The organism is Pseudomonas sp. MWU12-3103b, from assembly GCF_023100615.1.
GTDB lineage: Bacteria > Pseudomonadota > Gammaproteobacteria > Pseudomonadales > Pseudomonadaceae > Aquipseudomonas > Aquipseudomonas putida_A.
The window spans coordinates 284,183-397,326 of sequence record NZ_JALMEY010000001.1; the positions used below are offsets into that span (position 1 = coordinate 284,183).

At 60.6% G+C, this 113,144-nt stretch carries 105 protein-coding genes and 1 pseudogene (1 of these 106 cut by a window edge); 65 read left to right on the plus strand and 41 right to left on the minus strand.

The window, feature by feature from the left end; all coding sequences use genetic code 11:
• From tssH to M0808_RS01395, 20 genes are all read left to right on the plus strand, one after another.
• On the plus strand, positions 1 to 1,294 hold the 3' portion of the coding sequence (gene tssH / locus M0808_RS01300; protein ID WP_247839611.1) for a type VI secretion system ATPase TssH. Its footprint begins 1,364 nt before the window's first position; the window shows 1,294 of its 2,658 coding nt (coding positions 1,365-2,658); its start codon lies off the left edge, out of view; it ends in the stop codon at positions 1,292 to 1,294.
• A gap of 10 nt (positions 1,295 to 1,304) precedes the next feature.
• Entirely contained in the window at positions 1,305 to 2,825 is a 1,521-nt protein-coding gene (locus M0808_RS01305; RefSeq protein ID WP_247839613.1) for a sigma 54-interacting transcriptional regulator, read from the plus strand.
• A gap of 333 nt (positions 2,826 to 3,158) precedes the next feature.
• The gene (locus M0808_RS01310; RefSeq protein ID WP_003229566.1) at positions 3,159 to 3,299 is read left to right on the plus strand and encodes a hypothetical protein; all 141 of its coding nucleotides are present in this window, start codon (positions 3,159 to 3,161) and stop codon (positions 3,297 to 3,299) included.
• Between the two features lie 18 nt (positions 3,300 to 3,317).
• A complete protein-coding gene (tagH, locus tag M0808_RS01315) occupies positions 3,318 to 4,511 on the plus strand; it encodes a type VI secretion system-associated FHA domain protein TagH (protein WP_096795407.1) in 1,194 nt (397 codons plus the stop codon).
• 5 nt (positions 4,512 to 4,516) lie between these two features.
• Positions 4,517 to 5,017 (plus strand): type VI secretion system lipoprotein TssJ, encoded by a 501-nt coding sequence (gene tssJ / locus M0808_RS01320; protein WP_007962325.1) that lies wholly within the window; start codon positions 4,517 to 4,519, stop codon positions 5,015 to 5,017.
• Between the two features lie 2 nt (positions 5,018 to 5,019).
• Complete coding sequence (gene tssK, locus M0808_RS01325; RefSeq protein WP_007962327.1) at positions 5,020 to 6,351, plus strand: type VI secretion system baseplate subunit TssK; 1,332 nt, start codon at positions 5,020 to 5,022, stop codon at positions 6,349 to 6,351.
• Between the two features lie 5 nt (positions 6,352 to 6,356).
• Positions 6,357 to 7,232 carry a type IVB secretion system protein IcmH/DotU gene (gene icmH, locus M0808_RS01330; protein ID WP_003229559.1) on the plus strand — a complete coding sequence of 292 codons (876 nt, stop codon included), beginning with the start codon at positions 6,357 to 6,359 and terminating at the stop codon, positions 7,230 to 7,232.
• 13 nt (positions 7,233 to 7,245) lie between these two features.
• Entirely contained in the window at positions 7,246 to 10,785 is a 3,540-nt protein-coding gene (gene tssM / locus M0808_RS01335; RefSeq protein WP_139055097.1) for a type VI secretion system membrane subunit TssM, read from the plus strand.
• Complete coding sequence (locus tag M0808_RS01340; RefSeq protein ID WP_003229555.1) at positions 10,785 to 11,513, plus strand: PP2C family serine/threonine-protein phosphatase; 729 nt, start codon at positions 10,785 to 10,787, stop codon at positions 11,511 to 11,513. The genes tssM and M0808_RS01340 overlap by 1 nt, the downstream gene beginning before the upstream one ends.
• The gene (locus tag M0808_RS01345) at positions 11,510 to 12,511 is read left to right on the plus strand and encodes a serine/threonine-protein kinase (protein ID WP_247839615.1); all 1,002 of its coding nucleotides are present in this window, start codon (positions 11,510 to 11,512) and stop codon (positions 12,509 to 12,511) included. Before M0808_RS01340 ends, M0808_RS01345 begins: the two co-directional genes overlap by 4 nt.
• A gap of 28 nt (positions 12,512 to 12,539) precedes the next feature.
• On the plus strand, positions 12,540 to 14,582 hold the full coding sequence (locus M0808_RS01350) for a type VI secretion system tip protein VgrG (protein ID WP_247839617.1): 2,043 nt from the start codon (positions 12,540 to 12,542) through the stop codon (positions 14,580 to 14,582).
• A gap of 51 nt (positions 14,583 to 14,633) precedes the next feature.
• Positions 14,634 to 17,366 (plus strand): hypothetical protein, encoded by a 2,733-nt coding sequence (locus tag M0808_RS01355; RefSeq protein ID WP_247839619.1) that lies wholly within the window; start codon positions 14,634 to 14,636, stop codon positions 17,364 to 17,366.
• Entirely contained in the window at positions 17,363 to 18,247 is an 885-nt protein-coding gene (locus M0808_RS01360; RefSeq protein WP_247839621.1) for a hypothetical protein, read from the plus strand. Before M0808_RS01355 ends, M0808_RS01360 begins: the two co-directional genes overlap by 4 nt.
• Before the next feature lie 314 nt (positions 18,248 to 18,561).
• The gene (locus M0808_RS01365; protein WP_247839623.1) at positions 18,562 to 18,987 is read left to right on the plus strand and encodes a hypothetical protein; all 426 of its coding nucleotides are present in this window, start codon (positions 18,562 to 18,564) and stop codon (positions 18,985 to 18,987) included.
• Positions 18,988 to 18,996: 9 nt separating this feature from the next.
• Positions 18,997 to 19,458, plus strand: a complete 462-nt coding sequence (locus M0808_RS01370) for a hypothetical protein (protein WP_247839624.1) — start codon at positions 18,997 to 18,999, stop codon at positions 19,456 to 19,458.
• Between the two features lie 20 nt (positions 19,459 to 19,478).
• Complete coding sequence (locus M0808_RS01375; protein WP_247839625.1) at positions 19,479 to 20,843, plus strand: lysozyme inhibitor LprI family protein; 1,365 nt, start codon at positions 19,479 to 19,481, stop codon at positions 20,841 to 20,843.
• A gap of 16 nt (positions 20,844 to 20,859) precedes the next feature.
• Positions 20,860 to 21,654, plus strand: a complete 795-nt coding sequence (locus M0808_RS01380; RefSeq protein WP_247839626.1) for a hypothetical protein — start codon at positions 20,860 to 20,862, stop codon at positions 21,652 to 21,654.
• Between the two features lie 61 nt (positions 21,655 to 21,715).
• On the plus strand, positions 21,716 to 22,774 hold the full coding sequence (locus M0808_RS01385; RefSeq protein ID WP_247839627.1) for a tetratricopeptide repeat protein: 1,059 nt from the start codon (positions 21,716 to 21,718) through the stop codon (positions 22,772 to 22,774).
• Positions 22,771 to 23,370, plus strand: a complete 600-nt coding sequence (locus M0808_RS01390; protein ID WP_247839629.1) for a lysozyme inhibitor LprI family protein — start codon at positions 22,771 to 22,773, stop codon at positions 23,368 to 23,370. Before M0808_RS01385 ends, M0808_RS01390 begins: the two co-directional genes overlap by 4 nt.
• Positions 23,371 to 23,374: 4 nt before the next feature.
• Positions 23,375 to 23,812 carry a hypothetical protein gene (locus M0808_RS01395; protein ID WP_247839631.1) on the plus strand — a complete coding sequence of 146 codons (438 nt, stop codon included), beginning with the start codon at positions 23,375 to 23,377 and terminating at the stop codon, positions 23,810 to 23,812.
• A gap of 57 nt (positions 23,813 to 23,869) precedes the next feature.
• Here the strand turns inward: M0808_RS01395 and M0808_RS01400 are convergent, their stop codons facing one another.
• The gene (locus tag M0808_RS01400) at positions 23,870 to 24,241 is read right to left on the minus strand and encodes a DUF6124 family protein (protein WP_027610398.1); all 372 of its coding nucleotides are present in this window, start codon (positions 24,239 to 24,241) and stop codon (positions 23,870 to 23,872) included.
• 515 nt (positions 24,242 to 24,756) lie between these two features.
• Between M0808_RS01400 and M0808_RS01405 the strand changes: the two genes are divergently transcribed.
• Positions 24,757 to 25,140, plus strand: a complete 384-nt coding sequence (locus M0808_RS01405) for a helicase (RefSeq protein ID WP_003229522.1) — start codon at positions 24,757 to 24,759, stop codon at positions 25,138 to 25,140.
• Positions 25,141 to 25,386: 246 nt separating this feature from the next.
• Here the strand turns inward: M0808_RS01405 and M0808_RS01410 are convergent, their stop codons facing one another.
• The 6 genes from M0808_RS01410 to exbB form a co-directional block, all read right to left on the minus strand.
• Positions 25,387 to 26,787, minus strand: coding sequence for an aminoacyl-tRNA deacylase and HDOD domain-containing protein (locus tag M0808_RS01410; RefSeq protein WP_247839633.1), 1,401 nt, complete (start codon positions 26,785 to 26,787; stop codon positions 25,387 to 25,389).
• A 79-nt stretch (positions 26,788 to 26,866) separates the two neighbouring features.
• A complete protein-coding gene (gene recG, locus M0808_RS01415; protein WP_103369795.1) occupies positions 26,867 to 28,942 on the minus strand; it encodes an ATP-dependent DNA helicase RecG in 2,076 nt (691 codons plus the stop codon).
• A gap of 9 nt (positions 28,943 to 28,951) precedes the next feature.
• The gene (locus M0808_RS01420; RefSeq protein ID WP_007962352.1) at positions 28,952 to 29,881 is read right to left on the minus strand and encodes a hydrogen peroxide-inducible genes activator; all 930 of its coding nucleotides are present in this window, start codon (positions 29,879 to 29,881) and stop codon (positions 28,952 to 28,954) included.
• Positions 29,882 to 30,135: 254 nt separating this feature from the next.
• A complete protein-coding gene (locus tag M0808_RS01425) occupies positions 30,136 to 30,885 on the minus strand; it encodes an energy transducer TonB (RefSeq protein ID WP_247839635.1) in 750 nt (249 codons plus the stop codon).
• Positions 30,882 to 31,310, minus strand: a complete 429-nt coding sequence (gene exbD / locus M0808_RS01430; RefSeq protein ID WP_007962355.1) for a TonB system transport protein ExbD — start codon at positions 31,308 to 31,310, stop codon at positions 30,882 to 30,884. The genes M0808_RS01425 and exbD overlap by 4 nt, the downstream gene beginning before the upstream one ends.
• A gap of 6 nt (positions 31,311 to 31,316) precedes the next feature.
• Positions 31,317 to 32,273: a tonB-system energizer ExbB gene (gene exbB / locus M0808_RS01435; protein WP_247839637.1), complete on the minus strand. Its 957-nt coding sequence runs from the start codon at positions 32,271 to 32,273 to the stop codon at positions 31,317 to 31,319.
• Positions 32,274 to 32,461: 188 nt separating this feature from the next.
• On the opposite strand from exbB, the gene M0808_RS01440 reads away from it, so the two are divergent.
• A complete protein-coding gene (locus tag M0808_RS01440) occupies positions 32,462 to 33,319 on the plus strand; it encodes an SDR family oxidoreductase (RefSeq protein WP_247839639.1) in 858 nt (285 codons plus the stop codon).
• Between the two features lie 137 nt (positions 33,320 to 33,456).
• On the opposite strand, the gene M0808_RS01445 is transcribed toward M0808_RS01440, so the two are convergent.
• The 6 genes from M0808_RS01445 to M0808_RS01470 all read right to left on the minus strand — a co-directional run bounded on the left by M0808_RS01445 (position 33,457) and on the right by M0808_RS01470 (position 38,764).
• On the minus strand, positions 33,457 to 34,197 hold the full coding sequence (locus M0808_RS01445) for a hypothetical protein (protein ID WP_027610405.1): 741 nt from the start codon (positions 34,195 to 34,197) through the stop codon (positions 33,457 to 33,459).
• Between the two features lie 73 nt (positions 34,198 to 34,270).
• Complete coding sequence (locus tag M0808_RS01450; RefSeq protein WP_003229509.1) at positions 34,271 to 34,651, minus strand: RidA family protein; 381 nt, start codon at positions 34,649 to 34,651, stop codon at positions 34,271 to 34,273.
• Positions 34,652 to 34,675: 24 nt separating this feature from the next.
• Entirely contained in the window at positions 34,676 to 36,781 is a 2,106-nt protein-coding gene (gene spoT / locus M0808_RS01455; RefSeq protein ID WP_007920338.1) for a bifunctional GTP diphosphokinase/guanosine-3',5'-bis pyrophosphate 3'-pyrophosphohydrolase, read from the minus strand.
• 57 nt (positions 36,782 to 36,838) lie between these two features.
• Positions 36,839 to 37,102 carry a DNA-directed RNA polymerase subunit omega gene (rpoZ, locus tag M0808_RS01460; RefSeq protein ID WP_003229503.1) on the minus strand — a complete coding sequence of 88 codons (264 nt, stop codon included), beginning with the start codon at positions 37,100 to 37,102 and terminating at the stop codon, positions 36,839 to 36,841.
• Positions 37,103 to 37,269: 167 nt separating this feature from the next.
• Entirely contained in the window at positions 37,270 to 37,890 is a 621-nt protein-coding gene (gene gmk / locus M0808_RS01465; RefSeq protein ID WP_003229498.1) for a guanylate kinase, read from the minus strand.
• Between the two features lie 10 nt (positions 37,891 to 37,900).
• Positions 37,901 to 38,764, minus strand: a complete 864-nt coding sequence (locus M0808_RS01470; RefSeq protein ID WP_047596795.1) for a YicC/YloC family endoribonuclease — start codon at positions 38,762 to 38,764, stop codon at positions 37,901 to 37,903.
• 270 nt (positions 38,765 to 39,034) lie between these two features.
• Here M0808_RS01470 and rph point away from each other — a divergent pair, with 270 nt between their 5' ends.
• The 3 genes from rph to gltS all read left to right on the plus strand — a co-directional run bounded on the left by rph (position 39,035) and on the right by gltS (position 41,753).
• A complete protein-coding gene (gene rph / locus M0808_RS01475) occupies positions 39,035 to 39,757 on the plus strand; it encodes a ribonuclease PH (RefSeq protein ID WP_027610407.1) in 723 nt (240 codons plus the stop codon).
• 29 nt (positions 39,758 to 39,786) lie between these two features.
• Positions 39,787 to 40,155: a DUF4870 domain-containing protein gene (locus M0808_RS01480; RefSeq protein ID WP_003229492.1), complete on the plus strand. Its 369-nt coding sequence runs from the start codon at positions 39,787 to 39,789 to the stop codon at positions 40,153 to 40,155.
• Between the two features lie 389 nt (positions 40,156 to 40,544).
• Positions 40,545 to 41,753, plus strand: coding sequence for a sodium/glutamate symporter (gene gltS, locus M0808_RS01485; protein WP_247839641.1), 1,209 nt, complete (start codon positions 40,545 to 40,547; stop codon positions 41,751 to 41,753).
• Between the two features lie 79 nt (positions 41,754 to 41,832).
• Here gltS and M0808_RS01490 read toward each other — a convergent pair whose 3' ends face one another.
• Complete coding sequence (locus M0808_RS01490; protein ID WP_003229491.1) at positions 41,833 to 42,612, minus strand: exodeoxyribonuclease III; 780 nt, start codon at positions 42,610 to 42,612, stop codon at positions 41,833 to 41,835.
• Positions 42,613 to 42,694: 82 nt separating this feature from the next.
• Here M0808_RS01490 and pyrE point away from each other — a divergent pair, with 82 nt between their 5' ends.
• Positions 42,695 to 43,339: an orotate phosphoribosyltransferase gene (gene pyrE, locus M0808_RS01495; protein WP_007954442.1), complete on the plus strand. Its 645-nt coding sequence runs from the start codon at positions 42,695 to 42,697 to the stop codon at positions 43,337 to 43,339.
• A gap of 187 nt (positions 43,340 to 43,526) precedes the next feature.
• On the opposite strand, the gene argB is transcribed toward pyrE, so the two are convergent.
• The 4 genes and pseudogenes from argB to coaBC all read right to left on the minus strand — a co-directional run bounded on the left by argB (position 43,527) and on the right by coaBC (position 47,824).
• Positions 43,527 to 44,432 carry an acetylglutamate kinase gene (argB, locus tag M0808_RS01500; RefSeq protein ID WP_003229488.1) on the minus strand — a complete coding sequence of 302 codons (906 nt, stop codon included), beginning with the start codon at positions 44,430 to 44,432 and terminating at the stop codon, positions 43,527 to 43,529.
• Between the two features lie 17 nt (positions 44,433 to 44,449).
• Positions 44,450 to 45,847: pseudogene (locus tag M0808_RS01505) on the minus strand (phosphomannomutase/phosphoglucomutase); the annotation flags it as partial.
• 307 nt (positions 45,848 to 46,154) lie between these two features.
• On the minus strand, positions 46,155 to 46,610 hold the full coding sequence (gene dut, locus M0808_RS01510; RefSeq protein WP_003229483.1) for a dUTP diphosphatase: 456 nt from the start codon (positions 46,608 to 46,610) through the stop codon (positions 46,155 to 46,157).
• 5 nt (positions 46,611 to 46,615) lie between these two features.
• Entirely contained in the window at positions 46,616 to 47,824 is a 1,209-nt protein-coding gene (coaBC, locus tag M0808_RS01515; RefSeq protein WP_027610411.1) for a bifunctional phosphopantothenoylcysteine decarboxylase/phosphopantothenate--cysteine ligase CoaBC, read from the minus strand.
• Positions 47,825 to 47,960: 136 nt separating this feature from the next.
• Here coaBC and radC point away from each other — a divergent pair, with 136 nt between their 5' ends.
• Positions 47,961 to 48,635 (plus strand): DNA repair protein RadC, encoded by a 675-nt coding sequence (gene radC / locus M0808_RS01520; RefSeq protein ID WP_098966267.1) that lies wholly within the window; start codon positions 47,961 to 47,963, stop codon positions 48,633 to 48,635.
• Between the two features lie 134 nt (positions 48,636 to 48,769).
• Here radC and M0808_RS01525 read toward each other — a convergent pair whose 3' ends face one another.
• On the minus strand, positions 48,770 to 50,356 hold the full coding sequence (locus M0808_RS01525) for an ABC transporter substrate-binding protein (protein ID WP_247839643.1): 1,587 nt from the start codon (positions 50,354 to 50,356) through the stop codon (positions 48,770 to 48,772).
• A 445-nt stretch (positions 50,357 to 50,801) separates the two neighbouring features.
• Here M0808_RS01525 and rpmB point away from each other — a divergent pair, with 445 nt between their 5' ends.
• Positions 50,802 to 51,035 (plus strand): 50S ribosomal protein L28, encoded by a 234-nt coding sequence (rpmB, locus tag M0808_RS01530; RefSeq protein ID WP_003229474.1) that lies wholly within the window; start codon positions 50,802 to 50,804, stop codon positions 51,033 to 51,035.
• Between the two features lie 11 nt (positions 51,036 to 51,046).
• Positions 51,047 to 51,202 (plus strand): 50S ribosomal protein L33, encoded by a 156-nt coding sequence (rpmG, locus tag M0808_RS01535; RefSeq protein ID WP_003177274.1) that lies wholly within the window; start codon positions 51,047 to 51,049, stop codon positions 51,200 to 51,202.
• A gap of 181 nt (positions 51,203 to 51,383) precedes the next feature.
• On the opposite strand, the gene M0808_RS01540 is transcribed toward rpmG, so the two are convergent.
• Positions 51,384 to 51,746, minus strand: coding sequence for a cupin domain-containing protein (locus M0808_RS01540; RefSeq protein ID WP_247839645.1), 363 nt, complete (start codon positions 51,744 to 51,746; stop codon positions 51,384 to 51,386).
• Between the two features lie 234 nt (positions 51,747 to 51,980).
• On the opposite strand from M0808_RS01540, the gene M0808_RS01545 reads away from it, so the two are divergent.
• Both M0808_RS01545 and M0808_RS01550 read left to right on the plus strand, forming a co-directional pair.
• The gene (locus M0808_RS01545; RefSeq protein WP_047596781.1) at positions 51,981 to 53,474 is read left to right on the plus strand and encodes an aldehyde dehydrogenase; all 1,494 of its coding nucleotides are present in this window, start codon (positions 51,981 to 51,983) and stop codon (positions 53,472 to 53,474) included.
• A 244-nt stretch (positions 53,475 to 53,718) separates the two neighbouring features.
• Complete coding sequence (locus M0808_RS01550) at positions 53,719 to 54,864, plus strand: MFS transporter (RefSeq protein ID WP_134784984.1); 1,146 nt, start codon at positions 53,719 to 53,721, stop codon at positions 54,862 to 54,864.
• Positions 54,865 to 55,003: 139 nt separating this feature from the next.
• On the opposite strand, the gene M0808_RS01555 is transcribed toward M0808_RS01550, so the two are convergent.
• The gene (locus M0808_RS01555) at positions 55,004 to 56,572 is read right to left on the minus strand and encodes a phospholipase D family protein (protein ID WP_247839647.1); all 1,569 of its coding nucleotides are present in this window, start codon (positions 56,570 to 56,572) and stop codon (positions 55,004 to 55,006) included.
• Between the two features lie 294 nt (positions 56,573 to 56,866).
• Here M0808_RS01555 and M0808_RS01560 point away from each other — a divergent pair, with 294 nt between their 5' ends.
• The 4 genes from M0808_RS01560 to M0808_RS01575 all read left to right on the plus strand — a co-directional run bounded on the left by M0808_RS01560 (position 56,867) and on the right by M0808_RS01575 (position 61,274).
• The gene (locus tag M0808_RS01560) at positions 56,867 to 57,517 is read left to right on the plus strand and encodes a DUF1120 domain-containing protein (protein ID WP_097089501.1); all 651 of its coding nucleotides are present in this window, start codon (positions 56,867 to 56,869) and stop codon (positions 57,515 to 57,517) included.
• Between the two features lie 87 nt (positions 57,518 to 57,604).
• Entirely contained in the window at positions 57,605 to 58,318 is a 714-nt protein-coding gene (locus M0808_RS01565) for a fimbria/pilus chaperone family protein (protein WP_103368151.1), read from the plus strand.
• Entirely contained in the window at positions 58,318 to 60,747 is a 2,430-nt protein-coding gene (locus M0808_RS01570; protein ID WP_247839649.1) for a fimbria/pilus outer membrane usher protein, read from the plus strand. The genes M0808_RS01565 and M0808_RS01570 overlap by 1 nt, the downstream gene beginning before the upstream one ends.
• Positions 60,744 to 61,274, plus strand: coding sequence for a hypothetical protein (locus tag M0808_RS01575; RefSeq protein WP_103368153.1), 531 nt, complete (start codon positions 60,744 to 60,746; stop codon positions 61,272 to 61,274). The genes M0808_RS01570 and M0808_RS01575 overlap by 4 nt, the downstream gene beginning before the upstream one ends.
• Here the strand turns inward: M0808_RS01575 and M0808_RS01580 are convergent, their stop codons facing one another.
• Positions 61,275 to 62,693: a PLP-dependent aminotransferase family protein gene (locus tag M0808_RS01580; protein ID WP_247839651.1), complete on the minus strand. Its 1,419-nt coding sequence runs from the start codon at positions 62,691 to 62,693 to the stop codon at positions 61,275 to 61,277. It abuts the gene before it with no gap.
• A gap of 179 nt (positions 62,694 to 62,872) precedes the next feature.
• Here M0808_RS01580 and M0808_RS01585 point away from each other — a divergent pair, with 179 nt between their 5' ends.
• Complete coding sequence (locus M0808_RS01585; RefSeq protein ID WP_134784980.1) at positions 62,873 to 63,118, plus strand: DUF1127 domain-containing protein; 246 nt, start codon at positions 62,873 to 62,875, stop codon at positions 63,116 to 63,118.
• A 133-nt stretch (positions 63,119 to 63,251) separates the two neighbouring features.
• Here the strand turns inward: M0808_RS01585 and M0808_RS01590 are convergent, their stop codons facing one another.
• A complete protein-coding gene (locus M0808_RS01590; protein ID WP_247839653.1) occupies positions 63,252 to 64,562 on the minus strand; it encodes an FAD-binding oxidoreductase in 1,311 nt (436 codons plus the stop codon).
• A gap of 147 nt (positions 64,563 to 64,709) precedes the next feature.
• On the opposite strand from M0808_RS01590, the gene M0808_RS01595 reads away from it, so the two are divergent.
• Complete coding sequence (locus tag M0808_RS01595) at positions 64,710 to 65,063, plus strand: YkgJ family cysteine cluster protein (protein WP_027610425.1); 354 nt, start codon at positions 64,710 to 64,712, stop codon at positions 65,061 to 65,063.
• Between the two features lie 142 nt (positions 65,064 to 65,205).
• Here M0808_RS01595 and M0808_RS01600 read toward each other — a convergent pair whose 3' ends face one another.
• On the minus strand, positions 65,206 to 65,694 hold the full coding sequence (locus M0808_RS01600) for an Lrp/AsnC ligand binding domain-containing protein (protein WP_003177284.1): 489 nt from the start codon (positions 65,692 to 65,694) through the stop codon (positions 65,206 to 65,208).
• A gap of 156 nt (positions 65,695 to 65,850) precedes the next feature.
• On the opposite strand from M0808_RS01600, the gene dadA reads away from it, so the two are divergent.
• The 6 genes from dadA to M0808_RS01630 all read left to right on the plus strand — a co-directional run bounded on the left by dadA (position 65,851) and on the right by M0808_RS01630 (position 71,942).
• The gene (gene dadA / locus M0808_RS01605) at positions 65,851 to 67,155 is read left to right on the plus strand and encodes a D-amino acid dehydrogenase (protein WP_025112723.1); all 1,305 of its coding nucleotides are present in this window, start codon (positions 65,851 to 65,853) and stop codon (positions 67,153 to 67,155) included.
• Positions 67,127 to 67,480, plus strand: coding sequence for a RidA family protein (locus tag M0808_RS01610; RefSeq protein WP_247839655.1), 354 nt, complete (start codon positions 67,127 to 67,129; stop codon positions 67,478 to 67,480). The genes dadA and M0808_RS01610 overlap by 29 nt, the downstream gene beginning before the upstream one ends.
• 94 nt (positions 67,481 to 67,574) lie before the next feature.
• A complete protein-coding gene (gene alr, locus M0808_RS01615; protein ID WP_210556340.1) occupies positions 67,575 to 68,648 on the plus strand; it encodes an alanine racemase in 1,074 nt (357 codons plus the stop codon).
• Positions 68,649 to 68,736: 88 nt separating this feature from the next.
• A complete protein-coding gene (locus M0808_RS01620) occupies positions 68,737 to 69,285 on the plus strand; it encodes a cupin domain-containing protein (RefSeq protein ID WP_007920393.1) in 549 nt (182 codons plus the stop codon).
• Between the two features lie 182 nt (positions 69,286 to 69,467).
• On the plus strand, positions 69,468 to 69,884 hold the full coding sequence (locus tag M0808_RS01625) for a c-type cytochrome (protein WP_025112727.1): 417 nt from the start codon (positions 69,468 to 69,470) through the stop codon (positions 69,882 to 69,884).
• Positions 69,885 to 70,019: 135 nt separating this feature from the next.
• A complete protein-coding gene (locus M0808_RS01630; protein WP_247839657.1) occupies positions 70,020 to 71,942 on the plus strand; it encodes an acetyl-CoA hydrolase/transferase C-terminal domain-containing protein in 1,923 nt (640 codons plus the stop codon).
• Between the two features lie 129 nt (positions 71,943 to 72,071).
• Here the strand turns inward: M0808_RS01630 and M0808_RS01635 are convergent, their stop codons facing one another.
• Complete coding sequence (locus M0808_RS01635) at positions 72,072 to 72,644, minus strand: xanthine phosphoribosyltransferase (protein ID WP_247839658.1); 573 nt, start codon at positions 72,642 to 72,644, stop codon at positions 72,072 to 72,074.
• A gap of 55 nt (positions 72,645 to 72,699) precedes the next feature.
• Entirely contained in the window at positions 72,700 to 74,709 is a 2,010-nt protein-coding gene (rep, locus tag M0808_RS01640) for a DNA helicase Rep (protein WP_027610430.1), read from the minus strand.
• 254 nt (positions 74,710 to 74,963) lie between these two features.
• Between rep and M0808_RS01645 the strand changes: the two genes are divergently transcribed.
• Positions 74,964 to 76,637, plus strand: coding sequence for a bifunctional diguanylate cyclase/phosphodiesterase (locus M0808_RS01645; protein WP_247839660.1), 1,674 nt, complete (start codon positions 74,964 to 74,966; stop codon positions 76,635 to 76,637).
• Between the two features lie 127 nt (positions 76,638 to 76,764).
• On the opposite strand, the gene M0808_RS01650 is transcribed toward M0808_RS01645, so the two are convergent.
• A complete protein-coding gene (locus M0808_RS01650; RefSeq protein ID WP_027610432.1) occupies positions 76,765 to 78,162 on the minus strand; it encodes a NorM family multidrug efflux MATE transporter in 1,398 nt (465 codons plus the stop codon).
• A 158-nt stretch (positions 78,163 to 78,320) separates the two neighbouring features.
• On the opposite strand from M0808_RS01650, the gene M0808_RS01655 reads away from it, so the two are divergent.
• From M0808_RS01655 to M0808_RS01665, 3 genes are all read left to right on the plus strand, one after another.
• Positions 78,321 to 79,241, plus strand: coding sequence for a LysR substrate-binding domain-containing protein (locus M0808_RS01655; RefSeq protein WP_210556344.1), 921 nt, complete (start codon positions 78,321 to 78,323; stop codon positions 79,239 to 79,241).
• A 181-nt stretch (positions 79,242 to 79,422) separates the two neighbouring features.
• On the plus strand, positions 79,423 to 81,399 hold the full coding sequence (locus M0808_RS01660) for a methyl-accepting chemotaxis protein (protein ID WP_027610434.1): 1,977 nt from the start codon (positions 79,423 to 79,425) through the stop codon (positions 81,397 to 81,399).
• 219 nt (positions 81,400 to 81,618) lie between these two features.
• The gene (locus M0808_RS01665; RefSeq protein ID WP_247839661.1) at positions 81,619 to 82,833 is read left to right on the plus strand and encodes an aldose 1-epimerase family protein; all 1,215 of its coding nucleotides are present in this window, start codon (positions 81,619 to 81,621) and stop codon (positions 82,831 to 82,833) included.
• Here the strand turns inward: M0808_RS01665 and M0808_RS01670 are convergent.
• Both M0808_RS01670 and M0808_RS01675 read right to left on the minus strand, forming a co-directional pair.
• Entirely contained in the window at positions 82,830 to 84,323 is a 1,494-nt protein-coding gene (locus tag M0808_RS01670; protein WP_098966244.1) for a YifB family Mg chelatase-like AAA ATPase, read from the minus strand. The genes M0808_RS01665 and M0808_RS01670 overlap by 4 nt on opposite strands.
• 764 nt (positions 84,324 to 85,087) lie before the next feature.
• Entirely contained in the window at positions 85,088 to 85,348 is a 261-nt protein-coding gene (locus tag M0808_RS01675) for an accessory factor UbiK family protein (protein ID WP_007920416.1), read from the minus strand.
• Between the two features lie 413 nt (positions 85,349 to 85,761).
• On the opposite strand from M0808_RS01675, the gene glnK reads away from it, so the two are divergent.
• From glnK to sutA, 4 genes are all read left to right on the plus strand, one after another.
• On the plus strand, positions 85,762 to 86,100 hold the full coding sequence (gene glnK, locus M0808_RS01680) for a P-II family nitrogen regulator (protein WP_002555808.1): 339 nt from the start codon (positions 85,762 to 85,764) through the stop codon (positions 86,098 to 86,100).
• Positions 86,101 to 86,137: 37 nt separating this feature from the next.
• A complete protein-coding gene (locus M0808_RS01685) occupies positions 86,138 to 87,475 on the plus strand; it encodes an ammonium transporter (RefSeq protein WP_134784949.1) in 1,338 nt (445 codons plus the stop codon).
• Positions 87,476 to 87,691: 216 nt separating this feature from the next.
• A complete protein-coding gene (locus M0808_RS01690; RefSeq protein WP_003229414.1) occupies positions 87,692 to 88,117 on the plus strand; it encodes a secondary thiamine-phosphate synthase enzyme YjbQ in 426 nt (141 codons plus the stop codon).
• A gap of 102 nt (positions 88,118 to 88,219) precedes the next feature.
• The gene (sutA, locus tag M0808_RS01695; RefSeq protein WP_007951900.1) at positions 88,220 to 88,546 is read left to right on the plus strand and encodes a transcriptional regulator SutA; all 327 of its coding nucleotides are present in this window, start codon (positions 88,220 to 88,222) and stop codon (positions 88,544 to 88,546) included.
• Positions 88,547 to 88,791: 245 nt separating this feature from the next.
• Here the strand turns inward: sutA and M0808_RS01700 are convergent, their stop codons facing one another.
• The 6 genes from M0808_RS01700 to M0808_RS01725 are packed head-to-tail and all read right to left on the minus strand — an operon-like array spanning position 88,792 to position 93,401.
• Positions 88,792 to 89,499, minus strand: a complete 708-nt coding sequence (locus M0808_RS01700; RefSeq protein ID WP_247839663.1) for an HAD-IA family hydrolase — start codon at positions 89,497 to 89,499, stop codon at positions 88,792 to 88,794.
• On the minus strand, positions 89,496 to 90,395 hold the full coding sequence (gene xerC, locus M0808_RS01705) for a tyrosine recombinase XerC (protein ID WP_003229409.1): 900 nt from the start codon (positions 90,393 to 90,395) through the stop codon (positions 89,496 to 89,498). Before xerC ends, M0808_RS01700 begins: the two co-directional genes overlap by 4 nt.
• A 2-nt stretch (positions 90,396 to 90,397) precedes the next feature.
• Entirely contained in the window at positions 90,398 to 91,123 is a 726-nt protein-coding gene (locus tag M0808_RS01710) for a DUF484 family protein (protein ID WP_097089519.1), read from the minus strand.
• A 13-nt stretch (positions 91,124 to 91,136) separates the two neighbouring features.
• Positions 91,137 to 91,967, minus strand: coding sequence for a diaminopimelate epimerase (gene dapF, locus M0808_RS01715; protein ID WP_027610441.1), 831 nt, complete (start codon positions 91,965 to 91,967; stop codon positions 91,137 to 91,139).
• Between the two features lie 3 nt (positions 91,968 to 91,970).
• On the minus strand, positions 91,971 to 93,218 hold the full coding sequence (lysA, locus tag M0808_RS01720) for a diaminopimelate decarboxylase (protein WP_098966238.1): 1,248 nt from the start codon (positions 93,216 to 93,218) through the stop codon (positions 91,971 to 91,973).
• 9 nt (positions 93,219 to 93,227) lie between these two features.
• Positions 93,228 to 93,401, minus strand: coding sequence for a lipoprotein (locus M0808_RS01725; protein WP_007911098.1), 174 nt, complete (start codon positions 93,399 to 93,401; stop codon positions 93,228 to 93,230).
• A 316-nt stretch (positions 93,402 to 93,717) separates the two neighbouring features.
• Between M0808_RS01725 and cyaY the strand changes: the two genes are divergently transcribed.
• From cyaY to rnk, 3 genes are all read left to right on the plus strand, one after another.
• Entirely contained in the window at positions 93,718 to 94,050 is a 333-nt protein-coding gene (cyaY, locus tag M0808_RS01730; RefSeq protein ID WP_003229398.1) for an iron donor protein CyaY, read from the plus strand.
• Positions 94,051 to 94,054: 4 nt separating this feature from the next.
• Entirely contained in the window at positions 94,055 to 94,273 is a 219-nt protein-coding gene (locus M0808_RS01735) for a DUF1289 domain-containing protein (protein ID WP_247839664.1), read from the plus strand.
• A 270-nt stretch (positions 94,274 to 94,543) separates the two neighbouring features.
• On the plus strand, positions 94,544 to 94,963 hold the full coding sequence (rnk, locus tag M0808_RS01740; protein WP_115988639.1) for a nucleoside diphosphate kinase regulator: 420 nt from the start codon (positions 94,544 to 94,546) through the stop codon (positions 94,961 to 94,963).
• Between the two features lie 6 nt (positions 94,964 to 94,969).
• On the opposite strand, the gene M0808_RS01745 is transcribed toward rnk, so the two are convergent.
• The 3 genes from M0808_RS01745 to M0808_RS01755 form a co-directional block, all read right to left on the minus strand.
• A complete protein-coding gene (locus M0808_RS01745) occupies positions 94,970 to 97,813 on the minus strand; it encodes a class I adenylate cyclase (RefSeq protein WP_247839665.1) in 2,844 nt (947 codons plus the stop codon).
• A gap of 184 nt (positions 97,814 to 97,997) precedes the next feature.
• Positions 97,998 to 98,243: a TIGR02647 family protein gene (locus M0808_RS01750; protein ID WP_098966233.1), complete on the minus strand. Its 246-nt coding sequence runs from the start codon at positions 98,241 to 98,243 to the stop codon at positions 97,998 to 98,000.
• A 255-nt stretch (positions 98,244 to 98,498) separates the two neighbouring features.
• The gene (locus M0808_RS01755) at positions 98,499 to 98,783 is read right to left on the minus strand and encodes a hypothetical protein (RefSeq protein WP_247839667.1); all 285 of its coding nucleotides are present in this window, start codon (positions 98,781 to 98,783) and stop codon (positions 98,499 to 98,501) included.
• A 123-nt stretch (positions 98,784 to 98,906) separates the two neighbouring features.
• Here M0808_RS01755 and M0808_RS01760 point away from each other — a divergent pair, with 123 nt between their 5' ends.
• On the plus strand, positions 98,907 to 99,566 hold the full coding sequence (locus M0808_RS01760) for a glutathione S-transferase (protein ID WP_247839668.1): 660 nt from the start codon (positions 98,907 to 98,909) through the stop codon (positions 99,564 to 99,566).
• Positions 99,567 to 99,694: 128 nt separating this feature from the next.
• Here M0808_RS01760 and argH read toward each other — a convergent pair whose 3' ends face one another.
• Positions 99,695 to 101,089, minus strand: coding sequence for an argininosuccinate lyase (gene argH / locus M0808_RS01765; protein ID WP_135296821.1), 1,395 nt, complete (start codon positions 101,087 to 101,089; stop codon positions 99,695 to 99,697).
• A 472-nt stretch (positions 101,090 to 101,561) separates the two neighbouring features.
• Between argH and M0808_RS01770 the strand changes: the two genes are divergently transcribed.
• The 7 genes from M0808_RS01770 to rsd all read left to right on the plus strand — a co-directional run bounded on the left by M0808_RS01770 (position 101,562) and on the right by rsd (position 107,960).
• The gene (locus M0808_RS01770) at positions 101,562 to 102,308 is read left to right on the plus strand and encodes a LytTR family DNA-binding domain-containing protein (RefSeq protein WP_103483674.1); all 747 of its coding nucleotides are present in this window, start codon (positions 101,562 to 101,564) and stop codon (positions 102,306 to 102,308) included.
• A gap of 137 nt (positions 102,309 to 102,445) precedes the next feature.
• Positions 102,446 to 103,387: a hydroxymethylbilane synthase gene (gene hemC, locus M0808_RS01775; protein WP_247839669.1), complete on the plus strand. Its 942-nt coding sequence runs from the start codon at positions 102,446 to 102,448 to the stop codon at positions 103,385 to 103,387.
• Entirely contained in the window at positions 103,384 to 104,151 is a 768-nt protein-coding gene (locus M0808_RS01780) for a uroporphyrinogen-III synthase (RefSeq protein WP_098966226.1), read from the plus strand. Before hemC ends, M0808_RS01780 begins: the two co-directional genes overlap by 4 nt.
• A gap of 16 nt (positions 104,152 to 104,167) precedes the next feature.
• Complete coding sequence (locus M0808_RS01785; RefSeq protein ID WP_247839670.1) at positions 104,168 to 105,310, plus strand: uroporphyrinogen-III C-methyltransferase; 1,143 nt, start codon at positions 104,168 to 104,170, stop codon at positions 105,308 to 105,310.
• Positions 105,307 to 106,545, plus strand: coding sequence for a heme biosynthesis protein HemY (locus M0808_RS01790; protein ID WP_247839671.1), 1,239 nt, complete (start codon positions 105,307 to 105,309; stop codon positions 106,543 to 106,545). The genes M0808_RS01785 and M0808_RS01790 overlap by 4 nt, the downstream gene beginning before the upstream one ends.
• Positions 106,546 to 106,763: 218 nt before the next feature.
• Positions 106,764 to 107,315: a disulfide bond formation protein B gene (locus tag M0808_RS01795; protein ID WP_247839672.1), complete on the plus strand. Its 552-nt coding sequence runs from the start codon at positions 106,764 to 106,766 to the stop codon at positions 107,313 to 107,315.
• A gap of 186 nt (positions 107,316 to 107,501) precedes the next feature.
• Entirely contained in the window at positions 107,502 to 107,960 is a 459-nt protein-coding gene (gene rsd, locus M0808_RS01800) for a sigma D regulator (RefSeq protein ID WP_103483669.1), read from the plus strand.
• A 76-nt stretch (positions 107,961 to 108,036) separates the two neighbouring features.
• Here the strand turns inward: rsd and M0808_RS01805 are convergent, their stop codons facing one another.
• Positions 108,037 to 108,702 (minus strand): FKBP-type peptidyl-prolyl cis-trans isomerase, encoded by a 666-nt coding sequence (locus tag M0808_RS01805; protein ID WP_139055136.1) that lies wholly within the window; start codon positions 108,700 to 108,702, stop codon positions 108,037 to 108,039.
• 192 nt (positions 108,703 to 108,894) lie between these two features.
• Between M0808_RS01805 and M0808_RS01810 the strand changes: the two genes are divergently transcribed.
• Entirely contained in the window at positions 108,895 to 110,025 is a 1,131-nt protein-coding gene (locus M0808_RS01810; RefSeq protein ID WP_247839673.1) for an AlgP family protein, read from the plus strand.
• Here M0808_RS01810 and M0808_RS01815 read toward each other — a convergent pair.
• The gene (locus M0808_RS01815) at positions 110,022 to 110,486 is read right to left on the minus strand and encodes a TIGR02444 family protein (protein ID WP_247839674.1); all 465 of its coding nucleotides are present in this window, start codon (positions 110,484 to 110,486) and stop codon (positions 110,022 to 110,024) included. The genes M0808_RS01810 and M0808_RS01815 overlap by 4 nt on opposite strands.
• Before the next feature lie 50 nt (positions 110,487 to 110,536).
• On the opposite strand from M0808_RS01815, the gene M0808_RS01820 reads away from it, so the two are divergent.
• Both M0808_RS01820 and M0808_RS01825 read left to right on the plus strand, forming a co-directional pair.
• Positions 110,537 to 112,447 (plus strand): ATP-binding cassette domain-containing protein, encoded by a 1,911-nt coding sequence (locus M0808_RS01820; RefSeq protein ID WP_247839675.1) that lies wholly within the window; start codon positions 110,537 to 110,539, stop codon positions 112,445 to 112,447.
• Entirely contained in the window at positions 112,447 to 113,028 is a 582-nt protein-coding gene (locus M0808_RS01825) for a mechanosensitive ion channel family protein (protein WP_247839676.1), read from the plus strand. The genes M0808_RS01820 and M0808_RS01825 overlap by 1 nt, the downstream gene beginning before the upstream one ends.
• The last annotated feature ends 116 nt before the right edge of the window (positions 113,029 to 113,144 follow it).

The following is a 113,144-nucleotide window of genomic DNA, read 5'->3' on the forward strand; positions in this document are numbered from 1 at the left end:
GCGACTGGACGAAGCCGAAAACGAAAGGGTCGCGCTGGAAAGTCTGTGGACCGAACAGAAGCAACTGGCCGAGCGCCTGCTGGAACTGCGTCAGCAACTGGCCAAGGCCCGCGAAGCTGCCGCTGTCGAGCCGACCGTCAGCGTTGAAGAAGACGCCGAAGGCACCGTGATCGAAACCATCGCCGCCGAGGTCGAGGAAGGCCAGAGCGTCGAAGTGCTGGAAGCCGAACTGCACCAGACCCACAGCGCCCTGACCGCTGCTCAAGTCAAAGAACGTCTGGTCAGCTTCGAAGTCTGCCCGCGTCTGGTGGCCGAAGTGATCAGCGCCTGGACCGGCGTGCCGCTGGCGCAACTGGCCCGCGAGCACAACGCCAAGGTCGCGAGTTTTGCCACCGACCTGCGCACGCGCATCCGTGGTCAGGAACAAGCCGTGCACGCGCTGGATCGCTCGATGCGCGCCACTGCCGCCGGCCTGAACAAACCTGATGCACCGGTCGGCGTGTTCCTGCTGGTCGGCCCGAGCGGCGTCGGCAAGACCGAAACCGCGCTGGCCCTGGCTGACCTGCTGTACGGCGGCGACCGTTTCATCACCACCATCAATATGTCCGAATTCCAAGAGAAGCACACCGTGTCGCGTCTGATCGGTGCGCCACCGGGCTACGTCGGTTACGGCGAGGGCGGCATGCTCACCGAAGCTGTGCGCCAGAAACCGTACTCGGTGGTGCTGCTCGATGAAGTCGAGAAGGCCGATCCGGACGTGCTCAACCTGTTCTACCAAATCTTCGACAAGGGCGTGGCCAACGACGGCGAAGGTCGCGAGATCGACTTCCGCAACACCTTGATCCTGATGACCTCGAACCTCGGTAGCGACAAGATCAGCGACCTCTGCGAAGACGGTGCCCGCCCGACCGCCGAGCTGCTCGAAGAGACCATTCGCCCGGTGCTGAGCAAACACTTCAAACCTGCGCTGCTGGCGCGGATGAAAGTGGTGCCGTACTACCCGGTCGGTGGCCCGGTGCTGCGCGAGCTGATCGAGATCAAGCTCGGTCGTCTCGGCGAGCGCCTGAACCGCCGTCAGCTGGATTTCAGCTGGTGCCAGAACCTCGTCGATCATCTGTCCGAGCGCTGCACGCAAAGCGAAAGCGGCGCGCGCCTGATCGACCATCTTCTCGATCAGCATGTGCTGCCGTTGGTAGCCGACCGCTTGCTCGATGCGATGGCCACCGGTGAAAGCCTCAAGCGTGTGCATGCAACGCTCGACGGCAACGCCAGCGTGACGTGCGAGTTCGCCTGAGGTGGGTGTGATGTTCACTCAAGTGCCGCAGCCACTGGTCTATGCCGAAGCCTTGCTGGCGCAGTTCGCCAGCCTGTCGCGCGCGGCGGACGGTGCTGCGCTGCTGGGTGACTTCGTGCGCGGGTTGGCCGAACTGAGCGGGTGCGAATTGACCCAGCTGTACCTGCTCGACGCTACCCACACCTGCCTGGGGATGAACGCCGAATGCCTCGACGGCGCGCTGCAACCGCGCGCCGCCACCAGCCTCCCGGCGGACTACAACGGTGAGCAGCTGCTGCAGTTTGCCCTGTGCCAGAACCGCGTGGTCTGCCTCGATGATCTGGGCGCCAGCCTGCACGAAACCAGTTTCCTGCCGGCCACCGCTGGTGCCTGGCAATCGCTGCTGTGCGTGCCGCTGGTCAATCAGCATAAGGCGGTTGAAGGCCTGCTGCTGTGCGCCAGTCGTCGTCACGTCGACCTGCAGGGTTTTGCCGATTCACTCGGCCAGCTCGGCTCGTTCGTCCTTGGTCAGTTGCACTTGCTGCAGCGTCTGCGCCAGCCGCCGGCAGAGTCGGCCACGGTGGCGCGCAGTGTGCCGAGCATCAGCGGCTATGGTCTGATCGGCAAAAGCGCCGCCATGCGCCAGACCCACTCGTTGATCAGCAAAGTCTTGCACAGCCCTTACACCGTACTGTTGCGCGGCGAGACCGGCACCGGCAAGGAAGTCGTGGCCCGGGCGATTCACGATTGCGGCCCGCGCCGCTCTCAGGCGTTCATCGTGCAGAACTGCGCGGCCGTCCCGGAAAACCTGCTGGAAAGCGAGCTGTTCGGCTATCGCAAAGGCGCCTTCACCGGCGCTGACCGTGACCGCGCGGGGCTGTTCGATGCGGCCAACGGCGGCACGCTGTTGCTCGACGAGATCGGCGACATGCCGCTGTCGCTGCAAGCGAAGATTCTGCGGGTGTTGCAGGAGGGCGAGATTCGCCCGCTGGGTTCCAACGACACGCACAAGATCGATGTGCGCATCATCGCCGCGACCCACCGCGATCTGTCGACGCTGGTCAGCGAAGGCAAATTCCGCGAGGACCTGTATTACCGACTGGCGCAATTCCCGATCGAGCTGCCGGCCCTGCGTCAGCGCGAAGGCGACATCCTCGAACTGGCTCAGCACTTTGCCGAGAAGACCTGCGCGTATTTGCAGCGTGATCCGGTGCGCTGGTCGAGCGCGGCGCTGGAGCACCTGTCCGGTTACACCTTCCCCGGCAACGTGCGCGAACTCAAGGCACTGGTCGAACGCGCGGTGCTGTTGTGCGAGGGCGGCGAATTGCTGGCCGAGCATTTCTCCCTGCGCATGGAGCCGATGCCCGAAGACCACAGCGGCCTGAATCTGCGCGAACGCCTGGAAAAAGTCGAACGCACGTTGTTGCTCGACTGCCTGCGCAAGAACGACGGCAACCAGACCCTCGCTGCCCGCGAACTGGGTCTGCCGCGCCGCACCCTGCTGTACCGCCTCGGGCGGTTGAATATCAACTTGGGTGACTTCGATGGTTGATCTGAACCTGGCTCTTGCCGTTTGCACAACTCCTGTCTTGAAGGGCTTCTCTGTGGCGAGGGGATTTATCCCCGATCGGCCGCGCAGCAGCCGTAATCCAGCAAACGCGGTTCTCCTGAAAGAACCGGTAATCAGGTTTTGGGGCTGCTTCGCAGCCCATCGGGGACAAGTCCCCTCGCCACAAATTGCTCACTTGCCACAGGAGGTACGTACGCCTCGGTGGTCTGGCTCAAGGCCCCGATGTAGAGCCTTCGAGACCACTCAAAGAATTAATTTCAGCGCCGCCCGCAAGGGTCGGCGCTTTGTGCTTTGTCTACCCCTGGAGACCCTCTGATGTCTGTTCGTCACTGGCACGCTGTCCTGCTGACCCTCGTCGTTCTATGCGGCCTTGGCGGCTGTAGCGGCAATTACAAATTCAACGACAACGACTATCGCCCGTTGGGTGATCCGCAAGCGGTCAATCGCGGCAAGTGACCGCAAGGAGCATCAAACATGGAACTGGTTTTCGAAATGCTGAACACCAAGCAGTTCGTGCCCACCGAGTTGTGCCAGAAGACCTTCAAACAGGCCGGCGGCGTAATCGGGCGGGGCGAGGACTGCGACTGGATTATTCCTGACCGCAAGCGGCATCTGTCCAATCACCACGCGATTGTCAGCTACCGTGAAGGCACGTTTTTCCTCACCGACACCAGCAGCAACGGGGTCCAGGACGGCGGCAGCGGCGCACGCCTGCACAAGGGCGAGCCGGTGCGCATCGAGCACGGCAGCACCTACGTGCTCGGTGACTTCGAGATTCGTGCGCGGCTGGTGCGTGACCCGGCGACCTTCGACGGTGAGGTCGGCCGTCCGCGTGCCGCCGGCAGCATCATTCCGGACGACGCCTTCCTCGATCTTGATCCGCTGAACGCGATCGAGCAGCAAGAGCGCGTCTATTCGGAAATCGACGAACTGTTGGCGCCGACGGCCAAGCCCGAGGACTCCCGTCAGCGTGCCGACTACGCGCGCATCGACATGGAAAGCCTGATGGTGCCGGAGCTGATTGCCCCGGTTGAACCCGAGCCTGCTCCGGCCCCGAAGGTCGTCGAGCGGCAGAGCGAGGGTTTCTGGGAGCACTTCGGTGCGGCGCTGGGCGTTGACGTCAAAGGCCTGGATCACGACGCCCGCGAAGCGCTGGCACTCAACGCCGCACGCCTGCTGCGGCAGAGCATCGGCGGTTTGCAGCAGAGCCTGCGCACCCGTTCGGAGCTGAAAAACGAACTGCGTCTGGCCCAGACCACCGTGCAAGGCACCAACAAGAACCCGCTGAAATTCGCCGTCGATCCGAGCGAAGCACTGGAGATTCTGTTGCAGCCGCACAAGCCTGGTCATCTCCCTGCCGAGCAGGCGATCTCCCGTGCGTTCCGCGATCTGCAAGCGCATCAGGTCGCGCTGCTCACCGCCAGCCGCGCCGCCGTGCGCGGCACCCTGGAGCACTTCTCGCCAGAGCAGTTGACCCTGCGGTTCGAGCGCGACAACAAGCCGTTGATCGCCACCTCGGGCGGACGCTGGAGAGCGTTCGGCCGTTACCACCAGGCCCTGCGTCAGGACGATGACTGGAGCGAGCGTCTGCTGGCCCGCGATTTCGCCCAGGCCTACGAAGAACAGATCCGCCTGATCTCCACCCTCCACACCGACCACCAAGGATGATGCGCATGTCTCGCCGCTCGACTGCTTTTTTCAAGACGCTGACTGCGCTCACCGTGCTGGTGCTGCTCGCCGGTTGCTCGTCGCTGTCGCCGTACTCGAAAGTGACCAAGATCAATCTGAAGCTGACCGGCAGCGATCAGCTCAACCCGGACCTCAACGGCCGTCCTTCGCCGATCGTCGTGCGCCTGTTCGAACTCAAGCACCCGGTGACTTTCGAGAACGCTGATTTCTTCAGCCTCTACGAGCGCGCCAAGGAATCGCTCAACCCGGATCTGGTGGCCAGCGAAGAACTCGAACTGCGCCCGGGTGAAACCGTGGAAATGAAACTCAGCGTGGAGGAGGGCAGCCGCTACGTCGGCGTTCTCGCCGCCTACCGCGATCTGCCGGAAACCAAGTGGCGCTACACCGTTCAGGTCACCCCGCTGGAGCTGACCGAGGCCGATCTGACCCTCGATCAGGCCGGTATCCGCAACACCCATGAAGCGCTCGCCAAGGCGGATGACTGAACATGAATACCCATAAAGTCATTTGGCAGGAAGGCATGTTGCTGCGGCCGCAGCACTTCCAGCACAACGATCGCTATTACGATCACCAGATGAAAACCCGCACCCAGTTGCTGGGTGGCTACACCTGGGGTTTCCTCAATCTGGAGATCGACCTGCAGTTCCTCAACATGGGCAAACTGGTGATCAGTGCCGCCTCGGGGATCCTGCCGGACGGCAGCCTGTTCGAACTCGGCGGCAACACCGAGCCGCTGGCGCTGGACGTGCCGCCGAACACCGGCAACACGCCGATTTACCTGGCGCTGCCGTTGGTCACCGGTAACCACATCGAAGCGCGCCGTCCGGAGCAGTCCGACGTGCTCGCACGTTACACCGCGTACGACGCCGAAGTGGCCGACTCCAACGCCGGCGACGATTCCGCCAGCCAGGTCAGCTGTGGTCGCCCGGACTTCAAACTGTTGCTCGGCGAGCAGCAGAGCGATCAGGCCTACGTGAAGCTGAAGATCTGCGACGTGCTCGACACCACGCCGGACGGCGTGATCAGTCTCGACCCGGATTTCGTGCCGACCTACATCCAGGCCCACGCGTCCAGCTATCTGCTGTCGTGCCTCAAAGAAGTCATCAGCATGCTCAACCACCGGGGCGACACGATTGCCGAGCGGATCCGCTCCAACGGCAAGGTCGGTGGCGCGGAAGTCGGCGACTTCATGATGCTGCAACTGATCAACCGTACCGAACTGCTGCTGCGCCACTACCTCGGTCTGGAGCAGGTGCACCCGGAAGAGTTGTACCGCACGCTGCTGACCATGCTCGGCGATCTGGCGACCTTCTCCAGTGACAGCAAGCGCCCGCGACTGGACAGCCGTTATTCCCACGCCGATCAGGGCGCGAGCTTCCGCAAACTGATGGAAGCGATTCGTCAGGTGCTGTCGATGGTGCTCGAACAGCACGCTATCGAACTGATCCTGCAAGCGCGTCAGTACGGCATCATCGTGTCGCCGTTGCACGACCACAAACTGCTCGGCTCGGCATCGTTCGTGCTGGCGGCAAGTGCCAACTGCGACTCCGAAGAACTCCGCCACCGCTTGCCGGCGCACCTCAAGGTCGGCCCGGTGGAGCGTATCCGCCAACTGGTCAACTTGCACCTGCCGGGGATCAAGGTCAAACCGTTGCCGGTGGCCCCGCGGCAGATCGCGTTCCACTCGAACAAAACCTACTTCATCCTCGAACTCAGTTCCGAAGACCTGGCGCAACTCGAGCGCTCCGGCGGCTTCGCGTTCCACGTGTCCGGCGAATTCGCCGAGCTTGAACTGAAATTCTGGGCCATCAGGAACTGACCGCCATGATCAAGGAAACGGATTACAACCAGGACGACAAAACCGTCCTGCTCGATCGTCAGGGCCACGGACCGGCAGCCAGTCCGCTGACCGACTTCGCCGCGCCGCCGCGCTTCGAGCAACTGGAAGAACGGATGATCTACGCCGCGCGCCTGCGCCCGGCGGAGGCGTTCAACATCAGCCTCAATTCGCTGGTGGCGGCGTCCTCCGAACTGCTCTCGGAAGTGGTGCGCCTCAAGCACAGTGAAACCCGCGAAGACCTCTACGCGCTCAACGAGCGCCTGACCGCCGGGCTCAAGCTGTTTGAAGTGCGCGCGTTGCACAACGGCGCCGAAAGCAGCCAGGTGATGGCCGCGCGTTACGTGCTCTGCACCGTGGTCGACGAAGCTGTCGTGACCACGCCGTGGGGCAACGAAAGCGAGTGGTCGCAGATGAGCCTGCTCAGCAGCTTCCACAACGAGACCTTCGGTGGCGAGAAGTTCTTCCAGCTGCTCGATCGGCTGTCGAAGAACCCGGTCAAACACCTGCCGATGCTCGAGCTGATGTACCTGTGCCTGTCCCTTGGTTTCGAGGGCAAGTACCGCGTGCAGGCCCGTGGCATGCTTGAGCTTGAAGGCATCCGCGACGCCCTGTACCGGCAGATCCGTCAGTTGCGTGGCGACGTGCCGCGCGAGTTGTCGCCGCACTGGGAAGGCCTCAACGACCAGCGCCGCAACCTGGTGCGCATCGTGCCGGCGTGGATGGTGGTGCTGTTCACGTTGGTCTGCCTGGTGGTGATGTATTCGGGCTTCGCCTGGGTCCTGGGCGAGCAGCGCGACACCGTTCTGCAACCTTATCAGCCGCTTGATCCGGCCGCGGTGCAACCGCAGTCGCAGCCGTAAACAGGGACGTGTGATGAAAAAGTTTTTCAAGAAAGTCGGCGCCTTCCTGCGCCAGACCTGGGTCTGGACCCTGCTGCTGGTGCTGTTCGTGGCACTGCTGGTGTGGTTCGTTGGTCCGTTGTTGGCGGTGGATGACTACAAGTTCTGGGAAAGCGCGACCTCGCGTCTGCTGACCATCGCCGTGTTGTTCCTGATCTGGGGCCTGACCATGGTCTTCGTCAGCTGGCGCGCGGGCATCCGCAAGAAAGCCGTCGAAGAAACCGAAGACGGTCAGGACCGCATCCGTCGTGACGAGCTGATCGAAGAAGAGCAGAAAGAGTTGAAGGCGCGCTTCAAGGACGCGCTGAAAACCCTGAAGACTTCGAGCCTGTATCGCGGCCGCAGCGAACGCTGGCGCAACGATTTGCCGTGGTACCTGCTGATCGGTCCGCAGGCCTCCGGCAAGACCAGCCTGCTGGACTTCTCCGGGCTGGAATTCCCGATCAACAAGATCGACCGCAAGCTGACCCGCGACACCCTCGGCACCCGTCATTGCGACTGGTATTTCGCCGATCACGGTGTGCTGATCGACACCGCCGGGCGCTACACCACCCAGCCGGACGCGGAAGTCGACGGCAATGCCTGGACCACCTTGCTCGAACTGCTGCGCAAGCGTCGTCGTGGGCGTCCGTTGAACGGTGTGCTGGTGACCATTCCGGTGGAATCTCTGATCGGTGGCAGCGAGCAGGACATCGACACCTTGGCGCGCCAGGTGCGCGGCCGTCTGCAAGACGTCTATCAGAAACTGCACGTCGATGTGCCGGTGTATCTGGTGCTGAGCAAGGCGGACAAGCTGCTCGGTTTCGACGAGTTCTTCGATCAACTGACCCGCGAAGAAAGCGATCAGGTGCTGGGTACCAGTTTCCGCAAGGATCAGGTCGGCACCGACGTCGCGGTACTGCGCGGCGAGTTCGAAGAGCTGCTGCGGCGCCTGAACAATCAGGTGATCATGCGCATGCACTCCGAGCGCGATACCCAGCGCCGTGGCCGCATCCTCGACTTCCCGCATCAACTGGGGCAGATCGGCGAGCGCCTGTGCCTGTTCGTCGACATGGCGTTCACTGGCAACCGGTATCAGCGCGCGTCGCTGCTGCGGGGTTTCTACCTGACCAGTGCTCCGCACCTGACGCAGGAAATGGACGCGACCACCGCCGGCATCGGCGCCAACCTCGGCATGAATGCCGGCGTGCTGCCGACCCTGCGCAGTGGCCGTTCGCGCTTCATCCATCATCTGTTCAGTCGGGTGATTTTCCCCGAGTCGGATCTGGCCGGCCTCGACAAACGCGAGCGCAGCCGCATCCATTGGGGTCAGCGTGCGTTGTACGTTGGCGCACTGGCGGCATTGGCGCTGTTCGGCATGCTCTGGGCCGGTGGTTTCTCGGCCAACTATGAGCGTCTGGAAAACCTGCGCACGCTGGCGCAGAACTGGACTCAGCAGCGTTCGGCGCTGACCCCGCGTGATGATGCGATGGGCGTGCTGAAAACCCTCGATACCAGCTACGCAGCGACTCAGGTGTTCCCGAAGAAAGGCGACGTTTCGTACCACGAGCGTGGCGGCCTGTATCAGGGCGAAGACGTCAATCCGGTGGTCAAGCAAGCCTACGAACATGAGCTCGAAGCGCAATTGCTGCCACGGGTCGCGACGATGCTCGAAGGGCAGATCCGCGCCAACATGAAGGACCGCGACAAGCTGCTCAACAGCCTGCGTGCGTACCTGATGCTGAACATGAAAGACCGTCGTGACGCGGCGTGGCTCAAGGACTGGGTCGCCACTGACTGGTCGCAGCGCTACACCGGCAACACCGCGGTGCAGAATGGTCTGAACACTCACCTTGAGCGCCTGCTGAAGCAGCCGTTCATCTACCCGCTGAACGATCAACTGGTGACTCAGGCACGTCAGGTGCTGCGCGCCGAATCGCTGGCCACCGTGGTCTACCGCATGCTCCGCGAGCAGGCGCGCAACCTGCCGGAATACCGTTTCAGCCAACACCTCGGCCCGCAGGGCTCGCTGTTCATCGGCACCGAATATGTGATCCCGGGCTTCTACACCCAGCAGGGTTATCAGCAGTACTTCTCGGTGCAGGGTTCGGCGCTGGTCACCGACATCCTGCGTGACAACTGGGTGCTGGGCGAAGGCGCGGGCATCAGCGACATGGACTTGCGTCGCCTGATGGTCGAACTGGAGCAACTGTACTTCCGCGACTACGCCAACTACTGGAGCGAAGCCGTTGGCCAGGTGGCCTTGCCGCCGATCAGCGACGCCGGTGAAGGCGCCGAGCAACTGGCGGGCCTGACTTCGGCCAACTCGCCGGTCCTGGCATTGCTCACGGAAGTGCGCGAGAACACGCGCTTCCCGGCCGCCGCCGATCCGGTGGATGAAGCCGGTGATGCCGCCGATGCACTGGCCGGGCAGAAGGGCAAACTGGGCAAGGTCGGCAAACTCGCGTCTGCCGTGGCGGACAAGGCTTCGGCGATGGCCGTGGCGAAAAGCCTGCCGGACACCGCGAAGAAGTCGCTGCAACGCCGCTTCGAGCCGCTGCACCGTTTGCTGGATGACAACAACGGCCCGGCCGCAGACCTGACCCCGGCCATCAGCGCGCTCAACGACCTGCAACTGCAACTGTCCGGTCTGGCCCGTTCCAGCACGCCGGAACAAGCCGCGTTCGAAATGGCGAAAACCCGCATGAGCGGCCAGCGTGATGCGCTGACCAACCTGCGCGCGGCCTCGGGTCGCCTGCCGCGTCCGCTGAGCGTGTGGTTCAACGTGCTGGCCGAGGACTCGTGGCGCCTGGTGCTCAACGACGCTTACCAATACCTGAACGGCCGTTATCAGAACGAGCTGTACAGCGTGTATGGCAAAACCATCAGCAAGCGTTATCCGTTCAGCGCCAGCAGCACCAGCGACGTGGCGATCAGCGACTTCCGCGAGTTCTTCCGGGCTCAAGGCACCGTCGATCGCTTCTTCGACAGCTACATGCGTCCGTTCGTCAGCGGTGATCCGGGCAACTACCGGATGCGCAGCGTCGACGGTCACAGCCTGCCGGTGTCGAAGATGTACCTCGATCAGATGGCAGCAGCCCTGACCATTCGCCAGAGCTTCTTCTCGATCAACCCGGCCGAGCCGACCGTGCAGTTCAAACTGGAACCGTACACCCTCGACCCGGCGGTGAGCCGTTCCGAGTTCAAGTTCGGCGACAAGACCATGGAGTACCGCCACGGTCCGATTCTGCCAATGACGTTCAAGTGGCCGACCGACGCTGAAGACGGTCGCACCAGCCTGGTGATGGACAAGATGGCGGGGCGTCCGATCGGTATCGAGAAGAACTCCGGCCCATGGTCGCTGTTCCGTCTGTTCGACCTGATGCAGACCGAGTACCTGACCGGTCGCGATGTGCTGGTGCTGAAAGCCGACGTGGGTGGCCTGCGTGCCAACTACCTGCTGACCAGCCAGCGCACGCCGAACCCGTTCGACATGGGCGTGCTGCGCACCTTCCGTATGCCGGTGCAGCTCTGATGCTGGTGGCCAGTCCCTGGCGCAGCGCGGCGCGAACCGATCCGGGCAAGGTGCGGGCGCGCAACGAAGATGCCTTCCTCGACAATCCGCAGCAGGGGCTGTGGGTGGTCGCGGACGGCATGGGCGGTCATCAGGGTGGCGACATCGCCAGCCAGTTGATCGTCGCCAGCCTGGCTGAACTGCCGCAACACGAGGACTTCGACGAACGCCTCAAAGCCATCCGCCAGTGTCTGCACTGGCTGAACCGGCGGCTGGGGCAGGAGTTGACGGTCACCGCCGGGCGTCACGACAGCATCATGGGCAGCACCGTCGTGGCGCTGCTGGTGGAGGGCAATCGCGCGGCCTGCATCTGGGCTGGCGACAGCCGTTGCTATATGTGGCGCGGGCAGCGGCTGTATCAGCTGTCCAAGGACCATTCGCTGCAACAGCAACTGATCGACGAGCAACAGATGAGCGTCGAACAGGCGGCAGCGCACCCGGCGGCTCAGGCCTTGACCCGAGCCGTCGGTGCGGCCGAACAGCTGACCCTGGATGTCCTCGAACTCGAGGTCTATCCGGGCGATGCGTTTTTGCTGTGCAGCGATGGTTTGTATCAGGGCCTGAGCAGCGATGCCCTCGGCAACGCCCTCAGCCTCAGCGCGCCGCATGTGGCGCTGGAACGTCTGTTCGACGGCGCCCTGCGGGGCGCCGCCCGGGATAACCTGACTGCCGTGGTGATCCGCCAATGACTGAAATCGAATCCTCAGTCGATGACTTGCTGATGAGCGAAGAGCAGGCCAGCAACCTGACCTACTTCGCCTTCGCCAAGGCAAACAACGCCGAGCCGTTGCTGGCGCCGACCAAGGCCAGCATCGGTGCATTGCCGGACGTACTCGCCGGCCGCTACCACCTCGAGCGTCTGCTCGGGGCGGGCGGCATGGGCGCGGTCTATCGGGCGCGAGATCTGCTGCACGAGCAGTTCGGCGATCCCGATCCTTACATTGCGCTGAAAATCCTCAGCGAAGAATTTGCCGAATCGCCGGACGCCAGTGCCTTGCTCTACAGCGAGTTCGCCCTGACCCGACGCCTGCGCCACGACAACGTCGTGCGTGCACACACCTTTGAAGTCGACACCGACTGCCAGCGGGCCTTCATCACCATGGAATACATGCGTGGCCTGACCCTGGACAAATTGCTCTGCGAGCGGCCCCTCGGCCTGCCGTGGAAAGAAACGCGCGACATCGCGCTGCCGCTGCTCGATACGCTGGCTTATGCCCACCGTCGCGGCGTGCTGCACGGTGACATGAAGCCGAGCAACGTCATGCTCAGTGAAGACGGCCTGCGCCTGTTCGACTTCGGTCTAGGGCAGGCAGACGAGGGCGTGTTGCCCGGCCTGCCGCACCTGAGCCGCGAGCGCTTCAACGCCTGGACCCCGGGCTACGCCGCCCCCGAACTGCTTGAGGGCCAACCGTTGTCGGCCAGCGCGGACGTGTACGGCGTGGCCTGCGTGATCTATGAACTGGCGAGCGGCAAACACCCGTTCCGCCGCTTGCCCTCGACCCAGGCCCGCGACGAGCACCTGGAGCGCGAGCTGCAAGCCCCGGCGAACTTATCGAAACACGGCTGGCCAGCGCTGCGAACCGCGCTGAGCTTCAATGCGGCAGAACGCACCATCACTGCCCAACAATTGCGTGACGCCTTGGGCGCCACTTCGTCCTGGCTGCAACGGTTGCGACTTCGGGCGTAACGGACGACATTCGAACAGGGAGCGCTTTATGTTCAACCCAGCTAACGAAACCCACTTCAGCCTCAAGGTCGAAGACTACGTGGGCGACCTGCAAGTGCTGTCGTTCACCGGCACTGAAGGCATCAGCCAGCCGTTTCGTTTCGACCTCGAACTGGTCAGCGAAAACCCCGATCTGGATCTGGAAAAGCTCCTGCACAAACAGGCGTTTCTCGCATTCGATCCACAGGGCTCGGGCATTCACGGCCAGATCTACCGCGTCGCCCAGGGCGATGCCGGCAAGCGCCTGACCCGCTACAAGGTCTCGCTGGTACCGCAACTGCAATACCTGCATCACCGCACCAACCAGCGCATCTACCAGCAGATGTCGGCGCCGAAAATCATCGCGCTGATCCTCGACGAACACGGGATCAAGGGCAACGCCTACAGCTTCCAACTGAGCCAGCCGTGCCCGGATCGCGACTACTGCGTGCAGTACGACGAAACCGATCTGCACTTTGTTCAGCGCCTGTGCGAAGAGGAGGGTATTCACTACCACTTCCAGCACAGCGAAAAGGGCCACCTGCTGGTGTTCGGCGACGACCAGACCGTGTTCCCCGACCTCGGCCAGCCGACCGCCTACATACAGGGCAGCGGCATGGTCGCCGAAGAACCGGTGATCAAGGGCTTCAAACTGCGCCTGGAAACCCGCACCAGCCGCACCACGCGTCGCGACTACGACTTCGAAAAACCGCGCCTGCAGATGGAAGCGGCGTACAAACCCGATGGCGAGAGCACCGAACCGGATCTCGAAGACTACGACTACCCGGGCCGCTTCATCGACCGTGCGCGCGGCAAGTTCCTCAGCCAGCGCGCCCTCGAACGCCACCGCGCCGACTACCGCCAGGCCGAAGGTCGCGGCGACCAGACCAAACTGGTCAGCGGCCACTTCATGGCCATGTCCGACCACCCGCGTAGCGAGTGGAACGACCTGTGGCTGCTCACCGAAATCTTCCACGAAGGCAAACAGCCGCAAGTCCTCGAAGAAGGCGTGACCAGCGACACCACCGACAACAAGGACGACTTCCACCAAGGCTACCGCAACACCTTCCTCGCCACCCCGTGGGACGTGTTCTACCGCCCGGCCCTCGAACACCCGAAACCGCGCGTGCTCGGCAGCCAGACCGCCATGGTCACCGGCCCCAAAGGCGAAGAAATCCACTGCGACCAATACGGCCGCATCAAAGTCCAGTTCCACTGGGACCGCGAAGGCCTGGCCGACGACAAAACCAGCTGCTGGCTGCGCGTCTCCAGCTCCTGGGCCGGCGACCGCTACGGCGCGATCAGCATTCCGCGCATCGGCATGGAAGTCCTCGTCACCTTCCTCGAAGGCGACCCCGACCAACCCCTCGTCACCGGCTGCCTGTACCACAAGGAAAACCCGGTGCCTTATGCACTACCGGCGAACAAGACCCGCAGCGTGTTCAAAACGCTTAGCTCGCCGGGTGGTGGCGGTTACAACGAACTGCGCATTGAAGACAAAAAGGGTGCGGAGCAGATCTACATCCATGCCCAGCGTGATTGGGATGAAAACATCGAGCACGACCAGAAGATTCGTGTCGGGAATGAACGCCACGACACCGTGGTGAAGAACACCTACACCGAGCTGAAGGCCGAAGAACACCGCACGACGATTTCCGACCGCAAGGTTGAAGCGAAGCTGGATGATCACCTCACGGTTGGGCAGAACCAGCATGTGAAACTGGGCACGGCGCAGCTCACCAGCGTGGGCAAAGAGATTCACCTCAAGGCTGGGGACAAGATTGTTATTGAGGCGGGGACGGAGCTGACCATTCTCGGGGGTGGGAGCTTTATCAAGCTGGATGGCGGTGGTGTGACGGTGGTTGGGCCGGTGGTGAAGATTAATGCGGGTGGCTCGCCGGGGAGTGGGACTGGGATCGGGATTAAACCGCCGGTGCTGCCAGGGGCGGCGGATAAGGATAAGGCGGGGAGTTTGATGGATCAGGCGTTGGGGAATGCGTCTGAGGAAAAAATCAAACGCAAGCCGAAACGAATGCTCAATTTTTCCGGGTAAGACATTGACGGCAATCCAAGCCACCAGGGATCAGAATTCAGGTAATTGGTAATGACAGAGACAACCAGCAAGAAAATAGAAAAATGGTCGTATCCATTAAAAGCAGGGGCGACCGGGGCGACAGATCCGCAGCAGTTCTACAAAGCTCTAGCCAAGGCCAAAGATGGTTTTTACCCGTTGGGTGCCAATGGTCTTTGGCATGGTGGTGTTCATTTCGACGAAGCCTCGGGTTTGGTGCCGGATTTGGCGGAAGTCAAGTGCATCGCGGATGGTGAAGTAGTCGCTTACCGTATTGATAGTACTTACCCGAAATCGGCCTACGGTACGGCAGAGTCCGAGTTCTCGACTGGTTTTGTTCTGATCAAGCATCGTCTGGAAGTGCCGGTACCTCCTGCTCCTCCAGCCACTGCCGGAGCCCAATCAGTAGCAGCAGCTCCTGGCCCCAGCCTGACGTTTTTCAGCCTTTACATGCACCTATTGCAGTGGAAAAACTACGAAGAAGCCCCAGCACTGTCGCGCCCAGCGTTTTGGAGTGGCGGCACGTTGCAGGTCAAAGCAACCGCCGACGACGAAATTCTTGGTTTGCGCGTGCGTTTGGAGCGGCGCGGAAAGCCAGGCTACGGTACCGTGTTAACGGTTTTGGCTCGCGGTACGGTTGTTCAGACAGGTGAGGAAGAGGATGGTTGGCTGAAGGTCGTGAGCGTTACACCGCCTAGTACCGATCTGACGCCAGGTACAGGCTGGGTCTATAAAACAGAAATGACGGCGGGTTCGACACCTAATACTTACGTCATTGGCACCGCTGCAAAAGACCCGATGAATCCGCCTCAGAAAGGTCTCGTTGTCCGCGCCTCTGCAAGCCAATCAGGTGCTGCAAAAGCAATTTTGCCCCACGGTACTCAAGTTAAAATCGGGAACGACGGGACGCGCGGCAAATATCAAAAATTGTTGGAGATCGTTAGTGGGAATGCTGTCCCGCCCTTGGCAGCGGCTGAGGTGCTTGGGTATGTCTGGGAGGGGCAACTTGAAGCGAAAAGTGAGCCAGCTGAAAAGGACGCTGTACATGTTCTGACAACTCCAATCCCGATTTCGGCGGGAAGTCTGATCGGTCACGTAGGGAAGTATCAAAACCATTCGGACTCGGCCCCAAAAAATCTGCTGCACGTTGAGGTATTTAGCTGCGAAGACGTTAAGGCATTCACTGTCCTGAGCAAGGACAAAGCTGCAGGATTGCCAGCAGTCGAAAAAACACTTGTGAAAATTCCCCAAGGCAGCGTGTTGGTCACGCACTCCCAAGGAATGAGCGCAACAAACCCTCCGCGCGTGACAGATCCCCACAAAACTGTTGGTCATGATTTCTTTGTTCCTGTCGGGGTGTTGGAGGCGCTACCGGCGGAGAAAAAGATAAAGGCGCCTGTTGTTATGGCGGGATCTACCACCTATACGCTTTGGTGGCGTTTGGATGGATTGCTAGGTGATGCTGAAGGGAATGAAATTAGCGGTTGGTTTGCAGAGCCAGATACTGCTCTGTCACGCCATTCTCCCTTTGAATGGGAAGGCTTCAGCTTCATAGAGGAGACAGGAAGTAACGTGGACCATCTGTCTGCTTTTCTTCATGCGCAACAAAGCCTCAGTGAAGAGGAGCAAGCCACTTATTCACCAAATATCGATAATGCTGAAGATGGAACGGCGAAACAGCGCTTATATAAAATTCTCGACAGGAATGGAGATAAAAAACTTACGCCCGATGAGATAAAAGAAGCATTGAAGAAGCCTTGGTTTTCTCAGCCTATTTCTCAGATAGTTACTCAGTACGAGAGCGAGTGGTTTTATGAGAGCGAAAAATGGAACGCATTAGATGAAGTGATGGGGCACACTGATTCTGAGCCTAATATAGCTTGGCAAGAGGAAAAGGTTCGAATCAAACGCTTGGGGTGGTTAGACAAACTGACGGGTAAGTACGGCATCGATAGTAAAAAGTTATGGCATCTTCACCCTATAGGTTTTATTGGAAATTTTTCTGGGAAGTCAGCGCGTAAGTTAATTACTCAAGCAATGTTGAAGGCGGCCAAGCCTAGCATTACGGATGCCTATTGCGAAGAGATATTGCCTTATCTAAATAAGTATGCCGCGCTTTATAAGGTTGATAGTCCTCTGAGGGTCGCGCATTTCTTAGCTCAGGTGGGCCATGAGAATGGATTTAAAGTTACCTCTGAAGATTTGAATTACACTGCCATTGGCATGCGAAAACAATTCGGCTGTCGTAATAATGCAAAAGGATATGAGGCGTCAACGGACGAGTGCAAAGTTCTGCCTAGGTTACGGCCAAAGCTTTGGAGTGAGCCTGAGACGTACGCACATAATCCTGTAAAGCTTGGCAGCTATGTATATGCCGATAGGAATGATAACGGTAATGAGGCTAGTGGCGAAGGGTATAAATATCGTGGTCGTGGGGTGATACAGCTAACGGGTAAGTATAATTATCGCCAATATACAAAAATTCACAACCAAGCTGACCCTTCGGATCCTCAGGATTTTGTTGCTAATCCAGATTTGATAATGGAAAGCATAAAATATGGAGTTGAATCTGCCTTTGTTTGGTGGTCGATGTTTAAGATAAATCAAGCTATTGATGATTCTCTGGCCCTGAGAACAATGTCAGATATTGATGGCCATGTTTCTGATATCTCTATAAAGGTTAACGGCGGAACTACCGGGCTTCAAGAACGTATTAATTTGTTCAAGTTGTTGAAAGACATGGTTGCGGAGGAGATGGGGTTATGAAAGTTGTATTTTTGGTTTTGTCGCTTGTTTTTCCTGTTTTATCCGTTATTGCTGATGAGAAAGTAGTAAACCTCGATCCTGTTTTTGGTTTGTCTCAAAGCGCCAGATTTTATTATGTGGGATCAGAAGGGAGTCAAACACTCCGTGGCGAGTTGCTAGTGGCGGGGAAAGGAAGTACTCAATTTCCAGATGTCTGCGAGCATGAGGGGGGAGATGCACAGTTGCATGATGCTTACACGGTGAGCGCGGGCAACACATTTTTTGTTTTTACGTGTAGCTGGGTTGTTATGCACCCTGGGGTCAACTTAAAAGGGACAGATTTTGTTTCCTACGTTTATAGCGATAAAGAAATACGCAGTCTTGTAAATGACAAGAAGCTTGCTTCATCTATTTCTGGGTATGAAGGAAGCCTGGAAGAGGGGGGGGGGGATTATTTTTGGTATTCAACACGAGCGCTTGCCTCAAAGAAACTAAAAGAGACCGCTAGCGGAGCTAGACAAGATTCTTTGGAGTTGTCTCACGATATCGTTCTAGTGAGACTTAAAGATAAAGATTATGAAGCTCTCAAATCTTATCTGACGCAAGAGAGACTTGACTCGTTATTAAGGGAGGCTCCGGTGTCGAGAGTTAACTCCGGAATCTATAATGATTTTGGCTTTGCTCTGGGAGAGGCTGGATCTAACAAAGTTGCTTATTCTTTGCTTTCTAAAGTTGAAGAAGTCTCTCCTGAGCGCGTGGTTCTCAAACTCAATATTGCGGACGTTTTGTGGAGTAGTGATGAAGTGAAGTCGAAAAAGTACTATCAGAGTTATATCGCGATGATGAAAGGTCAAGGCAAAGAGCATCTAATTCCTTCAAGGGCAATAGAAAGAGTTAAATAAGGGGGTGGGGCCTATTCGGTTATTGGTAGATTTGAAATAAGAAGCCTTTCAGAAGGGAGTAGGGCGGCAGCGTAAGAGAGAGTATTTAGGCCCTTGCGAAGAAGGGGCAGATTACTTTGGTTCAATTCGCCCGCCCGTATCTCCTACATTTCCCTTACTCATAGTCGCTACTAATGCGAAAGGGGGCGGATTTAATTATTTGGCTCGACGTTCTTAACGTCTGATTAAGGTCTTAAATAAATTTTTCGCTCGTCAACAGCAATACTGCATTGGCTGCTTGAGAAATCGTCCGTGGTTAACGAGTTTCGATAAATATGAATAAGTCATGTTTTGGTTTTTTGGCGTTATTTCCTTTCGCCGCCCACAGCGCAGTCACCAGCGAATCACTCTGCTTCGAACTATCCGAAACGAGTCCGGTGAAGTTCGAATTCCGTATTTTTTACGATGCCTCCAGCAAATGGTCTGGCGGCTTCGTAAAGTACGCCAAGTCCAGCGAGCCAATTTCCGTTGTGTCAACGCATTCCGAGGAGGAGATGCTCGGTCCCGATGCCCCTTTGCAGAGCACTACAATCTGGTCTGAAGTCATCAGGGGCAAGGTTTCAGGGATTTACGAACTCGTGACTCAAGGAACGCAGATCGTCTCGATGACGTACACGAAGAAGTCCAACGGCAAGGTTTACTACTTTGGAAATATCACCAGCGTCGATCTCTCTCTGGAGTCCGGATGCAACTGGGAGTAGGGCGAGTACATGAGATCAAAAGCTCTAGCAGCATCATTGCTCGGCCTGCTGTGGACGATGCCGGTGTTAGCCGAAACCACAACGTTCAGCCCAACCCAGGGCGTCGAAGCGACGCTGGTTCTCGAAGGCTCCACGCTGAACGTCGCGGTTAAAAGCGAAACGCATAACGAGTCGCGGACGGTCGATTTTGAAGCCGTAAACGAACTCCACATGCAGTTCGACGATTTCAATTTCGACGGCGCTCAGGATTTCGCGATCTGGCAGCTCGATGACGGCATGGGCACTTACCATTACTACCGGGTGTTCATTTACCAAGTCAAAACCGGCACGTTCGAAGAGTTGCAGCCGGACTGCGGCGATGGTTTCGTTAATTTGCGTGTCGACAAAAAGCGTAAAGCGTTGCACAGCACCTACTGGGAAATGAACATACCCAAGCAATGCGTCACCCGATTCACCAAACGCAAAGCCTGAATGACTCAAGGAAGAACACAGTGAAACGTTTTGTTTTTACCCTGCTGGCCGTGCTGCTGCCACTCTCAGCGGTGTACGCGCAGGATGACTGCAGCCATGTCAGCTCAAGCCTGGAAATGGTGCCCTGCTCGGAGGCGGCGAAGAAGGCTGCCGATACGCAGTTGAACCTCATCTACAAGCAATTGATGGCGCGGCTTGAGTCTGATTATCGAGCGGATCCGGCATTGGGAGCGGAGTACGCAGCGAAGATTAAAGAATCGCAACGTGCATGGCTGAAGTTGCGCGATGCGAACTGCCCTTTGGAGGCATTCGAGATCGAGACGGGGGTGCCGGCACATGTGTTCGCGGTCAACTCGTGCATCGCCAGAATGAGTCGCGAACGCTCGGCGTATCTGGACAAGATTGTCCCTGCACTTGCACCCGACAAGAGCACTTCGACAGCGCCGGCCAACGGCGCTTGTCCTTCGGAGGAATTCCCTGCTTTCCTGACAGCGTTTTCCGCCAGCGGTGAATCACAGCGCCGTCTCACTGCGATGACAGTCAAATCGCTTGTGTTGAAGCCGGTTGCAGGCAAGGACCGTAGTACCTTTGAGCCTTCGACCTCGGGCGTCAGCGGAGCTTCCTTCACCTATCCGCTGATGGCCGCCATCACACCCGGCAAGACACCGGGAGTCGAGATTGAAGAGGTCGATGACAGTCACGTCAACGTGGTCGATAAGCGGGCGGGCAACAGCAATGTAAAAATCTTCAACTTCTCACGTCAGGCATGTTGGGTACTTGAGGGCGTCGAAGACTGGTCGATCAGCGAGAATGATCTTGTCGCAACACGTAAACCCGGAATGAGCCGCGCCGAGAACTTCTGCGAACAACGTGCCGAGGCTTTAGGAGGGCTAGGGTTTATTGAGCAGTACCGTCTAACTGTGGAGTTGATTGAAGCGTCTCTGGAAAATTATGTCTGCGCAGCAGAGTCGGGTGATCCAGAGGCGAGCGAGTCAGCGGCAAGACTGAGCCTTTCGCAGATGGCGTCCCAGCTGGAAACCAGCAAGGTTGAGGCGTTGTTCAAAGCCGCGTCAAAGACGCCGAGTGGTGCATTGGGTTATGCCTCGTTTTTTTGTATGGGGAACTCCACCGATTACGACGGTCCTTGCCTCCATCCCAAGCAGGCAGAAGAGCAGGTCATTCGAGCAATCAACATGGGCTCCATAGAGGCGATGAGTTATCTGGCTTCCACCTTTGAGGGTGGCGAGTTGGGAACAAAGGATATGTCCCGAGCATTAGCCTGTTATCAAATGGCGGCTGATAAAGGTCACCGGTTGAGCATCGACAACGTGGCGCGATTGAAGTCGCAAGGTCCAGAGCCGATCAAGGCGAGCCACTGCATTTGAAACTCGGAGCGCGGATGTGTCGCGATTCTTTGCCGTTAAATTCCAAGTGAGTGGAACTGTGCCTGACTTGTCGATTCCGGGCTTCGTGAGACCTCGATATCTGAGGGTATTGCTGATCAGCGTTGCTGCGTTCGCTCAGGCCAGTCATGCCGACGCAAGTGTTGTCTCGGTGGGCAATGCGTCGGGTCAGTCGCAGATCGCGCAAGGCCCATCCGAAGCTGCGGTCGACATGACACCTTGTCGGTTCTCAATGACGCTCTCGAAAGATCAATGGTTGCAGTTCAATACGCCTGATCTGGTATTCATTGCGGCCAAACAACAGCCTGAAACCTCTAGCGCCCCGCGTTTATCGCAGGCTCAGACCTCGACGGGTTATGAGTGGAATTTCGAAAAGCCCACAAACTTGAGCCAGCCCTGGTTCGGTGTCATGTGTGAAAACACCAACAACTTTTCCGCGCTCACCACTCAGAAGCCGGCGCTTGATGACACGATTGAGTTGCAACTAGTGCGAGAGAGCAACGACCGTAAATGCCCGGCGACCCTGACCGATCATGGTTGGGAGCCGACGTCGCTGGCGGGGCCAAAAAACGGATACACCTTTGAGGCATTAGGTGGGGAGAGGTCCTCGGGGTTCATCTTCGGTTTCCATGACAAGTCACGACGTCACATCACCCGCGTCGCTTTCTGCCTGCTGCGCGGCGAAAGCGTGCTGATCGGCTCGGCGGAGTCAGGCTCGCCCACCCCGCTGGCGATCAGCGCCGAAGGATTTGAACAAATCAAAACAGCGGTTCGCAGCATAGCTTTTGAGTAAGCCTGCGAAGACCGAACGGAGTTACAGCGTGAAGGGATGTTCAGTTCTACTTGGTAGTCTCTTGGCCATTGCCACGTCCGTGGCTTTCGCACCACACGCGCTTGCGGCACCCCAAGTCCTCAAGGAAATCCCGGCAAGCCTGTTGGGGGATGGATCACGGCAAAACGTGTTCGTTCTGGCCGGAGACGCGGACGAGGCATCCAATCGGTTGTTGATCGCGCCGGTTCAAGGACGCAATGAGGACATATTGCTCGATACGTCCGAGGCGTTGCCGCTGACGAAGAGTCAGTACTCGTCTGATCTTCTGGATAGTTTTAGCGTTCGGGTTTTCAACGGCCGGCCTGGAGCCATGACGGTTGCGGATCCACTAGAGGAAGAGGTTCTGGTCAAGCAACGGTTCGTTGAGGCAGAGGACTACATTGCGCTGGTGACCAACGAAGAAGACAACGCTGTTTATAACTTCAATCTTTTGTTCACCTTCAATAAAGGCTCAAAGCAGTTCGAGCTGAAAAAGGTGTTGCAGGTGGTCAATAACCATTACTGCGATCGCTCGCTTGTGAGCGTGGCGGAGCTGCCGATTGAGACGCTGGGCCCAACCAATCTGGCTTCATTCAACGGCCTCGAAGCGCTTAAAAAGTTGCGGGCTGCAAACGTTAGCAGCCCTCAGGGCGGTTATAAAAAACTGATGACAGTCGGTTCGGCTGACCTGCTGGATAAAGCGCTGGCAGCCTATCGAAAGGGCGACAGCAGCTCGTTCAAGGAAGTGATGAGTAATATGTTGATGGGAAATGACTCGCATGGCGCGTGCTCTCCGGAAAGTTATATCGTCGGAAAGTACTACTTCTCGCAGCACCCTGGTTGGTCCAACGATGTCGGTTTTCTGCTGGGCGAGGCGGGTTACTACACGGAGTCTATCCAGTTACTGAATGCGGTGATTGCACACAATCCGGAACGGACGGTGGCTTACCTGAATCTCGCAGATAGCTATTGGGCCATGAACGATAAAGAGCGAGCAGTGCCGGCGTACAAGCAATATGCATCGCGCATGGCGGAGGCAGGAAAGGCTTCGAAGATTCCTGCTCGGGTAGCTGAGCGCAGCACCGGAGTATCCGGATCATGATCAAACTCAAGGCGTTCTTTGGGCTGGTTGCGGGTGTTTCTTTGGCTGCTTTGCTGGTTCCTGCACATGCCCAGGAAACCTGCAATCCCGACAGCTTTTCCAATCCCGATATGATCATTTGCGGTCAACAGACTTTTGAAAAAGTCGATGCAATGCTGAATGAGCAATACAAGAAAGCGCTGGTCGGTTTGGCGCCGGCCGACAAGAAGCAACTGATTGATGTGCAAAAGAAGTGGGTGCGCTTTAAAGAGGCGTATTGCGAGGATATCTATCAGTCGGTTTTGCCCGGTGCAGAGGCGCCCATCGAGAGGCTTGGGTGTCTGGTACAAACGACCAATGCCCGGTTGGGAGAGTTGATTGCCCTGCAGACGGGCTTACCGCTAGATGGTTTTTACAAAGCCGCATCTGCGATTGCGGGGAAGGATCGTGAGAGAGACGTAGCGGCCGCCATTGAGCGGCTGGGAGGGGATGAGTTCGATGATCCGCTTTGGAAGAAGTACGCAGAAGGGCATTGTGAGATGGCTGGCCGTCTGTTGCGTGAAGACGTCGCCTACTGCGCGGTGAGAATGCGCTTTCAATTACCCATGAACCGCTAAAGGAATGATCGGTTTGAAATTTTCGTCTGCGCTTATTTCTGCGCTTCTTCTGATACCGCTGACTGCCCACGGTGAGGTTACTACCGAGGTTTCGTGCTTCCGTTCGTTGGGAGGCAAGAACATCAATTTCGAGTTTCGATCCTATTACGACACGGTCTCCCGCTGGAGTGGAGCAGGGGTTAGATACACAAAGTCCCCAAAGGCGATTCCCCTTGTCTACCGGAGTGTCGAAGAGGAAGTCATGGAGGAGGGGCGCCCCTCTCAGTTCACGACAATTTGGGTGGAGGTGTCCGAAGGGTCGCTGACAGGCGAATACGAAATGGTCAGCCAAGGTGCCCGAATCTACGGGATGACCTACACGAGCTACAAATCCGGTAAGAAGTATTCATTCGATCAAGACATCACCATGGACGCTTCGTCAGAAACAGGCTGTCAGTGGTGAGGCAGGGAATATTCAGAAAGGGGACTTAACGTCCCCTTTTTTCATCCGAAAGTCCCGCTACGACTTGGCCGCCAGGTTCCGCACTTCAATGTGGTCGAGCGTCCCTTCCACCATCAATCGCACCCCATCCGCCATTCTGCTCAGGGCCAGTGCAACCGAGCGGCGGGAGCCGTGGAGGTCGTCGGCGAGGTCGCAGGCGATGGCGCTGATGGACAGGAGGTCTTCGGAGGCGTTGGCCATTAGGGCTTCGGCGTCGGTGCCGGGGGTGAGGCTGAAGAGGCCGGTTTCGCGTTTGGGTTGGGATTCGGTGCGCGGTTTGAAGTGGTGGTCGAGGGCGCGTTCGGCGGCTTCGTGGAATTTCTTGGATTCCAGCGATTCGTAGGGCGATATGTCTGGGGTTTCGGGGGGATTGGGTGTTGGTTTGATCATAGGTATTTTCCGAGTTATGGAGCCAACACCGTTTCGCTTGCTTCGAGAGGGTGGCAGCTGTGCATAGGTGTGCAAGACCGGACTCGGAAACCGGCAGACCCGAAGGCCTCCCATACACAGCCGCCATAACAGTTCGCGAGCATAGGAAAACACCCGGCGAATAGCCATAACTGAATGCATGACGAGTCTGGACTTGCACGTCCGAGTCACCGATTTTGCGGAGACACACACAGGCTATCGACGATGCTCCAACCTGCCTAGTTCATAGGTATCGCGGCACTTTGCAGGAAATTTCCCATAGGTTTGCAGGCTGGAAGATCAAAAGATCGCAGCCTTCGGCAGCTCCTACAGGGATGTGTTTCAACAGGTGTAGGAAGTGGGGTACAGAATTGTGACTTAGCGGTCATCGTGCGGGAAATGGTCTGCATCATCTTCCAATAGCGGCCGATAGTGGCGTTATCGTCTGAATCCCTTACACTGCCCCGGCCGTTCATTTTCCTTTTGAGGCTGTGCGCATGAAATTTCGTTTTCTTCTGTGGATGATGGGTTTGTTGATGGGGAAGGCCAGCCGGACAAATCCTGCGTTCCAGCAGCAGTTGGGTGACAAGGATCTGGTGTTTCAGCTGCAGACGCTGGACGGGAAAGTGGCGCGGCATTTCGTGGTGAAGAATCAGCGCGTTACCAGCAAGTCTGGGGTGGTGGCGGAGCCGGCGTTTGCGATTGCGTTCAAGGATGCGGGTTATGCCTTTGCCACGATGCAGGCGAAGAACAAGCAGCTGGCGTTTATGCAGGGGATTCAGGACAAGTCGATCCAGCTCAAGGGGAATCCGGCGCTGGTGATGTGGTTTCAGGGATTGATGAAGTATTTGAAGCCGAGGAAGGCCAAGCCTAAGGCCTGAGAAGATGGGCTGTCGTGGCGAGGGGATTTATCCCCGATGGGCTGCGCAGCGGCCCCAAAACCTGAGACCTCGATATAACTGACACACCCTGTTGGCTGGGTTTGCGACTGCTGCGCAGTCGGTCGGGGATAAATCCCCTCACCACAGGTTTTGTGTCAGGCAGGTAAATTGAGTTGGATTCTTCGCGAGCAGGCTCGCTCCCACAGGGATTTGTATAAATCCTGGGGGGAGCGGGCCTGTTTTGGTTCAGGCCTGGCTGAACTGCGACGCCAGTTCGCGCAGCAGGACTTCGGCTTCGAGGACTTTGCTGACGACGTCGTTGGCTTTGTCGCGGCTCAGGCCGACGCGTTCGAGCAGGGCGTCGGGGATGTCTTCGTCGGGGCCGGAGCCGATGCCGCGGCTGCGCAGCAGGCGTACGGCCAGGCAGACGAGGTTCGGGTATTCGGCGTAGGCGCCGTCGTAGCTTGGGTCGTGCTGGAAGCGCAGGGCGGTGGCCAGTTCATCGGGCATGTCCCAGTAGCGCATCAGCCACGAGCCGATCTGTTCGCGGCTGATGCCCAACAGGTGCTGCTCGATGTAGCTGTGGCACAGGTGCGGGTTGACCTCCAGGTGGCGGCAGATCAGCGAGAAGTGCGGCGGGAACACGTGAGCCAGCAGCAGGTAGCCGAAGTTGTGCAGCAGACCGGCGAGGTAGGTCAGGCCGGCTTCCGGGCGCTGGGCGCGCGGCATGGCGCGGGTCAGGCCTTCGATGACGGCGGCGGTGTAGATCGACTGCTGCCAGTACGGCGTGGTGTGTTGCGGGTGGTCTTTCGGCAGGCTCAGGGTCTTGCCGAGGGCCAGGCCCAGCGCCAGGTTGATCACCAGATCGAACCCGAGCACGCGAACGATCGCGTCTTCCACGGAACGGATTTTGCCCGGCGACGCGTAGTACGGCGATGCGGCCCAGCTCACCACTTGTGCAGCCAGCGCCGGGTCGGTTTCGACCACGCCGGTGATGTCGTCGATGGTGGCGTTGGGGTCGACGCGCAGCTTGATGATTTTTTGCGCGGTCTCGGCCAGCGGCGGAATCTCAATCGTCGCTTCCAGACGCTGCTGAATCCGGCGTGCAGTGAACGCCTGCACGGCCTGGGTGATTTCCTCGCGGTCATCGTCCGGGCGATCAAGGTTCGGGCGGATGCTGCTCAGGGCTTCGCCGAAGTTGGCGGCGCTGGCCTTGGTCAGCATGCTCTTGAAGGCTTCGCTGGTGATTTCCAGCAGCAGGCCCGGCTCGCCGGAGTTGATCAGCAGCTTCGGTTCACGCAGCAGGCTTTCTTCGTAAAGGCACGGCGAACTAGTGAGTGCCGGCAGGCCCGGCAGCAGGCTCAGGCTGTGTTTGCCGAGCATCTTTTCCAGGCGCTCGGTGGACACGGCGGTCAGGCGCCGGCCAGTCAGTTCGGCGAGGCGGTTGAGGTCGAGCAACTGGCTCTGCGGAAACAGCACCATCAGCGCGCCGACGGCATCGTCCAGCAACACGGCTTGTACCTTGCGCGAAGCGTTGAGGCCGTGGTGGTCGAGCACTTCTTCGTAGGCGATCCCCAGCTTGCCGAGCAGCAGCCGAATTACAGACGGCGCGTGCGGAAGTTCAGGGGCGAGAGCTGCGTCAGTCATGGTCTGTATCCGTTTTTGAAACAATGGCAGGAGTATAACCAGCTCTGTAGGAACGATCCTGCACAAACTGCGACGGTGCTCACACTTGGCCGTATTGCTGCCCGTGGCGCAACCAACGGTCGAGCAATGGGCTGACGTGAGTCGGCCAGCGTTCCAGCAGCGCTTGCGCAGCATCGCGCACGGCGGGTAGCAGATCGGCGTCGCGCATCAGGTCGGCGACCTTGAATTGCAGCAGACCGGTCTGGCGCGTGCCGAGCATTTCCCCGGGGCCGCGCAGTTCGAGGTCTTTTTCGGCGATGACGAAACCGTCGTTGGTCTCGCGCATGATGCCCAGGCGCTGGCGGCCGATCTGCGACAGCGGCGGATGGTAGAGCAGCACGCAATGGCTGACCGCGCTGCCCCGGCCAACGCGGCCACGCAATTGGTGCAACTGCGCGAGGCCCAGACGCTCAGGGTTTTCGATGATCATCAGGCTGGCGTTGGGCACGTCGACGCCGACTTCGATCACGGTGGTGGCGACCAGCAGTTGCAGGTTGCCGGCCTTGAATTCGGCCATGACCGCTGCTTTCTCGGCAGGCTTCATGCGCCCGTGGATCAGCCCGACTTTCAGCTCGCCGAGGGCGGCGGTGAGGTCTTCGAACGTGGTTTCGGCGGCCTGACAGGTCAGCTCTTCCGACTCTTCGATCAGGGTGCACACCCAATAGGCCTGACGCCCTTCGGCGCAGGCGCTGCGCACCCGTTCGATGACTTCGACGCGGCGGGTGTCGGTGACCAGCACGGTGTTGACCGGGGTGCGACCGGGCGGCAGTTCGTCGAGAATCGAGGTGTCGAGATCGGCGTAGGCGCTCATCGCCAGCGTGCGTGGGATCGGCGTGGCGGTCATGATCAGTTGGTGCGGACACATGCGCCCGCCGACGCCTTTCTGCCGCAGCGCCAGACGCTGCTGCACGCCGAAGCGGTGTTGTTCGTCGATGATCACCAGCGCCAGATTCTTGAACTGCACTTCATCCTGAAACAGCGCGTGAGTGCCGACCACCATCGGCGTGCCGCTGGCGATCTGTTCCAGCGCGGTGACGCGATTCTTGCCCTTGAGCTTGCCGGCCAGCCACGCGACGTCGATGCCCAGCGGTTCGAGCCAGCGCTTGAAGGTGATGAAGTGCTGTTCGGCAAGGATCTCGGTCGGCGCCATCAGTGCGACCTGATAGCCGGCCTCCAGCGCTTGCAGCGCCGCGAGGGCGGCGACCACGGTCTTCCCCGCGCCAACGTCGCCCTGAATCAGCCGCAGCATCGGTTCGTGCTGGCTGAGGTCGTAGGCGATTTCGTTGCCGACGCGTTGTTGCGCGCCGGTCGGGTTGAAGCCGAGGTTGGCCAGGTATTTCGGCGGCAGCTTTTTCGCCTTCGGCATCGCTGGCGCGCGCAGGGAACGCATGCTTTCGCGCAGACGTTGTTGCGACAGCTGATGGGTCAGCAGTTCTTCGAAGGCCAGGCGATGCTGGGCCCAGTGATGACCGAGGGCCAGCTCATCGACATCGGCATCGGCGGGCGGGTTGTGCAGGTAGCGGATCGCGTCGGCCAGCGGCGCCAGTTGGTAGTCACGGGCCAGTTCGGTCGGCAGCCAGTCGGGCAGGGTGTTCGGCTTGAGCAGGGTCAGGGTCTGCATGCACAACTGGCGCAGGCGCTGTTGGGTCAGGCCTTCGGTGAGCGGGTAAACCGGGGTCAGGGTTTCATCCACCGGCGGCGGTTCGTCACCGGTGATGGCGCGGTATTCCGGGTGGTAGATTTCCAGCCCCGAGGCGCCGGGGCGCACTTCGCCGTAGCAGCGAATCCGCGTGCCGCGCTTGAGGCCTTCTTTCTGCGCGTTGCTGAAATGGTAAAAGCGCAGGCTCAGCCCGCCAGTGCCGTCCTGCATGCGCACGACGAGGCTGCGCCGCCGGCCCATGACCACGTCGGCGCCGCTGACGGTGCCTTCGACCACGGCGTCCTGGCCCGGGCGCAAGTGGCCGATCGGCACCACGCGGGTGCGATCCTGATAACGCAGCGGCAGGTGAAACAGCACGTCCTGGAGATTTTCCAGACCGACCTTGGCCAGCTTCTCGGCCATGGCTTCGCCGACACCCTTGAGTGCCGTCACCGACACTTGCGACAGCTCGGTCATGACCCTGGCTTAACCGGCCGTGACCGGCGCGGCGGGCTTGGCCACCGAGCACAGGCGAACAGAGTCGGCGAGGATTTCGATGGCTTTCGGCCGCGGGAAGCTCGCGCGCCAGGCAATCGCCACGGTGCGGAATGGCACCGGCGCCGACAGCGGGCGTACTTCGATCACGCCCGGGGCGTAGTGATGGCTGTCGACAGCCGACAACGGCAGGATCGAGATCCCCAGGCCGGAGGCGACCATGTGGCGGATGGTCTCCAGCGAGCTGGATTCCACCGTGGTGTGCTTGGCGCCGTCGTTGCCCTTGGTCAGGGTCGGGCAGGCCTCAAGCACCTGGTCGCGGAAGCAGTGGCCTTCGCCGAGCAGCAGCAGGCTCTTGTCGTTGAGCAGGCCCGGGTCGATGGATTCTTTTTGCGTCCACGGGTGCTGGGCTGGCATCAAGACGTAGAACGGCTCGTCGTACAGCGGCAGGGTCAGCACGTCGGCTTCGTTGAACGGCAGGGCGATGATGATCGCGTCGAGCTCGCCGTTGCGCAGTTTGTCGCGCAGCACGTGGGTGAAGTTTTCTTCGATGTACAACGGCATCTGCGGGGCGACCCGGTGCAGTTGTGGAATCAGGTGCGGGAACAGGTACGGCCCGACGGTGTAGATCGCGCCGACTTTCAGCGGGGCGGTCAGCTGGTTCTTGCCGGCTTGTGCCAGTTCACGGATGCCTTGCGCCTGCTCCAGGACTTTCTGCGCCTGGGCGACAATGCCTTCGCCGACCGGGGTCAGGCGCACGGCGCTTTTGCTGCGCTCGAAAATCAGCACACCGAGTTCGTCTTCAAGTTTTTTCACGCCCACCGACAGGGTCGGCTGACTGACGTGGCAACGCTCGGCGGCGTGGCCGAAGTGCTGCTCTTGGGCGAGGGTAACGATGTAGCGTAATTCTGTGAGGGTCATAGCAAGCGTCCATGAAGTTGCGGGCCAAGCATAACGGCTGCAATCGATAGACGCACGTTATCAGACTGAGTGAGGAATGCGACACCGGGCAATGTGAGTTTGCCGTTGCCAGATAGGCAAAAGGCACCTTTCGGTGCCTTTTCGATCTCACTGTCGACCCTGTGGGAGCGGGCTTGCTCGCGAATGCGGTGTGTCAGATACATGGATGTCGACTGACACGACGCTTTCGCGAGCAAGCCCGCTCCCACAATGGATCAGCGGCGTTTATCCAGCGAGTACACAAACGGCGCGACAATTTCGATCGAGCCGTTGTTGAGCATGTCGGCCGGTGGCTTGGGCAGCGGTTGTGCGCGGCGGATCATTTCCAGGGTGGCCCGGTCCAGATCGGCGTTGCCCGAGCGGCCCACCAGTTCGAACGACAGCACATTACCTTCGGCATCCACCACGAAACGCAGACGGTTCAGGCCTTCCTTGCCCCGTGCCTGTGCGCTTTGCGGGTACTTTTTGTACTTGCCCAAGTGCGCGAGCAGGGTGTTTTGCCAGCTGGCCTTGGCGGCCATTTGTGCGGGCGACGGTCCCGGTGCCGGCTGGGCGGATTTCTCCGTCGGTGCTTGGGTCGGCTGCGTCTCCGCCGGTTTTTCCTCGGAAGGTTTTTCCTTCACCGGTTCCGGTTTTTTCTCCACCGGTTTGGGCGGCTGCGGTTTCGGCTTTGGCTTGGGTTTGGGCTTCGGTACGGCAATCTCGGCCTTGGGTGCTTCAGCCAGTTTCGGAATCGGCAACTCTTCGACCGGAGCCGGTGGCTGCGGCGGTGTGACGACTTTCGGCGGAGCGGGCGGTGGCGGGGTCGGAACCGGTGCCAGCTCGACCATCATTGCCTGCGGCGGCAGTTCGATGGGCGGGCGGGCGGTCCAGTTCAGCGCCAGCGCGATGGCCAGCGCGTGAACGCCCAGCACCACGGCCAGGCTACCGCTGTAACGCGTCAGCTTATGGCGCGTCGTGATCATTTCTTGGCTGCGCTCTCAAGGCCCACCAGACCGACCTTCAGGTAACCGGCCGAGCGCAATTTATCCATCACGCTCATCAGGTCGCCGTAGTCCACGCCCTTGTCGGCCTGGAAGAAGATGGTGGTGTCTTTTTTGCCCTGGGTCTTGGCGTCGAGCACGGCGCCAAGGGTATCGGCATTGACTTCGTCGTCGCCGATGTACAGGCGCTGATCAGCTTTAACGCTGAGGAACACCGGTTTCTCCGGGCGCGGCGCCGGTTTGGCGGTCGAAGCAGGGAGGTCGACTTTGATGTCCACGGTAGCCAGCGGCGCGGCCACCATGAAGATGATCAGCAGTACCAGCATCACGTCGATGAACGGCGTGACGTTGATTTCGTGGTTCTCGGCCAGATCGTCGTCTGCGCCTTCTTTCAAATGCAGGCCCATGGCCGATTACCCCACTTTCACCATGTGTGGTTGCGAGCTGCTGCGCTCAGGCTGGTGATCGAGGTCACGGCTGACCAGCAACAGGACCTGCGCCGAAGCGTCGGACACCTGCGCCTTGTAGCCGGCGATGGAGCGGGCGAACACGTTGTAGATCACCACCGCAGGAATCGCAGCAACCAGGCCCAGCGCGGTGGCCAGCAGCGCTTCGGCGATGCCCGGCGCCACGACGGCGAGGTTGGTGGTCTGGGTCTTGGCGATGCCGATGAAGCTGTTCATGATGCCCCACACGGTACCGAACAGGCCGACGAACGGCGCGGTGGAACCGATGGTGGCGAGGACGCCGGTGCCGCTGCTCATGTTGCGGCCACAGGCTGCGACCAGACGCTCAAGACGGAAGCTGACGCGCTCCTTGATGCCTTCTTTCTCGCGGCTGTTGACCGACAGGCGCATCTCTTCGAGGGCGTCGTGCACCAGCAGGTTGGCGAGGGTGCCTTCCTTTGCCGCAGTGGCGCTGGCTTCCTTGATGGTCGCGGCTTTTTTCAGAGCAGCGATTTCACCGCGCAGACGACGCTTGGCGCCCATCAGCTCGAAGCCTTTGGCGATCCAGATGGTCCAGGTGATGATGGAAGCGATGGCCAGACCGATCATCACGATTTTCACGATGATGTCGGCGTTCTGGTACATGCCCCATGGCGACAGGTCGTGGGCCATGCCCAAGCTGTTGTCAGGTTCGAGCACTTCAGGCGCGTCTGCTGCGCTGGCGTCTACAGCCTGTACCGGGTCGGTGGCGGCTGGCGCGGCGGTAGCAGGCGCGTGCTGTTCGGTGGCAGCCGGAGCGGCTGGCGCCTGGGCATCAGCGAAGGCGGCGGTCGGCGCCAGCATCAGGCTGAGCAGCAGGGCCGCCAATGCGCTGAAGGCACGAGGTCGTGTGGTTGGCGAAGCGGGGTTTTGATTACGTGTCATGCTGGCCGGACCTGAAGTAGAAAACGGTTGATGCTCTTCCAGGCCTCGTGAGGCCGAGAACAAAAGTGGGGTGTATTATTGCAAGTAATTCTTGTTAACAAAAGTAATAGAGTTTCTTTTTTTCCTTCATTGCTAGCCGTTCGTCCTTTGCGAGGGCTAATCTGTTTCTTTCGTTTGGGAGTTTTTTGATGTCCGCGCCTTCTGTTTTGATTGCCGGTTGCGGTGACGTCGGCAGTCGTCTGGCTACGCAATTGTTGGCCGCCGGCTGGGAGGTGCATGGTCTGCGCCGTGATGTTTCGCGTTTGCCGGATGGCGTCATCGGCGTCGCCGGAGACCTGTTCAAGGAAGATTGCCCAGAGACCTGGCCGGTCGGGGCGGTGGATTACCTGGTGTATTGCGCAGCGGCAACCGATCACGATGAGGCCGGTTATCGTGCGGCTTACGTGCAGGGTTTGCAGAACGTGCTGAGTTGGCTGGACGACTATGGGCAGACCCCTGAGCGACTGCTGTTCGTGTCCAGCAGCAGCGTGTACGGCCAGCAGGAAGGGGAGTGGGTCGACGAACATTCAGCGACCGTTGCCAGCGGCTATTCCGGGCAGGTGATGCTTGAGGCTGAGCAAGTGGCGCTGAAAAGCGGTATCCCGGCGAGCATCGTGCGCCTGACCGGCATTTACGGCCCCGGACGTGAATGGCTGTTGACCCAGGTGCGTCGCGGTTATCGGGTGGCGGTAGAGCCCCCGCTGTACGGCAATCGCATTCATGCTGATGACGCGGCGGGGCTGATGGTATTTCTGCTGCAGGCGGCTCATCGCGGCGAGCCATTGCAGGATATCTATATTGGCGTGGACGACGCGCCGGCACCGCTGGCCGAGGTGGTCGCCTGGCTGCGCGAGTATCTGGGGGTCACCGATTGGGCGGAAGATGCCAGCGTACGCCGCACCGGCAGCAAGCGCTGCAGCAATGCCCGGGCGAAGGCGCTGGGCTGGACGCCGAAGTATCCGAGTTACCGTGAAGGCTATGCGGCGATTCTTGAAGGCAAATGCTGACCTTCTAACGCCACAAACCACTGTGGGAGCGGGCTTGCTCGCGAAGAGGGTGTGTCAGGCAACATTGATGTCGACTGACACACCCTCTTCGCGAGCAAGCCCGCTCCCACAGGGTTACGTGTTGCTCTCAGGCGCGGTTACTGCTTTTCAAGCAACCACTTGCGTTCACCCGGGGTGAACTGCGGCATTTCATCCGCCAGTGCGGTATTCACTGCCTGGAAAATCTCCAGCGCCTTGCCTTTGCGGGCAAAGATCCAGTTGTTGCCTTGGCCGTTGAGTTGCAGCCACATGCTGTCGTGGTCGCTGTTCATCGAGGCGCAGTCGCCTGCCAGGCACAGGGCATAGCGGTCGGCGCCGGGCAGGCCGGAGACCTGGCCATCGGCCTGGAACTGTACGGTGTTGCCTTCGCCGTCGCCGCTGGCAATCTTCCAGCTGCCGCCCAGATAGGCCGAATACAGTGCGCGTTCGAAACTGGCGCCAATCGGTGCGCCTTCCGGCACGGGGATTTGTGCGCGGTCGAACAACTGATCCGGCTCGTTCTCGGTGGCGGCTTGTTTCATCCGTCCGCCGTCGCGCTTCAGCTCACTGCCGGAGCTGCCATAGAAGTCGACTTTCCAGGCGCCGGACTGTTCGCCCTGCAGCCGTCCTTCGACGTTCTCGAAACCGTTGGTGTAGCGGGCCTGACCGGCCTTGGTGTTGACGTCCCACTCCAGGTTCGGGCCATAGGCCTGAAGCGCTTCGCGCAGGGGGCCGCCCTTGGCAGCAGCGTCGATCGCCACCTGGTTGATCCAGGTGCCGCTGATGTCACGGTCGGCGGGGTCGCTGGCACAGCCGCCGAGGAAAATGGCGAGCAGCGAGAGAGCAAGCGCTTTGCGCATGGTGGAATCCTTTCAAAACCTTTTCTTTACCGCAGAGCAGTCGGCGCAGCGTTTGAAGGCTGCGCCGTGCGCATTACTCGATGACCAGGATGGCATCCATTTCGACCTGCGAACCCTTCGGCAGGGCAGCAACGCCGATGGCCGCGCGGGCCGGGTACGGCTGGTCGAAGTACTTGCCCATGATCTCGTTGACCTTGGCGAAGTGGCTCAGGTCGGTGAGGAAGATGTTCAGCTTGACGATGTCCTTGAACGAACCGCCGGCAGCTTCAGCCACGGCTTTGAGGTTCTCGAACACCTGGACGGTCTGGGCTTCGAAGCCTTCAACCAGTTCCATGGTCTTTGGGTCCAGAGGAATCTGGCCCGACATGTAGACAGTGTTGCCGGCCTTGATCGCCTGGGAGTAGGTACCGATGGCGGCTGGGGCCTTGTCACTGGTGATAACGGTCTTGGTCATGTATGACTCCTTGTTAGGTGTGAATTAGGCACGCATGCGGGTGATGCGGATGACCCCGGTCAGGGCGCGCAGTTTCTTGATCACGCGGGCCAGGTGCACACGGTCGTGGACGCTGACCACCAGTTGGACGACGCTGATGCGGCCATCGCGCTCGTCCATGCTGATTTTCTCGATATTGCCGTCGGCCGCGTTGACGCTGCTGGCCAGCAGGGCGATCAGGCCGCGCTGGTGCTCCAGCTCGACGCGCAGCTCGACGTTGAATTCACCGGTGACATCCTTGGCCCACGAGAGCTGGATGCATTTTTCCGGGTTGTGCCGGATTTCGCTGATGTTGCGGCAGTTGTCCAGGTGCACGACCATGCCTTTGCCCGCCGACAGGTGCCCGACAATCGGGTCGCCCGGGATCGGCGTGCAGCATTTGGCGTAACTGAGCACCAGACCTTCGGTACCGCGAATCGCCAACGGGCCTTCCGGGCTCGGCAGCTGCTCGCCTTCGCCGAGCAGACGGCGCGCCACGACATAGGCCATGCGGTTGCCCAGACCAATGTCTTCGAGCAAATCTTCGATCAGTTCGAGGCGGTATTCGGTGAGCATCGCCTTGACGCGCTCGGCCGGGATTTTCTCCAGTGAGCTGTCGAAACCGTTGAGCACCTTGTTCAGCAGGCGTTCGCCGAGGCTGATGGACTCGGAGCGACGTTGCAGTTTCAGTGCATGGCGGATGTGCGTACGTGCCTTGCCGGTGACCACGAAGTTGAGCCACGCCGGATTCGGCCGCGCGCCGGGTGCGCTGACGATCTCGACCGTGGAGCCGCTTTGCAGCGGTTCGGACAGCGGTGCGAGACGGCGGTTGATCCGGCAGGCGATGCAGCTGTTGCCGACGTCGGTGTGCACCGCATAGGCAAAGTCGACCGCCGTGGAGCCTTTGGGCAGCTCCATGATCCGGCCTTTGGGCGTGAACACGTAGACCTCGTCCGGGAACAGGTCGATCTTCACGCTCTCGATGAATTCCAGCGAGTTGCCGGCACGTTGCTGCATTTCCAGCACGCCTTTGACCCACTGGCGGGCGCGGGCGTGAGTGCCTTTCGGCTGCTCGTCACCGCTGGATTTGTACAGCCAGTGTGCGGCAATGCCGTTGTTGGCCATCTCTTCCATTTCGCGGGTGCGGATCTGGATCTCGATCGGTACGCCGTGCATGCCAAACAGCGTGGTGTGCAGCGACTGATAGCCGTTGGCCTTCGGAATCGCGATGTAATCCTTGAAGCGTCCCGGCAACGGTTTGTACAAATTATGCACAGCACCCAGCACGCGGTAGCAGGTATCGACCTTGTCGACGATGATCCGGAACGCGTAGACGTCCATGATCTCGTTGAAGGCCCGACGCTTGCCGCGCATTTTCTTGTAGATGCCGTAAAGGTGTTTCTGGCGACCGCTGACTTCGCCCTGGATGCCGTCGATCGCGAGGCAGTGGCCGAGGGACTCTTCGATCTTGTTGACGATTTCCTTGCGGTTGCCCCGGGCGCGCTTGACCGCCTGGTAGATCCGCGCGGAACGCATCGGGTGCATCGCCTTGAAGCCGAGGTCTTCGAATTCGATACGAATGGCGTGCATGCCCAGCCGGTTGGCGATCGGCGCGTAGATTTCGAGGGTTTCCTTGGCGATCCGGCGGCGTTTTTCCCCGGACAGCACTTCCAGCGTGCGCATGTTGTGCAGGCGGTCGGCGAGTTTGACCAGGATCACGCGAATGTCGCGCGCCATGGCCATGGCCATTTTCTGGAAGTTTTCGGCCTGGGCTTCGGCCTTGGTCTCGAAGTTCATCTGGGTCAGTTTGCTGACCCCGTCGACCAGTTCGGCCACGGTTTCACCGAACTGCGCTTGCAGCGCCTCTTTGGCGATACCGGTGTCTTCGATCACGTCATGCAGCATCGCGGCCATCAGGCTCTGATGGTCCATGTGCATGTCGGCAAGAATATTCGCCACCGCAAGAGGATGCGTGACGTACGCCTCGCCGCTGCGACGGCGCTGACCGTCATGGGCTTGTTCGGCGTAGAAATACGCTCGGCGGACCAGGTTAACCTGGTCGTTGCCGAGGTAGGTCGATAAGCGATCGGCGAGGGCGTCTATGCTCGGCATGATGACTCCTGCCGTAGGCTGTGTTCCCGCGCCGTGCTACGTCGACCAGGCATAGGCTTAGACGGCCTCGTTGGACTCGTCCTCGAACGCAGCGAAGACCGGGTCTTCGTGGACGATTTCCTGCTCGGCGATGAACTCGTAGCTCATCAGGCCTTCTGCGATTTCACGCAGGGCGACAACGGTCGGCTTGTCGTTTTCCCACTGGACCAGTGGCTCTTTGCCGCCGGTGGCCAGTTGACGGGCACGCTTGGTAGAGAGCATGACCAGCTCAAAGCGGTTTTCCACGTGTTCTAGGCAGTCTTCAACGGTTACGCGGGCCATGGTATTCCTCGGAGCGAATGCAATATGCGCGCTGCCCGGTTGGGCGAGCGGACTGAGCAGTTTAAAAAATCACCAGCGATTAGGGAAGCGCTGATTTTTTGACCAGACCCTTCAACGCGCTGCAAGCACCAATGTAAAGCGCTTGCAGCGGTTTTGGGAAGTGCTGATTAACCGAGCAGTTCGGCCAGTAATTTGCCGAAACGTACCTGCTGGCGTTTCTGTTGCAGCTGATTGGCGCGGAAAATCGCCTTAAGATCGTCCAGTGCATGGGCGAAATCGTCGTTGATGATCAGATAGTCGTACTCGACATAGTGGCTCATCTCGCTGACGGCTTCGCGCATCCGCCCGTCAATGATCTCGTCACTGTCCTGGCCACGGTTGGTCAGGCGCTGGTGCAAGGCCTGCAGCGACGGCGGCAGGATGAAGATCGAGCGTGCCTGCGGCATCAGCTTGCGCACTTGTTCGGCGCCTTGCCAGTCGATTTCCAGAATCAGGTCGTGACCTTCGTCCAGCGTCTGCTGCAGGCGGCTTTGTGAGGTGCCATAGAAGTTGCCGAAGACTTCGGCGCGTTCGAGGAAATCGCCGTGCTCGCCCATCTTCACGAACTCTTCGCGAGTCACGAAGTGATAGTTCACGCCGTCCACTTCACCCGGACGCATGGCGCGGGTGGTGTGGGAGATCGAGACGCGGATCTCCGGATTGGCATCGGTCAAAGCCTTGACCAGGCTGCTCTTGCCTGCGCCCGATGGCGCGGAAATGATGTACAGGGTGCCGGTGCTGTGGGTCATGTCTGTTGCCTTACTCAATATTCTGCACTTGTTCGCGCATCTGCTCGATCAACACCTTGAGGTTGACGGCGGCCTGGGTGCTGCGCGGGTCGAAGGCCTTGGAGCCCAGTGTGTTGGCTTCGCGGTTGAGCTCCTGCATCAGGAAATCCAGGCGCCGACCGGCGGCACCGCCGGACTTGAGCACCCGGCGAACTTCGATGATGTGAGTGCTCAAGCGATCCAGTTCTTCGGCCACATCGCTCTTTTGCGCGAGCATGACCATTTCCTGTTCCAGGCGCTGCGGATCCAGTTCGGCCTTCATGTCGGTGAAGCGGTCGAGGACTTTCTGACGCTGGGTCGCAAGCATCTGCGGCACCAGTTCACGCAAGGTCACGACGTCCTCTTCAATGGAAGTCAGGCGCTCGTTGATCAGGCGTGCCAACTCCGCGCCTTCGCGCTCGCGGCCGGCCTTGAGTTCCTTGAGACCTTGATTGAACAGCGCCAGCGCATCGGCGTTCAGCGCTTGTGGATCAGTGGCGTCGGCCACCAGCACGCCGGGCCAGGCCAGCACTTCCAGCGGGTTGAGTGCTGCCGGGTTCTTGATCAGGCCGGCAACGGTTTCGGCGGCGGCGACCAGTTGCGCGGCGCGCTCGCGGTCGACCTGCAACGGCTTGCCGGTGCTTTCTTCGGTGAAGCGCAGGGTGCATTCCAGTTTGCCCCGCGACAGGCCCTGACGCAGGGCTTCACGCACGGCGCCCTCGAGGTCGCGGAACGACTCCGGCAGGCGCAGGTGCGGTTCCAGATAGCGGCTGTTGACCGAGCGCAGCTCCCAGCTCAGGGTGCCCTGGACGCCGGCTTTCTCGACGCGGGCGAAGGCGGTCATGCTGTGCACCATGGCGGTGACCTCGCAATGCAAATCGGCGCAGAAGGGATGTTCCGCAGGCTCGATATCAATGAATTTAAGCCGACTGGCAGCAAAGGCGCAGGATTGTAGCGCAGTGCGGCGGATGCGCCCAAACACACGGTGTGACAAAGGGCTGCAGGCCGTCGGTTATGCGCGTTTCAGGGCCCTGGGTCGACGGCCGGAATTTTTAACCCGTGCCCAGGCGCGGTGCAGCGCTCTATAATGCTCGGCAGTTTTCCGTCCCCAGTACAGGTATTCCCTATGAAACGTCCAAGTGGTCGCGCTGCCGATCAGCTTCGCTCGATCCGCATTACCCGCAACTACACCAAACACGCCGAGGGATCCGTACTGGTCGAATTCGGTGATACCAAGGTCATCTGCACCGTCAGCGTCGAAAACGGCGTGCCGCGTTTCCTCAAAGGCCAGGGCCAGGGCTGGTTGACCGCCGAGTACGGCATGCTGCCGCGCGCCACTGGCGAGCGTAACCAGCGTGAAGCGAGCCGTGGCAAGCAGGGCGGCCGCACCCTGGAAATCCAGCGCCTGATCGGCCGTTCGCTACGCGCTGCGCTGGACATGTCCAAGCTGGGCGACGTGACCCTGTACGTCGACTGCGACGTGATCCAGGCTGACGGCGGCACCCGCACCGCCTCTATCACCGGCGCCATGGTGGCACTGGTCGATGCACTGAAAGTGATCAAGAAGCGCGGCGGCCTGAAAGGCGGCGACCCGCTCAAGCAAATGATCGGCGCGGTATCGGTCGGCATGTATCAGGGCGAGCCGGTGCTGGATCTGGACTATCTTGAAGATTCCGCCGCCGAGACCGACCTCAACGTGGTGATGACCAGCACCGGTGGCTTCATCGAAGTCCAGGGCACCGCCGAAGGCGCGCCGTTCCAGCCTGAAGATCTGAACGCCATGCTGGAACTGGCGAAGAAAGGCATGAACGAAATCTTCGAACTGCAAAAGGCTGCACTGGCCGACTGAGCAGGTTCGCAACCCGCAAGGAGGACGTGATGAGTGATGAGCAAGAGTTGCTGCCCAAGCCGAGCCAAGAGGTTCGTCAATGGGCGATGTTTTGTCACTTGTCCGCCTTGCTGGGGATCTGGATTCCGTTCGGCAACCTGATCGGGCCGCTGATCCTGTGGCAAATGAAGCGCGAGACCGATCCATTCATCGACGCTCAGGGCAAGGAAGCGCTGAACTTTCAAATCACCGTGGCGATTGCTGCCGCGATCTGTCTGCTGCTGATGGTGTTGATCATCGGCTTCTTCTTGCTGGGCCTGCTGGCCATCGGCGCGTTGGTGCTGACGATCATTGCCGGGGTGAAGGCGAACGAAGGCTTTCCCTACCGTTATCCATTCACTTGGCGACTGATCAAATAACGATCAATGCAAAGCCTCCGTGACTCGTAAAGTTTTAATGTAAATGCCCTGACTAGTCAGGGCATTTGTGTTTTTGCAACTCGAATAATTACTCTTTCGTGTAGGAGCAGTTCTATCTGCGACAAGCGGTAGTGGATATTTTTTATATATCTAACGCCTACACTTTTAGTCACAACTGCAATGCTTTAACGCGATCTCAGTCCTTGGCAACAGGACTTGTCGATTGTTAAGGTTGCTCCGCGCAACATTGCTTCAGAAATATCTCGATATATTCAAGCCATCAAAGGCCCTTGAATTCCACATCAATCAGTGTTGAGACAATCAGCCGATTCAATAGGCGTGCGCGGGTAAAAGTGCGCCTGATGAATAAATAGTCAAGAATATCCCCAATGATCCAGCTCGATTTTTATGGAACGCTCGTGGCCGCCTCTCTGGTGCTATTACTGGGGCGCGGACTTATTGCACGAGTCGGATTTCTGCGTAATTACAATATTCCTGAACCCGTCGCCGGTGGACTGGTGGTTGCGCTGGGTTTATTGATATTGCGAACTTTTGATATAGAAATCAGATTCGATACTTCACTGCAGGCGCCGTTGATGTTGGCGTTCTTTGCCACTATCGGTTTGAGCGCAGACTTTGCCAACCTGAAAAAGGGTGGTCGCGTAGTCGGCATATTTCTACTGGCGGTTACCGGGCTTCTGGTGGTTCAGAACGCTTTGGGCATTGGCCTTGCCAAAGCGTTGGGTCTTGATCCGTTGATGGGGCTCCTGACGGGTTCGATCACGCTTGCGGGCGGTCACGGTACGGGGGCGGCGTGGGGCACGGTATTCAGTGAAAAGTACGGCCTTGCTTCGGCCTCCGAGCTTGCAATCGCCTCGGCAACCTTCGGCTTGGTCCTGGGCGGTTTGATAGGTGGGCCTGTGGCCCGCCTGCTCATCAAACGCGTTGAGGTGCCCGGTTGCCAGTTTCAAGAAACGCCACGGATGCCAAAGGGTTTTGAGCAGCCGAACAAAGAGCGCTCGATTACGCCCTTTTCGTTTATCGAGACACTGGCATTGATTGCGGTCAGTTTATTGGCTGGCAATCTTCTGAATGGCTTTCTGCACGGAACCGCATTCGAGTTGCCAACGTTTGTCTGCGTTTTGTTTGTGGGGGTGATGCTGCGTAACGGGCTATCGGCGCTGGGCCTGTATCAGGTATTCGAGCGTGAAGTGTCGGTGCTGGGCAATGTCAGCCTGTCGCTGTTTCTGGCAATTGCCTTGATGTCTCTCAAACTCTGGGATCTGGCAGCGTTGGCACTGCCGATATTCATCATCCTGGCTGCGCAAACGTTGGTCATGGCGCTGTTTGCGATTTTTGTGACATTCAGAGTGATGGGCAGTAACTACGACGCGGCGGTCCTGGCGGCGGGGCATTGCGGTTTTGGCCTGGGCGCAACGCCAACCGCCATTGCCAACATGCAGGCGGTGACGCAGCGTTTCGGGCCTTCGCAGATTGCGTTTCTGGTGGTGCCGATGGTCGGTGCATTCTTCATCGACATCATCAACGTGATCGTCATCAAGCTTTACCTGGCCTTGCCGTTTTTTGTCGCCGTCTGAGGTCAGGACGGCTTCAGGCGCGGCATAAAAAATGCCCGTATCTCGCGATACGGGCATTTTTTTAACGACGGATCGACGCTTAGATGGTCAGCGTCCAGTCGTAGTCGACGATCAGCGGCGCGTGCTGCGAGAACCGTGGCTGACGTGGCAGGCGCGCGCTGCGTACGAAACGGCGCAAGCCTGGGGTCAGCAGCTGGTAGTCGAAGCGCCAGCCCAGATTCAGCATCTCGGCCTGTTCGTTGTCCGGCCACCAGCTGTACTGGTCACCTTCGCGGCTGACTTCGCGCAGGGCATCGACATAGCCCATGTTGCCGACAATCTCGTCCATCCAGGCGCGTTCTGGCGCCAGGAAGCCCGGGGATTGCTGGCTGTCGCGCCAGTTCTTGATGTCGAGCTTCTGCTGCGCAACGTACAGCGAGCCACAATAAATGTACTCGCGACGTTTACGCCGCTGCTTGTCCAGGTACTTGCCGAAGTCGTCCATGAGCTTGAACTTCTGGTTCAAGTCCTCATCGCCGTTCATCCCCGAAGGGAGCAGCAAGGTGGCAATACTGACTTTGTCGAAATCTGCTTGCAGGTAGCGCCCGTAGCGGTCGGCCGTCTCGAAACCGAGACCGCTGATGACAGCCTTCGGTTGCAACCGCGAATACAAAGCCACGCCACCTTGGGCAGGGACTTCAGCATCGCAGGCATAAAGGAAGTAGCCATCCAGTTGGAAGGCTGGGTCATCCAGTTCAAAGGCGGAGGCACGGGTGTCCTGCAGGCAGATGACGTCGGCATTCTGTGCTTGCAGCCAACTGAGCAAACCACGCTCGACTGCAGCCTGAATACCATTGACGTTCACACTGATGATCCGCATAAATGGCCCCAAAAATCGCGTGCGTGTATGATACACGGCGTCAAGCTAATTAGCTAAATCCGTGGTATTTGGGGTTTTTTTCATGCAAGCGTATCAGCGCGATTTCATTCGTTTTGCCATCGATCGCGGCGTTTTGCGCTTCGGTGAGTTCACCCTGAAGTCCGGGCGCACCAGTCCTTACTTCTTCAATGCCGGCCTGTTCAACTCGGGTTCGGCCCTGGCGCAGCTGGGGCGTTTCTACGCGGCAGCCATCGCCGAAAGCGGCATTCCTTTCGACGTATTGTTTGGCCCGGCCTACAAAGGCATCCCGCTGGCAGCCACCACCGCTGTCGCGTTGGCCGAACACCACAACCGTGACCTGCCATGGTGCTTCAACCGCAAGGAAGCCAAGGCCCACGGCGAAGGCGGCAGCCTGGTCGGCGCGCCGTTGACCGGTGAAGTGCTGATCATCGACGACGTGATCACTGCCGGCACCGCGATCCGCGAAGTGATGCAGATCATCGCTTCCCAGGACGGCGCCAAGGCCGCCGGCGTGCTGATCGCCCTGAACCGTCAGGAGCGTGGCAACGGCGAATTGTCGGCAATCCAGGAAGTCGAGCGTGATTTCGGTATTCCGGTGATCAGCATCGTTTCGCTGAACCAGGTGCTGGAATTCCTCGCCGACGATCCGCAGCTCAAGCAGCATCTGCCAGCCGTGGAAGCGTATCGCGCCCAGTTCGGCGTCTGAACTGTGGAATGAGCTTTTGTGGCGAGGGAGCTTGCTCCCGCTGGGCTGCGTAGCAGACCCGAAAAGCTTGTGAGCGCTGCGCACTCAAGCGGGAGCAAGCTCCCTCGCCACAATAGATGGAAGGCCGCAGGCAAAAAAAGACCCCGCTCAGTCAGGCTGAGCGGGGTCTTTTCGTTTCCGCGACGGCTTACGGACGCTTGCGATTGCTGATCAGCGTGCCCACACCAGTGTCGGTGAAGATTTCCAGCAGGATCGCGTTCGGTACGCGACCGTCGATGATCAGCGAGCTGCCAACGCCACCCTGAACCGCTTCCAGTGCGCAACGGATCTTCGGCAGCATGCCGCCGTAGATGGTGCCGTCGGCGATCAGATCGTCGACCTGCTGGGTGCTCAGACCGGTCAACACGGTGCCCGACTTGTCCATCAGGCCGGCGATGTTAGTCAGCAGCATCAGCTTCTCGGCTTTCAGCGCTTCGGCGACTTTACCGGCCACCAGGTCGGCGTTGATGTTGTACGACTCGCCGTTCTCACCGACGCCGATCGGCGCGATCACCGGGATGAAGTTGCCTTTGACCAGCAGGTTCAGCAGCTCGGTGTTGATCCCGACCACTTCGCCCACTTGACCGATGTCGATGATTTCCGGCTGCGTCATCTCCGGGGTCTGGCGGGTGACGGTCAGTTTCTTCGCACGAATCAGCCCGGCGTCTTTACCGGTCAGGCCGATGGCGCTGCCGCCGTGACGGTTGATCAGGTTGACGATGCTTTTGTTGACCTGACCGCCGAGGACCATTTCCACCACGTCCATGGTCGCGGCGTCGGTGACACGCATGCCATCGACGAAGTGGCTTTCGATCGACAGGCGCTTGAGCAGATCACCGATCTGCGGGCCGCCGCCGTGAACCACCACCGGGTTGATGCCTACGGCTTTCATCAAGACGATGTCGCGGGCGAAGCCGGTTTTCAGCTCCTCGCTTTCCATCGCGTTGCCGCCGTATTTGATCACCAGGGTCTTGCCGACATAACGTCGGATGTAAGGCAACGCTTCGGACAGGACCTGGGCGGTGTGGGCGGCGGCTTCGCGTTCGAGGGTCATTCAGGGCTCCGGGTGAATCAGAACGGTAGTTGGAGATCAGGTGCAACGCGTTTCAGTTGGGCGTGGAACACATCCTTGATGCGCTGCAATTCAGCCTCGTCATCGGCCTCGAAGCGCAGCACCAGCACCGGTGTGGTGTTGGACGCGCGCACCAGGCCCCAGCCTTTGGCGTAATCGACTCGCACGCCGTCGATGGTGGTCAGGTCGGCGCCTGCGCCCCACTGTGCGTCGTGCAGTGCATCAATGATGCTGAATTTGCTCTCTTCGGTCACATGGATATTGATTTCCGGCGTAGAAATATCGTTCGGGAAGGTCGCAAACAGCTCTTCGGCGGTGGATTTTTCCTTGCTGAGGATCTCCAGCAGCCGTGCGGCGCTGTAGATACCGTCGTCGAAACCGAACCAGCGTTCCTTGAAGAAGATGTGGCCGCTCATCTCACCGGCCAATAGAGCACCGGATTGTTTCATTTTCTTTTTGATCAACGAGTGACCGGTCTTCCACATTAGCGGGCGACCGCCGTATTCCTTGATCAACGGCACCAGACGGCGGGTGCATTTGACGTCGAAGATGATTTCCGCGTCCGGGTTGCGCGCCACCACGTCGCGGGCGAACAGCATCAGCAGGCGATCCGGGTAGACGATGCTGCCAGTATTGGTCACCACGCCGACGCGGTCGCCGTCACCGTCGAAGGCCAGACCGAGGTCGGCGTTGGTTTCCTTGACCTTGGCGATCAGGTCGACGAGGTTCTCGGGCTTGCCCGGGTCTGGGTGGTGGTTGGGGAAGTTGCCGTCGACTTCGCAGAACAGCGGAATGACTTCGCAGTTCAGCGCTTCGATCAGTTGCGGGGCAATCACGCCGGCCGCGCCGTTGCCGCAGTCGACCACGACTTTCAGACGTCGGGCCAGTTTGACGTCCTTGACGATTTCGTTGGTGTAGCGGTCAAGGATTTCGACCTGGGTCACGCTGCCCTGACCGCTGGTCAGGTCATTGGTCTTGATGCGCTCGTGCAGCACCTGGATCTGCTCGTTGGCGAGGGTGTCGCCGGCGATCACGATCTTGAAGCCGTTGTAGTTCGACGGGTTATGGCTGCCGGTGAGCATTACCCCAGACTTGCCGGCCAATACGTTCGCCGCGTAATACAGCGCAGGCGTCGGGACCAGGCCGACGTCGCTGACGTGGCAGCCGCTCTCGGCGATACCGCGGATCAGTTCTGCAACCAGCTCCGGGCCGGACAGGCGACCGTCGCGACCGACGGAAACATTCGGTTCACCTTGGGCCAGGCTCTGTGAGCCGATGGCGCGGCCGATCCAGTAAGCGGTTTCGGCATTGAGGAATTCCGGCACGGTGCCGCGAATGTCATAGGCGCGGAAGATGCTGTCGGGAAGCTTCGGGGCGATCTTGGCGGGGGTGCTCATCTGCACAAATGCTCCATCTCGAAAGTGGCGGGACACACCGACGATTCACTCGGCGGCAGGCTCAAACTGAAGGGTATGACGGCGTTTTCCGCAGAGAGTTCGTGGTGTGAAAGGGCCATGACGCCTCGTCTGGCGTGGCCTGCGGCCGGCAAAACCTTGATTTTCGGTGTTAAAGCCTGCTGCCGAAAATGCACAAATTTGTGGTGAGGGGATTTATCCCCGATGGCTGCGCAACAGATCCAAAAGTCTTGGGGCCGCTTCGCAGCCCATCGGGGATAAATCCCCTCGCCACAATAATATTTCAGGGTTATTTCGTGCCGGTATGGCCGAAGCCGCCCGCGCCGCGTTCGGTTTCGACGAACTCTTCAACCATTTCGAAGTGCGCCTGCACCACGGGTACCAGCACCAGCTGCGCCAGACGTTCGCCGACGGTCATGGTGAAGTCGGATTGGCCACGGTTCCAGCAGGACACCATCAACGGGCCCTGGTAATCGGAGTCGATCAGGCCAACGAGGTTACCGAGCACGATGCCGTGCTTATGGCCCATGCCCGAGCGCGGCAGGATCAGCGCGGCGAGGTTCGGGTCGCCGATGTAGACCGACAGACCGGTAGGGATCAGCACGGTTTCACCCGGCTTGATCACGATGTCCTGCTCCAGCATGGCGCGCAGGTCGAGGCCGGCGGAGCCCGGGGTGGCGTATTGCGGCAGCGGGAATTCGGTACCGATGCGTGGGTCGAGGATCTTGGCTTGCAAAGCGTGCATGTAAATTAAACCTGATTCAGACGTTCGGCGATAAAAGTGACCAGTTGGCGAGCGATCTTGCTCTTGCTGGTCTGGGCGAAAACAGTGGCATGAAGCTCACGGTCGATCACGCTGCAGGCGTTTTCTTCGCTGTTGAAACCGATGCTCGGGTTGGCGACGTCGTTGGCGACGATCAGGTCGAGATTCTTGTCTTTCAGCTTGCGTGCAGCGTAGTCGAGCAGGTGTTCGGTCTCGGCGGCGAAGCCGACACTGAACGGGCGGTCGGGGCGGGTCGCGATGGTGGCCAGGATGTCCGGGTTACGCACCATTTGCAGGACGAAGCCGTCGCCGCTTGTAGGGTCTTTCTTGAGTTTTTGCGGGGCAACGACTTCCGGACGGTAGTCCGCCACCGCTGCCGAGGCGATGAACACATCACACGGGATGGCCGATTCGCACGCTGCAAGCATGTCGCGGGCACTGACCACATCGATGCGCGTGACGCGATCCGGCGTCGGCAGGTGCACCGGGCCGCTGATCAGGGTCACGCGGGCGCCGGCTTCCACCGCGGCTTCGGCCAGAGCGAAGCCCATTTTCCCGGAGCTGTGGTTGGTGATGTAGCGCACCGGGTCGATGTTTTCCTGGGTCGGGCCGGCGGTGATCACCACGTGCTTGCCGGTCAGCGCCTGACGCTGGAAGCAGTCCGCCGCGCACTGCGCCAGATCGGTGGCTTCCATCATCCGGCCCATGCCGACGTCGCCGCAGGCCTGGCTGCCAGAGGCCGGGCCGAAAGTCTTCAGGCCACGGCTTTCAAGGATTTGCAGGTTGGCCTGGGTTGCCGGATCGCGCCACATCGCCTGATTCATTGCTGGCGCGACGGCCACCACGGCGTCGGTGGCCAGCACCAGGGTGGTCAGCAGATCGTTGGCGATGCCTTGGGCCAAACGGGCGATCAGGTCAGCGGTGGCCGGGGCGATCAGCACCAGATCGGCCCACTTGGCCAGCTCGATATGACCCATGGCCGCTTCGGCGGCCGGGTCGAGCAAGTCGAGGTGAACCGGGTGCCCGGACAGGGCCTGCATGGTCAGCGGGGTGATGAACTCGGCGCCGCCATGGGTCATGACCACACGCACTTCGGCGCCCTGGTCGATCAGGCGACGAACCAGATCGGCGCTCTTGTAGGCCGCAATGCCGCCGCCGACGCCCAGAACGATGCGTTTCCGATACAGCCGCTGCATAGGTCTGCCTTTACATTTCGTGGGTGACATACGTGGCGAAACCCCCTCCCCAGGGTGAATTCGCCCGCAAAAAAGATGGGCTACGATATCACAGCGACCGCTACGGAACAGCGGTGCCCACAGACAAGGAAGGTGTATGAGTATTCGCGATTGGCCTGCGGCGGAGCGGCCGCGGGAGAAGCTGCTTGAACAGGGCTCGGGAAGTCTTTCGGACGCCGAGTTGCTGGCGATTTTTCTTCGAACCGGGGTCACGGGAAAAAGCGCGGTGGATCTGGCGCGACACCTGTTGACGCAATTCGGCAGCCTGCGCGCGTTGCTGGAGGCCGATCTTGCGGCGTTCAGCGGACAGTTGGGATTGGGGCCTGCGAAATTCGCGCAGTTGCAGGCGGTGCTGGAAATGGGGCGGCGACACCTGGCCGAGCGCATGCGTAAAAAACCGGCGCTGGAGAATCCGCAGGCAGTTCGGGACTATCTGAAATCCATGCTGCGCCACGAGCCACACGAGGTGTTTGGCTGCCTGTTTCTCGATTCCAAGCATCAGGTGCTGACGTTCGAGGCACTGTTTCGCGGCTCGATCGATAACACCAGCGTGCATCCTCGGGAAGTGGTGAAACGCTCATTGGCCAACAACGCGGCGGCGGTGATTCTCTGCCACAACCACCCGTCGGGGAACAGCGATCCGAGCCAGGCGGACCGCCAACTGACCAAGCGCTTGCAGAAGGCTCTGGACCTGATTGATGTACGGGTGCTGGATCACTTCATCATTGGCGACGGCGAGCCGCTGTCGATGGCGGAGTGTGGCTGGATGTAGCTTTCAACAACAAACACCAACCCCTGTGGGAGCGGGCTTGCTCGCGAAGGCGGTGTGTCAGTCAATAAGAGTTTGGCTGATCCGACGCCTTCGCGAGCAAGCCCGCTCCCACAGGTAAATTGTGTTGTGACGGGTTATTTCAGGGTGACCTTGGAGTAGTCCTGCCGCCCGAACGGGCTGACGGAATAACCCTGCACATCCTTGCGCGTCAGCGCATATGCAGTCGGGTGCGCCAGCGGCAACCACAGCGCCTGCTGCTGAATCTGCGCCTGTGCCTGTTCGTACAGTTTGGTGCGCACGCCTTGCTCACTGGTGGTCTTGCCGGCGCTGATCAACTTGTCCAGGTCGGCATTGCAGTAGCGGGCGAAGTTGGTGCCGGATTTGACCGCCGCGCAGGAAAACTGCGGCGTGAGGAAGTTATCCGGGTCGCCGTTGTCGCCGGCCCAGCCCATGAACAGCAGGTCATGCTCGCCAGCCTTGGCGCGGCGAATCAGTTCGCCCCACTCGATCACGCGGATTTCCGCCTGAATGCCGATTTCCGCCAGATCCGATTGCAGCAATTGCGCGCCCAGACTCGGATTCGGGTTAAGCAGACTGCCGGACGGACGCGTCCAGATGGTGGTCTGGAAGCCGTCCTTGAGTCCGGCCTTGGCCAGCAACGCCTTGGCTTTGGCCACGTCGTGCGGATAGCCCGGCAGGTTCTTCGCATAACTCCAGGTGTTCGGCGGGTAAGGGCCGTTGGCCGGCTCTGCGGTGTCTTCGAACACGGCTTTGACGTAGTTGGCCTTGTCGAAGGCGAGGTTGATCGCCTGGCGCACTTCCGGCTTGTCCAGCGGTGGATGCTGGCTGTTGATGCCGACGAAAGCGGTCATGAAGGCGTCAGTCTTTTCCACTTTCAGCGTCGGCTCTTCCTGCGCAGCCTTCACGTCCAGCGGTTTTGGCGACAGGGCGATCTGGCACTCGTTGCGCCGCAGCTTTTGCAGGCGCACGTTGGCGTCCGGGGTGATGGCGAAGATCAGCGGGTCGACCGCCGGCTTGCCGCCGAAATAGTCCGGGTTGGCCTTGTAGCGCACCGAGGCGTCTTTCTGGAAGCGCGTGAAGATGAACGGACCGGTGCCGATCGGCTGGCTGTTGAGCTTGTCGGTCGCGTCGGCCTTGAGCAACTTGTCGGCGTACTCGGCGGAATAGATGGAGGCGAAGCCCATGCTCAGGGTCGCGAGGAACGTCGAGTCCGGGTGGTCGAGGGTAAAGCGCACGGTCAGCGGGTCAAGCGCGTCGATCTTTTTGATCAGCGCCGGCAACTGCATGGACTGGGCGTGCGGGAAGCCGCTTTGCGCCACTTTGTGCCATGGGTTGGCTGGATCGAGCATGCGATCGAAGCTGAATTTGACGTCTTCGGCGCTCAGGGTACGGGTCGGCTTGAAATAGTCAGTGCTGTGAAACTTCACCTGCGGGTGCAGCTTGAACACATAAGTCAGGCCGTCGGTGCTGACTTCCCAGCTGTCGGCCAGGCTCGGCACGACTTTGCCGCTGGCGGTGTCGAAGTCCACCAGGCGGTTCATCAGCACGTCGGCCGAGGCATTGGTGGTGGTCAGCGAGTTGTATTGCACCACGTCGAACCCTTCAGGGCTGGCCTCGGTGCAGACGCTCAGGGCGGCGGCCTGGGCCAGGGGGCTCAGCAGAAGCGGGGCGAGCAACAGGGGTAGGGCAGCGAGGCGCATGGTCGGCTTCCTTTACAGATCGAAGGCCATCTGCAGGTGCAGTCTGGAAAAGGGTTACCCTAGAGGGCTGGATTGCAAATGACTATCCCCTTTTTGCATTTTTGGGGCAGCCCAGTGACGTTTTTCAGACCGCGGTGCACGAGGAAAAGTCGAAAACGTCTGTTAGAGCGGTTTTCTGCGACGAGTGGTCAAAACTCGCCTCAGCCTTTATCCAAAGCGTCTGCAGGCGGAAAATGCGCGTTTTTACCGGTCGATTGCACATCCATTGTTGTTGCACCCCGGTCTTTCTGGTATAAAGCAGCGCTCTTTTCTAGGGGCCCGGTTCCTTCACTGTAGGTGTAGCCGGTAAGACCTCTAAAGAAACGCGGCGCCTGGCGCCAAATGACTGAGAGATTAAGCGGCCAACCCATGCCGGGTTGGGCATGTGGTTTTAGAGGGCTGAGGCATGTCGAGAGTATGTCAAGTTACCGGTAAGGGTCCGGTAACCGGGAATAACATTTCCCACGCAAACAACAAAACCCGTCGTCGTTTCCTGCCGAACCTGCAGCATCACCGCTTCTGGGTTGAAGAAGAGAAACGTTTTGTGCGTCTGCGCGTATCTGCCAAAGGCATGCGCATCATCGACAAGCGTGGCATCAGTGTCGTGCTCGCCGAACTTCGCCGCGATGGCAAGATTTAAGGGAGCTAATCATGCGTGAATTGATTCGTTTGATCTCGAGCGCCGGTACTGGTCACTTCTACACTACCGACAAGAACAAGCGTACTACCCCGGACAAAATCGAGATCAAGAAATATGATCCGGTTGTTCGCAAGCACGTGATCTACAAGGAAGGCAAAATCAAGTAATTGATTTTTCCCGACTTACGAAAAAGGCCCGTATCGTGAGATGCGGGCCTTTTTTGTTGCCTCGGATTTCTTTGGTGTCTGGTCGGACCTCATCGCGAGCAGGCTCACTCCTACATTGGAATGCGGTCACCTGTAGGAGTGAGCCTGCTCGCGATAGGGCCGGATCAGCCAGCGAAAATCCTCAAGCCTTCTGTTCAAAGATGACATAGATCTTGCGGCACGCTTCCAGCACTTCCCAAGTGCCACGGAAACCGGCCGGAATCACAAAGCGGTCGCCAACACGCAAGGTCTTGGCATTGCCATCGCTGTCACGCAGCACCGAAACCCCTTGCAGGATTTCGCAGTATTCATGCTCGGTGTAGTTCACCGTCCACTGCCCGATCGCACCTTCCCACACGCCAACACCCATTTGCCCACAAGGGCTGTCGTACTGGTTGAACACCGCTTGCTCGGGATCGCCCTTGAGCACTTTGGCCGGGTCCGGGCGATAGCGTTCGGCGTCGCTGCTGGTCAGGCTGATATCGACGACGTTCTGGATGTTCATTGTTGTTTTCTCCCGTGATGACGGCGCGGTGGCTTGAAAGGGCCAAAGTCTATGTTTATTAAAATGAACACCGCAAGGGCGTATGGCGCGCTTATGTCAAATATATTGAAACAACCCCGGCCGCTGGTTTAGGGTGGCGGGTGCCTTGGGCCGAAAAGCAGGCTGGCCGGGCAGCATTCCTGAAGACGTCCGCGAAGAACGCGGCGCTCTATTCAACAAGAGGAGGACACTCGAATGACCACCCTGACTCGTGCCGATTGGGAACAACGTGCTCGCGACCTGAAGATCGAAGGCCGCGCCTACCTCAACGGTGAATACACCGACGCCGTCTCCGGCGAAACCTTCGAGTGCATCAGCCCGGTCGATGGCCGTCTGCTGGGCAAGATCGCCAGCTGTGACGCCGCCGACGCCCAACGCGCCGTGGAAAACGCCCGCGCCACCTTCAATTCCGGCGTGTGGTCGCGCCTCGCGCCGACCAAGCGCAAAGCCACCATGATCCGTTTCGCCAGCCTGCTGAAGCAGCACGCTGAAGAACTGGCGCTGCTCGAAACCCTCGACATGGGTAAGCCGATCAGCGATTCGCTGTACATCGACGTACCGGGCGCGGCGCAAGCGCTGAGCTGGAGCGGTGAGGCGATCGACAAGATCTACGACGAAGTGGCGGCCACGCCGCACGATCAACTGGGTCTGGTGACCCGCGAGCCAGTGGGTGTCGTCGGTGCCATCGTGCCGTGGAACTTCCCGCTGATGATGGCTTGCTGGAAACTCGGCCCGGCGCTGTCGACCGGTAACTCGGTGATCCTCAAACCGTCGGAAAAATCCCCGCTGACCGCCATCCGCATCGCTGCGCTTGCGGTTGAGGCCGGCATTCCGAAAGGCGTGCTCAACGTGTTGCCGGGCTACGGCCACACCGTCGGCAAGGCGCTGGCGCTGCACAATGACGTCGACACGCTGGTGTTCACCGGTTCGACCAAGATCGCCAAGCAGCTGATGATCTACTCCGGCGAATCGAACATGAAGCGCGTGTGGCTGGAAGCTGGCGGCAAGAGCCCGAACATCGTCTTCGCCGATGCGCCGGACCTGCAAGCCGCTGCCGAATCCGCCGCCAGCGCCATCGCCTTCAACCAGGGCGAAGTCTGCACCGCCGGTTCGCGTCTGCTGGTCGAACGCTCGATCAAGGACAAATTCCTGCCAATGGTGATCGAGGCGCTGAAAGCCTGGAAGCCGGGCAATCCGCTGGACCCGGCAACCAATGTCGGTGCGCTGGTCGATACCCAGCAGATGAACACCGTGCTGTCGTACATCGAATCCGGTCACACCGACGGCGCCAAACTGGTGGCGGGCGGCAAGCGCATCCTCCAGGAAACCGGTGGCACTTACGTCGAGCCGACGATTTTCGACGGCGTGAGCAACGCGATGAAGATCGCTCAGGAAGAGATTTTCGGCCCGGTGCTGTCGGTCATCGCCTTCGATACCGCCGAAGAAGCGATCCAGATCGCCAACGACACGCCGTACGGCCTGGCCGCTGCGGTATGGACTCAGGACATCTCCAAGGCGCACCTGACTGCCAAAGCACTGCGCGCCGGCAGCGTGTGGGTCAACCAGTACGACGGCGGCGACATGACTGCACCGTTCGGCGGCTTCAAGCAGTCGGGCAACGGTCGCGACAAGTCGCTGCACGCGTTCGACAAGTACACCGAGTTGAAAGCGACGTGGATCAAGCTGTAAGCCGTTAGCGGGAGCCTGATTCGTTCAGGCTTTCGAACTTACGGAGATCCCCTGTGGGAGCAAGTCTCTGTGGTGAGGGGATTTATCCCCGATCGGCTGCGAAGCAGTCGCAAAACCAGTGCATGCGAGGGTGCAGGTTTTGAGGTCGCTGCGCGACCTGTCGGGGATGAATCCCCTCACCACAGGGTTTGCTCCCACATTTGGTTTTGTGGCGCACATAAGAATATCCACAGGAGCGTGGACCATGCGTTGGGCGACGTATTTCGCCGTGTTGGCGTCTGTCTTGAGTGTCGGCCTGGCCCTGGGGGTTAGCATGCCGCTGGTGTCGTTGCGTCTGGAGAGCTGGGGTTACGGCTCTTTCGCCATCGGCGTGATGGCGGCGATGCCGGCGATTGGCGTATTGCTGGGCGCGAAGATTTCCAGTCATCTGGCGGCACGTTTCGGCACGGCGAACCTCATGCGTCTTTGCCTGTGGGCCGGGGCGTTGTCGATCGGCTTGCTCGCGCTGTTGCCGAGTTATCCGGTCTGGCTGGTGCTGCGCCTGATGATCGGGGTGATCCTGACCATCGTATTCATCCTCGGCGAGAGCTGGATCAATCAACTGGTCGTCGAACACTGGCGCGGTCGTCTGGTCGCTCTGTATGGCAGCAGCTATGCGCTGAGCCAACTGTCTGGTCCGCTGCTGCTGGGTGCGCTAGGCACTGAGCATGATTATGGTTTCTGGGTCGGTGTCGGGCTGCTGACAGTCTCGCCATTGCTGTTGATGGGCCGCAGCGGTGCGCCGAGCAGTGAAGCCAGCAGCGTTACGTTCAGCGATCTGTGGGGGTTTGCCCGGGAGCTGCCGGCGATTGCCTGGGCGGTGTCACTGTTCGCCGCGTTCGAAGCGATGATCCTCACGCTGTTGCCGGTGTATTGCCTGCAACAGGGCTTCACCGCCGAGATTGCGCTGGCGATGGTCAGCACGGTGGTGGTCGGCGATGCGCTACTGCAACTGCCGATTGGCGCGCTGGCGGATTACCTGTCTCGACGCACGTTGTTCACCGGTTGCGCGGTGGTGCTGATGCTGTCGAGCCTGGCGATTCCAATGCTAATCGATACGCTGCTGATCTGGCCGTTGTGGGTGTTGTTCGGCGCCAGTGCCGGTGGCCTGTTCACCTTGTCACTGATCCTGATCGGCGAGCGTTATCGCGACGATGCGCTGGTGCGGGCCAATGCGCACATTGCGCAGCTGTGGGGTGTCGGCTGTCTGATCGGGCCTTTGCTGGCGGGGGCGGGCAGTCAGTGGATCAGCGGGCATGCGTTGCCGTTGTTGATGGCGGCGGGGGCGTTTGGATTGGTGATTCTACTGATGCGTCAGGGGGCATTCGGCACAGTGGCCGAGCCTGCTTAAGTCAGCTCTTAAAGCGAAAGAATTCTTGTGGTGAGGGAGCTTGCTCCCGCTGGGCTGCGCAGCGGCCCCAAAGACTTCGTGAGCGCTGCGCACTCAGGCGGGAGCAAGCTCCCTCGCCACAAATGAGTTTTCAATTCGACTACAGCATCCGCTCAAGACCAACAGTGGTGCTGAACCACGCATTGAAGCGCCGCCACCAACTCCCCGGTTCCTTGCTCAGCGTGTGCATCTGACCATTGTCCTCGGTCACCCAGACGATCTCGCCATCCTGCAGTTTCGCCTGATAACTCAGGGCCGGCGCCATGCCTTGCAGCGCCAGTTCGCGCACGTGTTCGGCCAGTTCCGGGCTGTCCACCAGCACCCCGACTTCGGTGTTCCACAGCACTGAGCGCGGATCGAAGTTGAATGAGCCGATAAACGCTTTCTGCTGATCGAAAATCATCGCCTTGCTGTGCAGGCTGGAATCCGAACCACGGAAAGACTTGCTGTAAAACAGGTGCGGGCCACTGCCATAGTTATCCCCAGGCTGACGGCGCAGCTCATACAGTTTTACCCCGTGCTCCAGCAGCGCCTTGCGATACGGCGCATAACCGCCGTGCACCGCCGGCACATCAGTGGCTTCCAGCGAGTTGGTCAGCAGGCTCACCGAGACCCCGGCGTCGGCGCGCCCGGTCAGGTACACCAGCCCCGGCTGGCCGGGCACGAAGTACGCCGAGATCATGATCAGCTCTTTGCTGACGCCGCGCAGTTCCGGCGCCAGTTGTGTGGTCAGCAGCAGTTGCGGGTCCGGTTCGTCCTTGGCCAGCACTTTGCTCGGCGCATCCCACAGCGCCTGGTTCCAGGCCCAGATCAGTTCCTTGCGCCAGATGTCCATGCGTGGCGCGGTCTTGAACGTCATCAACTGTTGATACAGCGCGTGATTCTGTTTACGGGTTTCATCCAGCGACTCTTCCAGGCGCGTGCGGGTGTTCTGCAGGTCTTTGGCGCTTGGTTTGCTGGAGAGGAATTCGTTGATCGGCTTGCTCAGCGCGCTGTTCCAGTACTGGTCGAAACTGTGCCCGAGCTGCTCTGCCACCGGGCCGACACTGAGCATGTCGATGTCGGTGAAATTCAGGTTTGGCTCGGCATCGAAATATTCGTCGCCCAGATTGCGCCCGCCAACGATGGCCACGCTGTTGTCCGCCAGGAACAGTTTGTTGTGCATGCGCCGGTGTTGCAGCGACAGGTTGAACAGGCGTCCGGCAGCGCGGGTCACGCCGGTGCTGCGGCCCAGGTGCAGCGGATTGAACAGGCGGATCTGGATCTGTGGATGCGCCGCCAGCGTGGCGATGATCGTGTCGAGGCCGTCGCTGGTGGTGTCGTCGAGCAGGATGCGTACGCGCACGCCGCGGTCGGCGGCCTTGAGCAGTTCCTCCACCAGCATCCGCGTGCTGACGCCGTCGTGGACGATGTAGTACTGCAAGTCGAGGCTGGTTTGTGCGTTGCGAATCAGCTCGGCGCGGGCGGTGAAGGCTTCTGTGCTGTTGGACAGCAAGCGGAAGCCGGAACGGCCCTGCCAGGGCGCTGCCTGGGTCTGAATCGAGCGACCGAATGCGGAGCCCGCGGCCGGCAACGCCTGGCTGGGTTCGCGCGGCGCATCGAGGGTGGCGCAACCACTGGCCAACGAACACAACACACAGACAGCGAGCAAATTTTTTCCGGGTCGCACGTTGCTTTCTCGGCTGGAGGCAGGGGGTGACGGAGTATGGCACGCAGAGGATTTCCAAGACCGTTTCCGGCGGATCCTCGCCACACTGTGTAAACAATTAGTCGTTCAAAAGTAGGAATGAGTTCGCCTGTGGTTTTGGACTATTTGTTTTGTTGTTTTTTCAGCTCTTGGTCGGTGCCTATTCCTACATACGATTCCTGCAAAAAACGAAATCATCGCCCCGGTGTTCAGCGTCTTGTGAAGGCAATGCGCTGAACAACTGCCATTGATCAATAACCGATGAAGTAGGGACTGATGAAAAAAACAACATGGATGGTAGCCGTCGCGGCTGCAGTATTACCCACCCTGGTGGTCGCCGAGAGCGTAGACCTGAGTGTGGTCGGAACCATTATTCCGACCTCGTGCATCCCCGCATTTGCCGGTGGCGGCACGGTAGATTTGCGCAAGATATCCGCAGCCACCCTGAACAAGACCACGCAGACGCTGCTGCCGACCCACGACATTTCGCTGCACATCAACTGTGATGCAGAGGCATCGGTCGAGGTGTCGGTCAGAGACAATCGTACAGCCACCAAATTGCCGGGCATCAACGATGGTGCCGGTAATAACGATCCGGCTTTGTTCTACGGCCTGGGTGAAATCAACGGCATCCGTATCGGCGGATTTGCGCTGCGTCACGGTCGTCCGGAAGCCGACGGTGCGCCGCAGACTCTGATGACACGCACTCTGGCAGCACCGGCGTGGCAACTGCCTGCTTCGCCGCTGGTGGGCAATGCCCCGGCGCTCTACTCATGGGGTTCCGGCGTGGCAGCTGGCCCGGTCGCGGCCCGCCACCACGGGTTTCCGATGAGCCTGTTGCCGATCATCGGCCCGAGCAACGCGCTGCCGATCACCAGCGAGATCCCGCTCGATGGCTCGGTGACCTTCGAGATGTTCTACCTCTGATCGTCAGAACCCGGCCATTACCGGGTTCTTTCAGGTTCATTCAGCGCGCCCTTTGCCGGGTGCGCTGCCCCCTGCGGAGCAATACCGATGCCGATTTCAATGTGCCGCCCAGGCTTGCGGGCGTTGCCACTGTGCCTGCTCGTCTTGATTTTGATGCCCGGGGTTCACGCTGCCGGAATGGTGCCGCAAACCCCTGTGCTGGTGGTGGATGAGGGTGTCGGTGAAGCGACGATGAATGTGCGAAACACCGAAACGCGTCCGGCCCTGCTGCACACCACGGTCGAAAATATCGAGCCGCACGATCAACAGCTGTTGCTGTTCAGTCCGCCGATTGCCCGTGTCGAGCCTGGTGCGGTGCAGCAGGTACGGTTCATGTTGCAGAGCGCCGAACCATTGCAGACCGAGCGTCTGAAACGGGTGATTTTTGAGGGGATCAATCCTGTGGCAGGTGTCGACGGTGCCCGGGTCAATCTGGGTGTTCGGCAAAACCTGCCGGTGATCCTGCGCCCCGCCGGTCTGCCAGTGGAGCGCGAGCCATGGAAACGCCTGAGCTGGTCAGCCACGGCTGAAGGTTTGCTGGTCAGTAATCCCAGTCCTTACGTGGTGCGCCTGGCTAAAGCGATTGTTCCGCTGCCGGGCACGCAGGCGGTGGATCTGCCGCGTACCTGGATCCTGCCAGGGGAGCGCCTGTCTGTCGGCTTGCCGTTGAACGTAACAGTGCGAACCATGGCAGTGCGGATCTTTCCGGCGACCACATATGGCTTTGCGGTCGATCACTTTGATGCCCCGGTTACGCACTGATGCGCACGTGTGCCCGTCAGGGACTGGCACTGCTGATGGCGAATGCGATCGGCATGACGATGGCCAGTGGAGGGGTGGAATTCGATGCGCAGGTGCTTCGCGAACGCGGACTCGACCCCGCCCTGGCTGCGTATTTTCGCCAAGCGCCGCGTTTCTCCCAAGGCACGTGGCTGGTCGCGCTTGAGGTCAATGGACAGCCACGGGGGCGGGTGTTCGTGGCATTCAATGAACAGGGCGAGCCGTGCCTGCAACCGGCCTTGCTCAAGGCTGCTGGTGTGCGCGCGCAAGCGGCTTTGCCCCCCGTTCAACCGCAGCAGTGCCTGACGCTGGGCGAAGGTCTGCCAGCGGCCACCGTTGCATTGCATCCCGGTAAGGAACAGATCGACCTGCTGCTGCCGACGGACCTGTTGGCACTGCCGGAATTTCAGCCACGCAGCTTCGCCAATGGCGGAGTGGGCGGCGTGTTCAACTACGATGTTTTGGTCATGGGCAGCCAGCACGAGGGGCAACGTAGCGATTTTCGCAGGCTGGGTTCGGAGTTCGGCCTGAATGCCGGCAACTGGGTCTTGCGCAGTCGCCAGTCCTATACGCAGTTGCCCGACAGCACGCGTTTCGAGCATCTGTATGCCTATGGCACGCGCACTCTGGAAGCTTACGAAGCCAACGTGCAGATCGGCCAGTTGAACTTGCAGTCGCCATTGTTCGCCGGCGAATCTTTCAACGGAGTGCAGATTCTGCCGGAAGGTGCGTTCGCGCAAATGCGCGCGGCACAGGAGGGCCCACGTGGCGAGGTCGAGGGCATAGCCTGGTCGCCATCGCGAATCGAAGTCCGGCAGAACGGCGTGCTGATCTACACCACGCTGGTTCCCGGCGGCCCCTTCACCTTGCGCGCGCTGCCGTTGTTGAGCAACCAGCTCGACCTCGAGGTCAGCGTGCACGAGCAGGAAGGGCAAGTGCGGCGCTTTCGCGTCCCGGCAGCCAGCCTGCAGGATCCACAATTCGATCGCGCCGACGGCTTCAATCTGGCGCTGGGCACGGTGCGACGCCAGGGTTCGGATGATCGTCAGGCGCCGTCATTTGCCACCCTTGGTCGAGAGTGGAGTCTGTCACGAGCGTTGCGCGTGAGCGGCGGGTTCCTCGGTGGGGCGGATTATCTGTCGGCAGGCTGGGGGCTGCAGCGTCAATGGCCGGGCAATCTGAGCACCGGTGTGCGCCAGGTGCTGTCCAGCGATCGAGACACAGGCATTGCAGGTCATGAGGTGCAAATGACCGTCAGTGCCGTGTTGTCGCCGAATCTGTCCACCAGTGTGGTTGCGGTGCACCGTGGCAAGGGCTTTCGCAGCCTGTCGGACACCGGCTGGAGCCAGCAGCAGGGACGGGCCGACGCCTCCGGGCGCGATCACTGGACATTTTCGCTCAACGGTACTGTCGAGCGCTGGGGTGCATTCGGCATGACCTGGTCGCGCTACACCAGCGTGGACGAGCCACCCAACATGCGCCTGGGATTGTCCTGGTCGCAGACACTGCCCGCGCGCATCAGCCTGTCGTTGAGTCTGGAGCGGGGGATCGGCGATGCCGACGCGAGGCAGCGGGGCACCTCGGTCTATCTGACGGCCGGGATGCCATTGGGCGATCAGCGCAGGGCTCGCAGCTATCTGCGCAGCGATCCGCGATCCGGGATGCGCAGTGGCGTGTCGATGAGTGAAGTGCTCAGTGAAACCCTGGCCTATAGCGCCAGTGCCGAACAGCGTGAAGCTGCGGCGCCATCGCTGGGTTTGCGGGTCAACGCACTGGCGCATTACACCAGTCTGGATCTGGGCCTGAACCAGCGAGCCGGGGCAAGCGAGTTTGACCTGGGGCTGCGCGGCGGCATGGCGTTGCATCGCGACGGTGTCACGCTGTCGCCGTATCCGCTGCGCGAGACCTTTGCCGTGCTCAAGGCTGGCGACCGTGCGGGTCTGAAGCTGTACACGCCGCAAGGCCCGGTGTGGACGGATGGATTGGGCCGGGCGGTGGTGGCGAGTTTGCCGGCCTATTCCACAGCCCGGCTGGAAGTCGATCCGTTGAGTTTGCCGCGCAACGTCGAGGTGCTCGACGGTTATCAGGAGGTCGAGGCCGGGCGTGGCTCGGTTCAGCATATGGATTTTTCCATCACCCGCGTGCGGCGGGTGCTGTTGAAGGCCAGTACGCTTGACCGGCAATGGTTGCCCAGTGGCCTCGCCGTACACAACGGGCAAGGCGAATACGTGACCACGGTGCTTGAGGCTGGGGCGATCTTTCTGCCGGACATCAAACCCGGTCAGTCGCTGCGGGTGCAACTGTCGGATAGCGCGCACTGCGACCTGCAATTCAATCTGGCTGAAGCGCCGGACGAGCAAGCATTGATCGAGCCCGTCGACGCGCTCTGTCAGCCTTTGAACCTTACATGACCGAGTTATTGCGCATGCATCGATGGATTGTCCTGATCACGCTGGCATCGCTGGCATCGACCTCGGTCATGGCCAGCGAGGCCTGCCAGATGACGCTCTCACCGAGCGCGGTGGACTATGGCGTTTCGACGCGGGCGGAGCTGCTCGCCCGGCCATCGGGCAATGACGGCAGTTTTGGTGTGCGCACGGTTCATCTACGGATTCAATGTCCGGCTGCGCGCGCGATCAGGTGGTACTTTGCTGCCCCGAGCAGCGATGCGCTGCATTACCGCTGGGCACCGGGACGGTTGCAGATACGCATTGTGGCGGCGCGTCTGGATGGCGCGCCGGTGCAATGGCAGCGCGATGATGGCGAGGCGGGCCTGTTGCAGCCTGGCGATCGCATCACCGCCTGGCGCTCTGGCAGCCTCGCCGCCGGGCGCCATCTGGAGGTGGAGCTGGAAATAGAAGCGCGCGTCAGTGATGCCTCAAGTCGTGTCGCCGACCTTCAGCGATTTGAGGGATTCGGTACGTTTCAGCTGGAATGATCAGGCTTCGGCCAGCAGTATGATCGCCGCCGCGCCAACCTTGCGCACCGCCTCTTCGATCTGCGGTGTCGGTTTCGCCGCGTAATTCATCCGCAGACAATTGCGGTACTTGCCCGAGGCGGAAAAGATGCTGCCGACGGCAATCTGTACACCCTGATCGTGCAGCGCGCGGTTAAGTTTCAGCGTATCGAAACCTTCCGGCAATTCGACCCACAACATGAAGCTGCCTTGCGGACGACTGGCGCGAGTACCGGCCGGGAAGTAGCGGGTAACCCAGTCGATCATCGCGTCACGATTGCGCTGATATTGCGTGCGCATCCTCCGCAAGTGCGGTTCGAAGTAACCACCCTTGAGGAATTCGGCGATGGCGATTTGCGGCTGCGGTGCAGTGGAGCCGGTGCTGATGTATTTCATGTGCAGCACCCGTTCCAGATAACGACCCGGCGCGACCCAGCCGATGCGCAGGCCTGGGGCCAAGGTCTTGGAAAACGAGCTGCACAGCAGCACTCGACCATCTTCGTCGAAGGACTTGATCGTGCGCGGACGCGGGTAGGTGTAGGCCAGCTCGCCATACACGTCGTCCTCGATGATCGCCACGTCGAAACGCTGCGCCAGCGTCAACAACGCGCGTTTGCGCGACTCCGGCATGATGTAGCCGAGCGGGTTGTTGCAGTTGGGGGTGATCTGGATGACCTTGATCGGCCACTGCTCCAGCGCCAGTTCCAGCGCTTCGAGGCTGATGCCGGTCAGCGGATCGGTGGGGATTTCCAGGGCTTTCATGCCCAGCCCTTTGAGCGTCTGCATGGCGCCGTGAAAGCTTGGCGAATCCACCGCGACGATGTCGCCCGGCTCGCAGATCGCGTGGATGCTGGTGGACAGCGCTTCGTGGCAACCGGTAGTGATCACCAGGTCGCTGGCGCTCAACTGGCAACCGGAGTCGAGCATCAATCGAGCGATCTGTTCGCGCAGTTCGAGGGTGCCGTGAATGTTGTCGTAATACAGACCGGGCATGTCCTGGCGTCGGCTGATCCGCGCCAGTCCGCGCAACAGCGGTTTCATCGTTGGCGTGGTCACGTCGGGCATGCCGCGACCCAGTTGCACCACGTCCTTGCGCGGCACCGCGCGAATCAGCTCCAGCACCTGATCCCACTGTGAAATCTCCACCGGTCGCTGCGCCGGACGCCCGACTGCGGGCAGCTCCGGCAGCTCGCGGCCCACCGGCACGAAGTAGCCGGACTTGGGTTTCGGTGTGGCCAGACCGCTGTCCTCAAGCATGCGATAAGCCTGCTGCACCGTGCTCAGGCTGACCCCGTGTTCTACGCTCAAGGCGCGCACCGAAGGCAGGCGATCGCCAGGACGGTAGAAGCCTTGTTCGATGCGGGTGCCGAGCAGTTCGGCGAGGTTCACATACAGGGTCATGGCACTGCCTCGATGGAGGTGATTCGTTAAACCAGTACAGATGCAGCAAAAATCGGTAATTCAGTCTCAGGAATGGCAAATCTGTATGGAATTAATACAGATGTGTTGAATCTGTAATGCTTTTGCCGACCCGCGCATCATGGAATCTCTGGCTACCCAAGTAAACAGGAGCAACAAAAATGAACGGCTTGAGCGATGTGCGGCTGACGTTACGCAGTCAGGAACTGGCGGCAGGGCAGGAGGACAGTGCATGGAATAGCGCCATGCGTAACGCGCCATCCGGCCTGAGTCGCTGGGGCCTGTTCTGGCATCGTCTGCACACGCGCAAGGCGCTTATGAATCTGACGCCGGAGCAGCTCAAGGACGTCGGGTTGACCCGGGAGCAGGCAAATGAAGAGGGGTTGAAGCCGTTCTGGCGGATCTGAACGTTTTAGCGCCTGTTTCGGCCCCTTCGCGAGCAAGCCCGCTCCCACATTCGACCGTGTTCTCAAGGTGGAGCGCGGTCACCTGTGGGAGCGGGCTTGCTCGCGAAGGCGTATTCAGGGCCTCAAAAAAACATCAGACCAACTCTTTAATCCGATGCCACAACATCCCCAAAGCCAGCAACGGCGAGCGCAAATGCTTGCCGCCGGGGAAGGTGATGTGCGGCACCTTGGCAAACAGATCAAAGCCACCGCTGTGCTGCCCGCTGATCGCCTCGGCGAGCAGCTTGCCCGCCAGGTGCGTGGCATTCACTCCGTGCCCGGAATAGGCCTGGGCGTAATACACGTTCGGTTGATCATTGAGCCTGCCGATCTGTGGCAGACGGTTGGCGCCGATGCCGATCATGCCGCCCCATTGATAGTCGATTTTCACGCCCGCCAGTTGCGGAAACACTTCGAGCATCTTCGGCTGCATGTAGGCGCCGATGTCCTTCGGGTCGCGCCCCGAATAGTGGCAGGCACCGCCGAACAGCAGGCGCCGATCCGCCGAGAGCCGGTAGTAATCCAGCGCCACCCGCTGGTCACAGACCGCCATGTTTTGCGGCAGCAGGCTGTGCGCCAGTTCTTCGGACAGCGGTTCGGTCGCAATGATGTAACTGCCGGCGGGCAGTATTTTGCCGCTGAGTTGCGGATTGAGGTCGTTGAGGTAAGCGTTGCAGCCCAGCACCAGGGTTTTCGCCCGCACTGAACCTTGAGCGGTGTGGACGCGAACCTCGGTGCCGTAATCGATACGCGTCACCGCCGATTGCTCGAACAGCTGCACGCCCAATTGCTGTGCGGCAGCGGCTTCGCCCAGCGCCAGGTTCAGTGGGTGCAGATGCCCGGAACCCATGTCGATCAAGCCGCCGACGTAACGTTTGGAGCCGACCACGGTGTGCATTTCATCGGCTTGCAGCAGGCGGGTTTCGTAGCGATAGCCGAGACTGCGCAGCTCTTCGGCATCTTCGGCAAAGCCTTCGAGATCGGCCGGTTTGTTGGCGAGATCGCAGTAGCCCCATGTCAGATCGCACGGGATCTGGAAACGCTCGACGCGCTGGCGGACGATTTCCACCGCTTCCAGGCCCATCAGTTTCATCTGGCGAACGCCGTCAGCGCCGATGACGTTGCTGAACTGGTCGAGGCCGTGGCCGACCCCGCGAATCAACTGCCCGCCGTTGCGGCCGCTGGCGCCCCAGCCGATCCGGTGCGCTTCCAGCAACACCACACTGAGGCCGCGCTCGGCCAATTCCAGCGCGGTGTTCAACCCGGAAAAGCCGCCGCCGACCACGCACACGTCTGCGCTCAGCTCGCCTTGCAGCGCCGGATACTCGGGCTGCGGCAGGCTGCTGGCGGCGTAGTAAGAGGCAACGTGGGGTTGGCTCGCGAAGGTTCGGGCGCGGGCATTCATGGGCATCATCCAACGGCTGGGTGTCGAGAAAATTTGACGGAGCATAAGCCGCACGGCCGAAGACGGGCAACACTGGTCGGCCGTTGCTGTGTGGATCTCGGCTTTTGCGGCACAATTGCCGCCTATTTCATGTGGATTACCGTTTCGATGAGTTGCAACCGCCAGACCATTCGCGACCTGCGTCAGCAGATCCCCACGTTCGAGTGCGTGCCAGGCTGCCATGACTGCTGCGGGCCGGTGACCACCTCGCCGGAAGAAATGTCACGCCTGCCGCGCAAGACCCGCGCCGAGCAGGATGCGGCGATGGAAGAACTGAACTGTGTACACCTGGGGCCGAATGGCTGCACGGTGTATGGCGAGCGACCGCTGATTTGCCGGTTGTTCGGTACCACCAAAACCCTGCCATGCCCGAACGGGCGGGGGCCGGTGGAGTTGATTCATCCACGGGTTGAAAAGCAGATCTTCGAATACATGGCGGCGAATCGGCAGGTGCTGGTTTAGCGCAATTGCTGGAACCGAGTCGACCCAATCGCTGGCAAGCCAGCTCCCACAGTGATCGTTGTCGTTCACAGAATATCTGTTGACCACTGAACCTGTGGGAGCTGGCTTGCCAGCGATGGGGCCGGATCAGGCAGCACAAATCTCAGTCTGGAATCGGCAGGCTCAAACTCTCCTTCACCTCTTCCATCACGATATAGCTCTTCGACTCACGCACATGCGGCAGCTTCAACAGAATGTCGCCCAGCAGCTTGCGGTACGAAGCCATCTCGGAGATCCGCGCCTTCACCAAATAGTCGAAATCCCCTGACACCAAATGGCACTCCAGCACGTGCGGCAATTTCAGCACCGCGCGGCGGAACTCTTCGAACGTGTCGCCGGATTTGTAGTCGAGGCTGATCTCGACGAACACCAGCAGGCTACCCTTCAAGTGCTGCGGATTCAGGCGGGCGTTGTAGCCCATGATGATCCCTTCGCGCTCCAGTCGCCGCACTCGCTCCGTACACGGTGTGGTGGACAGACCAACCTTCTCCCCGAGTTCGGTAAACGATATGCGCCCGTCCGCCTGCAGGATCCGCAAAATGTTGCGGTCAATCTTGTCCAGCTCACGTTTGGTCTGAGTGTTGGTACGCATAGGGGATGCGCCTCCGTGAAAAGGGTTTTTGCCGAGAATTGTCGCCAAATATAGGCGCTTATATAGTGAAATGCACTGGCCATTCTTTTTTACACTGCGCGCATCATTGCTCTAACAACAGACGTACGCGGCCCCGCCGCGATGAGGGATACAAAAATGCGCGTAATGGTCTTGGGTAGCGGCGTCATCGGTACCGCCAGTGCTTACTATCTGGCCCGTGCCGGGTTTGAAGTGGTGGTGGTCGACCGGCAGCCAGCCGTGGCCATGGAGACCAGTTTCGCCAACGCCGGCCAGGTGTCGCCGGGTTATGCCTCGCCATGGGCTGCGCCGGGTGTGCCGCTCAAGGCCATCAAGTGGTTGCTGCAGCGCCACGCGCCGTTGGCGATCAAGGCCACTGCCGACATCGACCAGTACCTGTGGATGGCGCAGATGCTGCGCAACTGCACCGCCAGCCGTTACGCGGTGAACAAGGAGCGCATGGTGCGTCTGTCCGAGTACAGTCGCGACTGCCTCGACGAACTGCGCGCCGAAACCGGCATCGCCTACGAAGGCCGCAGTCTCGGCACCACCCAGCTATTCCGCACTCAGGCGCAGCTCGATGGCGCCGCCAAAGACATCGCCGTGCTGAAAGAATCCGGCGTGCCGTTTGAAGTCCTCGACCGTGCCGGCATTGCCCGCGTCGAGCCGGCCCTGGCCAATGTCACCGATATCCTCGCCGGTGCTCTGCGTCTGCCGAACGACCAGACCGGCGACTGCCAGATGTTCACCACGCGTCTGGCGGAAATGGCCGTGAAACTCGGTGTGGAGTTCCGCTTCGGCCAGGACATCCAGCGCCTCGACTACGCCGGTGATCGCATCAACGGTGTATGGATCGACGGCAAGCTGGAAACCGCCGACCGCTACGTTCTGGCCCTCGGCAGCTACTCGCCGCAATTGCTTAAGCCGCTGGGCATCAAGGCTCCGGTGTATCCGCTCAAGGGTTACTCGCTGACCGTGCCGATCACCAACCCGGACATGGCCCCGACCTCGACCATTCTCGACGAGACCTACAAGGTCGCGATCACCCGTTTCGACAACCGCATCCGCGTCGGCGGCATGGCCGAAATCGCCGGTTTTGACCTGTCGCTGAACCCGCGTCGGCGTGAAACCCTGGAGATGATCGTCAACGACCTTTATCCTCAGGGCGGCAATCTGGCCGAGGCGAGCTTCTGGACCGGCCTGCGTCCGACCACCCCGGACGGCACGCCGATCGTGGGCGCCACGCCGTTCAAGAACCTGTTCCTCAACACCGGTCACGGCACCCTGGGTTGGACCATGGCGTGCGGTTCCGGTCGTTTGCTGGCCGATCTGATGGCGAAGAAAAAGCCGCAGATCAGCGCCGAAGGCCTCGATATTTCCCGTTACGGCAACAAGCCTCAGGAGTCCGCAAAACATGGCAATCCAGCGCCAGCTCACCAATGAGCGCATGAGTCAGATCGTCACCCACAACGGCACCGTGTATCTGGCCGGGCAGGTCGGCGACGACTTCGACGCCGGAGTCGAACAGCAGACCCGCGAGGTGCTCGCCAATATCGAGCGTTTGCTGGATCTGGCCGGGACTGACAAGCAGCATCTGCTGTCGGCAACGATCTACCTGAACGACATCGAGGCGCACTTTGCCGGGATGAACTCGGTGTGGGATCAGTGGCTGCCCAAAGGCGCCGCGCCGGCCCGGGCCACCGTCGAAGCGAAGATGGCCAAGCCGAACATCCTGGTCGAGGTCTCCATCGTCGCCGCGTTGCCGTAACCGATTCAAAGATCCCTCTCCCGGCGCTGTTGGCGGTTCACGTCGTCAGTCGGCGCCGGTTTTTATTTCCATGACCGCCTAGAAGTCTGCCGCCATGCGTCCTGCCCGTGCCCTGATCGACCTAGAAGCCCTGCGCCACAACTACCGAATTGCCCGCGAAGTCACCGGCGCCAAGGCGCTGGCGGTGATCAAGGCTGATGCCTACGGTCACGGCGCGGTGCGTTGCGCCCAGGCGCTGGAAACCGAGGCCGACGGGTTTGCCGTCGCCTGCATTGAAGAAGCGCTGGAGCTGCGCGCGGCCGGCATCAAGGCCCCGGTGTTGTTGCTCGAAGGCATCTTCGAGGCTGACGAGCTGGCACTGATCGTCGAACATGATTTCTGGACCGTGGTGCATTCGCTGTGGCAGCTCGAAGCCATCGAGCAGACGGCATTGAGCAAACCGATCACCGTGTGGCTCAAGCTCGATTCCGGCATGCACCGTGTGGGCCTGCATCCGAAGGATTACGCAGCCGCCTACCAGCGCCTGCTGGCCAGCGGCAAAGTGGCGAAAATCGTGCTGATGAGCCACTTCGCCCGCGCCGATGAACTGCATGAGCAGAGCAGCGCCGATCAGGTCGCGGTGTTCGAAGCGGCGCGTCAGGGTCTGGCTGCCGAAGTCAGCCTGCGCAACTCGCCGGCCGTGCTCGGTTGGCCGCAGATCCACAGTGACTGGGTGCGCCCGGGCATCATGCTCTACGGCGCGACCCCGTTCGAAGAAGCCAACGCCGTGGCCGAGCGCCTGCAACCGGTGATGACCCTCGAATCGAAAGTCATCTGCGTGCGCGAACTGCCCGCCGGCGAGCCGATCGGCTATGGCGCCAAATTCATCACCGACAAGCCGATGCGCATCGGCGTGGTTGCCATGGGCTATGCCGATGGCTACCCGCGTCATGCCCCGACCGGCACGCCGGTGCTGGTGGCCGGCAAACGCAGCCGCCTGCTTGGCCGCGTATCGATGGACATGCTCTGCATCGACCTCACCGATGTGCCGGAAGCGGACCTCGGTTCGACCGTCGAACTGTGGGGCAAAAACATCCTCGCCAGCGAAGTGGCGCAGTGGGCGGACACCATTCCGTACCAGATCTTCTGCAACCTGCGTCGCGTGCCAAGGCTCTATTCCGAGGGTTGACGCCGCTGCGGGGGCCAAGTGTTGTAAATACTGAACGCTGTCGCCATGATAACGCTCAATATTCTTACAACATCAGGAGGCTCCCGCCTTGGACGTCGGTGAACGACTGCAATCGATCCGCAAGCTCAAAGGGCTTTCCCAGCGTGAACTCGCCAAACGCGCGGGCGTCACCAACAGCACCATTTCGATGATCGAAAAGAATAGCGTCAGCCCTTCGATCAGTTCGCTGAGGAAGGTTCTGGGCGGGATTCCCATGTCCATGGTCGAGTTCTTTTCCGAAGAAATCCTGCAGGAAGTCCCGACCCAGATCGTCTACAAGGCCAACGAGCTGATCGACATCTCCGACGGCGCGGTGACCATGAAACTGGTCGGCCGCGCGCACCCGAGCCGGGCCATCGCGTTTCTCAACGAGATCTACCCGCCGGGCGCTGATACCGGCGAAGAAATGCTCACCCATGAAGGCGAAGAAACCGGGATTCTGGTGGAAGGGCGTCTGGAACTGGTGGTGGGTCTGGAAACTTTTATTCTCGAAGCCGGCGACAGCTACTATTTTGAAAGTACCAAGCCGCACCGTTTCCGTAATCCGTTCGACGCGCCCGCGCGACTAATCAGCGCAGCCACGCCGGCGAATTTTTAAAGACAGAGGTGCCAGGCCATGACGGTGAAGGCATCCGATGAGTTTTTCCACAGCGCGGTATAACCCCTTCGACTATGGGGTTGTTTCAGTGTGGCGGGCTACCCGCTATACTTGCGCCCGCCTGCGAACCGTGGCCGCAGGCGTGAATAGCCACCATTGAGGGTGAACGCGTGAACCTAATTATGAAAATGCTGGCCGCACCAGCAACCGTACTGGCCCTCTGGGCTGTCAGCGCTCAAGCTGCGACGAATGACGACATTGCCAAGCGCCTCGAGCCGGTCGGCCAGGTGTGCGTTCAGGGGCAGGAATGCAAAGGGATGGAAGTCGCTGCCTCCGCTGGAGGCGGTGGTGGGGCGAAGACGCCGGATGAAGTGATTGCAAAACATTGCAACGCTTGTCACGGCACGGGCCTGCTGGGCGCCCCGAAAATCGGTGACGCAGCGGCCTGGAAAGACCGTGCTGATCACCAGGGCGGCCTCGACGGCCTGCTGGCCAAAGCCATCACTGGCCTGAATTCGATGCCACCCAAAGGTACCTGCGCCGACTGCTCGGATGACGAGTTGAAAGGCGCGATCCAGAAGATGTCCGGCCTGAAATAAGCCGCGCTTCTGACGAAAAAAACCGTCTTCGGACGGTTTTTTTGTGCCTGCGATTCACGGCTTTCGCTGTCCTTTGCAGCAAAGTCGAGGCAAGCTCGGTCTACCCCTATTCACGGAACGGGCAGGAGGCTTCAGATGGTGCAGTTGTGTTCGATCGAACAGGCAGTGGACGAGGTGCTTGCACGCCTGCCGGCGCATATCCACATGGGCATGCCGCTGGGCTTGGGCAAGCCCAATCACTTCGTCAACGCGCTGTACCGGCGGATCAAGGATTTGCCCGAACGACAGCTGACGATGTACACCGCGCTATGCCTGGGGCGGCCGACGCTGGGCGACGGTCTGCAGAAGCGCTTCATCGAACCCTTCGTCGAGCGCGTGTTCGGCGACTACCCCGAATTCGATTTCCTCGCCGATCTGCAGCGTGACAGCCTGCCCGCCAACATCCGTATCGAACAGTTCTTCATGCAGCCCGGCAGCCTGCTCAACAGCCCGCCGGCCCAGCAGGATTACGTCAGCAGCAACTACAGCCACGCCGCCCGCGATATTAATGCCGCCGGCCTCAATCTGGTGGCGCAATTGCTCGCCAGCAGCAGCGAGCATCCCGATCGCCTGAGCCTGAGCTGCAACCCGGACATCACCCTCGACCTGTTGCCGATGATCACCAAGCGTCGCGACGCCGGGGAGACCATTCTGCTGGTCGGTCAGGTGCACACCGATCTGCCGTACATGCCCGGCGATGCCGAAGTCGATATCGACACCTTCGACCTGCTGATCGACGCGAAGGACAGCAGCACGCTGTTTTCCACGCCGAACATGCCGGTGGGTTTTCAGGATCACTTCATCGGTTTGCACGCCAGCACCCTGGTGCGCGACGGCGGCACCTTGCAGATCGGCATCGGTTCGATGGGCGACGCACTCACCGCCGCGTTGCTCGCGCGGCAGGCGGACAACGCCGGTTACCAAGCCTTGCTCAACGACATCAATCTCAGTCAGTGGGCACAGTTGATCGAGCGCGAGGGCGGCACTGCGCCATTCGCCAAAGGCCTGTATGGCTGCAGCGAAATGTTCGTCAACGGCCTGCTGGTGCTGGCCGATGCCGGGATCATCCGGCGCAAGGTCTACCCCGACGTGCACACTCAGGAGCAGGCCAACGCCGGCACCCTCGATGAGTCGGCGCAGACCGATGGCATCTCGGTGCACGGCGGCTTCTTCCTCGGCCCGCGCAGTTTCTACGAGCGCCTGCGCGAGCTGCCGCTGAGCAAGCGCCTCGAATTCAACATGACCCGCATCAGCTACATCAACGAGCTGTACGGGCAGGAAGAGCTCAAGCGCTTGCAGCGTCTCGATGCCCGGTTCATCAACACCGTGTTCACTATGACGCTGATGGGCGCGGGTGTGGCCGATCAATTGGAAGACGGGCGGGTACTCAGCGGTGTCGGCGGGCAATACAATTTCGTCGCCCAGGGCCACGCGCTGCACGATGCGCGCTCGATTCTGATCCTGCGCAGCTGGCGCGAGTCCGGCGGCGAGGTCAGCTCGAACATCGTCTGGGAGTACGGCCATTGCACGATTCCACGGCACCTGCGCGACATCGTGGTCACCGAGTACGGCATCGCCGATCTGCGCGGCAAGACCGATGCGGTGGTAATCGAGTCGTTGCTGAACATCAGCGATTCACGCTTTCAACCGGGGCTGATCGAACAGGCGCAGAAGGTCGGCAAACTGCCGCAGGATTTCCGCCTCGATCCACGCTTTGTCGACAACACCCCGCAACGTTTGCAGGCGATTGCGGCGAAGCATCCGAATCTGTTTCCCGAGTATCCGCTGGGTTGTGATTTCACCGCGATCGAACGGGATCTGCTGCGGGCGCTGAACTGGCTCAAGAGCAAGTTCAAGCTGAGCGAGATCTTGGAGCTGGGCAAGGCTGCGCTGGATGCGCCGGAGGCTTCGACGTTCCCCGAACACCTTGAACGTATGCAACTGACCCACCCGGAAGGCCTGAAAGAAGACCTGTTCCAGCGTCTGCTGCTCACCGGCCTCAAAGCCACCGCACAGTAACGGGCCACCCCAAAACCAACGGTGGGAGCGGGCTTGCTCGCGAAGGCGTCGTGTCAGTCAAAGAATAGCTCGACTGACACGACGCCTTCGCGAGCAAGCCCGCTCCCACAGGGGGTAATGCGGTGTGGCTTATTCGATGAAGGTAACGACGCCATCCTTCAGCGATTTCACGCGGGCCAGCGATTCAACGCGATAGCCCTGCGAATCCAGCTCGGCACGGCCGCCCTGGAACGACTTCTCGATCACGATGCCCAGACCGGCGACGGTGGCGCCAGCCTGTTTGATGATCGAGATCAGCGCCTGCGAAGCCTTACCGTTGGCCAGGAAGTCGTCGATGATCAGCACGCGGTCGCTGCTGGTCAGGTGACGCGGCGAGATGGCCACGGTGCTTTCGGTATTCTTGGTGAACGAGTAAACGGTCGCCGACAGCAGGTTTTCGGTCAGGGTCAGGGACTGCTGCTTGCGGGCGAAGATCACCGGCACACCGAGGTTCAGACCGGTCATGATCGCCGGAGCGATGCCCGAGGCTTCGATGGTGACGATCTTGGTGATGCCCGAATCCTTGAACAGCGTGGCGAATTCGTCGCCGATCAGCTTCATCAGGGCCGGGTCGATCTGGTGGTTCAGGAAGGCGTCAACCTTCAGGACCTGGTCGGAAAGCACGATGCCTTGTTCGCGGATTTTCTGCTGCAATGCTTCCATGAAGCTGTCCTCGTTCAGCGCTTGTGCGCCCTAAGCTTTAAAAAAGTGGTCAATTCTAGCGCTTTAACATCGCGCGTATATCAGCCAATGCGCTATTGCCGCGCACGGCTTTGACTTCGGTCGGTGTGTCGTCGTTGCCTTCCCACGCCAGGTCGTCCGGCGGCAGCTCATCGAGGAAACGGCTTGGCGCGCAGTCGATGATCTCGCCGTACTGTTTGCGCTTGGCGGCGAAGGTGAACGCCAGGGTTTGACGGGCGCGGGTGATACCCACGTAGGCCAGACGGCGTTCCTCTTCGATGGTGTCGGCTTCGATGCTGGAGCGGTGCGGGAGGATTTCCTCTTCCATGCCCATGATGAACACGTAAGGGAATTCCAGGCCCTTGGACGCATGCAGGGTCATCATCTGCACGCCTTCGGCGCCGTCCTCTTCTTCCTGCTGCCGCTCGAGCATGTCGCGCAGGACCAGTTTGCCAATGGCGTCCTCGACGGTCATTTCGCCGTCTTCGTCTTTTTCCAGGGTGTTCTTCAAGGCCTCGATCAGGAACCAGACGTTGCTCATCCGGTAGTCCGCAGCCTTGTCGCTGGAACTGTTGGTGCGCAGCCAGTTCTCGTAGTCGATGTCCATGACCATGCTGCGCAGCGCCGAGATCGGATCTTCGCCGGCACACTGCTCGCGCACCTTGTCCATGAAGCGCTTGAAGCGCGACAGGCGATCGGTGAAGCGGCTGTCCAGATGCTCGCCCAGACCGATTTCATCGGTGGCGGCGTACATCGAGATCTTGCGTTCGGTGGCGTAGTTGCCGAGTTTTTCCAGGGTGGTCGAGCCGATTTCCCGGCGCGGCACGTTGATCACCCGCAGGAAGGCGTTGTCGTCATCCGGGTTCACGATCAGGCGGAAGTAGGCCATCAGGTCCTTCACTTCCTGACGGCCAAAGAAGCTGTTGCCGCCGCTCAGGCGGTACGGCACCTGGTGGTGCTGCAACTTCAGTTCGATCAGCTTGGCCTGGTAGTTGCCGCGATAGAGGATCGCGAAATCGCTGTACGGGCGGTCGGTACGCAAGTGCAGGCTGAGGATTTCCATGGCGACGCGCTCGGCTTCGGCGTCCTCGTTGCGGCAGCGGATCACGCGGATCTCGTCACCGTGGCCCATCTCGCTCCACAGCTGTTTTTCGAATTCGTGCGGGTTGTTCGAGATCAGCACGTTGGCGCAGCGCAGGATGCGGCTGGTGGAGCGGTAGTTCTGCTCGAGCATCACCACTTTCAGCGACGGGTAGTCATCCTTGAGCAGCATCAGGTTTTCCGGCCGTGCGCCGCGCCAGGCGTAGATCGACTGGTCGTCGTCGCCCACCACGGTGAACTGATTGCGCTTGCCGATCAGCATCTTCACCAGCAGGTACTGGCTGGCGTTGGTGTCCTGGTATTCGTCGACCAGCAGGTAACGCACCTTGTTCTGCCACTTTTCGAGGATGTCGGCGTGCTCTTCGAAGAGCTTTACCGGCAGCAGGATCAGGTCGTCGAAGTCCACCGCGTTGAACGCCTTGAGCGTGCGCTGATAGTGGGTGTAGACGATGGCGGCAGTCTGTTCTTTCGGATTGCGCGCGTTTTCCAGCGCCTGGGCTGGCAGGATCAGGTCGTTTTTCCAGGCGCCGATCATGTTCTTGATCTCGTCGACGCCGTCGTCGCCTGCGTATTCCTTCTGCATGATGTCGGTCATCAGGGCTTTGACGTCGGTCTCGTCGAAGATCGAGAAACCGGGTTTGTAGCCCAGCCGCGCATGCTCCTTGCGGATGATGTTCAGGCCCAGGTTGTGGAAGGTGCAGACCGTCAGGCCGCGACCTTCGCCGGCACGCAGCAGGGTGCCGACCCGCTCCTTCATCTCGCGCGCGGCCTTGTTGGTAAAGGTCATGGCGACGATGTACTGCGCACGGATGCCGCAGTTCTGGATCAGGTGCGCGATCTTGCGGGTAATCACGCTGGTCTTGCCGGAGCCAGCGCCGGCGAGCACCAATAGAGGGCCGCCGACGTAGTTCACGGCTTCTTGCTGCCGGGGATTGAGTCGGGACATACGAAAATTCGGGAGTCGTTGACGAAATGGGCCGGCATTTTAACAGGCTCAGCGATTTGTGCTGCTCTGTCCGACTTGTGACGTACCACGCGATTCAAATTTGCCGGTTTTGTTACTTTCGCGGAGGATACACGGTGATTTTGCGGCTAATGTTCTCATTCGTGACACAAAATAACGTTCTGATAATCGTTGTCATTGAACATCGCAACGGCATAATGCCCCGCCCACATCATTGCAGAGTCTAGGGAGCTAGCTTGTCTACGCCTGTCGAACCCTTGCGTTTGCTGCTACTGGCCGAAGAGCCAGCGTGGACAGCGTTATTGCGCGAGTGTCTGGCTCCGATGGGGAGCTCGGCGGTGCTGATCAGTGCGCCGAGCTGGGAGTCGGTCAGCAGTCTGTTCGAAGACAATCGTCACGCGGTGTTGTTGACCGTTCCCGCGTTGCAGCCGGCCCCGGGCCGTTGCAGCCTGCCGACGGTGTTGCTGCTGGATCACGAGCCGGTCACCGCGCCGGTTGGTGTCAGCGACTGGCTGGTGTTCGACGCCCTCGACGCCGGCATGCTGCGCCGTTGTCTGCGCCATGTGCGTGAACGCGGCGTCCTCGAAAACACCCTGCAACGCCTGGCCGAACAGGATCCTCTGACCGGCATCGCCAACCGCCAGGGCTTCCAGACCCTGCTCGCGGCGCGCCTGGCGGAAAACGACGGCCGTGGTCTGGCCCTCGGGCATCTCGATCTCGACAACTTCCGTCACGCCAACGACGCCCTCGGTCATCAGGCCGGCGATCGCTTGATCTTGCAGGTCGTCGCGCGGCTGAAAAGTCAGCTTGAGGCCGGGGATCAACTGGCGCGGCTGGGCAGCGACGAATTTGCTCTGCTGATCGACACCCGCCGCGCGCCGCAACGCGCCGAGTGGATGGCCGAACGCATTACCGAAGCCCTCGCCGAACCGTATTGGGTCGATGGCGAAAGCCTGTTGATCGGCTCCAGCCTCGGCATCGCCCATGCCCGTGCACAGGGTGGTGCCGACCCGCTGATGTGGCACGCGCACATTGCCATGCAGCAGGCCAAGAGTACGCAGGGCTGCACCTTCCATATCTTCAACGAACGCATCAACCGCAACGCCCGGAGCATGGCCGACCTCGAAAGTGAGCTGCGCCGGGCCTTGCGCCGCGATGAGCTGGAGCTGCACTACCAGCCACGGCTGAATCTTGCAGACGGGCAGATCGTCGGCCTCGAAGCCCTGGTGCGCTGGCGCCATGGCGAGCGCGGTCTGCTGCCGCCGAGCGAATTCGTGCCGCTGGCCGAGCAGAGCGGTCTGATCGTGCCGCTGGGCTACTGGGTGATTTCCCGCGCGTTGCGCGACATGCAGGCACTGCGCGAGCGCGGGCTGCCGGCGCTGCACATGGCGATCAACCTGTCGTTCCGCCAGTTTCAGGACAGCCAGTTGCTGCCGACGCTCAGCCGGCTGATTGCCGAGCGCGGGGTCGAGGCGCAGTGGCTGGAGTTTGAGCTCACCGAAACCGCCGTCATGCGGCGCAGCGATCTGGTCAAACAGACCATGGACGCTCTCGGCCGTCTCGGTGTGCGTTTCTCGCTGGATGACTTCGGCACCGGGTTCTCGTCATTCGTGCACCTCAACAGCCTGCCGATCACCTTGCTGAAGATCGACAAAAGCTTTGTCGGCGGCATGGAGCAGCGCGAAGAGAACCGCAAACTGGTGCACGCGATGATCAACCTCGCGCATAACCTGCATCTGGAAGTGGTGGCCGAGGGGGTGGAAACCCCTGAACAGCTAGAACTGTTGCGCGGGTTTGGCTGCGATCAGGTGCAGGGTTATCTGATCAGCCGGCCGTTGCCGTTGGCAGAGCTGGTTGAATACCTGACCTTCGGCTCTAGCCAGCAGCCAGCCCTCGAAATCGTCAGTTGAACGCAATCTCCGGGTTAGGCATGAATCCCTGTGGGAGCGGGCTTGCTCGCGAAGGCGTCGTGTCAGTCAAAGCATAGGCTGCCTGACCCACCGCTTTCGCGAGCAAGCCCGCTCCCACAAGGGAATCTCAGTCTGCCTGAGCGACTGTGTACTGGTTTGATGACAGAGGTTCGCGCTGAATCATCCGCTTCATCTTCCATTCAAACGCCAGCGTCAGGCTCACCGCCGCGCACGCCAGTCCCAGCGCCAGACCCCACCAGACGCCCGTCGGCCCCCAGTTCAGGTGGAACGCCATCCACCACGCCGCTGGCGCGCCAATCAACCAATAACAAGCAAGGCCAACCAGAAACGTGGTTTTCGCATCCTTGAGTCCACGGATGCAGCCCATGGCGATGGTCTGCGTGCCGTCAAACAGCTCGAACCACGCCGCCACCGCCAGCAGGCTCACCGCCAGACGAATCACTTCGGCAAAGGCCGGATCGTTGTGATCAAGGAACAACCCGACCAACTGATTCGGCAACAGCCAGAACACCATGGCAAAACCCAGCATCACCACCGCACCGAAAACGATGCCGACCCGGCCGGACATCCGCGCATCGCTCAGTTGCCCGGCGCCGTAGTGCTGGCCGACGCGCATGGTGATCGCGTAGGACATCCCGGCCGGCACCATGAATGCCACCGAAACGATCTGCAGGGCGATCTGGTGTGCGCCCAGTTGCGTGCTGCCCATGGTGCCCATGCACAGGGCCGCGAAGGCAAACAGGCCGACTTCGACCGCGTAGGTGCCACCAATCGGCAGACCGAGGCGCCACAGTTCTTTCAGATACTGACGATTTGGCCGCGACAGGCCGGCGCGCAGCGGGTAAGCGTCGTAGGCCGGATGCCGGCGAATGTGCCAGGCCAGCGCGAGCGCCATGCAGTTGGCAACGATTGCCGTGACCAGGCCGATGCCGGTCAACCCCAGTTTCGGCAGGCCGAACATGCCGGTTATCAGTGCGTAATTGAGCAGGAAGTTGGCCACGGTGCCGCCGAGGCTGATGACCATCACCGGGGTCGCCCGGCCGATCGCACTGGTAAAGCCGCGCAGCGCCATGAAGCTCAGATAGCCGGGCAGGGCGAAGGGCAGGGCGATCAAAAATTGTCCAGCGGCGTTGACGTTGGTTTCGGTCTGGCCGAACAGCAGCAAGACCGGCTTCAGATTCCACAGCAGCAACCCGGCGCCCAGCGCCATCAGCCACGCTAGCCACAACCCGGCCTGGGTCAGGCGTGCCGCGCCGATGATGTCGCCGGCACCCTGACGGATCGCCACCAGCGTGCCGACCGCTGCAATCACGCCGATGCAGAAAATCGACACGAATGAATAACTCGCTGCCCCCAGTCCGCCGCCGGCCAGGGCTTCGGGGCTGAGGCGCGCCATCATCAGGGTGTCGGTCAGCACCATCAACATGTGCGCCAACTGTGAGGCGATCAACGGCCCTGCCAGCCGCAGGATGGCCCAGAGTTCGGTACGCACAGGATGCTGCATGGTCATCACCACTCATTGAAAGAGGGAACAGGGAGCCGTCGATTCTCGGCGCTTGGCAGGGTTTGCACAAAAGGATAAAAAGGATGGGTGGCATGATTAAAACTCATCATGAGTAAACCTCGCCGGGGTGGCCGGATGCCGCCAAAGGAGCTTTGTGTATGTCCCGTCGTCTTCCTCCCTTGTATGCCCTGCGCGCATTCGAAGCGGCGGCGCGGCACAGCTCGTTCACCCGGGCGGCCGAGGAATTGTCGATCACCCAGAGTGCAGTCAGCCGGCACATCAAGACGCTGGAAGAACATTTCGCCTGCAAGCTGTTTCATCGCAGTGGGCGCAACCTGCAACTGACGGAATCGGCGCGGATGCTGTTGCCCGGCATTCGCGATGGTTTCGCGGCGCTGGAGCGCGCCTGCAACACCTTGCGCGCCGAAGACGACATCCTGCGCATGAAAGCGCCGTCGACCCTGACCATGCGCTGGCTGCTGGCGCGACTCAGCCGCTTTCGCCATCTACAACCGGGCAATGAGGTACAGCTGACCAGTGCGTGGATGGACGTGGATTCGGTGGACTTCAACAACGAACCCTTCGACTGCGCCGTGCTGCTCAGTGACGGGCATTTTCCGCCGGACTGGGAAGCCAGCCTGCTGTTTCCCGAGGAGTTGATCCCGGTCGGTGCGCCAAACCTGCTGAATGACCAGCCGTGGGATGTGGCGCGGCTGGCCTCCACGGAGTTGCTGCATCCGACCCCGGATCGGCGTGACTGGCGCAGTTGGCTGGAGCACATGGGCCTGTCCGATCAGGTGTCGCTCAAGGGTGGGCAGGTGTTCGATACCCTCGAACTGGGGATGATCGCCGCGGCGCGAGGCTACGGGGTGTCGATGGGCGATCTGCTGATGGTCGCCGAAGATGTGGCGCAAGGAAGACTGAGCCTGCCCTGGCCGACCGCGGTCGCCAGCGGCCTGAATTATTACCTGGTATGGCCAAAAACCCGTCCGGGAGGTGAACGTTTGCGCCGTCTCAGCGACTTCCTGCAAGGCGAAGTGCGGGCCATGGCGTTGCCGGTGGTCAAGCGCTTGAGCTGAAACGTTAGAGCCGCCACAATGCCGGCCTTGTGCCATAACCCTGCTGTTCGCTCAAGTATTCGGCTTTACCGCCGAATACGTGCATGTGGAACCGCCGTGCAGGTATCCACGATTCACCCCCATTAGAAAATTATCCGAGCTGCGATCAAGGAGGATCGGCAAGTTCGGCCAGGAGCTGTCCATGTCTCAACCTCGCGCTCGGATCGCCTCGCAGCTGGGCCTCGCGCTCGCTGTGATACTGGCGATCGTCATCAGCGGCAGTACGGTGTTCGCCCTGCGTTCGCTGGATTCCGCCAACCTCGCCACCCGTGAAGAGCACCTCGCCAGTGAGGCGCGGCTGCTGGCCGACCAGTTGAGCACTTTCCACGGCACGCTGCGCGAAAGCACCCAGCGCCTGAGCGGGCTGTTCGAGAAACGCTTCAGCGCGGGCCTGAGCATTCACCCGGATGAACCGGTGAACGTCGCCGGCACCCAGACCCCGGGCCTGCACTTGGGCAGCGAAGTGTTGAACAACAACTTCAAGGAAGTCGACGAGTTCAAGCAGATGACCGCCGGCGTTGCCACGCTGTTCGTGCGTAGCGGCGAAGACTTCGTGCGGGTCAGCACCTCGCTGACCAAACAGGACGGCACGCGCGCTATCGGCACTCTGCTCGATCACGCACACCCGGCCTACGCGAAGTTGATGGCGGGTCAGGGTTACGTCGGCCGCGCGCTGCTGTTCGATCGTTCCTACATGACCCAATACACCCCGGTGCGCGATGGCAGCGGCAAAGTGATTGCGGTGTTGTTCGTTGGTTTTGATTACACCGATGCGCAGAACGCCCAGTTCGACAACCTCAAGCGCTTCCGCATCGGCCAGACCGGTTCGCTGGCGCTGCTGGATGAGCAGAACAAATGGTTGGTGGCCCCGGCGGGCGTCCAGGCATTGGATCAGGCGGTTACGGTGATTGGCGCTCTGGCCAAGACCCCTGGCAAAGGTCAGTTCTGGGGCGACAAGAACGAAGATTTCTACAGTGTTTCGGTACCGTTCGACGGTGGGCCGTGGGCGGTAGTGGCGAGCATGCCGAAAGCCGAGATTCGCGCGGTGACCTGGAGCGTCGGCACGCAACTGGCCATCGGCAGCCTGCTGGCGATGCTGTTGGCGGTGGGTTCGGTGGTGTGGTTGCTGCGCAGCAAACTGGCGCCGCTGAGTGATCTGGTACGTCAGGCCGAAGCGCTGGGTGCCGGTGATCTGAGCGTGCGCCTGAACGTGTCGAGCAACGACGAGATCGGACAGTTGTCCCGTGCGTTCAACCAGATGAGCCAGGCGCTGTCGACGATGGTCGAACACATCCGCCGCTCCTCGGAAGAGGTCAACAGCCGCGCCCAGGCATTGTCCGGTTTGTCCGGTGGTGCCTACGAAGGCATGGAGCAGCAGTCCGGCGAAATCACCAGCATGGCCGGTGCGGTAGAGGAGTTCAGCGCCACCTCGCTGAACATCGCCGACAACATGGGGGCCACCCAGCGTCTGGCCCAGGAAAACGCCCAGCAGACGCAGATCGGTCGTACTTCCATGGACGAGGCCTCTTCCTCGCTGGAGCAAATCGCTGGCGCGCTGAACACCACGGCTACCGTGATCAACACCCTTGGCCAGCGTTCCCAGGAAATCGGCGGCATTGTCAGTGTGATCACCTCGATTGCCGAACAGACCAACCTGCTGGCGCTCAACGCGGCCATCGAAGCGGCCCGTGCCGGTGAACAGGGCCGTGGTTTTGCCGTGGTCGCCGATGAGGTGCGTAACCTGGCGTCGCGCACCCGTCAGGCCACTGATGAAATCTCCGGGATGATTCACAGCATCCAGCAGGAAACCGGCAACGCCATCAGCACCATGGAGCAGGGCAATCTGCTGATGCAGGAAGGCCTTTCGCGCAACGCCAACGTGGCGTCGGCGCTGGCGCGGATCGATGAGCAGAGCCGTTCGGCAGGGCAGCAGTTCGCCGCGATTACCACCGCGACCCAGGAGCAGAGCAGCACCGCGACATTGTTGAGCAGCAATTTGCAGAGCATTGCGCTGGCCAACAGTGAGCAGCGTGAGGTTGTGTCGAACCTGGCTGTTACGGCTAAAGAGCTGGAGAAACTGGCGGCGGACTTGCGTTCCGAGGTTGATCGCTTCCGTTAATACAGCCTTGATATCGCTTTCGCGAGCAAGCTCGCTCCCACAGTTTCCGGCGTGAATCACAGATTCTGTGAACACCCGAGATCCCTGTGGGAGCGAGCTTGCTCGCGAATGGATCCCCGCCAGTTCTTGGTAAATCACACGATCGCAAGCTCCATTGCACTTGCTGAAACGTTTCCGCAGCGCTATAAAAATGGCACAACTCCAATAAAGGCTGCTGCCATGACCCCGTTCAAACTCGCCGTTGCATTCGGCGCACTCTCTGCTGCTTCCCACGCCATGGCCTGGGATTACGTACTCCTCGATACCAACAAGCCTGCGCAAAACTGGAGCATTACCAGTGAGCAGCTCGGGGTGAAAACCGACAAGCCTTTCTCCGTGAGTCTGCGAACCTTGCACGGCGGACGACAGGAAGGTGTCAGCATCGTCGATATCGATAACGGCACGATGAAACTCTCGGTGGTGCCGACCCGCGGCATGAATGTCTTGCAGGCGTCGGTTGGTAACGTGCGCATGGGTTGGGATTCGCCGGTCAAGGAAGTGGTCAACCCGGCCTTCATCGAACTCAATGGACGCGGTGGTCTGGGTTGGCTGGAAGGCTTCAATGAGCTGGTGGCCCGCTGCGGTTATGAATGGGTCGGCCATCCCGGCATGGACAATGGTGAGTTGCTGACTCTGCACGGCCGCGCCGCCAACATCCCGGCCAGCAGCGTCACGCTGCACATTGACGAAAAACCACCCTACGCCATCAGTCTGCGCGGTGAACTGAAGGAACAGGCGTTCAAGAAAGTCGATTTCTCGGTCGTCACTGAGCTGGTCACCGAGCCGGGCAGCGTGCGCTTTGCCCTCAACGATACGCTGACCAACAACGGCGATTATCCGAAGGAATACCAGGCGCTGTATCACAGTAACTTCAGTACACCGTTCCTTGAGCAGGGCGCGCGGTTCGCGGCGCCGGTGAAACAGGTCTCGCCGTTCAACGACAAGGCCAAAGCCGAGTTGGCGGACTGGCAGACTTATCGCGGTCCAACCAAGGACTACGACGAAACCGTCTATAACGTCGTGCCCTACGCCGACGCAAAAGGCGAAACCCTGACTGTTTTGCACAACAAGGCTGGCAGCCTCGGTGTCTCCGTTGGCTTCAATACACAACAGCTGCCAGTGTTTTCCCTGTGGAAAAATACCGACACCCGAGGGCAGGGCTATGTCACGGGCCTTGAGCCAGGCACCAGCTTTTCCTACAACCGCCGCTATCAGCGTCCGCTGAACCTGGTGCCGACCATTGCGCCAAAGGCCAGCCAACAGTTTCAGATCAGCTACAGCCTGCTGGCAGACAAAGGCGCCGTGGATAATGCGTTGAAGCGCGTGAGTGAAATCCAGGCCGGGCGTGAAACCGAAGTGCGGCAGACGCCGCTGGTGGATCTGACCGAGCATTAAGGCGTCGCCGGCCGGTATTGCAGCGCCTCGGCCAGATGCTCACGGCTGATTGCATCGACTTGCTCAAGGTCTGCCAGGGTTCTGGCGACCTTGAGCAAACGATGGGCTGAGCGCAGTGACAAGGTCAGCCGTTCGCAGGCAGACTCCAGCCATTTCTCATCGGCTGTGGATAACTGGCAGTGCCGCTTCAGGCCTGGCAGATCGAGGAACGCATTGGCACAACGCTGACGCTTTTGCTGGCGTTCGCGTGCCTCAGCCACCACGGCTGCCGCACTGGCGCTGTCCTCGCCTGGCTTCACTGCCGGATTCAACGCCGTCGCTTCCCGCGCCACCGTCAGGTGCAGATCGATCCGATCCAGCAACGGCCCCGATAGCTTGTTGCGGTAGCGCTGCACCATGTCCGGTGTACAAGAGCACTTGCCGCTCGGCTCGCCAAGATATCCACAAGGGCACGGATTCATCGCCGCCACCAACTGGAAGCGCGCCGGAAAACGCACGCGATCCTTGGCTCGGGCAATCACGATATGCCCTGATTCCAGCGGCTCGCGCAGCACCTCCAGCACCTTGCGATCAAATTCCGGAAGCTCGTCGAGAAACAGCACACCGTGGTGGGCGAGGGTGATCTCGCCGGGTTGCGGTTTCGAGCTGCCACCGACCAGCGCCGGCCCGGAGGCCGAGTGGTGTGGCTGGCGAAAGGGCCGTTGCGGCCAATGGGTCAGTGGCACGCCGCTGGCGACCGATTGAATCGCCGCCACTTCCAGCGCCTCGCATTCTGAGAGTGGCGGCAGCAGCCCCGGCAAGCGACTTGCCAGCAATGTTTTGCCCGTCCCCGGTGGCCCGCTGAACAGCAAATTGTGCGCGCCCGCTGCGGCAATCAGCAGCGCGCGTTTCGCGGCCATCTGTCCTTGCACCTCATTGAGGTCGGGATAAGGTTTCGCCGCATGGATCAGCCCGTCCGAGACATAAGGCTCGACCGGCGTATGCCCGTTGAAATGCGCCACTGCTTCCAGCAGATGATCCACCGCAAACACCTTCAAACCCGAAGCCAGGCACGCTTCCTCGGCATTCGCCCGCGGCACCACCAGTGCCCGCCCGGCCTTGCGCGCCGCCAGTGCCGCCGGCAACACCCCGCGTACCGGCCGCACAGCGCCGGACAACGCCAATTCACCAAGGCATTCCACCTCATCCAGCGTCAGACACGGCACCTGCACACTCGCCGACAGAATCCCCAAGGCAATCGCCAGATCAAAGCGCCCGCCATCCTTGGGCAAGTCCGCCGGCGCCAGATTCAAGGTGATCCGCCGCGCCGGAAACTGCAGCCCGGAATTGATGATCGCGCTGCGCACGCGATCCTTGCTCTCCTTTACCGCCGCTTCAGGCAGGCCGACCATGGTCAGCGAGGGCAGACCGTTGGCCAGATGGACTTCGACGGTGACAGCGGGAGCATCCACGCCAACCTGGGCGCGGCTGTGGACGATGGAGAGGGACATGGTCGTTCCTTGAGCTGAATCGGGGACCGCTTCCTGCGGGTTTTTGAAGGGTAGTTGGGGAAGGGCGATCAGGCGGGGGCGAACTTTCACTGGATGTTGCGGGAAAGCGGTCAACCAATTTCGAGGCGAAAAAAAAACCGCCTTGAGGAGACGGTTTTCAGTTTGCAGGCTTCGGTGAGGCCAAGGCCTGCGTATCCTTTGCGGACACACTCACGTGCGATCAGGTTATGCATGTTTGCTCATTGGCGCAAGTATCAGATGGGCTTGAAAGGGGGGCAACGGTCCCGTTGATAGCGCCTCATAACGACTTGATACAAGTTGTTTAAATCGCTTTCTAAGGGCTGTCATAAAGTCCGCAATGACGATGCCCACTCATGGGGTATTCGCGAAGTGTGGCCGGGAGCGCAAAGACTTCATGTTCCTCGACACGGTGTGAGACCCGTGCCGGTGCTGTATTTGAGGAACCCACACCCGGCCGCCTTGGCGGACATACTCACGTGTAGTCCCGAAGGTGTTCGTACGCCGGAAAGTGCATCGGAGGTTTGGCCCCACGCAAGGAGGGCCAAAGTATGTCTAAGTTTCTTAAACATATGTGGCGCCTCGTCAGAATCGCGCTATGGGCTTTTCGCCTGTACGAGTTTCTGCGAGACCGTTGGAATAATTCGTTGTAGAGGATTGATCTGACGGAAACCGCTCCTGCCTCGGCAGGAGCGGTTTAATTTCTTTCGCAAACTTCAAGGCACTTTGGCTCAGGGTCTGCAGACTTACTCGGCCGGCGGCGTCAGCTTGGCTTCCATCTCGGCGACTTTGGCCTCAAGGCTTTCGAGGCGAGCACGGGTACGCGCCAATACAACCATCTGACTATCAAACTCTTCACGGCTCACCAAATCGAGTTTGCTGAAGGCACTCTGCAGCAGCATCTTGAACTGGCTTTCGATTTCGGCTTTCGGCAGCGGGGTGTCGCCGCTGAACAGGCGGGAGGCGGTGCCGCTCAGGGCGTCGAGGAAGTCTTTGGGCGCGAGCATGGAATGTGTCCTGTAAACAGTGGCGGGCAGTGTATCACGCAGTGTCTATAGTCATTGACGCAGGCACGGATGCACGCTTTTCGCGCAGGCGGACGGACGGCAGCGCACCGTTGTTGTGCGTAACCGTTGGGGCTTTTTTGCGCGGGCGCCTGTGGCAGCGGCCAAGGGCTTGAAATCAGAGGAATTTGGCGAGATGGCAAGCTTTCTGCTTAGTCGGTAGTGACCCATGCACTGATGCAGTCGCTGTGACGAATGCAGTGCGGCAGGCGGGACGGGGAGTTTCGCCGGCAGCGGTTAGCTGGCGTCAGTCGGGCAGGTAAGGCCGACGATGCGTTACAAAGCCAGGCACTGCGCTTAGACTTGAGTCGGGTTTGTTTTCCTGGGGCAAGTCCACCAATTCGGGAGAGAGTTTCATGAAGCTAGTCACTGCCATCATCAAGCCGTTCAAGTTGGACGACGTGCGCGAGTCGCTGTCCGAAATCGGCGTGCAGGGCATTACCGTTACTGAAGTCAAAGGCTTCGGCCGGCAGAAGGGTCACACCGAGCTGTATCGCGGCGCGGAGTATGTGGTCGATTTTCTGCCCAAGGTGAAAATCGACGTTGCTATCGACGACAAGGATCTGGATCGGGTTATCGAGGCGATAACCAAGGCTGCCAACACCGGCAAGATCGGTGACGGCAAGATCTTCGTGGTCAATCTGGAACAGGCGATCCGCATCCGTACCGGCGAAACCGATACCGACGCGATCTAAACGCCGCCACAAACCCAACGCCCCAGGAGAAAACAATATGACTCTGCGTAAATTCGCAGGGCTAGGCGCCCTGTTGTCCATCGTAATGCCCGGCCTGGCTATGGCGGCAGATCCGGTGGCGCCTCCAGTCCTCAATTCCGGCGACACCGCCTGGATGCTGACCTCCACAGCCCTCGTGCTGTTCATGACCATTCCGGGCCTCGCGCTGTTCTACGGCGGCATGGTGCGGTCGAAAAACATTCTTTCGGTGATGATGCAGTGCTTCGCCATTACCGGCCTGGTCACCATCCTGTGGTTCCTTTATGGCTACAGCATGGCGTTCGACACCACCGGGATGGAAGCCAACGTCGTCAACCTGAACTCCTTCGTCGGCAGCTTTGCCAAGGCCTTCCTCGCGGGCGTCACGCCTGCCAGCATTACCGGCCCGGCAGCGCTGTTCCCTGAAGCAGTGTTCGTCACTTATCAAATGACCTTCGCCATCATCACCCCGGCGCTGATCGTCGGTGCCTTCGCCGAGCGCATGAAGTTCTCCGCGATGCTGGTGTTCATGGGCGTCTGGTTCACGCTGGTCTATGCGCCGATCGCGCACATGGTCTGGAGCGGTCCGGGTTCGCTGCTGGGCGACTGGGGCGTGCTCGATTTCGCGGGCGGCACCGTGGTCCACATCAACGCCGGTATCGCCGGTCTGGTGGCGTGCCTGGTACTGGGCAAGCGCAAAGGCTTCCCGACCACCCCGATGGCACCGCACAACCTTGGTTACACCCTGATGGGCGCGGCCATGCTGTGGGTCGGCTGGTTCGGCTTCAACGCCGGTTCCGCCGCAGCCGCCAACGGCACCGCCGGCATGGCGATGCTGGTGACTCAGATCGCGACCGCTGCCGCTGCACTGGGCTGGATGTTCGCCGAGTGGATCACCCACGGCAAACCTAGCGCACTGGGCATTGCCTCGGGTGTGGTTGCAGGTCTGGTGGCAATCACGCCGGCAGCCGGTACCGTGGGCCCGATGGGCTCGCTGATCATCGGTCTGGCGGCCGGTGTGGTGTGCTTCTTCTGCGCGACCACGCTGAAACGCAAACTCGGTTACGACGACTCCCTGGATGCCTTCGGCGTGCACGGTATCGGCGGTATCCTTGGCGCGATCCTCACCGGCGTGTTCGCCGCGCCGGCGCTGGGTGGCTTCGGCACCGTGACCGACATCGCTTCGCAAGTGTGGATTCAGTGCAAAGGTGTCGGCTTCACGGTGATCTACACCGCGATCGTCACCTTCATCATCCTCAAGGTACTGGACGTGGTCATGGGCCTGCGTGCCACCGAGGAAGAAGAGGCAGTGGGTCTGGACCTGGCACAACACAACGAACGCGGCTACAACCTGTAAGTACGCGCATCGAAAAAACTTGCCCGGCTTGCCGGGCATTTTTTTGTCTGGAATTTGTCATTCAGGTAGTGGCTGAAAGGATTTTTCGTACGGCTTTGGTCGTGTTTACGACAAGCGTTTTTCTGCGGCCAATCGCTTACATCATTGCAGGAATATTAGGGCCTTTGTTTTTTCCCAGAGCGCGCTAGAATGCGCCCCGAACGTGCGGAGAACTGTATGTGGCAACAGACTCTGATAACCCTGCGGGCACGGCCCCGGGGCTTTCATCTGGTAACGGACGAGTTACTCGCCGGCCTGCCTGAACTCAAGGCGTGCCGGGTCGGTCTGTTGCATTTGTGGCTGCAGCATACCTCGGCGTCGTTGACCATCAACGAGAACGCCGATCCGGCGGTCCGTCGCGACTTCGAACGATTTTTCAATCGTCTGATCCCACAAGGAACAGACGGCTATGAGCATAACGACGAAGGCCTGGACGACCTCCCGGCGCACTTCAAGGCCAGCGTACTTGGCTGCCAGATCAGTCTGCCGGTTTCGGCAGGGCGACTGGCTCTGGGAACCTGGCAAGGCGTTTATCTGGGCGAGCACCGTGATCATGGCGGTGCCCGTAAAGTCCTCGCCACCCTGCACGGTGAAGGGGCGTAAACCGTTGGTCACCAGCGGTTACCGATTTTTTTACGGCGACTTTCGACAGTCGCCAAAGCTGGTCTATAACTAATCTGCTTTTCGCAAGTCATGAGGTAGAACATGAGCGACGATGATCTGGAAAACGACGACCTCGAAGTAGGCGACGAAGACGAGGCCGAGGACGGTCTGGAAGCAGCAGCGGAAGACGTTGCTGAAGACGATGGCGGTGACGATACGCCGGCCCCGGCTGCCAAAGGCAAAGCCAAGGCTGCGGTGTCGGTCGACGAGTTGCCGAGCATCGAAGCCAAGAACAAGGAGCGCGACGCCCTGGCCAAGGCCATGGAAGAATTCCTTGCGCGCGGTGGCAAGGTGCAGGAAGTGGAGGCCAACGTGGTCGCCGATCCGCCCAAGAAGCCGGATAACAAGTACGGCAGCCGCCCTATCTGAGGCGTGCTACCTGCTTGCTGAAAAAGCCCGCCGTCGCTGCGGGCTTTTTCATGCCTGGAATTCCGGACGCGCCACTATCCCCTGTAGGAGTGAGCCTTGTGGTGAGGGGATTTATCCCCGATGGGTCGCGAAGCGGCCCCTAATGCAGCACCCCCACCGTCCTGAGACACCGCGCAAGATGACTTCACGGCTGCTGCGCAACCGATCGGGGATAAATCCCCTCACCACAAGAAAGCGGTATTGCGTCAGGCGGAGAGGGCATTCCAGCGGGCGAGCACTGCTGGCAAATCGGTCAGGCTACGGATCTCGGCATCCGGAAGCCGCTCGGCTTCCCAGACCTTGCCCGTCGGGTTGAACCAGATCGCGCGCATCCCCGCCTGCTGTGCCCCGGCGATGTCATCGCCCGGATGATCACCAATGTGCACCGCCAGGTCTGCGCTCACACCACCGCGCTGCAGAGCTTCATGGAACAGGCGTACATCCGGCTTGGCGATGCCGATGTCTTCCGCGCACAAGGCAAACTTGAAGTAATCCGCCAGGCCCAATCGACGCACGTCGGCATTGCCGTTGGTGACCACGCCGAGGGCGTAGTGGTTGGCAAGGATTTCCAGGGTCGGTTCGACCTCCGGGAACACCTCGATCTGATGCCGCGCATGCAGGAATACTTCAAAGCTTTTGTCGGCCAGATCCGCAGCTTCGCCGTGGGCGTACCCGGCTTCCTCCAGTGCGTGGAACAGCACCCGCCGACGTAACGCACTGATGCGGTGCTTGAGACCCGGTTCGCTGGCCAGTACCCGCTCACGAATCCCCCACAAATGCTCCACCGGTACCGCGCCCAGATTCGGCGCGTGTTCGCTCAGCCATTCGCGCAACACCGCTTCGGCGCTGACGATCACCGGGGCGGTGTCCCACAGGGTGTCGTCGAGGTCGAAGGTGATCAACTGGATGTTCATGAATCGTCGCCTTTGCTGCGTTTGGCCCGTGGGTGGGCGCTGTCATAGACCGCCGCCAGGTGCTGGAAGTCTAGGTGGGTGTAGATCTGCGTGGTCTTGATGTCCGAGTGGCCGAGCAGTTCCTGCACCGCGCGCAGGTCCTGCGAGGATTCCAGCAAGTGGCTGGCAAAGGAATGCCGCAGCATGTGCGGGTGCAGGTTCTGCCCCAGTTCGCGCTCGCCGGCCAGTTTTACTCGCACCTGAATCGCCCGTGGGCCGAGGCGCCGACCTTGTTGGCTGACGAATACGGCGTCGTCGGCCGGGTTGGTCATGGCCCGCAGCGGCAGCCATTGCTCCAGTGCTTCGCGCGCCTTTTTGCCGACCGGCAGCAGGCGGGTCTTGCTGCCCTTGCCGAGCACCTGAACCATGCCGTCGGCCAGATCCAGCTGATCGAGATTGAGCCCGGTCAGCTCGGACAGGCGCAGGCCCGAGGAATAGAACAATTCGAGAATCGCCTGATCGCGACGGGCGAGAAAGTCGTCCTCGACCGCACCTTCAAGCAGTTGCAATGCGCGGTCAGTGTCGAGGGTTTTCGGCAGACGCCGTTCGCCTTTCGGCGGCGCCAGGCCGGTCGCCGGGTCGTGATCGCACAGACCTTCGCGATTCAGATAGTGATAGAGCCCGCGCACCGCCGAGAGCAATCGGGCGAGACTGCGTGACGACTGCCCCTGCGCATGCAGGCGGGCGATCAGGCTGCGCAGACGCTGAATATCCAGCGCCGCCCAACTGCCAATGTTCTGCTTGAGGCACCAGCCGAGGACTTTATCGAGGTCGCGGCGGTAGGCCGACAGGGTGTGCGGCGACACCTGTCGCTCACTGCGCAGGTGTTCGCAGTAAGCGTCCAGTTGTCGTTCCATGCTCAGCGTACCGAGCGCAGGGAGCTGTTGACCCGTGGCAGCACGCGACCCATGACTTCAGCGATGTAGCTGAGGAACAGCGTGCCCACCGAACTCTTGTAGTGCTGCGGATCACGGCTGGCGATCGCCAGAATGCCGTGGATGCCTTGATGGCTGACCGCAACTACCGCCGTCGAGCCGATCTGCTTGCGCTGTTCTTCGCCGAACAGGAAGTCCAGCTCATGTTCTCGCAGAGTGCCGCTGACGCTCTTGCCTTCGGTGAGCAGACCGCCGATCGCGGTTTGCGCGTCGGCATGAGTCACCCAGCGGCCAACCGGTGCCGGGTTGTCGCCGAGCAGGATCAGGCTGACAAAGGGCACCTGAAAGTCCTGGCGCAGGCTGTCTTCGACGCTGATCACCACGTCTTCCAGACTGGCCGCGTCCATCAGCGACAGAATCAGGCGACGGGTCTTGTCGAACAGCCGGTCGTTGTCGCGGGCGACGTCCATCAACTGCGAAAGGCGGTGGCGCATCTCGATGTTGCGGTCGCGCAGGATGCTCATCTGGCGTTCGACCAGCGAAACGGTGTCACCGCGCTGGTGGGGAATGCGCATGGCAGGCAGCAGTTCTTCGTGCTCGACGAAGAAGTCCGGATGAGCCTCCAGGTATGCGGCAACCGCTGCCGCCTCCAGGCTCTCGGACGCGGATTCGTCGGACTGTCGGGCGGGTACCTGAGGCTTATCGGTCATGGCTTCTGCTCACTCAAAGACGCACTTGTCCTTCGTATACACGCACTGCCGGGCCGGTCATCAGCACCGGGTGGCCAGGGCCTGCCCATTCAATGGACAGACGCCCGCCGGGCAGGTCGATCAACAGCGGCGAATCCATCCACCCCTGGCTGATTGCCGCGACAGCCGCGGCGCAAGCGCCGGTGCCGCAGGCCTGGGTTTCCCCGGCCCCGCGTTCCCAGACGCGCAACTGCGCGCGGTTGCGGTCGATGACCTGGATGAAACCGACGTTGACCCGCGCCGGGAAGCGCGGGTGGTGTTCGATTTTCGGCCCCAGTTCATGCACCGGTGCATTGTTGATGTCCTGTACGCGCAGCACTGCATGGGGGTTGCCCATTGATACAGCGGCCAGTTCGACCGTGGTGCCGTCGACTTCCAGCTGATAGCTGCTGGCCTGCGCCGGTGCGTCGAACGGAATATCCGCCGGCACCAGACGCGGCGCGCCCATGTTCACCCCGATCTGGCCGTCGTTACGCACGTCCAGCTCGATGATGCCGCCCTTGGTCTCGACGCGAATCTGCCGCTTGGCCGTCAGACGTTTGTCGAGCACGAAGCGCGCGAAGCAGCGTGCACCGTTGCCGCACTGTTCCACTTCCGAGCCATCGGAGTTGAAGATCCGGTAACGGAAATCCACGTCCGGATTGCTCGGCGCTTCGACGATCAGCAATTGGTCGAAACCGATACCGGTGTGCCGGTCGCCCCATTGCTTGGCGTGCTTGGGCTGAATATGCGCGTGCTGGCTGACCAGGTCGAGAACCATGAAGTCATTGCCCAGGCCGTGCATTTTGGTAAAACGCAGCAGCATGGGTTACTCCGGCAGCAGGCTTTCGCCGGCAAACAGCTCGGCCACGGTTTCGCGGCGGCGCACTTCAAAAACCTGATCACCGTCTACCAACACTTCAGCGGCACGGCCACGGGTGTTGTAGTTGGAACTCATCACGAAGCCGTAGGCGCCGGCCGAATGCACGGCCAGCAGGTCGCCTTCTTCCAGCGCCAGCTCACGATCCTTGGCGAGGAAATCGCCGGTTTCGCAGATCGGGCCGACGATGTCGTATTTGCGCGCAGCGGAGTCACGCGGTTTGATCGCAGTGACGTCCATCCAGGCCTGATACAGCGCCGGGCGGATCAGGTCATTCATCGCCGCGTCGACGATGGCGAAATCCTTGTGTTCGGTGTGCTTGAGGTACTCGACCTGAGTCAGCAGCACGCCAGCGTTGGCGACGATGAAGCGGCCCGGTTCGAACACCAGCGCCAGGTCACGACCGTTCAGACGCTCGCGCACGGCCTTGATATAGTCGCCGGCCAGTGGCGGCTCTTCATCGCGATACCGCACGCCCAGGCCACCACCGAGATCGATGTGGCGCAGGTGGATGCCGCAATCGCCGAGGCGGTCGACCAGATCCAGCAGACGGTCGAGGGCATCGAGGAACGGCGGCAGGGTGGTCAGTTGCGAGCCGATGTGGCAGTCGACACCGATCACTTCCAGGTTCGGCAGGTGCGCGGCACGCACGTACACGTCTTCGGCGTCGGCAATGGCGATGCCGAACTTGTTCTCTTTGAGACCGGTGGAAATGTACGGGTGGGTGCCGGCGTCGACGTCCGGGTTCACGCGCAGCGAGACCGGTGCGCGAACACCCAGCTCGGCAGCCACGACTTGCAGGCGCTCAAGCTCGTCGGTGGATTCGACGTTGAAGCAGTGCACGCCGACTTCCAGCGCGCGACGCATGTCGTCACGGGTCTTGCCGACGCCGGAGAACACGATTTTGTCGGCGCTGCCGCCAGCGGCGAGTACACGTTCCAGCTCGCCACGGGAAACGATGTCGAAACCGGCGCCGAGACGGGCCAGGACATTCAGAACCCCGAGGTTGGAGTTGGCCTTGACGGCGTAGCAGACCAGGTGCGGCATGCCGGCCAGCGCGTCGGCGTAGGCCAGATACTGGGCTTCGATGTGCGCACGCGAGTAGACATAGGTGGGCGTGCCAAAGCGGTCGGCGATGGCGGACAGCGCCACACCTTCCGCGAACAGCTCCCCGCCACGGTAGTTAAAAGCGTCCATGGCGATCCCTTATTGGTAAACGTCGTGCTTGTGTGCTTTGGACGGCTGCTTTTGCGAAGACTGGGCTTGCTCGGCCGGGTCCTGATCGTCATCCGGCAGGTACAGCGGGCCTTTTTGACCACAGGCCGAAACGAGGCAGGCAACCGCGACGAGCGCAGCAAGGGAAGAGATCAGGCGCTTCATGGCGAAATCCTTGAAAATGCGTTAATTGCGCCGGAGTATACCGGCCACCCGGCAGCTTGCCTATGCGAGGGGGTTCCCGTCCGGCGGGGCTCTGTGAATGCACACAAACCCCTGTGGGAGCGGGCTTGCCCGCGAAGGCGTCGGTCCAGTCGAGAAAAATGCTGGATGTGCCGGCCCCTTCGCGAGCAAGCCCGCTCCCACAAGTGTTGTGTTGGATGTGCCGGCAGGTGCTTGGTCGTTAATCTTTGCAATCGGCCGGCAGCGTCCGTATCTTGCGGCGCTTGAGCCTGATCAGACATTTTTTGAGGTTGCCACAATGAGTTTGTCCGAAGCGCGTTTCCACGATCTGGTCGATGAAACCCAGGAAAAACTGGAGGACATCTTTGACGAAAGCGACCTGGATATCGACCTGGAAAGCTCGGCCGGTGTACTGACTGTGAAGTTTGAAAACGGCACGCAGCTGATTTTCAGTCGTCAGGAGCCGTTGCGTCAGCTGTGGTTGGCGGCGGTCTCCGGCGGTTTCCACTTCGACTACGACGAAGAGAGCGAGCGCTGGATGTGCGACAAGAGCGAAGAGCAACTGGGCGAGATGCTCGAGCGCATCGTCAAGCAGCAAGCCGGCGTCGAATTTGACTTCGAAGGTCTGTGAATTCGTGACTGATAGCGCACCTGTTCGTCCGCCAAAGCCGCTTTACAGCAACATCAGCCCGGCGGTGCCGTCGCCGTGCAGCGGCGTGTGCCGGCTGGATGAACAGAAGGTTTGTCTCGGCTGCTTCCGCCATGTCGAGGATATTCGCGAATGGCGTTCGGCAGACGATCAACGCCGCCGGGTGATCGTCAGCCAAGCCCGACAACGCCGAACTCAGGCCTGACTCGGCCCTGTAGCGAGGGGATTTATCCCCGATGGGTTGCGCAGCGGCCCCAGGCTTTTGAGACTGCTGCGCAGTCTATCGGGGATAAATCCCCTCACCACAAAGTTTCCCTCAGGGCTGAGTGGGGTTTGCCGGGCGGTGACTTGTATATTTTTTGAGCTGTGATAGTGTCCGAACACGCCTCAACCCATCGAGGCCTGGTGAAAACCCCGTCTTTTTTGGCGGGGTTTTGCTTTTTTTGTGTGCAGAAGAAAGGAGTCTGCCCGGATCATGACCGCACCTTCCATCACTCTTACCCGTCTGGACGTGCAACGTCTGGAGCGCTTGATCGACAACCTGAACGAGAAAGACCAGGCTGCGCCGGGCGTGATCGCGCTGCAAACCGAACTGGACCGCGCCGATACGCTGGTCGGCCACGATGAAGTGCCCGCCGATGTCGTGACGATGAATTCCCGCGTGCACTGCCGCGAAGAAGGCAGCGGCAAGGACTATCACCTGACGCTGGTCTATCCCAAGGATGCCAACGCCGACGAAGGCAAGATCTCGATCCTCGCGCCGGTCGGCAGCGCGCTGCTGGGCCTGAAGGTCGGTCAGCACATCGACTGGCCGGCTCCGGGTGGCAAGACCCTGAAACTGATTTTGCTCGAGGTCGAATCGCAACCGATCAAGGGTGGCGATTTTCCGGAGTAACCCGCCTCAGACCTGTTCGAGCGCCTCGTTCAGGGCGCGCTCCAGGTCGGCCTTGTAGCGCAGATACAAATTGCTTGAACTCTGACCATCACCGAGCAGGCCCGAGAGGTCCAGATCGGTGATGTAGCAGCGATAGCGCTCGGTCTCGCGGCGCTGCTCGACGATCTCCCGGGCGACCACGTGGAACAGCTGGTCGCCATGTTCCAGCTCGCTGAATTCCCGTTGATTGCAATACAAGGTGACTTGCACCTCGCCCGGTGCGGCTTTGCCGACGATCGCCTGCACGTCGTAGAACGGTTTGTTGACCGGTGTCTGCGGCACCGGTCGTGGTTCGACCCGGCGCGCCCGCCCGGGGCCGGAAGGCAATAGCTGGTAATACAAGGTGTCGAGGCCGACCGCCGGGCTGCCATCCATCGGCAACAGCGCTTCGCGTCGGTACTGGATCGATTGCAGGAAGCGCTGCAGCGGTACCAGCAGGCTCTGTTCATCGTGATACGGCAGATGCTGTTGCCACAGCGCGTTGAACTCATCCAGCACGTATAGCTCGGCCTGTTGTTCGCTGATCCGGTAGAACACCTGAATCGATTCCGGCTGACCCATCGGCAGGATCAACGCGAGGTCGTGATCCTCCAGCGCCATCGGGTCCAGGTGCAGCGGGCTGTAGCGCGGCTGTTCTTCGCCCAGATAATCGAGCAGCGCCGGCAGTGTGGCGAGTGCGACATGGTTGACCTGGCCCGGCACCAGCTCCAGCACGTGATAGTGCTGTTGTACCTGAATCAGGTAGCGGTGATTGAGCTCGCTGAGCAGCAGGGTCTGCGCGGTGTCGATGACTTCTTCGACGCGCCGGGCAATGAACTGCGCGCGGTTGTGGCAGAAGCAGCGCACCTTCAATGACGGCTGCTGCGCGCCGCGCGGCAGATTGTTGAGGTAGTCGCGCAGGCAATCGAGCAGCGCGTGGGGGCCGTCGAAACGGTTGACCAGCACTTCATTCCAGCTGTTGAGCGTGACCTGATCGAGGGTCAGCACAAGGTTTTCGCGCACCCCGGCGTAACTCAAGGAATCGGTGCGTTCGGTGGTCATCAGGATGTTCAGGTCGCGGTGGTGCTTGAGCGGATCGACACCGACGTTGACCAGCATCAGCACTTCGCTCGGCACCGCAGCGCGCAGCAGTCGTTCTTCGGCAACGGTCGGCAGGGGCAGGGCGATGCACTGCTGCAGGCTGCCGAGCAGGTTGAACAGCTCGAACTCGCTCATGTCGCTGGTGCCGGGGTGCAGCGCCAGGCGCGTACTGCTGTCGATTACGCCGTTGCGATGGCACCAGGTCAGCAGTTCGAGCAACTCGCGGCTGCGCTTGATCGGCGCGAAGTGCTCCCATTCCAGCGCGGTCAGGCTGCCGTTGTACAGGCCCCACTGGGTCTGCCCGGGTTCTTTCTTGTTCGGCGATTGCACCAGCGTCAGGGTGTCTTCGGCCAGATCCGGGGCGATGCCGGGATTGATGAATTCGACCTTGTCGGCCTTGCGTTCGAACGCGGCGTACAAGCGGCGACCGAGCACGTTCAGGTCGCGCTTGTTGATCAGGCTGACGGTCTGTTCGGTGCGGGCGAACTGGGTCAGGAAGCGGTAGCTGTAATTCAGCTCATTGACCAGGGCGCGGCGTTCGGCGCTGACCTGGCGGACTTTCCACTGGCTGCGGCTGTCGAGCAAGGCCAGTTGCCGCTGATCCCAATGCCATTCGTGCGCCAGGCGCTCCAGCAGCGAACGCTGCCAGCTTTGGGTGCGGCTGTTGCCGGTGAGCTTGCGGTTGACCTTGAGGTACAGCGCGCGCCGCACCAGCTCCAGACGCTCCGGCTCGTTGCGGGCGCAGAGGTATTCCTCGATGCGTCGGTACACCACCATGTACGGATCCAGCTCATCCAGATCCAGCTGATTGGCGAACACGGCCTGCTTGTAGCGCAGGCTCAGGCACTGCACTTGCGGGTGTTCGCTGGCGTAGACCTCGGTCAGCAACAGCTTGAGCACCGACTTGTAGGGCGATTCGATGCCCTTGAACAATTGCCACAGGCCGGCACCGATGAACTCGCCCGGCGGAATTGTCGCCAGATGCCCGAGATCAAGCGTCTCGTCGGCGCGAATGAAACGCTTGGACAGCAGAGTGTGGGTGTACAGGTCGTAAGCGCTTTCTTCGTAGACTGGCACCAGCCACCAGATCGGTGTGCGCCCGGCCAGCCAGATCGCGGTGCGATAAAACTCGTCCAGCAGCAGATAGTGCTGCGTGCTGCCGCAGTTTTCGGAGCTGAGCTGGGTGTCGCGTTCGCCTTTGACGAAGCGTACCGGGTCGATCAGAAAGAAGTGCGCCTCGGCGCCTTGGGTCGCGGCCCAGGCTTCGAGGAGCTGGCATTTTTTGCGCAGCTCGGCGAGTTCGTTTTCGCTCAGGTCCGGTGCGTGGCAAACCCACACGTCCATGTCGCTCTGATCGGCCTGGGCCAGGGTGCCGAGGCTGCCCATCAGAAACAGTCCGTGAATCGGCCGAGGCGGGTTGCTGCCATGGCGCGGCTTGTAGGAGAACGAGCGGGTCAGGCGCTGCGCTTCGGCGAGGGCGCTGGCGTCCGGTTCATAGTTGGACAGCCCGGCGGGGGTGCTGCCGGAAACATAGCCCGGCAACAGCGGGTGATTGACGTGGAAGAACAGTGGCAGCAGGGTCAGCACGCCTTGCTGGCGGCTCGACAGACCTTCGAGCGCCCGGCCAAGGCGACCTTCATTGAGTTTGAGAAAGCGCGCACGCAGCTGGCTGAGCACCTTGCGGTCGATTCCCTCGTCCAGATCGGGGCGGATTTCATGGGTGCGCGTCATGTCAGCTCAAACCGGCTCGCAGGCTCGGACGAAGAGGGTCTCGGAATGGGAGGCAGTTTAGCCTTTGAGCAGCGGGACTTTTAAGCTGAATTTGTTTTTTGACGTCAGATTTTTAGCGGTGAGCGATCAAGCGGGCCCGCGGAAATCCCGTGGCAGGAGTTCCCGTGGGCGAAGACGGGAAAAATCAGGCGGTTTCCTGTTCTCTCAGAATGGTCAGCACGGTTTGCACATTTTGCGCGGCATCACGACCCAGGCTGGTCAGATACCCGCCATCGGGCTTGTCGGTGAGGTCTTTCTCGAAGAGGCGTTTGGCGGCGGCGATATGTTTCGGGGCAGCGGTCTGATGAATTTTCAAACCTTCCTGGGAACTGTCCAGGGGAAAGAGTGCGAGGACTTCCAGTTCGGCAACCAACTCAGGGGTAAGCGACATAAGGACTCCAGACTTTCTAGGAATTGGACGACAGCGTCCCTAAGGTGAACCCGCTTTTGCGGCATGTCCAGTGCCGGTGGCCGGGTTTTTCCTTTCGAGGTGGAGTGCAGTGTAGTCAGGGGCCTGGAGATGGTACGGCAGATACGTAACAAACATTGTAGGAGTGAGCCTGCTCGCGATTGCGCCGTGTCAGTCAGCTGATTTTTTGCTGAAAGAACGCAATCGCGAGCAGGCTCACTCCTACAGGATCGGGGTTTACTGCTTTTCCGGTGGCAGCTCGGGCAACTTACGCAGCGCTGCTTCGTACCACTCGGTATCGAACGCGCGGTCTTCGTCGAGCATCGCGTCAATCTCGTAGGCCAGCACATGGGCCATCAGATTAAGGATCTCTTCGCGCTCGACGCCCACCAGGGTCAGCTTGTTGTAGGTCGCCTTGGCCGCTGGCGGGTTGTCGCTTTCGATCTGGTTCTCGATCGCTTCGATCAGCGTCGATTCGGTGAACTCTTCTTCATCATTGTCGATGTCAGTCGGCTCGCTCATGGCAGGCTCCTCAAGGAAAGGCGCCAGTTTACCCGCATTCAGCGGCGTGATGCTGCTGGCAGGATCGAGCCCGGCGATCTATAAACAGTGACTGCCCACCCCGCACGGCCTGGAGGCTATGTGATGTTCAAGCTCTACGGATTCGCTGTCAGCAACTACTACAACATGGTCAAGCTGGCGCTGCTGGAAAAGGGCCTGGCGTTCGAAGAGGTGACGTTCTACCCGACGCCGACCCCGCAATCGCTGGCGATCAGCCCGCGCGGCAAAGTACCGGTACTCGGCGTCGATGCCGGATTTATTAACGAAACCGCGATCATCCTTGAATACCTCGAGCAGACCCAGAAGGGCACGCCGCTGCTGCCGAGCGATCCATTCGAGCGGGCGCAGGTGCTGGCGATCGCCAAGGAAATCGAGTTGTACATCGAACTGCCGGGCCGCGCCTGTTATGGCGAAGCGTTCTTCGGCTCGCCGGTGCCGGAGGCGATCAAGGAGAAAACCAAAGCCGAGCTGCTGCTGGGTTTCGCGGCACTGGGCCGCCACGGCAAATTCGCCCCGTACGTGGCGGGCGACAGTTTGAGCATCGCGGATTTGTATTTCCTGTACAGCGTGCCGCTGGCGTGTGCGGTCGGGCAGAAACTGTTCGGGATCGATTTGTTGGCAGAGATACCGAAAGCCAAGGCGCTGCTGGAGCGGCTTGAGCAGAATCCGCATGTGCAGAAGATTGCAGCGGACAAAGAGGCGGCGATGCCGGCGTTTTTGGCGATGATCGCTGCCAAGAAGTAAGTTTTTTGGCGTTCTGAAGGACGCATTCGCGAGCAAGCCCGCTCCCACTGGGGATTTCGTTGGTCACAATGTTGTGTTCAACATCAATCCAAATGTGGGAGCGGGCTTGCTCGCGAAGCTTTTGACCTTTAGCGGCTGGCGATGACGGCCTGACCGCGAACCACCGCTGCCTTGACCTGCGCCGGCGCCGTCCCGCCGATATGGTCACGGGCATTCACCGAGCCTTCCAGGGTCAGCACGGCGAACACGTCCTGCTCGATCTGGTCGCTGAACTGACGCAGTTCTTCCAGGCTCATCTCGGCCAGATCCTTGCCGGTATCCACGCCGTACTTCACCGCGTGACCGACGATTTCGTGGCAGTCACGAAACGGCAGGCCACGGCGCACCAGGTAGTCCGCCAGATCGGTCGCGGTGGAGAAACCACGCAGGGCCGCTTCACGCATGATCGCGTGTTTCGGCTTGATCGCCGGGATCATGTCGGCAAACGCCCGCAGCGAATCGCGCAGGGTGTCGGCGGCGTCGAACAGCGGCTCTTTGTCTTCCTGGTTGTCCTTGTTGTAGGCCAGTGGCTGGCCCTTCATCAGGGTCAGCAGGCCCATCAGTGCGCCGAACACGCGGCCGGTCTTGCCGCGAACCAGTTCCGGCACGTCCGGGTTTTTCTTTTGCGGCATGATCGAGCTGCCGGTGCAGAAGCGATCAGGCAGATCGATGAACTGGAACTGCGCGCTGGTCCACAGCACCAGCTCTTCGGAGAAACGCGACAGGTGCATCATCGCGATGCTGGCGGCCGAGCAAAATTCGATGGCGAAGTCGCGATCGGAAACGTTGTCCAGCGAGTTGCCGCCCACGGCGTCGAAGCCCAGCAGTTGCGCGGTGTATTCGCGATCGATCGGGTAGGTGGTGCCGGCCAGCGCGGCGCTGCCCAGCGGCATGCGGTTGGTGCGCTTGCGGCAGTCGACCAGACGCTCGTAGTCGCGGCTGAGCATTTCGAACCAGGCCAGCATATGGTGGCCGAAGGTCACTGGCTGAGCAGTTTGCAGGTGAGTGAAGCCGGGCATGATGCTCGCCGCTTCGCGCTCGGCTTGTTCCAGCAAACCTTTTTGCAAGCGGGTGATTTCGGCCAGGATCAGGTCGATCTCGTCACGCAGCCACAGACGGATGTCGGTGGCGACCTGGTCGTTGCGGCTGCGCCCGGTGTGCAGTTTCTTGCCGGTGATACCGATGCGGTCGGTCAGGCGTGCTTCGATGTTCATGTGCACGTCTTCAAGGTCGACGCGCCAGTCGAACTGGCCGGCTTCGATTTCGCCCTGAATGGTCTTCAGGCCGTCGATGATGCTGTCGCGCTCGGCATCGGTCAGCACGCCGACCTTGGCCAGCATGGTGGCGTGGGCGATCGAGCCCATGATGTCGTGGCGATACAGGCGCTGGTCGAAGGTGACGGAGGCGGTGAAGCGGGCGACGAAGGCGTCGACGGGTTCACTGAAGCGGCCGCCCCAGGACTGATTGGTCTTGTCAGTGCTCATGAATTCGCTCGTATCGGCTTGAAGAAAGAAGGCGTGAAACGCTGGCGCGGATAATAACAGGGTTGCCAATCCTGTCGCTGACACCGGTCGATACGTTTTTTTCTCATCTGCTCATTCATAGTCGGCGCCGTCTGCGGGGGATTTGCGCAAGGATATTTTTCGATTGAGCAATATCGGCCCGGCAAGCGTCTACAGTTGGACATAAGGGTCGGCGCGACTGCGGATCGCACAAAGGTCCGGACGCCGACTATAAGAAGAGGGGGTGGGTGGTTTTGTCCTTTGGCATACCCCGTGAAAAACGCAGGAAACAGCGGGCTTTGAGCAGTACGACCCGGACACTGGCAAATATTGCTGGCCGACGTACGGCACTTTTTGGCGCTCGGGCTAGTCTTAGCGTGGATCGCGGTGACGGACGTCACTTCACCTGTCTACGCTATCCTTGTGCGAGACTCACGCAGGAATCCAGCGCAATATGAATGTCCTGATCGTTGATGACGAACCACTGGCTCGCGAGCGCCTAAGCCGAATGGTAAGCGAGCTCGAGGGTTATACAGTCCTGGAGCCCAGCGCCACGAATGGCGAAGAGGCGTTAGCGCTGATCGACAGCCACAAGCCGGATATCGTGTTGCTCGATATCCGCATGCCGGGCCTCGATGGCCTGCAGGTCGCTGCCCGTCTGTGCGAACGCGAAACGCCACCGGCCGTGGTGTTTTGCACCGGCCCCGATGAATTTGCCGTGGAAGCCCTGCAGGCCAGCGCCGTGGGCTATGTGGTGAAACCCGTGCGAACCGAACATCTGCATGACGCCCTGAAACGGGCTGAACGTCCCAACCGGGCGCAACTCTCGGCCTTGACCCGTCCCGCCGCCGAAAGCGGTAATGGCCCGCGCAGTCACATCAGCGCCCGCACCCGCAAAGGCATCGAGCTGATCCCGCTGGATCAGGTGGTCTATTTCATTGCCGATCACAAATACGTGACCTTGCGCCACGAGACTGGCGAAGTGCTGCTGGACGAGCCGCTCAAGGCCCTTGAAGACGAATTCGGCGAGCGTTTCGTGCGTATCCACCGCAACGCGCTGGTCGCCCGTGACCGCATCGAACGTCTGCAACGCACGCCGCTGGGGCATTTCCAGCTGTTCCTCAAAGGCCTTAATGGTGATGCGCTGATCGTCAGCCGTCGGCATGTGGCCGGTGTGCGCAAGATGATGCAGGGCCTCTGACCCGGCCTTCGCGCGCGGTTGCACTTTCTTCTACCGGGCATTGCAGGCCAGGGAGGCCACGCCGTTTCTGATTCAAGTCAAAGTGGATTTGGCTGAGCTGTTATTATCCGCCGTATCTATTCAGTACGGATTGATCCATGTCCTCTCGCGAAATCCGCATCGCCACCCGTAAAAGTGCGCTGGCCCTCTGGCAGGCCGAATACGTCAAAGCCCGTCTGGAAGAGGCCCATCCGGGTCTGCTGGTGACGCTGGTGCCCATGGTCAGTCGCGGCGACAAGCTGCTCGACTCGCCGCTGTCGAAAATCGGCGGCAAGGGCCTGTTCGTCAAGGAGCTGGAAACCGCGCTGCTGGAAAACGAAGCCGACATCGCCGTGCATTCGATGAAAGACGTGCCGATGGACTTCCCCGAAGGCCTTGGCCTGTTCTGCATCTGCGAACGCGAAGACCCGCGCGATGCTTTCGTTTCCAATACCTACGCCAGCCTCGATGCGCTGCCTGCCGGCGCCATCGTCGGCACCTCCAGCCTGCGGCGACAGGCGCAGTTGCTGACCCGTCGTCCTGATCTGGAAATCCGCTTCCTGCGCGGTAACGTCAACACTCGTCTGGCCAAGCTCGACGCCGGCGAGTACGACGCGATCATCCTCGCGGCGGCCGGTCTGATCCGTCTCGGTTTCGAAGAGCGCATCACTTCTGCGATCAGCGTCGACGACAGCCTGCCGGCCGGTGGACAGGGCGCCGTCGGCATCGAATGCCGCAGTGCCGACACGCAGATTCACGCGTTGCTCGCGCCGTTGCACCACGCCGACACCGCTTCGCGCGTGACCGCTGAACGTGCCCTCAACAAACATCTGAATGGCGGCTGCCAGGTGCCGATCGCCTGCTACGCCGTGCTTGAAGGTGAGCAGCTGTGGTTGCGTGGTCTGGTGGGCGAGCCGAGCGGCGGCAAGCTGCTCAGCGCCGAAGCGCGTGCGCCGCGTGCCAATGCCGAAGCGTTGGGCGTGCAGGTCGCTGAAGCGTTGCTCAGTCAGGGTGCCGACGACATTCTCAAAGCGGTGTATGGCGAGGCAGGTCACGAGTGACTGGCTGGCGCCTGCTGCTGACGCGCCCTGCGGATGACTGTGCGGCGCTGGCCGCGGTGTTGGCCGGACAGGGGATTTTCAGCAGTTGCCTGCCGCTTCTGGACATCGCGCCGCTGCCGGTCTCTGACAAGATACGTCAGGCGCTGGCGCAGCTGCCGGGTTGCAGCGCGGTCATCGTGGTCAGCAAACCGGCGGCGCGGATTGCGCTTGATCTGCTGGACGCTCATGGGCTTCAGTCGCTGTCGATGCCGTGGTTCAGCGTCGGTGCGGCGACCGCGCAGATTCTTCGCGATCACGGTCTCGATGTGCACTGTCCCGCCGACGGCGATGACAGTGAAGCCCTGCTGCAATTGTCGCGTCTGCGCGAGGCGGTCACCGAGCCCAGCGCGCAGGTGCTGATCCTGCGTGGCGAGGGTGGCCGCGAGCTGCTCGCCGAGCGCCTGCGCGCGCTTGGTGCTAGTGTCGAGTATCTGGAGTTGTATCGGCGTGACCTGCCGGCCTACCCGCCGCAAGAGCTGCCGCAGCGGATTGCAGCGGAACGCTTGAACGGGCTGGTGGTCAGCAGTGGACAGGGTTTCGAGCACTTGCGCCAGATGGCCGGCGATGCCTGGCCTTCAATTGCGCAGTTGCCGTTGTTTGTGCCAAGCCCAAGGGTCGCCGAGCTGGCACGTGCCGCCGGGGCCCGAACAGTTGTGGATTGCCGCGGCGCGAGTGCCGCGGCTTTGCTGACGGCGTTACGGGAGCATCCCGTGCCCGTTCTCTAATGCAAAGGATGGATACGTGAGCGAAACAGCCTTGCCTAAAGATGATGTCCAGCCTGTGATTGATGCCCAGGTTGAAACTCCACCGCCGGCCAAAGAGCCGCGCCGAGGCAACGGACTGGCCATTGTCGCCCTGTTGCTCGGCGCTGCCGGCGTGGCGATCGGTGGCTGGGGTGTCTGGCAGGTGCGTCACCTGCAGAGCAACACCGCACAGCAGTCGGATCAGGTGCAGGCGTTGAACGATCAGGCGCAGAGCCTCAAACTCAACGAACAGCGTCTGACCGAGCGCCTCGCGCAATTGCCCGGTGCCGATGAACTCGCCGAACGTCAGCGTCTGGTGACGCAATTGCAGGGGGATCAGCAGCGCCTCAATCAGCGTCTGGAAACCGTTCTCGGCGCCAGCCGCAAGGATTGGCGTCTGGCCGAGGCCGAGCATCTGCTGCGTCTGGCCAGCCTGCGTCTGTCGGCCTTGCAGGACATCAGCAGCGCCCAGGCGCTGGTGCAGGGTGCCGACGAAATCCTCCGTGAACAGAACGATCCCGGCTCGTTCGCCGCCCGCGAGCAAGTGGCCAAGACCCTCGTCGCCCTGCGCAGCACCGAGCAGCCGGATCGCACCGGGCTGTTCCTGCGCATCGGGGCCTTGCGCGATCAGGTCATCGAACTGACCGAGCTGGCGCCTGAGTACAAGGATCGCGGCGAGTCGCTGCTGGGTCTGACCGCTGACGGCGATGGCGCCAGTCGCTGGGCGCAGTGGTGGGATCAGGTGTCGCGTTATATCCGCATCGATTTCAATGCCGACAAGAACGTGAAGCCACTGCTGGCCGGGCAAAGTCTGAGCCAGGTGCGTCTGGCCCTGAGTCTCGCGCTGGAGCAGGCGCAATGGGCGGCGCTCAATGGTCAGGCGCCGGTCTACACCCAGGCAATGACCGAAGCGCGGGACGTGCTTAAGGGCAATTTCAACCCGGACAATCCGCAGAGCAAAATCATGCTCGAACAGGTTGCCGAGCTGAGCCAGCAACCGGTCACCGTCAAGACGCCGGACCTGACCGGCACGCTGAGTGCGGTGCAGGCTTATCTGGAGCGCCGTAACGTCAACGCTGAAGAGTCGGTCAAACCGTTCGCCAAACCTGCCGCCAACACCGCGCAGGAGACCACGCCATGAAACGCCTGTATGTGATCGTGTTTCTGGTGATCGCCGCGACGGCGGCACTGGGCCTGGCGATTGCCGAGCACTCCGGGTACGTGTTGATTGCCTACAAGAGCTTCCGCTACGAGGCCAGTCTGTGGGCCACGCTGGGCCTGATCGCGGTGTTGTGGCTGCTGATCTGGGGGATCAAGGCCTTGGTCGAGCTGGTCATGGCCTCCAGTGGCGTGGTCAATCCGTGGTCGCGCCGCAACCGCAGCCGGCGGGTGCAGGTGGCCATCGAACACGGGCAGCTGGATCTGGCCGAAGGTCGCTGGGCCAGCGCGCAACGTCATCTGTCTCGCGCCGCCGAAGCCGAGCGCCAGCCGCTGTTGTATTACCTCGGCGCGGCACGCGCGGCCAACGAACAAGGCAAGTACGAGGAGTGTGATCGATTGCTCGAGCGTGCGCTGGAGCGCCAGCCGCAGGCCGAACTGGCGATTGCCTTGAGTCACGCGCAGTTGCAGACCGATCGTGGTGACACTGACGGCGCCTTGGTGACCCTGCAAGCGATGCACGAGCGGCATCCGCATAACGTACAGACCTTGCGACAGTTGCAGCGTCTGCATCAGCAGCGTGGCGACTGGGCGGCGGTCATTCGCCTGTTGCCGGAACTACGCAAGGACAAGGTGTTGCCGCCGGCCGAGCTGGCGGAACTCGAACGGCGTGCCTGGGGCAACAACCTGTCCCTGGCGGCGCATCGTGACGAGGACGGCAAAGTCGGTCTGCAGTCACTCACGCGTGCCTGGGAGCAATTGACTTCCGCGCAGCGTCAGGAGCCGGCGCTGGTGCTGGCATACGCCGAACAACTGCGTCAGCTGGGGGCTCAGGTCGAGGCGGAAGAAGTCCTGCGCAGTGCCCTCAAGCGCAAGTACGACAGCCATCTCGCGCGTCTGTATGGCCTGGTGCGCGGCAGCGATCCGGCGCGCCAGTTGCAGACCGCCGAAGGTTGGCTCAAGGAACATCCTGCTGACCCGAGCCTGTTGCTGACCCTCGGTCGTCTCTGTCTGCAAGCCAGCTTGTGGGGCAAGGCACGGGATTACCTGGAAAGCAGTCTGCGAGTGCAGCGTAACCCTGAAGCCTGCGCCGAGCTGGCACGTCTGCTTGCGCAACTGGGTGACACCGAGCGCAGTAACCAGCTGTTCCAGGAGGGTCTCGGATTGCTGGATGAGCGTCTGCTGGCCGCGCCGTTGCCGGTGCCGGTTAACGCCTGATATCGCGAGGGAGCATGCTCCCTCGTTAACGTTCAGTGAGCGAAAAATTACCTGTGGCGGGCGTCTTGAGCAAAGTCCTACAACGGACTACACCTATTCCTCTGGCACCTGTCGGGTTTTCCCTACACTTCTGGTGAACTGTCGCCAAGGCCCCGCCTTGAAAGGCTGACAAGCTTTCCTCTACCGTAACTGCCTGTCTCCACTGTTACGGAAAAGCCATGTCGTTGGCCTGTTCACGCTCCTTGTTTTTCACGGCTTTCACTGCAGGGGCCATGGCCCTGGGAGCTTCCTATTATCTCGAGTATGCGGTCGGGCTGACGCCCTGCAGCCTGTGCCTGGCGCAAAGGTTTTTCATGGCGTTGCTGACGTTCTGTTGCGGGTTGGCGGCGGTCCACGGCCCACGGCGTGTCGGCCTGTCGCTGTACTGGGGCGCCGCGCTTGGCCTGAGCCTGGGCGGGACGACGGCGGCCTGGCGACAGGTGTTGTTGCAAAGTGACCCGCTGATGCAGATGACGCGTTGCGCGCCTGATGCCGAAGCGTTGTTCAGCAACCTGCCGTGGTTGTGTGCAACGTTGCGGATGCTTAGAGGCGGTGTAGATTGCGCAGAAATTTCCTGGACGCTGTTCGATTTGAGCATCCCGGAATGGAGCCTGCTGTTCTTTGTGGCGATGTCGATCCTGGCGGTCTATCAATTGCTGCGGCTGGTCTGGAGCGCTCTGCAGCGACCGCTCAGCGGCGAAGCGTCGCACCACACGCTGGTCAGGGATTAAACACTTGTATGAACTTTATCTCCTGCGTACCTTGAAGCCATAGGCGTGCGGGCATAATCTGGCCCGCACGTGTCATTGGATTTATGTTGCTCGATGACGCTCTGCCCGGTCGGCCCCCAAGCGATAACAGCCAGAAGAGGGGCGCGGGTGTAGAGCAGCATGACCCACAAGGGAAGAGAGATCGCCATGCTCGAAAGTTGTCAGAATGCTCAGGAACGCTGGGGTGGAGTTCATCTGCTGATCGACCGCTGGTTGCAAGAGCGTGAAGAACTGATCGGTGCCTACGACAAGCTGGGTGCGCAACCTCAGGCCTTGTCCGAGAGCCGCAAGCCCTTGCAGGAATTCTGCGGTGTGCTGGTCGATTACGTGTCGGCCGGGCACTTCGAGATCTACGAACAGCTGACCGGTGAAGCCAAGGCCTTCAACGACAAGCGCGGCCTCGAACTTGCCGAAACGCTCTATCCGCGAATCGACGTCATCACCGAAAAACTCCTCGCGTTCAACGACCTTTGCGATGAAGGCAAATGCGTCGCCGAGAAGTTCAAGGAGCTGGGTGGCCTGCTGCACGAACGCTTCGAACTGGAAGACTGCCTGATTGAAGTGCTGCACACCGCCCACAAGCAGGAAGATCCGGTTCAGGCTTGATTCGTTTCTCGCATACAAAAAAACGCGGTGCGTCGAAAGCGCACCGCGTTTTTTTATGCCTGCGTGCTGGGTGCGATCAGCTCGTTGCGCCCCGCAGCTCGACCTCAAACACCAGCGGGGTAAACGGCGCAATCAGATCGCCCGCACCGTCAGCGCCGTAGGCCTGATCCGATGGAATCACCAGTCGCCACTTGGCACCCACCGGCATGTTCTGCAACGCAGTACGCCAGCCGGCAATCACGCTGTCGAGGCTGAACCATTGCGGCTGAGTGTTCTGATCGAACACCGTGCCATCCGGCAGTCGTCCGACATACAACACCTGGACTTTTCCATCCGGACCGGCCTTGGCACCGGTGCCCGGCGTCAGTTCGGTCAGCAGGATGCCGTCGGCCAATTCCTTCACACCCGGTTTGGCTTTTTCGGCGGTGAGAAAACGCTGCTCGTTTTCCATCGCGGCATCGCTCGACGGCAGCGATGAGTGCTCGGCGTTTTGCGATTCATGATCGGCGAGGATCTGCTCGATCCGTGCTTCGCTCAGAGCCAGTGGCTTGCCTTGATAGGCCTGCTGCAAACCGTCGACCAGTGCTTGAATCTGCAGTTGCGGCACCTCTTGGCGCAAGCGTTCACCGAGGCTGGCGCCGAGGCTGTAGGCCAGATCGTGAGCATCGTTCGCGGTGGTTTTTTCCTCGGCGTGGGCGGCGGAAAAAATCATCCAGAGGGATAAAAAAAGGTAGCGCGACATGGGCACTCTCCGTCCTGAGATGCGGGCGATTATGCCAGCGCGAAGGTCTGCAACGGTGAACTGCTTTTGTCTTTGTGCAGAACATTTTCGCTTCGTTGCAACGCAACGGTTTCGTTACTGTCAAGATGACCTAGCGGCGGTAACTGCAGAGGTCTAGTATGAGCCGCACTCACGTCAGCCAGGAGGTAAACCATGTCGGCCACCAAGAAGCCTGTAAACACTCCGTTGCACTTACTCCAACAACTCTCGGGCAGCCTGCTCGAGCATTTGGAAAACGCTTGCTCCCAAGCCTTGGCTGATGCTGAAAAACTGCTCGCCAAACTGGAAAAGCAACGCGGCAAGGCGCAAGAAAAACTGCACAAGTCCCGCACCAAATTGCAGGACGCAGCCTCTGCCGGTAAAGCCAAGGCGCAGAACAAGGCCAAGGCTGCCGTCAAAGAACTTGAAGACCTGCTCGATGCGTTGAAGGATCGTCAGTCCGACACTCGCGGCTACATTCTGCAACTCAAGCGCGATGCTCAGGAAAGCCTGAAACTGGCCCAGGGTGTCGGCCGGGTGCAAGAGGCCGCCGGCAAAGCGCTGTCCTCCCGCGCCGCCAAACCAGCAGCAGCGCCTGCGAAAAAAGCGGCAGCCAAACCTGCTGCGGCGAAAGCCCCGGCGAAAACCGCTGCGGCAAAACCGGCAGCCAAACCAGCAGCCAAGGCACCGGCTAAAACCGCCGCCAAACCTGCTGCAAAAACCGCAGTGAAAAAACCGGCTGCGGCGAGCGCTGCGAAACCGGCCGCACGTACTGCCGCTGCCAAACCTGCAGCGGCCAAACCGGCTGCCAAGCCAGCAGCAAAACCTGCTGCGCGCAAAGTCGCTCCGGCAAAAACCGCTGCTGCCAAACCTGCTGCCAAAGTAGCGGTAAAACCGGCTGCCAAACCGGCCGCGAAAACCGCTGCGGCAAAACCGGCAGTCAAGACTGCGGCCAAACCGGTCGCGGCAAAACCTGCTGCCAAGGTTGCTGCCAAGCCAGCGGCCAAGCCTGCCGCTAAAACCGCTGCCAAACCTGCAGCAGCAAAACCTGCGACCGCTGCAGCCAAGCCGGCCGCTAAACCAGCCGCTAAACCAGCCGCCAAACCGGCTGCCAAACCTGCCGCGAAAAAACCGGCCGCTGCCAAACCTGCTGCCGCCAAACCGGCGACTGCACCGGCTGCCAAGCCAACCGCTCCGGCGCCGGCCGCCGCGCCTGCTCCAGCCGCTTCCACCTCGACCACCACGACTGCGCCAACGCCAGCCGCTGCGTCGAGCGCCAGCAGCAACCCGACCAGCGCTTCCTAAGTGCCGGTTGCCGCGACGCGCAGCACTTGCAGCGCGTCGCGGTTCGGGCTGGCGGCCGATCCCGTCAGACTCTCCAGCCACTCCCCCGACGCTGATGCGTCATCGCGCGGCCAATCCTGCGCAACCTGTTCCAGTTGCCACAGCAGATGCCGTTCGGCTTCCAGCTCCAATGCTTTCATTTGTTCTCGCAGACCCTTGAGTACCGGATCTTCCTCGGCCAGGGTTTTCCATTGAGTGCGCAATGCACGCAATGGCTGCACCACCTCCGCATCCCACGGCCCCACCAGCGTTTTCAACTGCTCCAGGCGTTGTTCGTCGCAGGCCACGCCACGTTGTTCCAACCACAGACCGCACAGCAGCAGGCAGACATTGGCCCCCGCCGCTTGCAGTTGCAGGCAGGCAGGTTCCACGCCCGGTCGGGCGTAGATGGCAAGGGAAAAGCTCCACAGGTCAGAGGACATCGTGCTACTCGCGCCAGTTGTGAGCGAAGCTGGTAGACTCCGCCGCCATTATGATCCGACTTCAGAACCTGACTTTACAGCGTGGCCCGCAACGTCTGCTAGAAGACGCCGAGCTGACCCTGCACGCCGGCCACAAAGCCGGCCTCATCGGTGCCAACGGCGCCGGCAAATCCAGCCTGTTTGCCTTGCTGCGCGGCGAGTTGCACCCGGACTCGGGCGATTGCCTGCTGCCGGCCGACTGGCGGATCGCGCACATGCGTCAGGAGGTCGACACGCTCGAACGCCTGGCGGTCGACTATGTGCTCGATGGCGACCTGCGTCTACGCGAAGTGCAACGTGACCTCGCCGCCGCCGAAACGGCCCACGATGGCACGGCTCTGGCCCGTCTGCACGCCGAACTCGACAGCGCCGACGGCTATACCGCCGATGCGCGGGCGCGCAAGTTGCTGGCCGGTCTCGGTTTCACCAATGAACAGATGGATCGTCAGGTAGGAGATTTCTCCGGTGGCTGGCGGATGCGTCTGAACCTGGCGCAGGCCTTGATGTGTCCGTCGGACTTGTTGTTGCTCGACGAACCGACCAACCACCTGGATCTCGACGCGATCATCTGGCTCGAAGAGTGGCTGAAAAGCTACCCGGGCACCCTGCTGCTGATTTCCCACGACCGCGACTTCCTCGATGAAGTGGTCGATCACGTGGCTCATGTCGATCAGCGCAAACTGACCCTCTATCGTGGCGGCTACACCGCGTTCGAACGTGCCCGTGCCGAACGTCTGGCCCAGCAGCAACAGGCCTACGAGAAGCAGCAGGCGCAACGTGCGCACATGGAAAGCTACATCGCCCGCTTCAAGGCCCAGGCCACCAAGGCCCGTCAGGCGCAGAGCCGGATCAAGGCCCTGGAGCGCATGGAAGAGCTGTCGGCGGCCCACGTCGATTCGCCGTTCGATTTCGTGTTCCGCGAGTCGACCAAGATCTCCAGTCCACTGATCGACCTGTCCGATGCGCGCCTGGGTTACGGCGACAAAACCATCCTGGAGAAGGTCAAGCTGCAACTGACCCCGGGGGCGCGGATCGGTCTGCTCGGGCCGAACGGCGCCGGTAAATCGACCCTGATCAAGAACCTCGCCGGCGAGCTTGAACCGCTGGCCGGGCGCCTGACCCGTGGCGAAAACACCGTGGTTGGCTATTTCGCCCAGCATCAGCTCGACTCGCTGGATGCCAAGGCCAGCCCGCTGCTGCACTTGCAGCGTCTGGCGCCGACCGAACGCGAGCAGACCCTGCGCGACTTCCTCGGCGGTTTCGATTTCCGTGGTGCACGCATCGACGAGCCGGTGCTGAATTTCTCCGGTGGCGAGAAAGCGCGTCTGGCGCTGGCATTGATCGCCTGGGAACGGCCGAACTTGTTGCTGCTCGACGAACCGACCAACCACCTCGACCTGGAAATGCGCCTGGCGCTGACCATGGCGCTGCAGGAATTCAGCGGCGCGGTATTGGTGGTGTCTCACGATCGGCACTTGCTCAAGAGCACCACCGACAACTTCTACCTGGTCGCCGATGGCAAGGTCGAAGAGTTCGATGGCGACCTCGAAGACTACGCGCGCTGGCTGGTGGAATACCGTCAGCGCAATGCGCCAGTCAGCAACACTCCGGTCAATCCGGACAAGACCGACAAGAAGGCTCAGCGCCAGGCCGCCGCTGCATTGCGTCAGCAACTGGCACCGCACAAGCGTGAGGCCGACAAGCTCGAAGCCGAACTGGGCAAGCTCCACGAGAAACTCGCCAAGGTCGATGCCAGCCTCGGTGACAGCGACATCTACGAGCCGGCGCGCAAGAACGAATTGCGTGATCTGCTGGCAGAGCAGGCCAAGCTGAAAGTGCGCGAAGCCGAGCTGGAAGAAGCGTGGATGGAGGCACTCGAAACGCTGGAAAGCATGCAGGCGGAGCTGGAGGCGCTGTCCTGATGGAAGCGTTCAAGCTGCCGCTGCCGGCGGTGTGGGTCGAACCGATCTGGCTCGGCGTGCAGATTCTGCTGATCCTGCTGGCCGGCTACTTCGCTCAACGTGTCGTCGCTCGATTCCTCACCCGCCTGGGCGAGCGCTATCCGTTTCCGCCGCAGTTGCTGATGCCCCTGCGTGGCGTATTGCGCTGGCTGATCATGGGCAGCGCGGTTATTTTTGTGCTGGAGCGCCTCGGCGTATCGGCCACGGTGCTGTGGACGGCACTGTCGGGTTTCGTCGCGGTAGCGGCGGTGGCGTTCTTCGCGATGTGGAGTGTACTGTCGAACCTGCTTTGCGCGATTCTGATCTTCACCGTCGGCCCGTTCCGCCTGGGCGATGTGGTCGAGCTGGTGGACACCACCGACAAGCCGGGTGTCAAAGGCCGGGTGGTGGCGATCAATCTGCTCTACACCACGTTGGTCGAAGCCGAGGAGCTCGGGACGGGCAGCGCCATGGTGCAAGTGCCGAACAGCCTGTTCTTCCAGCGTTCGGTGCGGCGCTGGCGCGGGAGTGATGTGTTTCCTTCGAGCGGTTTCGAGAAGTAGTCTTCGGGCGTCTGATCTGACGCCCTCGCGAGCAAGCCCGCTCCCAGATTGGATCTGTGATCGACACAAATCCAATGTGGGAGCGGGCTTGCTCGCGAAGAGGCCCTCAGCCGCGC

What these genes read in the sequence shown, in the direction of transcription:
- M0808_RS01305 (WP_247839613.1), top strand. Translation starts at nt 1,305, where the DNA reads ATGTTCACTCAAGTGCCGCAGCCACTGGTCTATGCCGAAGCCTTGCTG.
- M0808_RS01310 (WP_003229566.1), top strand. Translation starts at nt 3,159, where the DNA reads ATGTCTGTTCGTCACTGGCACGCTGTCCTGCTGACCCTCGTCGTTCTA.
- tagH (WP_096795407.1), top strand. Translation starts at nt 3,318, where the DNA reads ATGGAACTGGTTTTCGAAATGCTGAACACCAAGCAGTTCGTGCCCACC.
- tssJ (WP_007962325.1), top strand. Translation starts at nt 4,517, where the DNA reads ATGTCTCGCCGCTCGACTGCTTTTTTCAAGACGCTGACTGCGCTCACC.
- tssK (WP_007962327.1), top strand. Translation starts at nt 5,020, where the DNA reads ATGAATACCCATAAAGTCATTTGGCAGGAAGGCATGTTGCTGCGGCCG.
- icmH (WP_003229559.1), top strand. Translation starts at nt 6,357, where the DNA reads ATGATCAAGGAAACGGATTACAACCAGGACGACAAAACCGTCCTGCTC.
- tssM (WP_139055097.1), top strand. Translation starts at nt 7,246, where the DNA reads ATGAAAAAGTTTTTCAAGAAAGTCGGCGCCTTCCTGCGCCAGACCTGG.
- M0808_RS01340 (WP_003229555.1), top strand. Translation starts at nt 10,785, where the DNA reads ATGCTGGTGGCCAGTCCCTGGCGCAGCGCGGCGCGAACCGATCCGGGC.
- M0808_RS01345 (WP_247839615.1), top strand. Translation starts at nt 11,510, where the DNA reads ATGACTGAAATCGAATCCTCAGTCGATGACTTGCTGATGAGCGAAGAG.
- M0808_RS01350 (WP_247839617.1), top strand. Translation starts at nt 12,540, where the DNA reads ATGTTCAACCCAGCTAACGAAACCCACTTCAGCCTCAAGGTCGAAGAC.
- M0808_RS01355 (WP_247839619.1), top strand. Translation starts at nt 14,634, where the DNA reads ATGACAGAGACAACCAGCAAGAAAATAGAAAAATGGTCGTATCCATTA.
- M0808_RS01360 (WP_247839621.1), top strand. Translation starts at nt 17,363, where the DNA reads ATGAAAGTTGTATTTTTGGTTTTGTCGCTTGTTTTTCCTGTTTTATCC.
- M0808_RS01365 (WP_247839623.1), top strand. Translation starts at nt 18,562, where the DNA reads ATGAATAAGTCATGTTTTGGTTTTTTGGCGTTATTTCCTTTCGCCGCC.
- M0808_RS01370 (WP_247839624.1), top strand. Translation starts at nt 18,997, where the DNA reads ATGAGATCAAAAGCTCTAGCAGCATCATTGCTCGGCCTGCTGTGGACG.
- M0808_RS01390 (WP_247839629.1), top strand. Translation starts at nt 22,771, where the DNA reads ATGATCAAACTCAAGGCGTTCTTTGGGCTGGTTGCGGGTGTTTCTTTG.
- M0808_RS01395 (WP_247839631.1), top strand. Translation starts at nt 23,375, where the DNA reads ATGATCGGTTTGAAATTTTCGTCTGCGCTTATTTCTGCGCTTCTTCTG.
- M0808_RS01400 (WP_027610398.1), bottom strand. Translation starts at nt 24,241, where the DNA reads ATGATCAAACCAACACCCAATCCCCCCGAAACCCCAGACATATCGCCC.
- M0808_RS01405 (WP_003229522.1), top strand. Translation starts at nt 24,757, where the DNA reads ATGAAATTTCGTTTTCTTCTGTGGATGATGGGTTTGTTGATGGGGAAG.
- M0808_RS01410 (WP_247839633.1), bottom strand. Translation starts at nt 26,787, where the DNA reads ATGACTGACGCAGCTCTCGCCCCTGAACTTCCGCACGCGCCGTCTGTA.
- recG (WP_103369795.1), bottom strand. Translation starts at nt 28,942, where the DNA reads ATGACCGAGCTGTCGCAAGTGTCGGTGACGGCACTCAAGGGTGTCGGC.
- M0808_RS01420 (WP_007962352.1), bottom strand. Translation starts at nt 29,881, where the DNA reads ATGACCCTCACAGAATTACGCTACATCGTTACCCTCGCCCAAGAGCAG.
- M0808_RS01425 (WP_247839635.1), bottom strand. Translation starts at nt 30,885, where the DNA reads ATGATCACGACGCGCCATAAGCTGACGCGTTACAGCGGTAGCCTGGCC.
- exbD (WP_007962355.1), bottom strand. Translation starts at nt 31,310, where the DNA reads ATGGGCCTGCATTTGAAAGAAGGCGCAGACGACGATCTGGCCGAGAAC.
- exbB (WP_247839637.1), bottom strand. Translation starts at nt 32,273, where the DNA reads ATGACACGTAATCAAAACCCCGCTTCGCCAACCACACGACCTCGTGCC.
- M0808_RS01440 (WP_247839639.1), top strand. Translation starts at nt 32,462, where the DNA reads ATGTCCGCGCCTTCTGTTTTGATTGCCGGTTGCGGTGACGTCGGCAGT.
- M0808_RS01445 (WP_027610405.1), bottom strand. Translation starts at nt 34,197, where the DNA reads ATGCGCAAAGCGCTTGCTCTCTCGCTGCTCGCCATTTTCCTCGGCGGC.
- M0808_RS01450 (WP_003229509.1), bottom strand. Translation starts at nt 34,651, where the DNA reads ATGACCAAGACCGTTATCACCAGTGACAAGGCCCCAGCCGCCATCGGT.
- spoT (WP_007920338.1), bottom strand. Translation starts at nt 36,781, where the DNA reads ATGCCGAGCATAGACGCCCTCGCCGATCGCTTATCGACCTACCTCGGC.
- rpoZ (WP_003229503.1), bottom strand. Translation starts at nt 37,102, where the DNA reads ATGGCCCGCGTAACCGTTGAAGACTGCCTAGAACACGTGGAAAACCGC.
- gmk (WP_003229498.1), bottom strand. Translation starts at nt 37,890, where the DNA reads ATGACCCACAGCACCGGCACCCTGTACATCATTTCCGCGCCATCGGGC.
- M0808_RS01470 (WP_047596795.1), bottom strand. Translation starts at nt 38,764, where the DNA reads ATGGTGCACAGCATGACCGCCTTCGCCCGCGTCGAGAAAGCCGGCGTC.
- rph (WP_027610407.1), top strand. Translation starts at nt 39,035, where the DNA reads ATGAAACGTCCAAGTGGTCGCGCTGCCGATCAGCTTCGCTCGATCCGC.
- M0808_RS01480 (WP_003229492.1), top strand. Translation starts at nt 39,787, where the DNA reads ATGAGTGATGAGCAAGAGTTGCTGCCCAAGCCGAGCCAAGAGGTTCGT.
- gltS (WP_247839641.1), top strand. Translation starts at nt 40,545, where the DNA reads ATGATCCAGCTCGATTTTTATGGAACGCTCGTGGCCGCCTCTCTGGTG.
- M0808_RS01490 (WP_003229491.1), bottom strand. Translation starts at nt 42,612, where the DNA reads ATGCGGATCATCAGTGTGAACGTCAATGGTATTCAGGCTGCAGTCGAG.
- pyrE (WP_007954442.1), top strand. Translation starts at nt 42,695, where the DNA reads ATGCAAGCGTATCAGCGCGATTTCATTCGTTTTGCCATCGATCGCGGC.
- argB (WP_003229488.1), bottom strand. Translation starts at nt 44,432, where the DNA reads ATGACCCTCGAACGCGAAGCCGCCGCCCACACCGCCCAGGTCCTGTCC.
- dut (WP_003229483.1), bottom strand. Translation starts at nt 46,610, where the DNA reads ATGCACGCTTTGCAAGCCAAGATCCTCGACCCACGCATCGGTACCGAA.
- coaBC (WP_027610411.1), bottom strand. Translation starts at nt 47,824, where the DNA reads ATGCAGCGGCTGTATCGGAAACGCATCGTTCTGGGCGTCGGCGGCGGC.
- radC (WP_098966267.1), top strand. Translation starts at nt 47,961, where the DNA reads ATGAGTATTCGCGATTGGCCTGCGGCGGAGCGGCCGCGGGAGAAGCTG.
- M0808_RS01525 (WP_247839643.1), bottom strand. Translation starts at nt 50,356, where the DNA reads ATGCGCCTCGCTGCCCTACCCCTGTTGCTCGCCCCGCTTCTGCTGAGC.
- rpmB (WP_003229474.1), top strand. Translation starts at nt 50,802, where the DNA reads ATGTCGAGAGTATGTCAAGTTACCGGTAAGGGTCCGGTAACCGGGAAT.
- rpmG (WP_003177274.1), top strand. Translation starts at nt 51,047, where the DNA reads ATGCGTGAATTGATTCGTTTGATCTCGAGCGCCGGTACTGGTCACTTC.
- M0808_RS01540 (WP_247839645.1), bottom strand. Translation starts at nt 51,746, where the DNA reads ATGAACATCCAGAACGTCGTCGATATCAGCCTGACCAGCAGCGACGCC.
- M0808_RS01545 (WP_047596781.1), top strand. Translation starts at nt 51,981, where the DNA reads ATGACCACCCTGACTCGTGCCGATTGGGAACAACGTGCTCGCGACCTG.
- M0808_RS01550 (WP_134784984.1), top strand. Translation starts at nt 53,719, where the DNA reads ATGCGTTGGGCGACGTATTTCGCCGTGTTGGCGTCTGTCTTGAGTGTC.
- M0808_RS01560 (WP_097089501.1), top strand. Translation starts at nt 56,867, where the DNA reads ATGAAAAAAACAACATGGATGGTAGCCGTCGCGGCTGCAGTATTACCC.
- M0808_RS01565 (WP_103368151.1), top strand. Translation starts at nt 57,605, where the DNA reads ATGCCGATTTCAATGTGCCGCCCAGGCTTGCGGGCGTTGCCACTGTGC.
- M0808_RS01570 (WP_247839649.1), top strand. Translation starts at nt 58,318, where the DNA reads ATGCGCACGTGTGCCCGTCAGGGACTGGCACTGCTGATGGCGAATGCG.
- M0808_RS01575 (WP_103368153.1), top strand. Translation starts at nt 60,744, where the DNA reads ATGACCGAGTTATTGCGCATGCATCGATGGATTGTCCTGATCACGCTG.
- M0808_RS01580 (WP_247839651.1), bottom strand. Translation starts at nt 62,693, where the DNA reads ATGACCCTGTATGTGAACCTCGCCGAACTGCTCGGCACCCGCATCGAA.
- M0808_RS01585 (WP_134784980.1), top strand. Translation starts at nt 62,873, where the DNA reads ATGAACGGCTTGAGCGATGTGCGGCTGACGTTACGCAGTCAGGAACTG.
- M0808_RS01590 (WP_247839653.1), bottom strand. Translation starts at nt 64,562, where the DNA reads ATGAATGCCCGCGCCCGAACCTTCGCGAGCCAACCCCACGTTGCCTCT.
- M0808_RS01595 (WP_027610425.1), top strand. Translation starts at nt 64,710, where the DNA reads ATGAGTTGCAACCGCCAGACCATTCGCGACCTGCGTCAGCAGATCCCC.
- M0808_RS01600 (WP_003177284.1), bottom strand. Translation starts at nt 65,694, where the DNA reads ATGCGTACCAACACTCAGACCAAACGTGAGCTGGACAAGATTGACCGC.
- dadA (WP_025112723.1), top strand. Translation starts at nt 65,851, where the DNA reads ATGCGCGTAATGGTCTTGGGTAGCGGCGTCATCGGTACCGCCAGTGCT.
- M0808_RS01610 (WP_247839655.1), top strand. Translation starts at nt 67,127, where the DNA reads ATGGCAATCCAGCGCCAGCTCACCAATGAGCGCATGAGTCAGATCGTC.
- alr (WP_210556340.1), top strand. Translation starts at nt 67,575, where the DNA reads ATGCGTCCTGCCCGTGCCCTGATCGACCTAGAAGCCCTGCGCCACAAC.
- M0808_RS01625 (WP_025112727.1), top strand. Translation starts at nt 69,468, where the DNA reads ATGAAAATGCTGGCCGCACCAGCAACCGTACTGGCCCTCTGGGCTGTC.
- M0808_RS01630 (WP_247839657.1), top strand. Translation starts at nt 70,020, where the DNA reads ATGGTGCAGTTGTGTTCGATCGAACAGGCAGTGGACGAGGTGCTTGCA.
- M0808_RS01635 (WP_247839658.1), bottom strand. Translation starts at nt 72,644, where the DNA reads ATGGAAGCATTGCAGCAGAAAATCCGCGAACAAGGCATCGTGCTTTCC.
- rep (WP_027610430.1), bottom strand. Translation starts at nt 74,709, where the DNA reads ATGTCCCGACTCAATCCCCGGCAGCAAGAAGCCGTGAACTACGTCGGC.
- M0808_RS01650 (WP_027610432.1), bottom strand. Translation starts at nt 78,162, where the DNA reads ATGCAGCATCCTGTGCGTACCGAACTCTGGGCCATCCTGCGGCTGGCA.
- M0808_RS01655 (WP_210556344.1), top strand. Translation starts at nt 78,321, where the DNA reads ATGTCCCGTCGTCTTCCTCCCTTGTATGCCCTGCGCGCATTCGAAGCG.
- M0808_RS01660 (WP_027610434.1), top strand. Translation starts at nt 79,423, where the DNA reads ATGTCTCAACCTCGCGCTCGGATCGCCTCGCAGCTGGGCCTCGCGCTC.
- M0808_RS01665 (WP_247839661.1), top strand. Translation starts at nt 81,619, where the DNA reads ATGACCCCGTTCAAACTCGCCGTTGCATTCGGCGCACTCTCTGCTGCT.
- M0808_RS01670 (WP_098966244.1), bottom strand. Translation starts at nt 84,323, where the DNA reads ATGTCCCTCTCCATCGTCCACAGCCGCGCCCAGGTTGGCGTGGATGCT.
- M0808_RS01675 (WP_007920416.1), bottom strand. Translation starts at nt 85,348, where the DNA reads ATGCTCGCGCCCAAAGACTTCCTCGACGCCCTGAGCGGCACCGCCTCC.
- glnK (WP_002555808.1), top strand. Translation starts at nt 85,762, where the DNA reads ATGAAGCTAGTCACTGCCATCATCAAGCCGTTCAAGTTGGACGACGTG.
- M0808_RS01685 (WP_134784949.1), top strand. Translation starts at nt 86,138, where the DNA reads ATGACTCTGCGTAAATTCGCAGGGCTAGGCGCCCTGTTGTCCATCGTA.
- M0808_RS01690 (WP_003229414.1), top strand. Translation starts at nt 87,692, where the DNA reads ATGTGGCAACAGACTCTGATAACCCTGCGGGCACGGCCCCGGGGCTTT.
- sutA (WP_007951900.1), top strand. Translation starts at nt 88,220, where the DNA reads ATGAGCGACGATGATCTGGAAAACGACGACCTCGAAGTAGGCGACGAA.
- M0808_RS01700 (WP_247839663.1), bottom strand. Translation starts at nt 89,499, where the DNA reads ATGAACATCCAGTTGATCACCTTCGACCTCGACGACACCCTGTGGGAC.
- xerC (WP_003229409.1), bottom strand. Translation starts at nt 90,395, where the DNA reads ATGGAACGACAACTGGACGCTTACTGCGAACACCTGCGCAGTGAGCGA.
- M0808_RS01710 (WP_097089519.1), bottom strand. Translation starts at nt 91,123, where the DNA reads ATGACCGATAAGCCTCAGGTACCCGCCCGACAGTCCGACGAATCCGCG.
- dapF (WP_027610441.1), bottom strand. Translation starts at nt 91,967, where the DNA reads ATGCTGCTGCGTTTTACCAAAATGCACGGCCTGGGCAATGACTTCATG.
- lysA (WP_098966238.1), bottom strand. Translation starts at nt 93,218, where the DNA reads ATGGACGCTTTTAACTACCGTGGCGGGGAGCTGTTCGCGGAAGGTGTG.
- M0808_RS01725 (WP_007911098.1), bottom strand. Translation starts at nt 93,401, where the DNA reads ATGAAGCGCCTGATCTCTTCCCTTGCTGCGCTCGTCGCGGTTGCCTGC.
- cyaY (WP_003229398.1), top strand. Translation starts at nt 93,718, where the DNA reads ATGAGTTTGTCCGAAGCGCGTTTCCACGATCTGGTCGATGAAACCCAG.
- rnk (WP_115988639.1), top strand. Translation starts at nt 94,544, where the DNA reads ATGACCGCACCTTCCATCACTCTTACCCGTCTGGACGTGCAACGTCTG.
- M0808_RS01745 (WP_247839665.1), bottom strand. Translation starts at nt 97,813, where the DNA reads ATGACGCGCACCCATGAAATCCGCCCCGATCTGGACGAGGGAATCGAC.
- M0808_RS01750 (WP_098966233.1), bottom strand. Translation starts at nt 98,243, where the DNA reads ATGTCGCTTACCCCTGAGTTGGTTGCCGAACTGGAAGTCCTCGCACTC.
- M0808_RS01755 (WP_247839667.1), bottom strand. Translation starts at nt 98,783, where the DNA reads ATGAGCGAGCCGACTGACATCGACAATGATGAAGAAGAGTTCACCGAA.
- M0808_RS01760 (WP_247839668.1), top strand. Translation starts at nt 98,907, where the DNA reads ATGTTCAAGCTCTACGGATTCGCTGTCAGCAACTACTACAACATGGTC.
- argH (WP_135296821.1), bottom strand. Translation starts at nt 101,089, where the DNA reads ATGAGCACTGACAAGACCAATCAGTCCTGGGGCGGCCGCTTCAGTGAA.
- M0808_RS01770 (WP_103483674.1), top strand. Translation starts at nt 101,562, where the DNA reads ATGAATGTCCTGATCGTTGATGACGAACCACTGGCTCGCGAGCGCCTA.
- hemC (WP_247839669.1), top strand. Translation starts at nt 102,446, where the DNA reads ATGTCCTCTCGCGAAATCCGCATCGCCACCCGTAAAAGTGCGCTGGCC.
- M0808_RS01790 (WP_247839671.1), top strand. Translation starts at nt 105,307, where the DNA reads ATGAAACGCCTGTATGTGATCGTGTTTCTGGTGATCGCCGCGACGGCG.
- M0808_RS01795 (WP_247839672.1), top strand. Translation starts at nt 106,764, where the DNA reads ATGTCGTTGGCCTGTTCACGCTCCTTGTTTTTCACGGCTTTCACTGCA.
- rsd (WP_103483669.1), top strand. Translation starts at nt 107,502, where the DNA reads ATGCTCGAAAGTTGTCAGAATGCTCAGGAACGCTGGGGTGGAGTTCAT.
- M0808_RS01805 (WP_139055136.1), bottom strand. Translation starts at nt 108,702, where the DNA reads ATGTCGCGCTACCTTTTTTTATCCCTCTGGATGATTTTTTCCGCCGCC.
- M0808_RS01810 (WP_247839673.1), top strand. Translation starts at nt 108,895, where the DNA reads ATGTCGGCCACCAAGAAGCCTGTAAACACTCCGTTGCACTTACTCCAA.
- M0808_RS01815 (WP_247839674.1), bottom strand. Translation starts at nt 110,486, where the DNA reads ATGTCCTCTGACCTGTGGAGCTTTTCCCTTGCCATCTACGCCCGACCG.
- M0808_RS01820 (WP_247839675.1), top strand. Translation starts at nt 110,537, where the DNA reads ATGATCCGACTTCAGAACCTGACTTTACAGCGTGGCCCGCAACGTCTG.
- M0808_RS01825 (WP_247839676.1), top strand. Translation starts at nt 112,447, where the DNA reads ATGGAAGCGTTCAAGCTGCCGCTGCCGGCGGTGTGGGTCGAACCGATC.